131 protein-coding genes, 3 tRNA genes and 2 other annotated features (1 of these 136 running past the window's edge) are annotated in these 112,544 nt (G+C 36.5%); of the genes, 102 read left to right on the plus strand and 32 right to left on the minus strand.

Features of this window, described 5'->3' with window-relative positions; genetic code table 11:
* Window positions 1-2: 2 nt before the first annotated feature.
* Window positions 3-86: an IS3 family transposase gene (locus tag ACKTSC_RS04040; RefSeq protein WP_407855995.1), complete on the plus strand. Its 84-nt coding sequence runs from the start codon at window positions 3-5 to the stop codon at window positions 84-86.
* A gap of 80 nt (window positions 87-166) precedes the next feature.
* Here the strand turns inward: ACKTSC_RS04040 and ACKTSC_RS04045 are convergent, their stop codons facing one another.
* Complete coding sequence (locus ACKTSC_RS04045) at window positions 167-352, minus strand: hypothetical protein (protein ID WP_332581403.1); 186 nt, start codon at window positions 350-352, stop codon at window positions 167-169.
* A 308-nt stretch (window positions 353-660) separates the two neighbouring features.
* Between ACKTSC_RS04045 and ACKTSC_RS04050 the strand changes: the two genes are divergently transcribed.
* Window positions 661-1,485 (plus strand): helix-turn-helix domain-containing protein, encoded by an 825-nt coding sequence (locus ACKTSC_RS04050; RefSeq protein ID WP_332581404.1) that lies wholly within the window; start codon window positions 661-663, stop codon window positions 1,483-1,485.
* A gap of 78 nt (window positions 1,486-1,563) precedes the next feature.
* On the plus strand, window positions 1,564-2,709 hold the full coding sequence (gene nagA / locus ACKTSC_RS04055; protein ID WP_332581405.1) for an N-acetylglucosamine-6-phosphate deacetylase: 1,146 nt from the start codon (window positions 1,564-1,566) through the stop codon (window positions 2,707-2,709).
* 101 nt (window positions 2,710-2,810) lie between these two features.
* On the opposite strand, the gene ACKTSC_RS04060 is transcribed toward nagA, so the two are convergent.
* The gene (locus tag ACKTSC_RS04060) at window positions 2,811-3,404 is read right to left on the minus strand and encodes an FUSC family protein (protein WP_407856911.1); all 594 of its coding nucleotides are present in this window, start codon (window positions 3,402-3,404) and stop codon (window positions 2,811-2,813) included.
* 101 nt (window positions 3,405-3,505) lie between these two features.
* Entirely contained in the window at window positions 3,506-4,459 is a 954-nt protein-coding gene (locus ACKTSC_RS04065; protein ID WP_407856912.1) for a Gfo/Idh/MocA family protein, read from the minus strand.
* 169 nt (window positions 4,460-4,628) lie between these two features.
* Here ACKTSC_RS04065 and ACKTSC_RS04070 point away from each other — a divergent pair, with 169 nt between their 5' ends.
* The 5 genes from ACKTSC_RS04070 (at window position 4,629) to ACKTSC_RS04090 (ending at window position 8,194) form a co-directional block, all read left to right on the plus strand.
* Window positions 4,629-5,162, plus strand: coding sequence for a hypothetical protein (locus tag ACKTSC_RS04070; protein WP_407856913.1), 534 nt, complete (start codon window positions 4,629-4,631; stop codon window positions 5,160-5,162).
* A gap of 17 nt (window positions 5,163-5,179) precedes the next feature.
* Window positions 5,180-5,968: a M15 family metallopeptidase gene (locus ACKTSC_RS04075; RefSeq protein ID WP_332581409.1), complete on the plus strand. Its 789-nt coding sequence runs from the start codon at window positions 5,180-5,182 to the stop codon at window positions 5,966-5,968.
* 9 nt (window positions 5,969-5,977) lie between these two features.
* A complete protein-coding gene (locus tag ACKTSC_RS04080) occupies window positions 5,978-6,589 on the plus strand; it encodes a glycoside hydrolase family 73 protein (RefSeq protein ID WP_332581410.1) in 612 nt (203 codons plus the stop codon).
* A 42-nt stretch (window positions 6,590-6,631) separates the two neighbouring features.
* Window positions 6,632-7,321, plus strand: a complete 690-nt coding sequence (locus ACKTSC_RS04085; RefSeq protein WP_407856134.1) for a beta/alpha barrel domain-containing protein — start codon at window positions 6,632-6,634, stop codon at window positions 7,319-7,321.
* A 93-nt stretch (window positions 7,322-7,414) separates the two neighbouring features.
* The gene (locus ACKTSC_RS04090) at window positions 7,415-8,194 is read left to right on the plus strand and encodes a C39 family peptidase (protein ID WP_407856914.1); all 780 of its coding nucleotides are present in this window, start codon (window positions 7,415-7,417) and stop codon (window positions 8,192-8,194) included.
* 46 nt (window positions 8,195-8,240) lie between these two features.
* Here ACKTSC_RS04090 and ACKTSC_RS04095 read toward each other — a convergent pair whose 3' ends face one another.
* A complete protein-coding gene (locus tag ACKTSC_RS04095) occupies window positions 8,241-8,972 on the minus strand; it encodes an HAD family hydrolase (protein WP_332581413.1) in 732 nt (243 codons plus the stop codon).
* Between the two features lie 226 nt (window positions 8,973-9,198).
* Entirely contained in the window at window positions 9,199-10,053 is an 855-nt protein-coding gene (locus tag ACKTSC_RS04100) for a LysR family transcriptional regulator (protein ID WP_407856132.1), read from the minus strand.
* 118 nt (window positions 10,054-10,171) lie between these two features.
* Here ACKTSC_RS04100 and ACKTSC_RS04105 point away from each other — a divergent pair, with 118 nt between their 5' ends.
* From ACKTSC_RS04105 to ACKTSC_RS04135, 7 genes are read left to right on the plus strand one after another with little or no spacing between them, the layout of a single operon-like run.
* The gene (locus tag ACKTSC_RS04105; protein WP_407856915.1) at window positions 10,172-11,083 is read left to right on the plus strand and encodes an ACP S-malonyltransferase; all 912 of its coding nucleotides are present in this window, start codon (window positions 10,172-10,174) and stop codon (window positions 11,081-11,083) included.
* Between the two features lie 5 nt (window positions 11,084-11,088).
* A complete protein-coding gene (gene mdcA / locus ACKTSC_RS04110) occupies window positions 11,089-12,735 on the plus strand; it encodes a malonate decarboxylase subunit alpha (RefSeq protein WP_407856916.1) in 1,647 nt (548 codons plus the stop codon).
* A gap of 15 nt (window positions 12,736-12,750) precedes the next feature.
* Window positions 12,751-13,050, plus strand: a complete 300-nt coding sequence (locus ACKTSC_RS04115; RefSeq protein ID WP_332581417.1) for a malonate decarboxylase subunit delta — start codon at window positions 12,751-12,753, stop codon at window positions 13,048-13,050.
* Entirely contained in the window at window positions 13,040-14,722 is a 1,683-nt protein-coding gene (gene mdcD / locus ACKTSC_RS04120; RefSeq protein WP_407856917.1) for a biotin-independent malonate decarboxylase subunit beta, read from the plus strand. The genes ACKTSC_RS04115 and mdcD overlap by 11 nt, the downstream gene beginning before the upstream one ends.
* Before the next feature lie 3 nt (window positions 14,723-14,725).
* Complete coding sequence (locus ACKTSC_RS04125) at window positions 14,726-15,319, plus strand: malonate decarboxylase holo-ACP synthase (protein WP_407856918.1); 594 nt, start codon at window positions 14,726-14,728, stop codon at window positions 15,317-15,319.
* Between the two features lie 25 nt (window positions 15,320-15,344).
* Window positions 15,345-16,430, plus strand: a complete 1,086-nt coding sequence (locus ACKTSC_RS04130) for an acyltransferase family protein (RefSeq protein WP_332581420.1) — start codon at window positions 15,345-15,347, stop codon at window positions 16,428-16,430.
* A gap of 17 nt (window positions 16,431-16,447) precedes the next feature.
* Window positions 16,448-17,308 (plus strand): triphosphoribosyl-dephospho-CoA synthase, encoded by an 861-nt coding sequence (locus tag ACKTSC_RS04135; protein ID WP_407856919.1) that lies wholly within the window; start codon window positions 16,448-16,450, stop codon window positions 17,306-17,308.
* A gap of 24 nt (window positions 17,309-17,332) precedes the next feature.
* On the opposite strand, the gene ACKTSC_RS04140 is transcribed toward ACKTSC_RS04135, so the two are convergent.
* From ACKTSC_RS04140 to ACKTSC_RS04150, 3 genes are read right to left on the minus strand one after another with little or no spacing between them, the layout of a single operon-like run.
* The gene (locus ACKTSC_RS04140; RefSeq protein ID WP_407856920.1) at window positions 17,333-18,010 is read right to left on the minus strand and encodes a DUF2238 domain-containing protein; all 678 of its coding nucleotides are present in this window, start codon (window positions 18,008-18,010) and stop codon (window positions 17,333-17,335) included.
* On the minus strand, window positions 18,000-18,509 hold the full coding sequence (locus ACKTSC_RS04145; protein ID WP_332581423.1) for a nucleoside 2-deoxyribosyltransferase: 510 nt from the start codon (window positions 18,507-18,509) through the stop codon (window positions 18,000-18,002). The genes ACKTSC_RS04140 and ACKTSC_RS04145 overlap by 11 nt, the downstream gene beginning before the upstream one ends.
* The gene (locus tag ACKTSC_RS04150; protein WP_332581424.1) at window positions 18,496-19,716 is read right to left on the minus strand and encodes a GNAT family N-acetyltransferase; all 1,221 of its coding nucleotides are present in this window, start codon (window positions 19,714-19,716) and stop codon (window positions 18,496-18,498) included. Before ACKTSC_RS04150 ends, ACKTSC_RS04145 begins: the two co-directional genes overlap by 14 nt.
* 242 nt (window positions 19,717-19,958) lie before the next feature.
* On the opposite strand from ACKTSC_RS04150, the gene lepA reads away from it, so the two are divergent.
* Window positions 19,959-21,797 (plus strand): translation elongation factor 4, encoded by a 1,839-nt coding sequence (gene lepA / locus ACKTSC_RS04155; RefSeq protein WP_332581425.1) that lies wholly within the window; start codon window positions 19,959-19,961, stop codon window positions 21,795-21,797.
* A gap of 110 nt (window positions 21,798-21,907) precedes the next feature.
* Here the strand turns inward: lepA and ACKTSC_RS04160 are convergent, their stop codons facing one another.
* The 9 genes from ACKTSC_RS04160 to ACKTSC_RS04200 form a co-directional block, all read right to left on the minus strand.
* Complete coding sequence (locus tag ACKTSC_RS04160) at window positions 21,908-23,059, minus strand: site-specific integrase (protein ID WP_090408402.1); 1,152 nt, start codon at window positions 23,057-23,059, stop codon at window positions 21,908-21,910.
* Between the two features lie 242 nt (window positions 23,060-23,301).
* Window positions 23,302-24,861 (minus strand): SIR2 family protein, encoded by a 1,560-nt coding sequence (locus ACKTSC_RS04165; RefSeq protein WP_407856921.1) that lies wholly within the window; start codon window positions 24,859-24,861, stop codon window positions 23,302-23,304.
* Window positions 24,862-24,936: 75 nt separating this feature from the next.
* A complete protein-coding gene (locus tag ACKTSC_RS04170) occupies window positions 24,937-25,089 on the minus strand; it encodes a hypothetical protein (protein ID WP_177184091.1) in 153 nt (50 codons plus the stop codon).
* Between the two features lie 63 nt (window positions 25,090-25,152).
* A complete protein-coding gene (locus ACKTSC_RS04175; protein ID WP_407856922.1) occupies window positions 25,153-26,433 on the minus strand; it encodes a DNA/RNA non-specific endonuclease in 1,281 nt (426 codons plus the stop codon).
* A gap of 91 nt (window positions 26,434-26,524) precedes the next feature.
* Window positions 26,525-26,710, minus strand: coding sequence for a hypothetical protein (locus tag ACKTSC_RS04180; protein WP_086304072.1), 186 nt, complete (start codon window positions 26,708-26,710; stop codon window positions 26,525-26,527).
* A gap of 52 nt (window positions 26,711-26,762) precedes the next feature.
* On the minus strand, window positions 26,763-27,767 hold the full coding sequence (locus ACKTSC_RS04185; protein ID WP_407856923.1) for a DUF5067 domain-containing protein: 1,005 nt from the start codon (window positions 27,765-27,767) through the stop codon (window positions 26,763-26,765).
* Between the two features lie 2 nt (window positions 27,768-27,769).
* Window positions 27,770-28,306 carry a hypothetical protein gene (locus ACKTSC_RS04190; protein ID WP_407856924.1) on the minus strand — a complete coding sequence of 179 codons (537 nt, stop codon included), beginning with the start codon at window positions 28,304-28,306 and terminating at the stop codon, window positions 27,770-27,772.
* A gap of 14 nt (window positions 28,307-28,320) precedes the next feature.
* Window positions 28,321-28,767, minus strand: a complete 447-nt coding sequence (locus ACKTSC_RS04195; protein WP_407857027.1) for a toxin — start codon at window positions 28,765-28,767, stop codon at window positions 28,321-28,323.
* Between the two features lie 32 nt (window positions 28,768-28,799).
* Window positions 28,800-29,123, minus strand: coding sequence for a helix-turn-helix domain-containing protein (locus ACKTSC_RS04200; RefSeq protein ID WP_178982474.1), 324 nt, complete (start codon window positions 29,121-29,123; stop codon window positions 28,800-28,802).
* Between the two features lie 171 nt (window positions 29,124-29,294).
* Between ACKTSC_RS04200 and ACKTSC_RS04205 the strand changes: the two genes are divergently transcribed.
* Both ACKTSC_RS04205 and ACKTSC_RS04210 read left to right on the plus strand, forming a co-directional pair.
* The gene (locus ACKTSC_RS04205) at window positions 29,295-29,519 is read left to right on the plus strand and encodes a helix-turn-helix transcriptional regulator (protein WP_086304064.1); all 225 of its coding nucleotides are present in this window, start codon (window positions 29,295-29,297) and stop codon (window positions 29,517-29,519) included.
* Entirely contained in the window at window positions 29,519-29,692 is a 174-nt protein-coding gene (locus tag ACKTSC_RS04210; RefSeq protein WP_407856925.1) for a hypothetical protein, read from the plus strand. Before ACKTSC_RS04205 ends, ACKTSC_RS04210 begins: the two co-directional genes overlap by 1 nt.
* On the opposite strand, the gene ACKTSC_RS04215 is transcribed toward ACKTSC_RS04210, so the two are convergent.
* A complete protein-coding gene (locus ACKTSC_RS04215; protein WP_178982472.1) occupies window positions 29,667-30,077 on the minus strand; it encodes a DUF2513 domain-containing protein in 411 nt (136 codons plus the stop codon). The genes ACKTSC_RS04210 and ACKTSC_RS04215 overlap by 26 nt on opposite strands.
* Window positions 30,078-30,151: 74 nt before the next feature.
* On the opposite strand from ACKTSC_RS04215, the gene ACKTSC_RS04220 reads away from it, so the two are divergent.
* From ACKTSC_RS04220 to ACKTSC_RS04395, 36 genes are all read left to right on the plus strand, one after another.
* Complete coding sequence (locus ACKTSC_RS04220) at window positions 30,152-30,406, plus strand: hypothetical protein (RefSeq protein WP_407856926.1); 255 nt, start codon at window positions 30,152-30,154, stop codon at window positions 30,404-30,406.
* Between the two features lie 63 nt (window positions 30,407-30,469).
* The gene (locus tag ACKTSC_RS04225; protein ID WP_407856927.1) at window positions 30,470-30,997 is read left to right on the plus strand and encodes a hypothetical protein; all 528 of its coding nucleotides are present in this window, start codon (window positions 30,470-30,472) and stop codon (window positions 30,995-30,997) included.
* 257 nt (window positions 30,998-31,254) lie between these two features.
* Window positions 31,255-31,452, plus strand: a complete 198-nt coding sequence (locus ACKTSC_RS04230) for a hypothetical protein (RefSeq protein WP_311804986.1) — start codon at window positions 31,255-31,257, stop codon at window positions 31,450-31,452.
* Window positions 31,453-31,530: 78 nt separating this feature from the next.
* Window positions 31,531-31,869 carry a hypothetical protein gene (locus tag ACKTSC_RS04235; protein ID WP_407856928.1) on the plus strand — a complete coding sequence of 113 codons (339 nt, stop codon included), beginning with the start codon at window positions 31,531-31,533 and terminating at the stop codon, window positions 31,867-31,869.
* Entirely contained in the window at window positions 31,862-32,680 is an 819-nt protein-coding gene (locus ACKTSC_RS04240; protein ID WP_407856929.1) for a recombinase family protein, read from the plus strand. The genes ACKTSC_RS04235 and ACKTSC_RS04240 overlap by 8 nt, the downstream gene beginning before the upstream one ends.
* Window positions 32,652-33,458 carry a PD-(D/E)XK nuclease-like domain-containing protein gene (locus ACKTSC_RS04245; protein ID WP_407856930.1) on the plus strand — a complete coding sequence of 269 codons (807 nt, stop codon included), beginning with the start codon at window positions 32,652-32,654 and terminating at the stop codon, window positions 33,456-33,458. The genes ACKTSC_RS04240 and ACKTSC_RS04245 overlap by 29 nt, the downstream gene beginning before the upstream one ends.
* Before the next feature lie 11 nt (window positions 33,459-33,469).
* The gene (locus tag ACKTSC_RS04250; RefSeq protein ID WP_407856931.1) at window positions 33,470-34,387 is read left to right on the plus strand and encodes a DnaD domain protein; all 918 of its coding nucleotides are present in this window, start codon (window positions 33,470-33,472) and stop codon (window positions 34,385-34,387) included.
* Window positions 34,374-34,637 carry a hypothetical protein gene (locus ACKTSC_RS04255; RefSeq protein ID WP_407856932.1) on the plus strand — a complete coding sequence of 88 codons (264 nt, stop codon included), beginning with the start codon at window positions 34,374-34,376 and terminating at the stop codon, window positions 34,635-34,637. The genes ACKTSC_RS04250 and ACKTSC_RS04255 overlap by 14 nt, the downstream gene beginning before the upstream one ends.
* Window positions 34,634-35,059, plus strand: coding sequence for a DUF1064 domain-containing protein (locus tag ACKTSC_RS04260; RefSeq protein WP_407856933.1), 426 nt, complete (start codon window positions 34,634-34,636; stop codon window positions 35,057-35,059). Before ACKTSC_RS04255 ends, ACKTSC_RS04260 begins: the two co-directional genes overlap by 4 nt.
* A complete protein-coding gene (locus ACKTSC_RS04265; RefSeq protein ID WP_407856934.1) occupies window positions 35,040-35,510 on the plus strand; it encodes a hypothetical protein in 471 nt (156 codons plus the stop codon). The genes ACKTSC_RS04260 and ACKTSC_RS04265 overlap by 20 nt, the downstream gene beginning before the upstream one ends.
* Window positions 35,483-35,677 (plus strand): hypothetical protein, encoded by a 195-nt coding sequence (locus tag ACKTSC_RS04270; RefSeq protein ID WP_407856935.1) that lies wholly within the window; start codon window positions 35,483-35,485, stop codon window positions 35,675-35,677. Before ACKTSC_RS04265 ends, ACKTSC_RS04270 begins: the two co-directional genes overlap by 28 nt.
* A gap of 25 nt (window positions 35,678-35,702) precedes the next feature.
* Entirely contained in the window at window positions 35,703-36,026 is a 324-nt protein-coding gene (locus ACKTSC_RS04275) for a DUF5406 family protein (protein WP_407856936.1), read from the plus strand.
* Between the two features lie 33 nt (window positions 36,027-36,059).
* Window positions 36,060-36,284, plus strand: a complete 225-nt coding sequence (locus ACKTSC_RS04280; protein WP_407856937.1) for a hypothetical protein — start codon at window positions 36,060-36,062, stop codon at window positions 36,282-36,284.
* A 68-nt stretch (window positions 36,285-36,352) separates the two neighbouring features.
* A complete protein-coding gene (locus ACKTSC_RS04285; protein WP_407856938.1) occupies window positions 36,353-36,739 on the plus strand; it encodes a DUF1642 domain-containing protein in 387 nt (128 codons plus the stop codon).
* Between the two features lie 104 nt (window positions 36,740-36,843).
* Complete coding sequence (locus tag ACKTSC_RS04290) at window positions 36,844-37,188, plus strand: hypothetical protein (RefSeq protein ID WP_407856939.1); 345 nt, start codon at window positions 36,844-36,846, stop codon at window positions 37,186-37,188.
* Window positions 37,189-37,533: 345 nt separating this feature from the next.
* Window positions 37,534-37,950: an ArpU family phage packaging/lysis transcriptional regulator gene (locus ACKTSC_RS04295; RefSeq protein WP_177184094.1), complete on the plus strand. Its 417-nt coding sequence runs from the start codon at window positions 37,534-37,536 to the stop codon at window positions 37,948-37,950.
* A gap of 554 nt (window positions 37,951-38,504) precedes the next feature.
* Window positions 38,505-38,577: transfer RNA gene (locus ACKTSC_RS04300), tRNA-Ile, on the plus strand.
* A gap of 809 nt (window positions 38,578-39,386) precedes the next feature.
* Complete coding sequence (locus ACKTSC_RS04305; protein ID WP_407856940.1) at window positions 39,387-39,599, plus strand: hypothetical protein; 213 nt, start codon at window positions 39,387-39,389, stop codon at window positions 39,597-39,599.
* Window positions 39,583-41,043, plus strand: coding sequence for a phage terminase large subunit (gene terL, locus ACKTSC_RS04310; protein WP_178982433.1), 1,461 nt, complete (start codon window positions 39,583-39,585; stop codon window positions 41,041-41,043). The genes ACKTSC_RS04305 and terL overlap by 17 nt, the downstream gene beginning before the upstream one ends.
* Window positions 41,044-41,090: 47 nt before the next feature.
* Window positions 41,091-42,512 carry a phage portal protein family protein gene (locus tag ACKTSC_RS04315; RefSeq protein WP_407856941.1) on the plus strand — a complete coding sequence of 474 codons (1,422 nt, stop codon included), beginning with the start codon at window positions 41,091-41,093 and terminating at the stop codon, window positions 42,510-42,512.
* A complete protein-coding gene (locus ACKTSC_RS04320; RefSeq protein WP_407856942.1) occupies window positions 42,481-43,383 on the plus strand; it encodes a phage minor head protein in 903 nt (300 codons plus the stop codon). Before ACKTSC_RS04315 ends, ACKTSC_RS04320 begins: the two co-directional genes overlap by 32 nt.
* 8 nt (window positions 43,384-43,391) lie before the next feature.
* Window positions 43,392-43,604 carry a hypothetical protein gene (locus ACKTSC_RS04325; RefSeq protein WP_407856943.1) on the plus strand — a complete coding sequence of 71 codons (213 nt, stop codon included), beginning with the start codon at window positions 43,392-43,394 and terminating at the stop codon, window positions 43,602-43,604.
* Window positions 43,605-43,624: 20 nt separating this feature from the next.
* Window positions 43,625-44,800 (plus strand): hypothetical protein, encoded by a 1,176-nt coding sequence (locus tag ACKTSC_RS04330; protein WP_407856944.1) that lies wholly within the window; start codon window positions 43,625-43,627, stop codon window positions 44,798-44,800.
* Between the two features lie 14 nt (window positions 44,801-44,814).
* Window positions 44,815-45,201, plus strand: a complete 387-nt coding sequence (locus tag ACKTSC_RS04335; RefSeq protein ID WP_178982423.1) for a capsid cement protein — start codon at window positions 44,815-44,817, stop codon at window positions 45,199-45,201.
* On the plus strand, window positions 45,201-46,289 hold the full coding sequence (locus tag ACKTSC_RS04340) for a phage major capsid protein (RefSeq protein ID WP_178982421.1): 1,089 nt from the start codon (window positions 45,201-45,203) through the stop codon (window positions 46,287-46,289). Before ACKTSC_RS04335 ends, ACKTSC_RS04340 begins: the two co-directional genes overlap by 1 nt.
* 11 nt (window positions 46,290-46,300) lie before the next feature.
* Window positions 46,301-46,540, plus strand: coding sequence for a hypothetical protein (locus ACKTSC_RS04345; RefSeq protein ID WP_178982419.1), 240 nt, complete (start codon window positions 46,301-46,303; stop codon window positions 46,538-46,540).
* Complete coding sequence (locus ACKTSC_RS04350; RefSeq protein WP_178982418.1) at window positions 46,541-46,987, plus strand: head-tail connector protein; 447 nt, start codon at window positions 46,541-46,543, stop codon at window positions 46,985-46,987.
* A complete protein-coding gene (locus tag ACKTSC_RS04355; RefSeq protein ID WP_178982416.1) occupies window positions 46,977-47,336 on the plus strand; it encodes a hypothetical protein in 360 nt (119 codons plus the stop codon). Before ACKTSC_RS04350 ends, ACKTSC_RS04355 begins: the two co-directional genes overlap by 11 nt.
* A gap of 1 nt (window position 47,337) precedes the next feature.
* A complete protein-coding gene (locus tag ACKTSC_RS04360; RefSeq protein ID WP_407856945.1) occupies window positions 47,338-47,772 on the plus strand; it encodes a hypothetical protein in 435 nt (144 codons plus the stop codon).
* A gap of 9 nt (window positions 47,773-47,781) precedes the next feature.
* Window positions 47,782-48,135 carry a hypothetical protein gene (locus ACKTSC_RS04365; RefSeq protein WP_178982412.1) on the plus strand — a complete coding sequence of 118 codons (354 nt, stop codon included), beginning with the start codon at window positions 47,782-47,784 and terminating at the stop codon, window positions 48,133-48,135.
* Window positions 48,136-48,147: 12 nt separating this feature from the next.
* Complete coding sequence (locus tag ACKTSC_RS04370) at window positions 48,148-48,402, plus strand: hypothetical protein (RefSeq protein WP_010778478.1); 255 nt, start codon at window positions 48,148-48,150, stop codon at window positions 48,400-48,402.
* Window positions 48,402-49,214, plus strand: coding sequence for a hypothetical protein (locus ACKTSC_RS04375; RefSeq protein ID WP_178982410.1), 813 nt, complete (start codon window positions 48,402-48,404; stop codon window positions 49,212-49,214). Before ACKTSC_RS04370 ends, ACKTSC_RS04375 begins: the two co-directional genes overlap by 1 nt.
* 108 nt (window positions 49,215-49,322) lie before the next feature.
* Window positions 49,323-49,454, plus strand: coding sequence for a hypothetical protein (locus tag ACKTSC_RS04380; RefSeq protein ID WP_256276679.1), 132 nt, complete (start codon window positions 49,323-49,325; stop codon window positions 49,452-49,454).
* Window positions 49,455-49,511: 57 nt separating this feature from the next.
* The gene (locus ACKTSC_RS04385; protein ID WP_178982408.1) at window positions 49,512-50,093 is read left to right on the plus strand and encodes a hypothetical protein; all 582 of its coding nucleotides are present in this window, start codon (window positions 49,512-49,514) and stop codon (window positions 50,091-50,093) included.
* Window positions 50,094-50,146: 53 nt separating this feature from the next.
* Complete coding sequence (locus ACKTSC_RS04390) at window positions 50,147-50,428, plus strand: hypothetical protein (RefSeq protein ID WP_178982406.1); 282 nt, start codon at window positions 50,147-50,149, stop codon at window positions 50,426-50,428.
* A complete protein-coding gene (locus ACKTSC_RS04395) occupies window positions 50,418-50,579 on the plus strand; it encodes a hypothetical protein (protein WP_178982404.1) in 162 nt (53 codons plus the stop codon). Before ACKTSC_RS04390 ends, ACKTSC_RS04395 begins: the two co-directional genes overlap by 11 nt.
* Here the strand turns inward: ACKTSC_RS04395 and ACKTSC_RS04400 are convergent.
* Window positions 50,569-50,772: a hypothetical protein gene (locus ACKTSC_RS04400; protein ID WP_178982402.1), complete on the minus strand. Its 204-nt coding sequence runs from the start codon at window positions 50,770-50,772 to the stop codon at window positions 50,569-50,571. The two genes, ACKTSC_RS04395 and ACKTSC_RS04400, sit on opposite strands and share 11 nt — an antisense overlap.
* 87 nt (window positions 50,773-50,859) lie before the next feature.
* On the opposite strand from ACKTSC_RS04400, the gene ACKTSC_RS04405 reads away from it, so the two are divergent.
* From ACKTSC_RS04405 to ACKTSC_RS04440, 8 genes are all read left to right on the plus strand, one after another.
* Window positions 50,860-56,940, plus strand: coding sequence for a tape measure protein (locus tag ACKTSC_RS04405; protein ID WP_407856946.1), 6,081 nt, complete (start codon window positions 50,860-50,862; stop codon window positions 56,938-56,940).
* A gap of 14 nt (window positions 56,941-56,954) precedes the next feature.
* Entirely contained in the window at window positions 56,955-58,997 is a 2,043-nt protein-coding gene (locus ACKTSC_RS04410) for a distal tail protein Dit (RefSeq protein ID WP_407856947.1), read from the plus strand.
* 34 nt (window positions 58,998-59,031) lie between these two features.
* Window positions 59,032-60,828, plus strand: a complete 1,797-nt coding sequence (locus tag ACKTSC_RS04415) for a phage tail spike protein (protein WP_407856948.1) — start codon at window positions 59,032-59,034, stop codon at window positions 60,826-60,828.
* Window positions 60,829-60,841: 13 nt separating this feature from the next.
* Window positions 60,842-61,750 (plus strand): hypothetical protein, encoded by a 909-nt coding sequence (locus ACKTSC_RS04420; protein ID WP_407856949.1) that lies wholly within the window; start codon window positions 60,842-60,844, stop codon window positions 61,748-61,750.
* A 20-nt stretch (window positions 61,751-61,770) separates the two neighbouring features.
* Window positions 61,771-62,064: a hypothetical protein gene (locus ACKTSC_RS04425; protein WP_407856950.1), complete on the plus strand. Its 294-nt coding sequence runs from the start codon at window positions 61,771-61,773 to the stop codon at window positions 62,062-62,064.
* A complete protein-coding gene (locus tag ACKTSC_RS04430; protein WP_332654394.1) occupies window positions 62,064-62,201 on the plus strand; it encodes a CD1375 family protein in 138 nt (45 codons plus the stop codon). Before ACKTSC_RS04425 ends, ACKTSC_RS04430 begins: the two co-directional genes overlap by 1 nt.
* Window positions 62,202-62,272: 71 nt before the next feature.
* Window positions 62,273-62,623: a hypothetical protein gene (locus ACKTSC_RS04435; RefSeq protein ID WP_311924850.1), complete on the plus strand. Its 351-nt coding sequence runs from the start codon at window positions 62,273-62,275 to the stop codon at window positions 62,621-62,623.
* A 4-nt stretch (window positions 62,624-62,627) separates the two neighbouring features.
* Window positions 62,628-62,882 carry a phage holin gene (locus ACKTSC_RS04440; RefSeq protein WP_407856951.1) on the plus strand — a complete coding sequence of 85 codons (255 nt, stop codon included), beginning with the start codon at window positions 62,628-62,630 and terminating at the stop codon, window positions 62,880-62,882.
* A 129-nt stretch (window positions 62,883-63,011) separates the two neighbouring features.
* On the opposite strand, the gene ACKTSC_RS04445 is transcribed toward ACKTSC_RS04440, so the two are convergent.
* Window positions 63,012-64,199 carry an IS110 family RNA-guided transposase gene (locus ACKTSC_RS04445; protein WP_010748508.1) on the minus strand — a complete coding sequence of 396 codons (1,188 nt, stop codon included), beginning with the start codon at window positions 64,197-64,199 and terminating at the stop codon, window positions 63,012-63,014.
* Window positions 64,200-64,520: 321 nt separating this feature from the next.
* Between ACKTSC_RS04445 and ACKTSC_RS04450 the strand changes: the two genes are divergently transcribed.
* From ACKTSC_RS04450 to ACKTSC_RS04480, 7 genes are all read left to right on the plus strand, one after another.
* The gene (locus ACKTSC_RS04450; RefSeq protein WP_407856952.1) at window positions 64,521-65,411 is read left to right on the plus strand and encodes a GH25 family lysozyme; all 891 of its coding nucleotides are present in this window, start codon (window positions 64,521-64,523) and stop codon (window positions 65,409-65,411) included.
* A 68-nt stretch (window positions 65,412-65,479) separates the two neighbouring features.
* Window positions 65,480-66,112: a hypothetical protein gene (locus ACKTSC_RS04455; RefSeq protein ID WP_407856953.1), complete on the plus strand. Its 633-nt coding sequence runs from the start codon at window positions 65,480-65,482 to the stop codon at window positions 66,110-66,112.
* Window positions 66,113-66,472, plus strand: coding sequence for a hypothetical protein (locus ACKTSC_RS04460; protein WP_407856954.1), 360 nt, complete (start codon window positions 66,113-66,115; stop codon window positions 66,470-66,472). It abuts the gene before it with no gap.
* Window positions 66,473-66,694: 222 nt separating this feature from the next.
* A tRNA-Met gene (locus ACKTSC_RS04465) sits at window positions 66,695-66,766 on the plus strand.
* 125 nt (window positions 66,767-66,891) lie between these two features.
* Window positions 66,892-67,377, plus strand: a complete 486-nt coding sequence (locus tag ACKTSC_RS04470; RefSeq protein WP_048718013.1) for a DUF6978 family protein — start codon at window positions 66,892-66,894, stop codon at window positions 67,375-67,377.
* 29 nt (window positions 67,378-67,406) lie between these two features.
* Window positions 67,407-68,201 carry a DUF1828 domain-containing protein gene (locus tag ACKTSC_RS04475; protein WP_048718014.1) on the plus strand — a complete coding sequence of 265 codons (795 nt, stop codon included), beginning with the start codon at window positions 67,407-67,409 and terminating at the stop codon, window positions 68,199-68,201.
* Between the two features lie 237 nt (window positions 68,202-68,438).
* Entirely contained in the window at window positions 68,439-69,125 is a 687-nt protein-coding gene (locus tag ACKTSC_RS04480) for a DNA-directed RNA polymerase subunit omega (protein WP_407856955.1), read from the plus strand.
* A 353-nt stretch (window positions 69,126-69,478) separates the two neighbouring features.
* On the opposite strand, the gene ACKTSC_RS04485 is transcribed toward ACKTSC_RS04480, so the two are convergent.
* Entirely contained in the window at window positions 69,479-69,733 is a 255-nt protein-coding gene (locus ACKTSC_RS04485) for a hypothetical protein (protein ID WP_407856956.1), read from the minus strand.
* Between the two features lie 583 nt (window positions 69,734-70,316).
* Here ACKTSC_RS04485 and ACKTSC_RS04490 point away from each other — a divergent pair.
* The 3 genes from ACKTSC_RS04490 to msrA all read left to right on the plus strand — a co-directional run bounded on the left by ACKTSC_RS04490 (window position 70,317) and on the right by msrA (window position 73,301).
* Window positions 70,317-71,348: an FUSC family protein gene (locus ACKTSC_RS04490; protein WP_407856957.1), complete on the plus strand. Its 1,032-nt coding sequence runs from the start codon at window positions 70,317-70,319 to the stop codon at window positions 71,346-71,348.
* Between the two features lie 286 nt (window positions 71,349-71,634).
* Window positions 71,635-71,867, plus strand: a binding site (T-box leader).
* A gap of 72 nt (window positions 71,868-71,939) precedes the next feature.
* Window positions 71,940-72,758 carry a MetQ/NlpA family ABC transporter substrate-binding protein gene (locus ACKTSC_RS04495; RefSeq protein ID WP_407856958.1) on the plus strand — a complete coding sequence of 273 codons (819 nt, stop codon included), beginning with the start codon at window positions 71,940-71,942 and terminating at the stop codon, window positions 72,756-72,758.
* A gap of 33 nt (window positions 72,759-72,791) precedes the next feature.
* Window positions 72,792-73,301 (plus strand): peptide-methionine (S)-S-oxide reductase MsrA, encoded by a 510-nt coding sequence (gene msrA, locus ACKTSC_RS04500; protein ID WP_407856111.1) that lies wholly within the window; start codon window positions 72,792-72,794, stop codon window positions 73,299-73,301.
* Window positions 73,302-73,399: 98 nt separating this feature from the next.
* On the opposite strand, the gene ACKTSC_RS04505 is transcribed toward msrA, so the two are convergent.
* Window positions 73,400-73,660 (minus strand): hypothetical protein, encoded by a 261-nt coding sequence (locus ACKTSC_RS04505; RefSeq protein WP_332580539.1) that lies wholly within the window; start codon window positions 73,658-73,660, stop codon window positions 73,400-73,402.
* 129 nt (window positions 73,661-73,789) lie between these two features.
* Here ACKTSC_RS04505 and ACKTSC_RS04510 point away from each other — a divergent pair, with 129 nt between their 5' ends.
* The 13 genes from ACKTSC_RS04510 to ACKTSC_RS04570 all read left to right on the plus strand — a co-directional run bounded on the left by ACKTSC_RS04510 (window position 73,790) and on the right by ACKTSC_RS04570 (window position 85,102).
* Window positions 73,790-74,287, plus strand: coding sequence for a TIR domain-containing protein (locus ACKTSC_RS04510; protein ID WP_407856110.1), 498 nt, complete (start codon window positions 73,790-73,792; stop codon window positions 74,285-74,287).
* A gap of 537 nt (window positions 74,288-74,824) precedes the next feature.
* Window positions 74,825-75,856 carry a sulfurtransferase gene (locus ACKTSC_RS04515; RefSeq protein ID WP_407856959.1) on the plus strand — a complete coding sequence of 344 codons (1,032 nt, stop codon included), beginning with the start codon at window positions 74,825-74,827 and terminating at the stop codon, window positions 75,854-75,856.
* A 374-nt stretch (window positions 75,857-76,230) separates the two neighbouring features.
* On the plus strand, window positions 76,231-76,584 hold the full coding sequence (locus tag ACKTSC_RS04520; protein ID WP_407856109.1) for a 4Fe-4S dicluster domain-containing protein: 354 nt from the start codon (window positions 76,231-76,233) through the stop codon (window positions 76,582-76,584).
* A 7-nt stretch (window positions 76,585-76,591) separates the two neighbouring features.
* Window positions 76,592-77,347, plus strand: coding sequence for a (Fe-S)-binding protein (locus ACKTSC_RS04525; protein WP_332580535.1), 756 nt, complete (start codon window positions 76,592-76,594; stop codon window positions 77,345-77,347).
* Window positions 77,348-77,356: 9 nt separating this feature from the next.
* Window positions 77,357-78,604 carry an ABC transporter substrate-binding protein gene (locus ACKTSC_RS04530; protein ID WP_407856108.1) on the plus strand — a complete coding sequence of 416 codons (1,248 nt, stop codon included), beginning with the start codon at window positions 77,357-77,359 and terminating at the stop codon, window positions 78,602-78,604.
* Window positions 78,597-79,451 carry an ABC transporter permease gene (locus tag ACKTSC_RS04535; protein ID WP_407856960.1) on the plus strand — a complete coding sequence of 285 codons (855 nt, stop codon included), beginning with the start codon at window positions 78,597-78,599 and terminating at the stop codon, window positions 79,449-79,451. Before ACKTSC_RS04530 ends, ACKTSC_RS04535 begins: the two co-directional genes overlap by 8 nt.
* Window positions 79,448-80,245 carry an ABC transporter permease gene (locus ACKTSC_RS04540; protein ID WP_407856961.1) on the plus strand — a complete coding sequence of 266 codons (798 nt, stop codon included), beginning with the start codon at window positions 79,448-79,450 and terminating at the stop codon, window positions 80,243-80,245. Before ACKTSC_RS04535 ends, ACKTSC_RS04540 begins: the two co-directional genes overlap by 4 nt.
* A complete protein-coding gene (locus ACKTSC_RS04545; RefSeq protein ID WP_407856962.1) occupies window positions 80,226-81,218 on the plus strand; it encodes an ABC transporter ATP-binding protein in 993 nt (330 codons plus the stop codon). The genes ACKTSC_RS04540 and ACKTSC_RS04545 overlap by 20 nt, the downstream gene beginning before the upstream one ends.
* Window positions 81,215-81,895: a TIGR04283 family arsenosugar biosynthesis glycosyltransferase gene (locus ACKTSC_RS04550; protein ID WP_407856963.1), complete on the plus strand. Its 681-nt coding sequence runs from the start codon at window positions 81,215-81,217 to the stop codon at window positions 81,893-81,895. Before ACKTSC_RS04545 ends, ACKTSC_RS04550 begins: the two co-directional genes overlap by 4 nt.
* A gap of 12 nt (window positions 81,896-81,907) precedes the next feature.
* Window positions 81,908-82,903, plus strand: a complete 996-nt coding sequence (locus ACKTSC_RS04555) for an aminoglycoside phosphotransferase family protein (protein WP_407856964.1) — start codon at window positions 81,908-81,910, stop codon at window positions 82,901-82,903.
* Window positions 82,896-83,561: a TIGR04282 family arsenosugar biosynthesis glycosyltransferase gene (locus ACKTSC_RS04560; protein ID WP_407856965.1), complete on the plus strand. Its 666-nt coding sequence runs from the start codon at window positions 82,896-82,898 to the stop codon at window positions 83,559-83,561. Before ACKTSC_RS04555 ends, ACKTSC_RS04560 begins: the two co-directional genes overlap by 8 nt.
* Window positions 83,558-84,412 carry a nucleoside hydrolase gene (locus ACKTSC_RS04565; RefSeq protein ID WP_407856966.1) on the plus strand — a complete coding sequence of 285 codons (855 nt, stop codon included), beginning with the start codon at window positions 83,558-83,560 and terminating at the stop codon, window positions 84,410-84,412. The genes ACKTSC_RS04560 and ACKTSC_RS04565 overlap by 4 nt, the downstream gene beginning before the upstream one ends.
* Before the next feature lie 12 nt (window positions 84,413-84,424).
* Window positions 84,425-85,102, plus strand: a complete 678-nt coding sequence (locus ACKTSC_RS04570; protein ID WP_332580526.1) for a TVP38/TMEM64 family protein — start codon at window positions 84,425-84,427, stop codon at window positions 85,100-85,102.
* Window positions 85,103-85,135: 33 nt separating this feature from the next.
* Here the strand turns inward: ACKTSC_RS04570 and ACKTSC_RS04575 are convergent, their stop codons facing one another.
* Complete coding sequence (locus tag ACKTSC_RS04575; protein WP_407856967.1) at window positions 85,136-85,468, minus strand: hypothetical protein; 333 nt, start codon at window positions 85,466-85,468, stop codon at window positions 85,136-85,138.
* A gap of 625 nt (window positions 85,469-86,093) precedes the next feature.
* Between ACKTSC_RS04575 and ACKTSC_RS04580 the strand changes: the two genes are divergently transcribed.
* Entirely contained in the window at window positions 86,094-87,275 is a 1,182-nt protein-coding gene (locus ACKTSC_RS04580; protein WP_407856968.1) for a glycoside hydrolase family 73 protein, read from the plus strand.
* Window positions 87,276-87,317: 42 nt separating this feature from the next.
* On the opposite strand, the gene ACKTSC_RS04585 is transcribed toward ACKTSC_RS04580, so the two are convergent.
* The 3 genes from ACKTSC_RS04585 to ACKTSC_RS04595 form a co-directional block, all read right to left on the minus strand.
* The gene (locus tag ACKTSC_RS04585) at window positions 87,318-87,536 is read right to left on the minus strand and encodes a hypothetical protein (protein WP_332580523.1); all 219 of its coding nucleotides are present in this window, start codon (window positions 87,534-87,536) and stop codon (window positions 87,318-87,320) included.
* 88 nt (window positions 87,537-87,624) lie between these two features.
* Entirely contained in the window at window positions 87,625-87,945 is a 321-nt protein-coding gene (locus tag ACKTSC_RS04590) for an AzlD domain-containing protein (RefSeq protein WP_332580522.1), read from the minus strand.
* On the minus strand, window positions 87,938-88,648 hold the full coding sequence (locus tag ACKTSC_RS04595) for an AzlC family ABC transporter permease (protein ID WP_332580521.1): 711 nt from the start codon (window positions 88,646-88,648) through the stop codon (window positions 87,938-87,940). Before ACKTSC_RS04595 ends, ACKTSC_RS04590 begins: the two co-directional genes overlap by 8 nt.
* 219 nt (window positions 88,649-88,867) lie before the next feature.
* Between ACKTSC_RS04595 and ACKTSC_RS04600 the strand changes: the two genes are divergently transcribed.
* Window positions 88,868-89,299 (plus strand): universal stress protein, encoded by a 432-nt coding sequence (locus ACKTSC_RS04600; RefSeq protein ID WP_407856096.1) that lies wholly within the window; start codon window positions 88,868-88,870, stop codon window positions 89,297-89,299.
* 36 nt (window positions 89,300-89,335) lie between these two features.
* Here ACKTSC_RS04600 and ACKTSC_RS04605 read toward each other — a convergent pair.
* The 3 genes from ACKTSC_RS04605 to ACKTSC_RS04615 all read right to left on the minus strand — a co-directional run bounded on the left by ACKTSC_RS04605 (window position 89,336) and on the right by ACKTSC_RS04615 (window position 90,450).
* Window positions 89,336-89,408, minus strand: a tRNA-Gln gene (locus tag ACKTSC_RS04605).
* A 55-nt stretch (window positions 89,409-89,463) separates the two neighbouring features.
* Window positions 89,464-89,862, minus strand: coding sequence for a hypothetical protein (locus ACKTSC_RS04610; RefSeq protein ID WP_407856969.1), 399 nt, complete (start codon window positions 89,860-89,862; stop codon window positions 89,464-89,466).
* A gap of 60 nt (window positions 89,863-89,922) precedes the next feature.
* Window positions 89,923-90,450 carry an HdeD family acid-resistance protein gene (locus ACKTSC_RS04615; RefSeq protein WP_407856970.1) on the minus strand — a complete coding sequence of 176 codons (528 nt, stop codon included), beginning with the start codon at window positions 90,448-90,450 and terminating at the stop codon, window positions 89,923-89,925.
* Window positions 90,451-90,609: 159 nt separating this feature from the next.
* Between ACKTSC_RS04615 and ACKTSC_RS04620 the strand changes: the two genes are divergently transcribed.
* A complete protein-coding gene (locus tag ACKTSC_RS04620; RefSeq protein WP_332580517.1) occupies window positions 90,610-90,813 on the plus strand; it encodes a hypothetical protein in 204 nt (67 codons plus the stop codon).
* A 12-nt stretch (window positions 90,814-90,825) separates the two neighbouring features.
* Window positions 90,826-91,320, plus strand: a complete 495-nt coding sequence (locus tag ACKTSC_RS04625; protein ID WP_332580516.1) for a hypothetical protein — start codon at window positions 90,826-90,828, stop codon at window positions 91,318-91,320.
* 90 nt (window positions 91,321-91,410) lie between these two features.
* Here the strand turns inward: ACKTSC_RS04625 and ACKTSC_RS04630 are convergent, their stop codons facing one another.
* Complete coding sequence (locus ACKTSC_RS04630; protein ID WP_332580515.1) at window positions 91,411-92,007, minus strand: nitroreductase family protein; 597 nt, start codon at window positions 92,005-92,007, stop codon at window positions 91,411-91,413.
* Between the two features lie 177 nt (window positions 92,008-92,184).
* Between ACKTSC_RS04630 and lepB the strand changes: the two genes are divergently transcribed.
* The 6 genes from lepB to pheT all read left to right on the plus strand — a co-directional run bounded on the left by lepB (window position 92,185) and on the right by pheT (window position 104,243).
* Window positions 92,185-92,727 (plus strand): signal peptidase I, encoded by a 543-nt coding sequence (gene lepB, locus ACKTSC_RS04635; RefSeq protein WP_407856349.1) that lies wholly within the window; start codon window positions 92,185-92,187, stop codon window positions 92,725-92,727.
* A 139-nt stretch (window positions 92,728-92,866) separates the two neighbouring features.
* A complete protein-coding gene (locus tag ACKTSC_RS04640) occupies window positions 92,867-96,349 on the plus strand; it encodes a PD-(D/E)XK nuclease family protein (RefSeq protein ID WP_407856971.1) in 3,483 nt (1,160 codons plus the stop codon).
* A complete protein-coding gene (addA, locus tag ACKTSC_RS04645) occupies window positions 96,339-100,025 on the plus strand; it encodes a helicase-exonuclease AddAB subunit AddA (protein ID WP_407856972.1) in 3,687 nt (1,228 codons plus the stop codon). Before ACKTSC_RS04640 ends, addA begins: the two co-directional genes overlap by 11 nt.
* Before the next feature lie 66 nt (window positions 100,026-100,091).
* Window positions 100,092-100,436: a winged helix-turn-helix transcriptional regulator gene (locus ACKTSC_RS04650; protein WP_071856986.1), complete on the plus strand. Its 345-nt coding sequence runs from the start codon at window positions 100,092-100,094 to the stop codon at window positions 100,434-100,436.
* Between the two features lie 47 nt (window positions 100,437-100,483).
* Window positions 100,484-100,681: a binding site (T-box leader), on the plus strand.
* A 94-nt stretch (window positions 100,682-100,775) separates the two neighbouring features.
* Complete coding sequence (gene pheS, locus ACKTSC_RS04655; RefSeq protein WP_332580511.1) at window positions 100,776-101,819, plus strand: phenylalanine--tRNA ligase subunit alpha; 1,044 nt, start codon at window positions 100,776-100,778, stop codon at window positions 101,817-101,819.
* A gap of 6 nt (window positions 101,820-101,825) precedes the next feature.
* Window positions 101,826-104,243 (plus strand): phenylalanine--tRNA ligase subunit beta, encoded by a 2,418-nt coding sequence (pheT, locus tag ACKTSC_RS04660; protein ID WP_407856973.1) that lies wholly within the window; start codon window positions 101,826-101,828, stop codon window positions 104,241-104,243.
* 46 nt (window positions 104,244-104,289) lie between these two features.
* On the opposite strand, the gene ACKTSC_RS04665 is transcribed toward pheT, so the two are convergent.
* On the minus strand, window positions 104,290-105,264 hold the full coding sequence (locus ACKTSC_RS04665) for a polyprenyl synthetase family protein (protein ID WP_407856974.1): 975 nt from the start codon (window positions 105,262-105,264) through the stop codon (window positions 104,290-104,292).
* Window positions 105,265-105,446: 182 nt separating this feature from the next.
* On the opposite strand from ACKTSC_RS04665, the gene ACKTSC_RS04670 reads away from it, so the two are divergent.
* From ACKTSC_RS04670 to hemH, 3 genes are all read left to right on the plus strand, one after another.
* The gene (locus ACKTSC_RS04670; protein WP_407856975.1) at window positions 105,447-106,349 is read left to right on the plus strand and encodes a prenyltransferase; all 903 of its coding nucleotides are present in this window, start codon (window positions 105,447-105,449) and stop codon (window positions 106,347-106,349) included.
* A gap of 66 nt (window positions 106,350-106,415) precedes the next feature.
* A complete protein-coding gene (locus tag ACKTSC_RS04675; RefSeq protein WP_407856976.1) occupies window positions 106,416-107,624 on the plus strand; it encodes an NAD(P)/FAD-dependent oxidoreductase in 1,209 nt (402 codons plus the stop codon).
* An 82-nt stretch (window positions 107,625-107,706) separates the two neighbouring features.
* The gene (gene hemH / locus ACKTSC_RS04680; RefSeq protein WP_407856977.1) at window positions 107,707-108,651 is read left to right on the plus strand and encodes a ferrochelatase; all 945 of its coding nucleotides are present in this window, start codon (window positions 107,707-107,709) and stop codon (window positions 108,649-108,651) included.
* 57 nt (window positions 108,652-108,708) lie between these two features.
* On the opposite strand, the gene trpS is transcribed toward hemH, so the two are convergent.
* Window positions 108,709-109,719 carry a tryptophan--tRNA ligase gene (trpS, locus tag ACKTSC_RS04685; RefSeq protein ID WP_407856356.1) on the minus strand — a complete coding sequence of 337 codons (1,011 nt, stop codon included), beginning with the start codon at window positions 109,717-109,719 and terminating at the stop codon, window positions 108,709-108,711.
* A gap of 262 nt (window positions 109,720-109,981) precedes the next feature.
* Here trpS and ACKTSC_RS04690 point away from each other — a divergent pair, with 262 nt between their 5' ends.
* The 4 genes in view from ACKTSC_RS04690 to ACKTSC_RS04705 are tightly spaced (at most 15 nt apart) and all read left to right on the plus strand, a layout consistent with a single transcriptional unit that may run on beyond the window.
* A complete protein-coding gene (locus tag ACKTSC_RS04690; protein ID WP_332580504.1) occupies window positions 109,982-110,719 on the plus strand; it encodes an amino acid ABC transporter ATP-binding protein in 738 nt (245 codons plus the stop codon).
* A 10-nt stretch (window positions 110,720-110,729) separates the two neighbouring features.
* Window positions 110,730-111,563 carry a transporter substrate-binding domain-containing protein gene (locus ACKTSC_RS04695; RefSeq protein WP_332580503.1) on the plus strand — a complete coding sequence of 278 codons (834 nt, stop codon included), beginning with the start codon at window positions 110,730-110,732 and terminating at the stop codon, window positions 111,561-111,563.
* Entirely contained in the window at window positions 111,563-112,207 is a 645-nt protein-coding gene (locus ACKTSC_RS04700) for an amino acid ABC transporter permease (RefSeq protein ID WP_332580502.1), read from the plus strand. The genes ACKTSC_RS04695 and ACKTSC_RS04700 overlap by 1 nt, the downstream gene beginning before the upstream one ends.
* A 15-nt stretch (window positions 112,208-112,222) precedes the next feature.
* A protein-coding gene (locus ACKTSC_RS04705) for an amino acid ABC transporter permease (protein WP_407856978.1) crosses the window boundary here: on the plus strand, window positions 112,223-112,544 show its start. Its footprint extends 335 nt past the window's final position; 322 of the gene's 657 nt are visible here — the first part of the coding sequence; the start codon lies at window positions 112,223-112,225; the stop codon falls past the right edge of the window.

Genomic DNA, 112,544 nt, shown 5'->3' on the forward strand with positions numbered 1-112,544 from the left:
ACATCTATTTTTGGAATCATAATAGAATTTTATCCAAATTAGGGTATCTTTCGCCCGTCGATTACCGGTCAGCAAGATTAAATTGAGTTGCTCTTTTTATTTTGTATCAAAAAGTAGTTGCACTTCCTAAATAGGTTGTCCTTTTTATATATAATTATGCAAAAAATTAGGAAAGGACTTTTAAGGCAATGGCAATAACACCCGTAAAGAGTAAGCCTAAACCGCAAAATAATTCTAAGTAATAATTATCATGAGTCTTTTTCCATTGATAGATCGTCCAAATAATTAGCCCGATACCATATAAGATCAATAAAGAACCTAAAACTATTCTAATACTGTAATATTGATACATAGGAATCCTCCGAGGGGATGCTAATTGATTTTAAGGAATGACTGAATAGTTTATCTTTCTAAATTAATTATAAATGGAAATAAGTTTTTTTTAAAGAAATAACAAATAGAATTAAATAATTGATAATGATTGATGTTAAATAAAAAGCAATTGTTATGGAATTTCTAATTGATTTTAAGACAGTTTAAGAACACTCAAATTTATTCAATCCTTTTCGATATTTCGATTGCAAGAGTTGCTTGTCTACGGATCATCGGATAAAATTAAAGTATTGAAATGCGAATATGCATATTTTGGAGGATGTAATCATGGAAGCGATCGGTCAAGTCTTAAAAGAGTTCAGAAAAGAACACTGTATGACGCAAAAAGATCTTTCTCAAGGAATTTGCTCTCAAAGTGTATTGAGTCGAATCGAAAACAACGAAGAGATCCCTAATATTTTTGTGATTCAACAGCTTTGTCATCGTTTAGGCATTACGATCGATCAATTGATGGTGGATTTTTTACCGGAAGAAATGTTTTTACGGAAATATTTTAATAAAATGTTTATGTATTTACGAACTGCTAAATATCTTGAAATTCGCGCAACGTTAGAATATCTAGAAGAACGCCAGCTGACTCATCTAGATAAGGATCGGCAGCAAATGTATTTTTTCAAAGGTGTTTGCGCTTATTTTGTAGATGAAGATCCTGAGCAGGCTTTAGAATATATCGTTGAAGGTTTGGGCATTTGTGTGTCTAAAAAATATCATGGTTATTTTGACAGCCGGATCTTGCTGCTTAGTTTTGCTGGGAAAATGTCATTTGTTTTGGGGCGCTTTACAGATGCACAAAATTATTATAGTCAAAGTTATGAGCTTTTTCGTTCAATGATGGCAGATTATTCTGAACGCAGTGAGTTAAGCAATCTGTTTGTTAATTATGGTACTTTTTTAGTCAATCAAGAGCGCTTAGACTTGGCTGAAAAAGTAATCGATATGGGAATCAAATGGAATCGGCAACAGTGTAGCTATTACAAATTGAGAGAGCTGATTGAATTGAAAATCAGAATGTTGGAAGCACGGGAAGAATTGCATTCAGTGATTGGTTATAGAAAAATGTTAAGAGCACTAGAAAAAATTAAAGATTTGTAGAAATGGTCTACACCATTCTTGACTTATTTTTAAATCAGGAGTAACTTTAAAGCATTAAGAATAAAGGGAGAGCTCAAAATGAAAACATTTATTTATGCTGATAAGTTCTTTTTAAACTCTGGAGTTAAAGGAGCCGGCTATCTAGATGTCACTGACGGCATTTTTGGAACATACACAAAAGAAAAACCTGAAGGCGCAGAAATCATTGATCAAACTGGAAAATGGATTGCTCCTGGTTTAGTCGACACACATATTCACGGCTATAAAAATCATGATGTCATGGATAATGATGCAGAAGGTATCAAAGCAATGTCAGAAGGATTATTATCTTGTGGTGTTACTAGCTTTTTACCAACAACTTTGACTTCATCAAAGGAACGTTTGAAAGATGTAGCTGAAACAATCGGAAAAGTTTATCAAGACGTTGATGGAGCAAAAATTCAAGGAATTTATTTTGAAGGACCATTTTTCACAGAAGAACATAAAGGGGCTCAAAATCCTAGCTACTTCGGTGATCCTAATTTAGATACATTCCACGAATGGCAAGAAGCTTCAGGTGGTTTGATTAAAAAAATCGCTTTGGCGCCTGAACGCAAAGGTGTAAAAGAATTTGTTAAAACAGTGACTGATGAAGGAGTCGTTGTTTCATTGGGTCATTCCAACGCAACGTTAGAAGAAGCTCAAGACGCAGTCGAAGCTGGAGCAAGTGTTTTTGTTCATGCTTATAACGGTATGCGTGGACTAAATCATCGTGAACCAGGAATGGTCGGTGCATTATTATCCCTACAACATGTCTTTTCTGAATTGATTTGCGATGGTCATCATGTTCATCCGCAAGCGGCAGAAATTTTGATGGAAAAAGCTGGACATGATCACGTAGCGTTGATTACTGACTGTATGATGGCTGGCGGAATGCCTGACGGCAACTACAATTTAGGTGAATTTCCTGTTGTAGTAAAAGATGGAACTGCTCGTTTAGAATCTGGTAATTTAGCAGGTAGTATCTTAAAACTAAAAGAAGCAATTAAAAATGTGGTTGATTGGGGATTAGCAACTCCAGAACAAGCAATTATGATGGCTTCTTATGTTCCAGCTGTTAGTTGTAAAATCGATGATAAGTGTGGTTCAATCACAACTGGCCGCGCGGCTGATTTTATCGTTTTAGATCCTTCAATGGATTTAGTTGCAACATATCTTGACGGTGTCGAACGTTATCACGCGTAATCAACTATTTTTTGAACTCGGCCATTTTTGGTCGAGTTTTTTGTTTGAAGCATCAATCGAAAATATTGAATGATAAGTAAAATAAAATCAAGGATCAATCTTCATTTATGAGATTGATCCTTGATTTGTTTGCGCACAGTATATAAGCTTTTATTTAATTCTGCTTCTTTTTTCTTTAATTCAACCAAATCTTCTTTGATTTCTTTTTCTTTCTCATCGGTTTGAGGAGAGATGACCCCATTTAATGAGATGGCAATAATCGTTCCGATAAAAGTATCTAAAACCCGGTTTAGAGCAAATAAAGCTGATTCTCCTTGTGGAATGCTAAAAGCAATCAGCAACATGGTTGCAATTGCCGAAATGATTCCTGAATTATTATTAATCCCGTCGGAAAAAACGATTACCAAGATAACAAATAAGGGAAGAAGAAATAGTTCTACATAAAATTCATTATGGAAGAACGCTTGGATATAATAATAAATCATAGCTAACAGCCCGCCCAATGAATTACCTAATACTCTGGAACGACCAAAAGAAATACTCGTTGTTAGATCTTGTCTTAAAGAAAAAACAGCAGCTAAAGCAGCAATCAGAGGAGAGCCGCGATCAGTGATATGGAACAATAAAATACAAAGCATAACAGCAAGTGCCGTCTTGATTGTCCGCATTCCTAAACGAAATCGCCCGATTTGCATAATCCTCCTCCTTTTATCATCTTTATATTAAATAGTTTAGCTAAAAATTGACAAAAAAACAAAAGGGATCGCCTGAGCGCTCCCTTTTGTCAGCTTTTTGATTATTGTTGCCACTTCTGTTGCATTTGATCCAAGATATCGATGACATCTTTAGTAAAGAATAAGGATTGATTCGTTTTTTCACCATTGATTATAGCAACCATATTTTCAATTTCATAATTCATGGCATTGCCGGTAAAACCAGATTGGATCGTTTCTTTTGTGCCATCATTAAAAAATAATTCTGCTTGATCCGCGCGAGGGTAATCATCAATCGTCAAATAACCATTCTCAAAAGCTACGATGCCTTTTTTAGGCATTTTTGCTTGGAAACTCAAGCTGATCGTAGCTAATTCATCTTTTGAATTGCGTAAAATAGAAACTGATTGTTCATCTACACCCGTTGAAAAAGGGATCATTGTAGAAGCTGCAACTTTAGGTTGCTCTGTTAAAAACCAACGAGCAAAAGAAACAGCATAGGTACCGATATCAAGTAAAGCACCACCTGCAAGTTCGGGATTGAAAAAACGGTTGCTCGGATCTGGATCTTTATAACTACCAAAAGAAGCTTGAATCATTTTTAACTTTCCTAAACGATCAGATGCGATTAAAGAATGCAATTCATGGTATAATGGCATATTGAAGATGGTCATTGCTTCTGCCAGAATCAATTGTTTTTGTTCAGCTAAGGCCATCGCAGATTGTAATTCAGACAAATTCATCGTAATCGCTTTTTCGCAAAGGACATGCTTGCCTGCTGTTAAAGCTTGCATGATATGAGCACTATGTTGTCGATTAGGAACTGCAATATAAATAATTGAGATGGCATCGTCTGCTAGTAATTCTTCATAACTACCATAAGCTTTAGGAATGTTGTATTGTTGAGCAAATGTTTGAGCTTTTTCTAATGAGCGTGAAGCACAAGCACTTAGAATACTTGTTTCTTGCTCGAAGTTTGCTGCAAATTGATGGGCGATCTCACCTAATCCGATAATGCCCCATTGTAATTTAGACATGGTGCTCCTCCTTGTTATACGCCAAAATTTTGTTTATTTACTGATATAATTAATATAATACGAGGCGCTTTTAATAAGTATGCAGTAATTATTAAATTATTTCAATCGATTTGACATAGTACTGTATTTTTTCAGAAAATTAGATAAAATATTATAGGAGGGATTTTTCGTGAATCAAATTTATTTAGATTTAGTACTCAGTGCAATTTTTGAACAATTTCATTCAGAACAAGATTTTTATCAAGACTATTTAGGAATCAGTCAAAATCAATGGCAACAATGGAAAGATGGACAAAATAATCTGTCACCAGAAGCCAATCAAAAAGTAAAAAATTTATTTAGTGATTATGAGTGGATGTTAAGCCAAAAAGTGATTCGTCAAACATTACTTTTTCCTGAAAAGCGCCGGATTGCTGTTGCAGAATATCGTGAAATGAAAACGATCGTTGCTCAACGTTGGATTGCTAGTGGATTGGCACAAGTAGAAATGATTCCATTTAAAAATAAAAATGAAGAAGAGAATCGCGATTTTATTAATCTTAGGGTCACGATTGATTATGATTCCTGGGGATATAGCGATATTTTGACCTTTCGTTTGCCTGCGCATGTCCAAAATCAAATTGCAAGTTCACATACTCAGACCGCACTGCTCGATTGGGTCAATGAGAATTTGACAGAAACATATACGTCTTTAGACGATTGACGAGAGGATTTTTTAAATTGAAGAAAACAGTAGGGCTGATTTCAGTGATCGTTATGTTAGGATTGACGGGTTATTCGCTTTTTCATGGCTCGGAATCAAAATCTAATGTAAAGAAAACCACTGCGACAACGTACTCATTTGAAAAGAAAACAGCTGCCAGTACAAGTAAAAAAACGGCTGCGCAAAAAGCGTTGCCGGATGCTAAAACAACGGATTGGAATCTTGTTTTAGTTGGTCCTAAAAATAAAATTGAAAATGAAGTCGCAGAAAGTCAATTGGCTACTTTGTCAGATAATAGTCACCAAGTAGATAGCCGAATTGTTACTGATTACGAAGCATTGTCAGCTGCAGCGACTAAAGCGGGTTATCCATTAGTAATCATTTCAGCTTTCCGTTCAGTCGAAGCGCAAAAACAAGTATTCGATAACAATGTTAATAGCCTAGTCAGCGGTAGCGGAATGACTGAAGCGGACGCGACAACAAAAACAAAAGAAACAATGACTGAACCCGGTTATAGTGAACACCATACTGGTTTAGCTATCGATATCGTCGATCAAGATTGGTATAAATCTTATACCACACAAGTTTTAGATGCTTCCTATGGAGATCAACCCGGTGCAAAATGGATTGCAGAAAATGCTCCGAAATATGGGTTTATTATTCGCTACCCCAAAGATCGTCAAGATATCACAGGAATCACCTATGAACCGTGGCATATTCGTTACGTAGGAAAAGAAAATGCGGAATATATTACTAAAAATAATTTGACACTAGAAGAATTTTTGCAACAGCTATCAGATAAATAAGGAGTTGCTATGCCAAAAAAAATCTTTAAAAAACGAAAGGGCCAAGTTTCTTTGCCTCTGATCTTTGGAGGCCTTTTATTACTTGGGGTCGCTTTCGTTTTTTCTTTACACTTACTGTCTAATTCGATCACTGGAAGTGATGACCAAACAGAAAATCTAACGCATCAAGAATTTATTGATGAATTAGTACCACATGCAAAAGAGTTACAACAAGGTTATGGAATCTTACCAAGTATTATTTTGGGACAAGCTATCCTAGAATCAAATTGGGGCCAGTCTCAGTTAGCAAGCCAATATAATAATCTTTTTGGTATCAAAGCCTCAGAAAATCAAAATAAAATAAGCTTAGAAACTAAAGAGTATGTCAATGAACAATGGATAACGATCCAAGGCGATTTTAGAGTCTATAATTCCTGGGATGAATCCTTAGATGATCATACGATGCTTTTTGTGAATGGGACGAATTGGAATCCGCAATTATATGCCGGAGTTCTAACAGCGACGAATTATCAAGAAGCGGCACAAGCATTACAGACAGCCGGTTATGCTACCGATCCTGATTACGCGAATAAAATTATCGATGTCATCAAAACGTATAATTTGGAGCAGTACGACCATTAGTAGTAAAATTGACTTAACAAAAATTTGTTAGGGGCTGGTTGTATGACAGAGTCAAAAATACCTGAAATCATGACAGAATTAAGAAAAGATATAGTACGTGTTCCAAAACCCATCGAAAAAGCATCTGGAATCGTTATCTTTGGGAAAAAAATTCGGTCGATTATTTTCACAACGGATATTGCAATTATTCGTAATACCGATGCGGATGCAGTAATTGCAGTCTATCCATTTACACCACATCCAGCGATTACTAAGGGAATTATTGAAGCAGCAGATATTCCCGTTTTTTCTGGAGTCGCAGGTGGGTTAACTCAAGGTCCCCGCTCTGCTTATATGGGAATGTTCGCGGAAGCGCAGGGAAGTATTGGAGTCGTTGTGAACGGACCGACGCCGGTAGAAACAATTCAAGCTATTTATGATGTGGTAGACATTCCTGTAGTTGCTACAGTGACATCGAAATATTCTAAAATTGAAGAAAAATTATCGGCTGGAGTTGACATTATCAATATCAGTGCTGGAAAAGATACCGTAAAGACAGTAAAACATTTTCGTGAACTGTATCCAGAATTACCAATCATTGCCACAGGCGGACCTGATGATGAAACAATCGAAGCGACAATTGCGGCAGGGGCGAATGCCATAACGTATACGCCACCTTCTAATGGTGTTTTATTCAGTCGTAAAATGGAGAAATATCGGGAAATGGAATATAAGGAAGATCAAGAGGAATAAACGAAAGCGAGAATCGTAAAATGATTCTCGCTTTTCTTATATTTAAGTTATAGTTAAGCTTCGCTTGCGATACTTACAGTGTCGAATAGTGAGGTGAGTAAGATCAAGCACTTAATGAATTGGTGGACCTTTCTAATTGTACCAACAGGAATCTGTTTTTTACTGTTTTCATTCAATAATCGAGAATCGATTGAAGTAACAGAAGAGACAGAAGGTACAAAAGTTGAATTACTAGCTGAGAAAAGTGAAGAAAAAGAAAACGGTACGACAATTATCGATGTTCCTTTAGAAAATCAAAATGAAGGAAGCATCCCGTTAGAAAATGGTTGTGAGATTACTGCACTATCTATGTTGCTGAATTACTATGGCTATGAAACGAATAAAAATGAATTGGCCGAACAACTAAGTTATGTTCCGTTATATGAAAATGAATGGCAAGATATTCACGGGAATCCTCATGATGGATTTGTTGGAAATATTTATGGCGGTTATGATGCTATGGGTGTGGCTGTTGAACCGATTGCAGCGGTTGCTGCTGACTATGTTGAAATGACTCACTCAATCGTTGCTAGTTCATCAACTGATTTTACTGAGCTAGCAAACATTGTTCAAGCCGGTACGCCTGTTTGGGTCGTGACGACTGTGGACTTTCAAGTGCCAACAGCGGACGATTTTCTAATTTGGCAAACTACTAGTGGAGAAATTACTGTTTCCCCTTTATGCCATGCGGTAGTGGTGACTGGTGTAGATAGTCAGCATGTTTATGTCAATGACCCATATGGCTATAAAAATCGAATCGTTGATCGCTCAGAATTTGAAGAAATTTTTCAAGCAATGGGAAGTGAATCACTATATCTTGAAACAAATGAATAAAGACGTGTGACCAGATGGTCACACGTCTTTATTTTATAAAATTATTTTAGGCAAAAATATTTTGGAAGGTAGGTAATAATTGTTCAAATGATGTCAATTCAATATCATGAATTTGAGAAGTACCTTCAGGTAATTTGCGGTTACGGTGATTTAACCATAGTGCGTGCCAACCGGCGCGAGTAGAACCAAGCACATCATTTTTAAAATTATCGCCTACATACAAGGCTTTTTCAGGATTTAAAGCAAACTGTTTTTTACCTAATTCAAAAATTTCAACATCAGGTTTTTCATAACCAGTTGCTTGAGAAATAATAATGTTATCCTCATCGACCCAGTTAAGCAGACCTAATTGTAAGATTTTCTTATATTGATGATCAGTCGGACCGTTGGTGATAATACTGATCGGTACTTGTTTTTCTTTTAAAAAATCTAGCGTTTTTTCAACTTCTTGATGCATCGAAATCGAGTCTAGTTCTTCTTCATAAACATTTTGGAAACGCAATGATTGTTCATCAGTGATCGGGGGATAATTTAAATCTTGCAATGATTGATTGATGCGATGTGACCGCATGTATTCTAATGTCCATTCTTGAGTGATGACTTTGTTAAAATTATTGTCACTGTGGACGCGGAAACGAGTATACAACGGAAGCATATCAGCTTCACTTACTAGAGGGAATAATTTTTGAACCGCTTTACGAAATGGTTCTTGTTGATCGTAGATAGTATCATCGATATCAAATACGACAGTTTCAATCAAAATAGACACGCCTTTCATTTTCAGCAAATTTTCAATTAATTACAGTAAGTATTCTAGTATAAAAAAAACAACAAAAAAAGCGTAAATCGTTGATTAGAAAAGGTTTTTGCTACTGAAAAAGAAAAATCGCAAGCTAACAGTTTTCAGTTTATGTGACTGAAAAAAAGAATTCTTTTTGAATTTTAATTTAGCAATCAAAAAAGCCCTCGCTAGTCATTTTTATTAGCGAGGGCTTTTTATTTAATTAAGGCATAAAAAATTCTTTCAGTGTTTTAGCGATCATCTTTGCCATAGGATTTTCTTCAGTAAAACTAGAAGCCAAATAAATTGTACGAGAAAGTGAAAGATTTTCTATTTTTCGTAAAACAAAAGGTGCTTTTTTGTCATAGCCCCAAGTAATTTTTGGAAAAAAGGTCATTCCCAATCCTTGATTGATCATGGAACGTAAAGTTGCGGGGTCGTCGGTCGTTGCCCCAACTTTTAGTTTAGTTTTTTGTGTTTCAAAAGCGGCATCAAGAGTCCGTCTTAAGGGCGAATTCGACGTTAACATCAATAACGAAATATCTTGAATATCGGATGTTTCAATTACTTTTTTTTCGGCTAATGGCTGATTTTTAGGAATGGCCAACAAGATCTCTTCGGTAAAGATAGGTAGATTCGTTAAACCAACTTTAGGTTCAGAAGTAATATAGAAAACTTTTTCTTGAGCCTTTTCAGTAGCACCGTGTTGCTGGATAGATAATTGAATTTCAGGGTGCTTTTCACTGAATGATTTTACTAGATTAGGGATCGAGACGGAAGCAACCTCAGAATAAATAGTAATCGCTGGCAATATTTCTTCATTAAGAGCTTGAATGGCAGCAAGTCCTTGGTCAAATTGGGCGAGTGTTTGAAGTACATAAGGATAAAAACTTTCAGCATACATTGTTAACTCAATGTGACGGCCTGAGTGATAAAACAAAGGTACTCCTAATTCGTGTTCTAAATGTTTCATTGCGCGACTGAGCGCGGGCTGTGAAATGTATAATTCTTGGGCAGATTGAGTAATATTTTTAGACTCTGCTACTTTTTTAAAATAGCGTAAATGGTCAAGATTCATGAGACCCTCCTTGATCCATACCTTTTTGTTATGGATCGTTCTGAAATTGGCATTTTTTATTATATCAAATTTTGGCTAAGATAACACACGTAAGAGAAATTGCTTAAGGAGGCTTATCATGAGTACAGGTTTCTTATATCCCGGACAAGGTAGTCAAACGAGTGAGATGTTACAAGACATTCCAATGAGTTATTTTGATTCCTTAGAAAAAGTCACAGGATATCGTTTAAAAGATGCGACGGATATCGAACAAGATACTGTTTATATCCAATTGGCATTACTTCTTAAAGCTGTTTATTATACCGATCAACTGAAAGAATCAGGCATCCAACCTGATTTAGTTGCAGGTCATTCAATCGGAGCCTTTTGTGCGGCAGTAGCGAGTGGAGCTTTAAGCTTTGAAGATGCTGCAAAACTTGTTTACCACCGTGCTGACTTAATGAAAAAGGCTTATCCCAAAGATTATGCAATGGGTGTGATTGTCGGATTAACTAGAAGCGAAGCAGAAAAAGTTGTCGCTGAAAGTTTTGACGCAGCTTTTCCAGTCTATTTATCCAATGAAAATTGTCCAATGCAGCATACGATTTCTGGACATATTCATGGATTAAAACAAACACTGGCACTGGCAAAGACCTATCACGCACAAACGGCGAAATTATTAGCTGTTCCAGTTCCTTCTCATTGTACATTGATGGATGCGACAGTGGAACAATTCGCTCCGATTATGGATTCAGTCACTCTTGATGCAACGATATGTCCGTATCTAAAAAACATCGATGGCCGAATCACAACGGATCCAGCTGAAATTCGTAAAGATCTTTTGCATAATATCGCACATCCAGTGCAATGGAATAAGATGATGGATGTAGCTCAAGAAGTCGGAATGGATCTGGCTCTAGAATTCCCTCCCGGTAATACCCTCACAAAATTGATTCATGCCAAGTTCGGTGAAAATAAATCGATTCGAACGATCAACATTGACCAGCATGGCATTGATGACACTTTATTCTTATATCAAAAATGGAGATGACAAGAATGGAAAAACCAGCAAGAAATTGGGCAAGTAAACGCAAAAAAAAAGCTCAAAAAATGAAAAAAATTGAACATTTGCTTGATGGAAAATATGTTCCGACAGAAGCCATTATCGAAGTCTTGGAAAAATTGATCCAACCCGGCGATAAAGTGGTACTTGAAGGAGACAATCAAAAACAAGCTAGCTTTCTTTCTACAAGTTTAGAACAAGTGGACTCAGACAAAGTAAATCAATTGCACATGATCATGTCAAGTATTTCTCGTCCTGAACACTTAACAATTTTTGAAAAAGGAATCGCTGCAAAAATCGATTTTTCTTATGCCGGTGCTCAAAGTACTCGTGTTGCTCAAATGATCGAAGACGGCACAATGAAATTAGGCGATATCCACACATATTTAGAATTATATGGTCGTTTATTCATTGATTTAGTTCCGAACGTTGTTTTAGTTGCGGCTGACAAAGCTGACCGTCAAGGAAACCTTTATACAGGATTCAATACGGAAGAAACACCAACAATCGTTGAAGCTGCTGCTTTTAAAGATGGTATCGTAATTGTTCAAGTCAATGAAATCGTTGATGAATTACCACGTGTAGATATCCCAAGTGATTGGATCGATGTTGTTGTCTTAGCAGATCAACCATATCAATTAGAAGCATTATTCACTCGTGATCCACAAAATATCACTGAATTACAAATTTTAATGGCTATGATGGCATTAAAAGGAATTTACGCTGAACATGAAGTGCAATCATTGAATCACGGGATTGGTTTCAATACAGCAGCAATTGAATTATTATTGCCAACTTATGGTGAAACACTAGGAATCAAAGGAAAAGTTGCTAAAAACTGGGTATTAAATCCACATCCAACAATGATTCCAGCAATCGAATCTGGTTGGGTTGAAAGTATCCACAGTTTCGGTGGCGAAGTCGGTATGGAAAAATATATTTCTGCTCGTCCAGATGTTTTCTTTGTCGGCAAAGATGGATCAATGCGTAGTAACCGTACGTTATCACAAGTTGCTGGACAATATGCAGTCGATATGTTCATCGGTTCAACTTTACAATTAGACTATGAAGGAAATTCTTCAACTGTAACAAAAGGACGTTTATCTGGTTTTGGTGGTGCACCAAACATGGGACACAATCCTGGCGGACGTCGTCATTCAACTCCTGCTTGGCAATCATTGCGTGATGAAAATGATCCATTAGGAAAAGGTCAAAAATTAGTTGTTCAAATGGTTGAAACCTATGGTTCAAACAAAAAACCTGTATTCGTAGAAAATCTTGATGCATTAGATGTTCAAAAACAAGCTGGTTTAGCAAATGCACCGGTCATGATTTATAGCGAAGATACTACTCATATTGTTACTGAAGAAGGAATTGCTTATCTTTATAAAGCAACTTCAAAAGAACAAAAACAAGCAGCAATTGCTGCCATCGGTGGAGTAACACCATTAGGAATGACAAGTACAAAAGAATCTTTAGATGAATTACGTAAAGCTGGAATCGTTAAATTACCAGAAGATCTTGGAATTAAACGCAGCGATGCAAAACGTTCATTATTAGCTGCTCAAACAGTCGATGATTTGATTGAATGGTCAGATGGTTTATATGAACCCCCAATGAAATTCAGAACTTGGTCTTAAAGGAGAGAAGAACAGATGGAACAATTATCATACAGCTATAAAACAACAAAACCAATTGACAAAAAAATTCATGTTGGTGTGGTAGGTTCAGGTGATTTGGAAATTTTACTTTTCCCAACAGAAAAATCTGAAACTTCAGTCCGCGTATGTACCGGTAGTGATGGTTTTGGTGATGTTTGGAAAAATGTATTAACTAGATTCTTTGATCGTTATCCAATTACAGCCGATATCGTGATCAACGATTTCGGAGCTACTCCTGGAGTTGTCTATCTTCGATTAACACAAGCAATGGAGGAACTTTCAGATGAAAAATAGTTTTGTAGAATTAAATGCACGCGAACGTGTTCATGCATTATTAGATACTAAAACAGGTCATGAATTAATTGATCCTTTTGATCAAATGATCGCACCTAATCTAGTAGCTCAAAACATCGTTCCACAAAGTGATGACGGAATCGTTGTCAGCCGTGGAGAAATCAACGGAAAAAATGTTATCGTCATTGCAATGGAAGGTAAATTCCAAGGCGGCGGTATCGGTGAAGTCTCTGGGGCAAAAATTATTTCAGCTTTAACATTAGCGTTGAAAGAAAATGAAGCTGGCAACGAGATCTATCCAGTGATCGTATTAGATACTGGTGGTGTTCGTTTACAAGAAGCTAACTATGGTCTATTGTCAATTTCTGAAATCGGTAATTTAATCGTAGCATTGAAAAAATATGTTCCAGTGATCGGATTAGTTCCAGGACGTGTTGGCTCTTTTGGTGGTATGTCAATTACTTCAGCTCTTATGAGTTATTTAATTGCTACTAAAAAAGCACGTATTGGCTTGAATGGTCCAGAAGTAATCGAAGTTGAAGCTGGAGTTCGTGAATTTGATTCTAGCGATAAAAATTTAATCTGGAATACAATTGGTGCACGTCAACGTTTGGAAGCAAACGTCGTTGATGAATTAGTTACGGATAGTGTTGAAACGATTCGCCAAGCTGTGATTACAGCTATCGAAGAGAAAAAAGATAGCCATCGCAGTGAAAGTGCAGATTTCTATTTGTCATTATTGGCAAAACTTGATTTGTCAAAACCAATGACAATTGACGCATATAATGAAGCATTAGCTGCTCACAAAGTGGATGCAGTGAAAGCAATTGAAGTAACTGAAGGTAAAGAAGATGCTTCTACAAGTGTTGGTTACCAATGGTTTGCAGCATTAACTGGATTAGCTCATCCAACTTCTACAAGTGCGACTGTCTACTCAGCACCATCAAAATTATTTGTTGAAGATGCAGTTGTGACAGCTATCGTACCGAATGGCAACAACCCAATGTACCGAGTACGTAACGGTGAAGTAGGTTTAGTTGAAGGTTTTGAAATGGGCCATCTATTAGAATCTATTTATCAAGAAGACAAAGACAAAGCAGTGAAACGTCCAATTATTGCTGTAATTGATGTACCAAGTCAAGCTTATGGTTATAACGAAGAATTAATCGGTATCCACATTGCTTTAGCTAATAGTGCAGCTGCTTATGCAAAACTTCGCCAAGCGGGTCACCCAGTAATTGGATTTATTGCTGGAAATGCTATTTCAGGAGCTTTCTTAGCTCATGGCTTACAATCAAGTCGATTGGTTGCTTTGAATAGTAATGATATTATGATCCAAGCAATGTCTAAAGAAAGTGCTAGTCGGATTACAAAACGTTCTATCGCCGACATCGAAGCCGCAGCAGAAAAAGTTCCAAGTATTGCTTATGACGTGCAAAACTATAACAAATTAGGTGCACTATTTACTTTCTTAGAATCAATCACTGATCAAAGTACATCTGCTGAACATGTAGCTGAAGTTATTACAGCAATTAATGCAGCGATTACAGATGTTCGTAAAACTAATGACACAATGTTGACCAATCGTTATACTAATTCGATTGCTGTAAATGGCGGTCGTGTGGAAACGAATAAAGTTTTTGATCGTATGAATAAAGAATGGAATGATTAATCAATGATTCGTGCTCACGATATTGTATTGTTAGATAAAACAGCTCTTAAAAATGTTGAATTACCTGAATGGGTTGAAGAAACAGATCAATTATTTGCGACTGTACGTCGTGGGATGCCACTCGAAGCTGACTCCGTCTTAGTTGGTTTAAGAGGTCGCGAAAGACAGCAGCGTTTTGGTTTTGAAACAACGTTAAATAAAGTTGAAGAAGTTATTCATCCTTGGGAATTAGTAACTAGAAATAGCTTTCGGGAAGCTGAAGTCACGGAGTATTCTGTCTATCAACAATATCGTGAAGCACAATTATTGTTGAAAAATCATCATTGGGGAGTTGGCGGTAGTTTGGGTTTTGAATTAGCGACACAACGGGCAACGATCAAACCAAGTAGTGATCTGGATCTGTTGTTATATGCGGATTCTGCCGCTGAACTACCAATGAAACTAATCGGAGAGAATCTAGCATTTTTTGAAAAGTTAGATACTCAAATCATTAGCCAAAAGGGTGGATTTGCCTTGAAAGAATTTTTAAGTCAACCATCAAAGAAAATTTTACTTAAAACAAATGAAGGTCCAAAACTCACTACTGAGATTTGGTAAATATTAGGAAAAGTGAGCGGAAACAATGTTTGAGAATAAGGAAATCAAGATCAATATCAGCGACTTTCAAAAAGTATTCGCTGTAACAGCTGTTATGTTGCAAACGATTTTGAGCTTTGCGTTAGCAAATACTCATAATGAAACAACAGCTGCGTGTATTGGAACATTATATGTAATGGTCAAATATACCGCCCCTCTATTTATTTTTGCAATTGTTTATAACATGGTTAAGACAAGTCAACATCTATCTTACTTTGAATTTTTAAAAGAAAAGTTTTTTGAATTAGTTGTTCCTTATGTTTTATGGACATCTGCTTATTTATGGCTTTTCCCAGCTGTACAACAAGGAAATCCTTACACAAATACAGCTACATTTTTATTGAAATATATCACTGGTGATGGTGCACCGCATCTATGGTATACCGTGATGATGTTACAAATCCAATTATTGATGCCATTTTTCGTATGGTTAGGGTATAAAGTATTTACGAATAAAAAAGCTGTTTGGCCGGTATTGATTATTGCAACGGCTATCTATGTCGCTTGGTATATTTTCTATGATACTCAAGTTTTTGCTGGCGCTCATCATGATAGCTGGTACTTGTTAGACCGTTTTGTTGTCAGCTTTATGATTTACGGGGTATACGGTTGTGCGGCTTTGAATTACCATGAAGCCATTTACAATGCTTTATATAAAGTGCGTTATGCACTATTACCGATTGGTCTTGCCGTAGCACTTGTTTCTGCGAATCACTTATTAAGCTATTCGGGAGATTTAACATTTGCTCATGCACCATATTTGAATACATTACAAAGTTTGTATAGTGTGATCGTTATTTTTGGTGTATTTATGTTTGGTTCAACAATGATCAAAAATAATGCGCCACAATTACGTGCATTTAAATGGTTATCAACTTACGCATATCGTACGTATTTAGCAAATGTCTTTGTATTCCAAGTATTATTGCTTTGTTTCAAAGATTTATTATTAAAATTACCAACTGGAATCATGATCATCGTAGCATATGTAGCTACAGCAAGTTGTGCCTTTTTATTAAGCTATCTATTACATGTCATTTGGCAAGCAATTAAAGGTACGATTACTAAATAAAGAAGAAGGAATATCTGATGGAAGAACAAACAATTGCTGTTACATGTCACGAATTCGCTTTGTTAGTTGAACGAGCTTTAATAGCTGAAGTAGAATTATCGCCAAAACCAGGGTTGGTTGATGCTCTGAACACAGGTACTCACACAGATATGAATCATGAATTATTTCTGATTTCTGCTAAAACATTAACACCTTTTTTCGAAGAAATGGCGCTTGTTTCGTGGAATCATCCAATGACACAAACCATAAGAGAAAAAATCGGTGAAATTGGCCGACGTGCTGAAACAGCTATGTTTCGAGCAACTGGTGGTGTGAATACCCATAAAGGAGCGATTTGGGCAATGGGACTTTTTATTACTGCAGTCAGCAGTCAATACAGTCTTACCCAGCAATTGTTTTTACCTAAGATATTTTCTGACATTCAAATATTAGTATCTTTTCCAGATCGCTTTGTTGAAAAAAATCTTCCACTTTCTCATGGAGAGAAAGTAAAGAAAAAATATGGTAATGGGGGAGCTTTTGCGGAAGCTGCCGCAGGTTTTCCGCACGTTCAAGTAGCTCTTTCGGATTATTTCAATCGATCACAAGAAGATTCGACTGAAAAAAGATTGCATATGCTACTAGCAATTATTGCTTCATTGGATGATACCTGTATTTTGTATCGAAGCGATCAAACTGTTTTAGCTCAAGTACAATCACTAGCTCGAAAAGCGAATGAACAATCGTTACCTAATAAAAGTTTTGAGCAACTTCATACATACTGTCAAACACAGGCTGTTTCTCCAGGAGGAAGTGCGGACCTATTGGCTGCTAGTTTCTTTTTACTGTCATTAGAGCATTTAACGAATAAAACTGTTTTATTTGCAGCGGTTAAATAAAAAAGAGTCAAAACCTAATGAAAATTAGGTTTTGACTCTTTTTTTATTTAATTTTTTCAAGCGGTATTCTTCAAAATACGCAGCGTTTCCTCGGCTTTGGATACTAGCATAAATACCCATCAGCAACGCACCAATCGTATTGGTAAGCAAGTCCCCCATTGTATCCATTAAAGCAGCACGACCGATAAGTAAAGTTCCAGCAGAAGTTGCATAACGTTGCAAATTCATATCTGCGATCGTGTCGCAAAGGAATTCCCAAAATTCCCAAAAAACGCCACAGACACCAGCAAAAGCAAAACCAAATAATAAAAATAGCCAAGGAGAAGTTTTGCTGATATCGGCATTTTTCATCAAGAAACCGATTAGGCCATAGCCAAGAGCAGTCAAGACCATTGGACTAACAGAGTGTAAGATCTTATCCCAAAATGAAATGATCGAAATCATGTGCAATGAGGTACCTAAAAAGACAGAGATAACTAAAAAGAACCAATAAAAATAAATAATTTTTTCAGGTAATGAGATTTTTAGAACTTTCTCAATGATTTCTGGGAGAAAAATAAGTGCAATTCCAGCTAAGCATTCAACGACAAAAATAATTCCTTGTTTGGTTGAATATTTGGCAATGATCACTTCATAAACATTATAGAGCAGACAAATGAGACCAAAAATAATTAAAGCCATACGGTATTTTTTATAATTCATTTAATTCACCACTTTCTAAAAATGAATGAACGTGGTCTAGTAAGTCTGCTTCACTATTTACGATCAATCCGTTCAATTTAATCAGTCCAACTGTATACAAATTTAAATAATGAAATTGATTTTCCGCCGGTGTTTGTAGCGCCGCGATTTTTTGTTGATTGTCAGCACCTTGTTGACGGGAATCCGTATATAAACCGATCACTGGAATACCTTTTGCATAGGCTACACCAATTTCTGAAGCTACTCCTGCATCGATTGTCAGGCCGTCTAATAAAGCAATCATTAAATCACTTTTTAGCACTTCCTCAGTATCTGCCAAGGCAATCATCTTACTGTCGGCATAAGCACTTTTATCATTAATACCTTCATTTTCTTGTGGTACATAAATTGTTAAACCCGAGCCTAACGCTCGGATTTTTTCTGCTAAGTAGCGATTATAAAGTAAATCACTTTGTGAAAATAAGGGTGCAGCAAAATAAATATGTCTAGAAATAGTCACTAAAATACGCCTCCATATCGGGAATAATTGTTTCTAATAATTCAATCGCTTCTTTATCAGCATCTAGTCGTTCGATTCGTGCTAAGTATGCAGCACGACGATAATTCATCAGCATACACGTTAAAGTTTGGATAGTTAATGCAATCCGTTTGCCTTTTGGCTGATCAGAAACAGTCAATTTGCCAGATGAATCCCACTCTAATGCAAAAATGCCGGTGTTCCATGTTGCTACGGGATCTTCTACGACAAAATAAAACGGCTTAGCTGTTTTTTTAGCAAATGGGTATTCTAATAAGAACTCTTTTACATCCACGATGCGAGCCATAAAGAAAGGGGCGATCGTTTCGTGGATTTCACTATCTTCTAATAGAAAAGAAAGAGGCTCATTTTTGAAAATATCGCCTTTGACCCAGTAAATCATCGAAAAATGTGCGCTGATAAAATTCCACAAACCATTTCGAGCTTCTTGGTTCAAATAAAACATTTCTTTGATATGAAAAACTTCCTCAGAAATCCAATAAAATAAAACACCAGTTGGTCTCTTGTTTGCATCATAGTAGATAGCCGCAATTCGTTCTTCTTCATTTTCGAAACGCCAATATTCTTCCCAATTCAATTCTTTCCGAATCATTGCTCCATGATTTTTTAAGGCAAACTCATGATAGACCTGATAAACATCGGGATCATCGACTTCTTTTCGTTCTACGATTCCAGGCAAATCAACTTGTTTAGGTAATTGAGTGTCTTTAATCTTGAAGCTTAATTTGTCAGACATGATTTCCCAACCCTTACGGCGATAGTAGGGAATACTATATGGATACAGATAAGAGATCCATTGATGATCTGAGCGCATTTCCTGCAAAGCTTTTTCGATCAATTCTTTCATTAATCCATGATTGGCATACTCTGGGTAGGTTCCAACACCAGTGATACCACCCATTTGAAATAATTTCCCATGAATGTTCACTTCGCAAGGATAGATTGCAATTTGAGAAATTAAATTATCCTGATTGAACCAACCGAACACTTTTGATTGTTCTAATACTGGCTTTTTTGCACGAACCATTTCACGTTTATTTTCATATCCGCTATTTTCGATATCACTTTCAGTTACTTGAAAGACATAACTTAATAATTCATCGTATTGAGCTAAATGTTCTTCACCCACTGGCTTCAAGACTAATCGTTTCTTAAAGTCACTATCCATTCTGTCATCTCCCATTTTTTTGTAATCTAAAGAATCAATCAAGTAAATTGATTTCAGAAAGAGAATAATTCTTAACTTGTATCAGCTAATGAAGCAATTACTCTCTTGATTTACAATTTTAGTATAGCAAAAGGAATCATATATTTCTCTTATCAGCATTGAGAAATAAGGGAAAAGACTTTTTTTCTCCTTGAAACGTTGGTATAATTGAAAGTGCTGATTAAAAGAAATGAGGAACTTTAATGAATATAGAAGATATGAAGAAACGCCAAGAGATGATTCGTAATTTCTCGATCATCGCGCATATTGACCATGGAAAGTCGACGTTGGCTGACCGAATTTTAGAACAAACAAATACTGTAAGTTCCCGCGAAATGCAAGCACAACTTTTAGACTCAATGGATTTAGAACGCGAACGTGGAATCACGATCAAGTTAAATGCTGTTGAATTAAATTACACTGCCAAAAATGGCAAAACTTATATTTTTCATTTAATTGACACTCCAGGACACGTCGATTTTACGTATGAAGTTTCAAGAAGTTTAGCGGCCTGTGAAGGAGCTGTGTTAGTTGTTGACGCGGCACAAGGAATCGAAGCTCAGACATTAGCGAATGTTTATTTAGCATTAGATAATGATTTAGAAATTCTACCAGTCATTAATAAAATTGATTTACCAGCTGCAGACCCAGAACGGGTTCGTAAAGAAATCGAGGATGTTATCGGTATCGATGCAGAAGAGGCGGTTTTAGCCAGTGCTAAAGCAGGAATCGGAATTGAAGATATCTTAGAACAAATCGTAACCAATGTGCCTGCACCTAGTGGTGATTTAAATGCGCCATTGAAAGCATTGGTTTTCGATTCAATCTATGATAGTTATCGTGGTGTTGTTTTAAACGTCCGTATTACGGATGGTGTTGTTCGTCCAGGAGACAAAATCCAAATGATGAGCAATGGTAAAACTTTCGATGTAACAGAAGTCGGTGTATTCTCACCAAAAACAGTTCAAAGAGATTATTTGATGGTGGGAGATGTTGGCTATATCACTGCCAGCATAAAATCTGTTCAAGATACACGTGTGGGGGATACAGTAACACTAGCAGACAATCCTGCACAAGAAGCGTTGGCTGGTTATCGTAAAATGAATCCAATGGTTTTTTGTGGACTTTATCCAATCGATACTTCTCGTTATAATGATTTGCGTGAAGCATTAGAAAAATTACAATTGAACGATGCGGCGTTGCAATTTGAACCAGAAACTTCTCAAGCATTAGGCTTTGGTTTCCGCTGTGGATTTTTAGGGTTGCTGCATATGGATGTCGTGCAAGAACGTTTAGAACGTGAATTTAATCTTGAATTGATTACAACAGCACCATCGGTTATTTATCATGTGAACTTAACAGATGGCACTCAATTAGTCGTAGATAATCCTTCAGATTTCCCAGACCCATCAAAAATTCAAAACGTAGAAGAACCTTTTGTAAAAGCGAATATCATGGTACCAAATGAATACGTTGGGGCAGTAATGGAGTTATCACAACGCAAACGTGGCGAGTTTATTACCATGGATTATTTGGATGATTATCGAGTAAATGTCGTTTACAATATTCCGTTATCGGAAATTGTTTTCGATTTCTTTGATAAATTAAAATCAAGTACGAAGGGTTACGCTTCTCTAGATTATGAAATGGCAGATTACCGTGAAAGTCGTTTAGTGAAAATGGATATTCTATTGAATGCTGAGAAAGTCGATGCTTTGAGTTTTATCGTCCACCGCGAATTCGCCCAAGAACGTGGTCGTGCGATTGTAGATAAATTAAAAACATTGATTCCACGCCAACAATTTGAAGTACCGATCCAAGCAACAATTGGAACAAAAATCGTTGCTCGAACAGACATCAAGGCCTTGCGCAAAAATGTATTGGCAAAATGTTATGGTGGCGATATTTCACGTAAACGTAAACTGTTGGAGAAACAAAAAGAAGGTAAGAAACGAATGAAACAAATCGGTTCAGTTGAAGTTCCTCAAGAAGCCTTCATGGCTGTTCTGAAAATGGACGAGGATGAACCCAAGAAGAAATAAGGGTTTGTTTGAAAATATCCGCTATGAATGATTGTGATTTTCATAAAAATTCGCCCAATGTTCGCCCGATGTTTTATTTGGGCGAACATTTTTAATGAAAAAGAGCGAATTTAGTCCATTGAACGGCGAAGACGTTCGGCGAAAATATCAACGGCTTCAGTTCTCATTTTCTTAGTAACATGTACATATTTATCCATAGTAGTAGAAATCCTCGAATGGCCGAGTCTTTCTTGAACAATTTTCGGTTTTACTCCATCCTCTAAGAGCATTGTTGCATGCGTGTGTCTCAAAGAATGGAAGTTAAAGTTAATACCTAAATTCTTCTTGATTTTACTTGCTGACCATTTTATTGAATTTGGTGTGACAGGCTGTCCGTTTTCTTTAGTACATACAAATGAACTTTCATAATAAAACTTTCCATATCTCATTCTGTTTTCTAATTGTCTTTTTTTATGGCTTTTTAACTCTTCAAGCAGCATGTCATCAATACTGATGGTTCGATAACTAGCCTGCGTTTTGGGTGTTCCTATTTGTATCCCATTCTTGTCTTGTAACATAATTTTAGTGATAGTTAAAGTCTGATCTTCAAATGACACATTGTCCCAGGTCATCCCACAAACTTCGCCGCGACGCAACCCTGTGTGGAAAGCAATGACAAGAGGAATGTGAAAAGAATCCGAAATAGGGGTGTTATCTAAAATTTTAAGGTACTGATCCATTGTTATAATTTTCATATCATCTCTTGACTGTTTTGGTTTAGAAGGGAATGCCGGCATTTCGACATAGTCCATTGGATTGCTATTAATTAGTTGATAAGGGAAGACTGCTCTTCGAAATGCACCTTTTAGGACAGTGAAGATAATCTCTACAGAATGTTTTGAGAGCTGTTTATTAAATCCTTCAGGTAGTTTATTTACAAGCTCCTGCAATTTCGCAGGACCTATTGATTGAAGTAGGTATTTCCCAATTTCTGGCTTCACGTATTTATCAATTACATTTTTATAGTTTTTTTGCGTATTATACTTAAGTTTCTTCTCAACATAATTTTCAAACCAGTAATCAAAATAATCAGAAACACTAATATCTGTTAAATCCACTTTACCGCCACGTTTATATTCGTTCAGCGCTTCTCTTAGATGTTCTTGTGCCTCAGTTTTTGTATTCCATCCACCTTTTTGTATACGCTGACGTTTACCGCCAACTTTTGCCATTTCAATTGTATAGTGCCATTTGTTGCCGATTTTTCTTACATGTCCATTCATAACAAACGCTCCTTTTGTATTCAGATTGGTATTGATGTAAACAAACGTATGTTCTTTTTGATGTTAAAAGAAAAGCCCGAAGGCTAATTCTTAAGATTAAAATATTCGAATAAAAGTACTACGCAAATTTGCGTATTTTAGGTATAATAGTAATGAAATAAGTAGTTTCATTTTCCTGTCTAGCTGACCCCCTGGAGGTAGTGTACTTTTTAACACATTACTGAATCCATGGTTGGCTTTTTTTATTTGTATTTGACAAAATCATAGATTCTAATTAATCGTCTAGTATCATTGGTAGTAATAAAATTATTTTGATCATGTATTTCTCTTAAATAATCCCCTAATTCTTCGATATTTTGATTGTTGTAATTAACTAAGGACAAATTATTATGACGAACTTTTGAAGAGCTCTTCATGGCGCGTTCGAAGGTCATTTCACGTATTAAAGATCTTTTTTCTTTGACTAGACTCTGAGATAATAGTTTATCAATTTTATTGAATCTTTTTAAATTATTCTTGACTTGCTTAGGTAGCTTACTTGAATCTACTTGAGAAGTATATTTCCTAGTTGGGAGAAATCCAGAACTTTTTTGAAGAGCATATGGTAGTGTTTCAGTTACAAATAACTCAGCATTCAAGTTACCATCATCAAACAATACATCACGAAAAATTTCTGCTGAAGAAAGAATTTTGTATCCGTTCCGCGCTCTTTCCATGATCCCAAATCCATAGACAAATTCAATTTTTTCCATTTCTTCTGGAGTGAGTTCCTTATCAGGAAGAGAGAGCATCATTCTTCCTTTTGGATCATTTGTTAATACCAAATTATACATGTCTTCTTTGACATGCCTCAAAAGTTTAATCGGATATTTTGCTTTATTCTCACTTAAACATTTGTACAATAAAGAATAATCATTAAGCGATATTTGTTTTATTGTAATAGATCTACCATTCTGGAACGATATGGTGTATGTAGATGCTGAATAGTATTTTTCAGTTTCATCCCAAACTACATAAAATAGTCGATCTTCAATTTCTTTTAATTGGTCAATAGTGAGTGACAATTGTATGTCATTCAGAATACTGCGGATGTCTTCATCTCCAATGGAGTATCCAATAAAAAATATTGGATGTTCGACGAAAATCGTCAATAACTTAGCTGCAATATACTTGTGTTTCTGCTCGATAGTTTCATAGTCTTGTGTAGTAATTAAAATAGATTCTGGCTTATTTACACTGCCATGAATTTTGTATATTTCACCTAGATCATATTTGGTATGAAAAAGTAGTTCCTCTTGAGATGAGTAAACCTCGTAATCAAATATATCCTCTTGCAAAGTATCGTAATTTGTCGTTATAATACCAGCGATCGAGTTGGGGGAAATGCTTTTAAGTTCGTCAATTTCTGGCTTCATTTCAGGGATGACAGTTCCAAAATTTTTTAAATGATTGGCAATCTCAATTTTTATCGGTGGAACCCCTTGATTAACTAGATCCCAATTTGCTTCTCTGCTTTCAGCGAAACGCTCATCATCATACCAAATTTCGTCTAAAGCGTCTGATATTTGATCACATAAAAAAGTCATATACTTATTGTATTCTGTTTCAATATTGTGTTCTTTATCTGCTTTACGCTTAACTTTCTGAAATCCAGTTTTATTATTAAACGTAAGGTTAGCAACGTACTCAAGTAAATCAATCCAGTTCGGAGTATTGAGATATCTCCTTGAAAAGCCAGAACCTAAAAAAAGAAATGGCATTGAATCTGCCTTAGACAATAAGGGTTTCAAAAAATCATTCATCTATACTCCTCCAATATTAATTATTTATTCCCCGAACCGGAATCGAACCGGCGTCGCCAGGCGGGGAGGATGGAGCTAATCTTTTTCTCGTAAGACTTTTTCAATGTCTTTTTTTGCTTGCACATAGTAGTTAGCCACTTGCTTGGCAGATTTGTGATCCAAGTCCACTTTTTCCATATAAATGATTGCTACATCGTGAGCCGCTTTTCTAATTTCTTCATCTGACATTTCGATTCACCTTCTTTCTTTTTGGATCTAATCGAACTTGCAGAGTTAGGTGGGAAGGCAGTACTAATTTCTAGGAGCGCGATATCCGGCTCTTTCAGCTTCATCAACTGTTTTAAACCAAGCTGCTGGATTAGTTGTTTTATCATAATATCTGCTCCCTGGAACGTGATATATTCCGTTGTTAGAACCTTTGATTAATCCGTTCCCGTTGGCATCAACGTATTCTGGACCATTTGTTTGAGCAGGAGTAGGAGCAGCTTGTTGAGCACTGGCTTCGCTCTGAGCGGCTTCTGCTTGCTTCTGCGCTTCAATTCGTTGTTGTTCTTCTGCTTGTTTTTGCGCTTCAACTCGCTGCTGCTCTTCTGCGGCTTGTTGTGCTTTTATTTCTGCATTTTTTCGTTCTTCTTCTTTTCGTTGTGCTGCTTCAATTTCGTTTTTAGTTTTACTTGTTCCATCTGAATAATTCAAAGTAACATCATCTTGTACATTGAAAATATAAACATTAAATTTGATATCGTCAGATTTAATTGATTGAGCCATCAAGTGAACTCCACGTGCTAGAAGCTCATCACCACGGAAGACAGGTGTTACGGAGTACCTTACATAGTTATCTTTACTTTTTTCAAGATAGTACTTGATATCCATTTCAAAACGAAGCATCTCAGGATTGTTTAATTGAGCTGTTCCAGTTATAAGGTTTTTCCAATTATCGTTTTCACCAGAAAGGGCATACCCAATCAAATGAGATCGATTGTAAAGATATCCTTTGTTGACTTTCTTATTATGCCACCCTGTAGGTTTAACATTAGAAATATCTCCACGTTTAGCTGTAGGCATTAACGATTGATTTAACATAGCTTCTGCAGTTGTCGCACGGTTGAGTTGATCAAGATCGCCATATTTTTCCCATGCTTTGTTTGCTAACGATAGATCATCCCCAGAAAAAGTAGGTTTGTTGTCGTTTACTTCAATTGTTTGGGTATTACTATAATCTAAATTTGCAAGAGTAGTGTTATCCTGTTTCATTCGATTATCAAAAGAAATTAGTGCCTGTTTTTGCTTGTTTTTTTCATCTGTTGATTTTTTCTTATCTTCCTTTTCTTTGGACGAGCTTGAAGCAGATTTACTTTTTATCTTATTTGGCTGAGTGCTGCTAATAGTTGTTTCTGCAGTCTTATGTACAGATGGTTCTGTTAACATGCCACCTGCGATAAAAACTATAAAAGTCCCAAGAATTATGAAAAGCTCAGGTTTCTTTGGGGACTTTTTGAAAAAAGCTCTAATTAATCTTAAAACACCAAAAATAAATCCAAAAAAACCTACAAGTAATAGTAAATTGCCCATTTATATCCTCCATTTAATTCATTTCAACTATCTATCCATACCTCCGTGAGATAGTTTCTGGTTAATCATCTAACTAGGACTAGGTTATGAACTAAGGTAAAAGCTTTAAAAAAGCAGTTATAATACTAATAACTATCAACCCTAATCCACAAAAAAATATCAATAGTTCTTTTTTGTTCTTCTTTTTCCATACCCAGAATGTCCAAACGATGAGTCCTAAACCGTATAGAATAAGAAGTAAGCTAAGTGTTATTCTCAGGCTATAATCTTCAAACATTTGAATTCTCCTTTGAAAAACGACAAATAATCAAGCGGGTTAATGAGGTTTTTTAGTTTTCTGTAACCGAACCATCATAATGTACGAAAACACTTTTTACAGTATGCGTCATGGTTCCATCATTCGGATCGGTTGCTTTTACAAAATAGCCTCTTTCATCTTCATAAAGACAGCCCCATGTCCAGGCACCACCGTTGTCTCCAAACTGACTCTGAGCGATTTGAACAGCTTGTGCTTGGGATGTGACAACTTTCGGCGCACCGTGACCACCCTGAAATTCAGTTTGTTGCTTGGATTTTTGTCTCTCCGCTTCTAGTTGGTCTTTCTGATCTTGAGTGATGATATAGCCATTATCATCCATAGCTAACTCGTTTTCGCTTAAAGCCATGCCAAAAGCTTCCCATTCCTTATTTGTCCAGTTAACACGATCGGTTGGTGTTGATTTAAGAGTCCGTTGCTTCATTTCTTCATAGCTTTCTTCGTTTACTGTATTTGAAGAGGAGGTTGAGGAACCCGTAGAATTTTGAGTATTTGAATCAGCTGATGATGCAAAATTTGAAGGAGCAAGCTTCAATCCAGCAGAATCAGCATACTTTTGAACAAGGTCCTGTGACAAATCTCCATTGAATTGCATAAGGATCAATTTCTTTTCATTTGCTGCAGTATATGAGAAAGCCATAGCCGACGCTTTGCCAAGTTCTTCATAGTAATCCTTTGTTTTAGTCAGATCTTTCTCTTTTTCAAATAAGAAAATTCGCGCATTCATAAATTCGCCTGAATCGTCTTTTTGAATGCCGAATATCTTAGCTTCTTTAGCATACATAGGAGCCATACCAAAATCTTCTTTAGTCATGGATCTAGCTCCATCAACTGCTAAACTATCTTTTTTGAACTTATTTAAAATGGACTCTAAATTTATTGTCTCTTTTTTTTGACTCGAACTACTTGATGTAAGATTGGTTCTTGTCGAGTCTGTCGACTCAGCCTTCTTACCACTAGAGCAAGCTGACAGCAGAAGGGCAGAGAATACCAACAATGCAACACTAAATTTTTTCATGATTAATCCTCCACAACTTGAAGTCGAAGAAGCTGCGCTGCTTCCTTTTGATCTGCAGTAAATCTTATGACATGAAGAACGCCTTTTTTATCTAGTGTACGAACGTACAAGTTGGCGTATACTCGACTCGATTTCATTGATCCGCCAATCAAAGCTCCAGCAGTTCCGGCTATTGCAGCACCTATTAGTGCTCCACCTACAGAGTTAGTTTTATCTGAAAAAACAACTTTTTCAAGTAATAATTCCTCTTTTTTTCGACCTTGTTTTATGATAATTTTATTTGGTTGTTCTTGTATTATTTTTGTAATTTTGTTGCGTTTAAAAGTTTTATAAGTTGATTCTTCAATTACTCCAGTTGCAGAGAATGATTCAAAGTTCTTTTTCAAAGCATTGCTGTTCATTTTTTTAGCTTTTTTTTCTTCGACTTTTGCTATACGTTTTGGATCATCTTTCCACTCCTGAAAAGAGCCAACACTTTTTTCGGTCACGTTCTTAGTGACATCGAAAGTTTTTTTTCCTAAACCCTTCCAATCAACCAATCAAATACCTCCTTTTAATCAAACCATTCGCAAACCCCTACAGTTCCATTTTCTCTGAAACGAATTGAATAATTTTTATATCTAAGACCTTGGCTATACTTTTTTGCGTAAGTTTGAATAGCCTTTGTAAAGGTATCCTCTGTAACAGCTAGAAATTCAGCACACTCCCAAACTTTCTCTAAGCGTTCATGATAGCAGTTAATTATATCTTTAGGGGACACTGCAAGCATGTATCCTGCATCTCTAGCTTTTTGTTCCTGCTGACATTTCTCAATAGAATCCTGTTCAATAATATTTCCATATGTGGTTAAATGGTGACCAATTTCCTCTGCTACTGTCCCGACTAATTCTTTCCTTGACTGAAAAGGGCTAAGATAAATCACGTTGTCAATATACAATCCTTTTTGTTTATCGGGCATCTTGGGTTCGAATTTATATTCGACATCGGGATACATTGCCATGAGTTCTTCTACATTATCCAAATAAGCACCTACTAACTGTGATCTCTTTGCTTTATATAGTCTATGAAGTTAAGGATCTCTTTCATTTCGTCATCTGTAACATCTTCATCTAAGTGAGCAGCAACCGTTTCGGCTTTAGTTTTTTTTCTAATATCAGAAGAATCTATCCGTCCATGAAGAAAATCAAGAGACACTCCGAAGTAATCAGCTATCTTTTTCTGTATTTCGTCATCAGGTTTGCGTCTGCCTTGTTCGTAAGAAGAGTATGTTGTTCGAGCTACGCCTAATATTTTTGACATTTCTGCCTGAGTTAGTTTTTGCCGCTTTCTTAGTTCGGTAAGAGTTTGACTAAACATCTGCAACCTCCTTTTTCTATGCTTCGTTATGTACCAATATTACTACGCAATATGCGTCAAAAAAAGTATTATAAACAAATGTGTCAAAAAGAGTATTTATTTGTTGACGCGTGTCAAAAAGCGTAGTAATATAAAAGTACGCAATATGACACATAAAGAGGGGGGAGAAATATGGATAACTGGTTAATCAATTTGCGAAATAAAAAAGAATTAACACAAGATGAAGTTGCTAAATTAGCTGAAATGCCAAGAACAACGTATTCTTCAATTGAACAAGGTAGACGTAGACCATCAGTTGAAAATGCTATGCGTATCGCGTCAGTATTAGGATTTGATTGGACGTATTTTTTTGAAAAGAAAGTACGCGAAACGACGCGTGATAAGGAGGTGGTCTGATGGATCAGGAAACCTTAAAACTAATTCTAAAAGAACAAAAGAAAACCAATGAACTGCTCCAAGTTATCGCAAGTAACTCAGAGCAGATGATTCCTGCAGAAGTGAAAATTGCAAGTTATATTGCGGAGAAAATTATGGACGAAGCTTCTAATCAAGATGAAGATATTTACTAATAATTTGAGAGATAACGGTTGAAGCAACATTTTCAACAAGAGATAGAGAGACGCTTGAAAACTTAGAAGTGATTTTCTTGGTATCTGACCATACCTTGTTATCTCTAACTGTATCTAAAAATTTGTGACCATTCCAAGTAATGGATTCAACAGTAAAATCAGTAAATTGATCATAACCAATTGAACTATCTCCGTTGATAAACCCGGCTTCGTTTAACTTTTGAGCTGTGTAAATTAACTCTTCTAATTCATATTTGTATTGATCATCTACTCGCAAATATAGATCAGATTGGTCAATCAATTGATCGATACCAACAGGTTCGAGACGAAGTTGTTCTTCTACTGCTAAAAGTAGATCTCGTACACATTCTTGATTTAGTTTCATAATTTCACCACCTTTCATTAAGTAGCTTATCAAAGGTGATGACGAACAGAAAGAGAACGAGGAGGTGAAAAAATATGAAAGACAAACCACAAATGATTCGAGCATCAATCGATACACGTTTCTTGAATCAATACATCAAAATGCTGATACCAGCTATTCAAAGAAAATTTGGTGTTGAACCAGGAATCGAGAGTTCATTATTTTCGGACAAGAATAGCATCGATGAAATGTACATCTTGTTTTTATCAACGGATGAGCAAGCACAAGACATTTTCGACTTTATCAATTCAAAATGGCAATTCGAGAGTGAGCCTCAACTTGTTTCATAACTACATTTTATGGTAGTTAAACTGCTATGAAAATTGACAACTGAATACAAAGGAGTGATGAAAATGGTCGTTTCAATGAATGAAAAACGAATAGCGACAATTTTTAGAAACGAGGTAGACCGTCAATCAATTAACCAAAGAGCCATGGCAATAGACATGAATGACTCTCCTCAAAATATAAGCCACAAATTGAATGGGCGACGTCGAATGGGGCTAGATGGAGTAATCGACATGGCTGAGTATCTTCAATCGCCTAACTTAGACTTTGAAGCAGCAGCTGAAATGTTCTATACACCGAGACCACTTAACAGAAAGCGCCGAGATGATCACCCACTCTCAAAAATGGTCGGACAAGACAAAGAAGAAATGGAACGCATAGAAATCGAAAAGAAATTTGAGATATGGGATTTACTGTCAATACCAAATGCTGATTTAACATCAATTGAACGAAACAAAATTAAAGATTGGCTACTCGAGTTAGTCGATGAGATTTCTTCTGAAATAGCAATTTTCACTTCTTCATGTGATCGATACGGTTTTAATTCCAGAGAGGTCGTCAAGATGGGGGAGTCAAGAGAAAGGAATGATTAGATGCTTGCGTACACATTACCGGAATTAGCTAGCGAGTACAGAACGTCAAAAGATAACATTTACATTTTGGTCGACTTAGGTTTGATAAAGACAGTTCAATTTAGTTCTCAAAAACTGGTTAGTATACGTGAAGCCGAAAGGTTTTTATTCGAAAATGCAGGAAAAAGTTTTAGAAATGTGATTTCAGAAGAAAAACAGCGCAAAGAGTTATCAAAACTAAACAAAAATATTTTGGAAATGAAAAAGGAGGCTCAACAATGAGAAAAGATTTTGAATATGTGCCGACTGTTCCAGTTGAATTAGCACAAAAATTAGCGACTTACAAAGCTACTAAGGTGATATTCACTGGCGCGATGATTGGAATCGCTACTATCGGATACTGGCCAATCGCATTAACATTAATACCAGTTTCATTTTTCGCGAACAAGATTGTCAAAAAGGTGCTGGGACTATGAGGATACAAAAAAAGAGACTTACTAGCCGGCAAGCAAAAGTAAGTCATCAAACATTTATTTATCTAGGAGGATTATAACATGTTTAATTACGATTCTGCAATGTCAGATACAGAGAGCTATGTTTTTACGAATGTTAGCCAACCTGAAAATGAATCTGAGGATATACCTCACAATATTGATGATTTTGATAATACTGTTTATCCAGATGATTTAGTAATGAAGATTGTTTTTGTAAAAGGCACAATAATTGAAGATAAATATTACGTTAAAGGGAAGCCATACGCTAAATATGTTGTTTTAGACAGTTTTCAAGAAGTATTGGATGACGAAGGCATTGAGTATCAAGACTATTGTCAAGCGTTAGAAGGCAGAGCGTATTTACAAATGAAACAAGAGGGGGCGTTAGATCGTGAGTAATGAATTAAAGACGAATCAAACAAATAATAGTTTAGGTGAAATTTGGACCAATCCAGATGCGTTTAGCACTGCTGCAAGAATGGCTAATGCATTATCAAAATCAACGATTGTACCAAAGGAATACCAACGCAACGAAGGAAATTGCATTATCGCTATTGAGATGGCAAATCGCTTAAACGTTAGTCCGATGATGGTTATGCAGAACCTTTACATCGTGAACGGCAAGCCAGCTTGGTCCAGTCAGTACATTATCGCGATGATTAATAATTCTAAAAAATACAAAACAGAAATCTTGTACAAGCTATCAGGCGAAGGAGAAAACAGAAGCTGTATGGCTTATGTAGAAGATTATGACGGACATATTGTTGAAGGACCAACGATCACTATGAAAATGGCGAAAGAAGAAGGATGGTCTACTAAAAATGGGTCTAAGTGGAAAACAATGCCTGACGTAATGCTTCGATATCGAGCAGCTTCATTCTTCGGGCGTATTAATTGCCCAGACATGATTATGGGTATGTATTCAGTAGAAGAAGTTCAAGAAGGCAACTTTGATGGCGTAAAGCAAGCAGAACCCGTTCAAGAAGAAAAAGTAAAATCGCTTGAAGAAAAACTATTTAAAAATGAGATTCCTTCTGATGATTCAGATGAAGAAAATGTTTCAGAAGAAATAACAGATAAAGAATCAACGCTAGTTAAAGAAGTATCTCAAGAGTCGCTCGATTTAGCCTATCCTGATCCAAACGCTCCAAATTTCGATAGAGAGGAAGTGGCTCCAATTGATGAAGATGGAGAAAAATATCCTTTCTGATGAAAATTACTATTCAAATGAGGCTGATTGGCATTATATGTCAGTCAGCCAATATAAATCGTTTTTAGAATGTGAAGCTGCAACCTTAGCCAAGCTAAAAAATGAATGGGAACCAGATAGCGACAAAAAGCCACTATTAGTTGGCAACTATGTTCATTCTTATTTTGAATCATCAGCAGCACACGAAGCATTTAAAGAAGAAAACAAAGTAAAAATGTTCTCCAGTCGCAAACCATTCGGACTTTTAAAAGACTTTCAAATCGCAGAACAAATGATTGATCGGTTAGAACAGGAACCCGCATTCAATCAGATTTATCAAGGTGATAAAGAAGTCATTGTGACTGGTGAATTATTTGGAATCGAATGGAAAGGCAAGATTGATTGTTTAAATCTAAATGATGGTTACTTTGTTGATATCAAGACAACAAAAGATATACATGAAAAGAAGTATGACCTTTATTGGGGCCCTAGAGCTAACTTCATTGAACGTTACGGATATGCGCTTCAAATGGCTGTCTATCGAGAGTTGTTAGAGCAACAGTACAATAAACAATTCGTTCCATTCATTGCAGCAGTCAGCAAGCAGACACCTAGTGATGTTGGTCTAATTACTTTAGATGAATCAAAAATGCAATCAGAACTATCGAGATTAGAAGAAAACATTGATCATATCCATCGAGTGAAGATGGGGCAAGCAGAACCAACTCAATGTGGTCAATGCGATTACTGCAGAGGTCATAAACGAATCACTGGTTTCATCAATATGAATGATTTGTAGGAGGGAATTATATGAATAATTACTTTCCTCACGATAGCAACTCAAGGAACTCAGATAAATTACTACCAGTCAGAATGAAATACGGCGCTGAAGGTTATGGAATCTATTTCATGATTTTAGAACGTCTCCGTGATGAAAAAAACTACATGAGTATCAAAGATTACAATATGTTAGCCTTTGACCTTCGTGTAGATGCAGGGAAAGTAAAAAGCATAGTTGAAGACTTTGGGTTATTTGCCTTCACCGATAATGGTGAGTGTTTCTACTCCGAAGGGTTCAATAAGCGCATGGAGATAAAAGATGAAAAATCAAAGAAAAGATCCGAAGCTGGGAAAAAAGGTGCTGAGAAAAGATGGCAAAAAGATAGCAAAGCTAATGACAAAGTAATGGCAATGCCATCTAATTCTGATAGCAAGGAAAGTAAAGTAAAGGAAAGTAAACTAAAGAAAACTAAAGAGTCTTCTGTATCTAGTATTACTAAAAATTCAGAAGAGAGCGCTGTGCGTTATTGGCTCAATCAAGTGAACCCAGCAGAAGCACCATTCATCGTTCAGTCTCTAGGTCATTGGGTCAATGACTTTGGAGGGCAAGACGAGATTGTGATTGCTGCTATTGACGAGATGCTAAAGAACAATGCTCGTAGCTATAAATACCTTGATAAAATTCTTAAATCATGGGAGTCACAAGGTCTAGATTCGTTAGAAAAGGTCCAACACTTTTTGGATGGACACTATAACAAAAATAATTCAGCTCGTAATTCTAAAAGCAAATGGACGCCTAAAAAACTATTTGACTATTGGTGGGCTGAAAAGATGGGTGGACACGCTTCGCTAGATTATTTTGCAGAAAAGTATAGTGTCACAGAGCAAGAATTGGGAATACTGACCGAAGAAATTAAGAAGCGGGGGATGGAACATGCGATTTCTTGAGATCATCACTAAGCTTGGCGGATCAGTAAAAGACGAAATTGAAAAAGAGTTATTGCGCTCTTATTATGAGCGTCTGCGGGATATGGTTCGTAACGAGTGTACTAATGACGAACTTGAGCATCGTTTTTGTCTGATGATGTGTGGTTATATCATGTGGTACATTGATAATTCTGTGGATTATAAGCAGACTTCATCAGATTACTATCTCCAATTTTTAAGTACACGAATAGGGGTTGAGACAACTACATGACTATTCGTAAACGAACAAAATATGGCAATAAAAAAGTATATCGCTATAATCGTTGGTTCGATTCTATTGCTGAGGCTGATTACTATCCAATCGCTGTCGCTTATGCCAAGGAGCATGGATACATACTCAAGCTTCAAGATCGACTAGATATTCTGCCAACTCTAAAACTAAATCAATGGGCCATTAGAAAGACCCAATACGTTGCTGACTATGCTTTTTATAATCAGGGCGAACTTATACGACTGGTTGACGTTAAAGGCATGGAAACGAAGGATTTTAAGCTTAAAGCTAAGATGATAGCTAAAGAGTTAGGCATAGTAATTGAACTGGCTAAGAAGACACGAGGTGGCTTTATCCACTATCCGTTTAACATGCCGGCAAATAAGAGAAAAGAGGTTGCTTATGGAAGCCGCAAAAAATAAGAAGCGTGATCGAACCGGCGAAATATACGGGGATTACACGATCGTCAGACCTGCAGAAAACGACAGGGAATGGATTGCTAGATGTTCCTGTGGCAGAGAACGCATAGTCAAAAATGATAACATCTGGAAACTAAAGCGCTGCAAGAGTTGCGTAGCGAAGTTGCGAACGAAAAATAAAAAACCAAAAAAGGACAAGTTTACAGAAATGCAAAATTGGATGCGACCTAAACGTCCAAAATTTAAGTATGACGTGTTATACGAGCTAGATTGTCCACAATGTGTCTATTCGTGTGAGGGGAAGTTGGTCAATGAATATAGTAACACCGCTAGTTTTGAAATCGTTAAATGCAACTCAATCGATGAAAAAGTGGTAGCAAAACTGAATCGGCGTGTAAATCTGAAAAAGAAAGATGTGTATGATTTATGCCAAAGAAAAAAATTAGAGAAATAGCGTCAAAATACGGCTATCAGCGGCTTAGAAATTATCGTCAGTGGGATGATGTTCATTTCTCAGCAGAAGTGAGCGGCATTGTGATTGTGGTGAATATTGAGTCAGGCGAGCTGTACGAAAGAAATCCGTTTACTAAACGGCTAGTGAAGAAGCAGGAGGTACGCTAACTGGGGCTATCACGGAGGATAAAATATGGAAAATTATGATTTAAACATTCACTGGGGAATTAAAACTATTAAAGTCACTTTTCAAATAGGGAAATACAAAGGATATGTAACTTATCGTGTCAAGGGTAATACTAAGGGCGCAAGTCTATTGAGAGTTGATGCTGACGATTTGTATGAAATGTCATTTGAAGACAATAATGCACAACTCAAAGACCTTGGTGATGAGTGGTACAGTATGGTATTAAAAGGTGAACATGGCGAGGAACTAATAGATGAAGGTGAATGGGACGACTTATCAGATTACATTGTTGCCGTAGAAATCATTGACATGGTTTCAGAAGAAGATTAGTCAACTAACGACAGAAATAAAGGAGTGTTGAAGATGGAACAGTCTATTCATATTAACTATACAACGAGAAAATTTTTGTGTTTAGAATCTTTTTCCTCAGAAGGAAGGCATTGTTTAAAAGGTGAAAATTATACAGCATATCCTATTGGTAGAGGGTATAAGTTAGTTTTTGAGAACGGTGATATGAACTTTACAAATGAACTCTTTGAGCGTGTTGTTGAAGCGTGGTCAGATGTATTAGTTGAAATTACTGGATAGTCAGCTAACCACCAAAATAGCAGAAGTGGTTATTTCCAAAATAGAAAATACCACGAGGAGGAAAACTCATGAATAAAAAAGAATTTATTGAAAAGCTCAAGGGACATGGAGCATGGTGTACAGAATGCCATGATATCAATGGAGAAAAAGATAGATACGTGAAAGTCGCAAAAGTTAGAGAATTGCTTGAGCAGCTAGACGAACCGCAGAAAGTCAAAGTGCCTGCAGCTATCGACCAATATATTAGAAAAAGAAAATCTGATGGTGACAATTTCCATGAATCTATTCTTGCTACTAGTTCGCTAATTTATGAATGGTACATGGAGAACGCTGAACTTTATGAACAAGCGTGGGTTAACGGATACGAGGTTGAGGAAGAGTCGAAGTGGATAGTTTGCTACAGCACTATGTATCTAAAGAGTCCAATTGAAACAGGACAAATTGAGTCAGTATAAATTACGCCCAAAAAAGAACTAGCATATCATTTTAAAAGCTATAAAGAAGCAAAACAACAGACGTCATTAATAGGTGGCACAGTCGAGAAAGTGTAAGTGTGAGAATGGAATTACTTGAATATTTGGAATCAGAAGCAGATAAACTGCATGAAGAGAATTTTTCCAGTAGTGATGAATTTAGAACGGTGAACCACAGTTTTGTTGAGGGTTTTAATTATGCACTGGCGATTGTTCAAGGCTTTGAGGTGAAACTCAACCCAAACCAGCAGGTCGTGTTGGAATTATTGCAAAAAGCTTATGCAAAGAACAAGTGGATGACTCCTTTTGGAGCGGTGTTTTCAGTTGCTAATGAAAATGATTTTGCTATTAGAGCTTGGTTAACCAAAGAAGAACAATTTAAAGTCCTAGCGGGTTTCATGGAATGGGGAATGAAAGAGGTAGCGGAATGAACTGGAAAAATATTCTGGGATATAGTCTCATAAGCATTTGGCTACTGGGATTCTATATATGGACCTGTAAGGAGATAGGTACCAAGGAAGCTACTAAAACATGGTTTTTAGCCATTTGCGCAGCTTTTATACTTGTTTTTGGGGCTTACCTTATTGGTATTTAGTTCAGCTAACCGACCCAATTGCATAGAAAAAGGTAGCCGACCACCGGCTACCCAACATTGACCAATATCTAGTTTCCGCTAGATTACTTAGAATTTAACATATTCATAAAAAAGCACCAAGCTTTCGCTCAGCGCTATAGGTTATCTAGACAATAACATTATAGCACAAGGAGCGGATGGCATGATAGCGCTATTGAGAGAAGTCGATTTTTATCAAACTAAATGTAATGCAAGAAAAATATTGAAAAATTATCGTAAGTGGGTACGTATAGCGGGAAAGTCAATGATAGATATTAAATCACCAGTCATGTCAGACATGCCAAAAGGTGATAGATGGGGGAACAAGGCGGAAGACGGAATGATCCAATTTATGGAAGCTGAAGCTGAAAGAGATGCTATTTTAGCAGCTTTGATGTCTTTGGGAATAACAAGTCGTCAAGTTCTCTATTACCGCTACTGTGCACCTGATAGTTATTCTAATTATAAAATCGGCCGTGAAATTGGCTACTCTGAGCGCAGCGTTGAAAGACTAATGTCAGAAGCTCTAATTGAATTTGCTGAAGCTTATAAAAAAGGCAGATTGATCGCATATCGTTGAACAATTATTTTGGCGGTTTTTTGCGGGATATTTGGCGGTTTTGCAACGTTTTTCTGCTATATACTATTATTATCAAATTAGTATATTTACAGCTAGTCAGACGAACATCATAAACAGGACAACTGCTAAAAAGTGGAGTAAATGAACAACCATCTGAACTAGCTGTTTTTATTAGAGAGTTATCAAAAATCATAGACTACTCACAATATTCTATGGAAAAAGGAGGTGAACAGCTTCCTCTCTCGGTTTCTACAATCTTAGGCGGCACAATTAAAAAAATAAATAAGGAAGTGAATAGCTCCTCTTCCTTTAAAGTTCACGTGCCGTCTTATTATTATGTCACTGTGGCGGAAGTAGAAGACGCAACAGATAAGCAGAAACTTTCACAGGCGCTATGCGATTTGATCTATTTTAGATAGATATGGGTGGGGCAGTGCCACTCCAGTGACGTAACGCATTAGAAACGTTAGGTTGATTCCGCATACTAGTTAAGTCGGGCGTAATATGATCGGACTGATAATCCGTACCATCCTAATTGTATTCTTTATAAGTCGTGGCGTGTAGCTCAGCGGCTAGAGCGTTTGGTGAATAGCCAAGAGGTCGTCGGTTCGAGTCCGGCCACGTTAATAGGAATTGAATGATGGTCATAATTGACTAAACACTGCAACGACAGCAGACGTGTAATTGTGGATTCCTTCTTTACACATTCGGAAACAACGTGTTGGAACGTTGGGCGTTGATGGATTAATTCAGAGACGTTTAAACATTGGCTATCTTGTCATAGCCTTAATGGAGCAACCGAGCATTCCCATCTGCCAGGCATGGAGTAACAGTGGGTTCCATAATGGAGTAGGTTGCTTAATACATAATCAAGATCGCTTAGGCGTTTTTTTATTTTGAGGAGGAATGAAATGTTTAAACTATCAGAAATCATTAAGAAGTCCGACGCTGAGAAATTAGAACAATTGAAAAAGAAGTTGAAGAAGTAGCAGTCTCCTCGTGAGACTGTTTTTATTTTGCACAAAAAAAGAGGGCTACTGTTTCCGCAATAGTCCTCAATGTAACAAGTATAAAAATATTATCATTACAGAAATGATATTTCAATACAAAAAATAGGCCATCGTTTACACGATGACCAAGTGAAAAACAAACTTTTAAAGGATTCACCCTGAAAGGATTATATCATTTTAACGCTTACAGGACAATACAGAGATGGAGTTGAAATCATGCCAGTGTTGGAAAATGCTAGACACGAAAAATTTGTGCAGTGCCTTATTACAGGCATGACACAACGAAAAGCATATAGAGAATCATTCGCATCATCTAATAGGTGGAAAGACAATACAGTAGATAGTCGAGCTAGCGAGTTGTTGAAGGTTAGTGAGGTTTTGGGTAGGTATAGGGAGTTACAAGAAGAGGCTCAGGACGAGGCAATTTTGACTAGAAAAGAGCGGATGGTGAAGCTTTCAGAGATTGCCCAAGACGATGAGTATCCAGGGGATCAGATCCGAGCAATTGATACATTAAACAAGATGGACGGTATTTATACAAATAAAGTTGAATTATCTGGTGAAGTAAAAGCGAAGAATCCTTACGCTGGTTTAACCACCGATGAATTGAGGCGATTAGCCTATGGCGATGATGGTTGATCTTCAAAAAGTTAAAAAAGATGCTCTGATGGAGTTGGCGAGAAGAAATTACGCGGACTTCTTTTTTTATACTCACAATGGGATGAAGCCTTTGAAACATCAGCTATATATTTCTCCTTACCTGGATCGCATTTCGGATGGTGAGCAATTGTTCATTATAGTAGAATTACCGCCACAACATGGAAAGTCAACATATATAACAGAGACATTTCCAACCTATTTTTTGTGTAAGAATCCTGATAAGCTTGCGATGGTAGTGTCTTATTCGGAAGAGCTTTACAAGAAGTTTGGACGAAAAAACAGAGAACTTTTCAGACTGAATAGTGATATTTTGTTTGAATTGAAATTAAGTTCTGAAACAGCAAGCGTCTCAGAGTGGGGGATTGAAGGTCATCAAGGACAATTGTATTGTACATCTATTTTAGGTGGCGCAACAGGTCGCGGAACAGATCTTTTGATTGTAGACGATCCTGTAAAAAACCGTGCTGAAGCAGAAAGTAAAACGATTCGAGACAAGATATATGCTGAATGGCAAGATACATTTTATTCTCGTTTATCTGCAAATGGGTCAGTGATCATTATTATGACTCGTTGGCATGAAGATGATTTAGCAGGTCGATTACTTAGAGAAGCCCGATTACCTTGGGTCGAGATTAAGATACCAGCGATTGCGGAAGAAAACGATTTGTTAGGTCGTAAAGTTGGTGAAGCGCTAGCTCCTGAAATAGGTAAGGATGAAGAATGGGCAGAGCAAACCAAGGCTGTTACCGGCTCTCGTGGATGGGCATCATTGTATCAACAAAGGCCTACACCAGCTGGTGGTGATATCTTCAAACGATCCTGGGCGAAGTATTACGTTCCATCAATTGAAATGAAGGTAAAACTAGGACTAGGCGATGATGTAAAAGTTATGCCTAGTTCTTTTAGTCAGCAGATACAGTCTTGGGATTGCACTTTTAAGGATAAAAGTACTTCTGACTATGTGGCGGGTCAAGTATGGGCAAGAGATAATGCTGATTTTTATTTACTAGATCGGCATCACGAACGAATGGGCATCGTAGAAACTATGCGAGCTATCCAATCAATGACTACTCGTTGGCCTGAAGCAACGGCAAAACTAGTCGAAGATAAGGCAAATGGTACTGCCGTTATTGAAATGCTACAGAAAAAAATTCCTGGCATGGTTGCGGTGAACCCTCAAGGAGGTAAAGAAGTGCGCGCACAAGCGGTAGCCCCTTTTTGGGAGTCCGGTAATGTCTACGTTCCTCATCCGTTATGGAAAGCATGGACTGATGAAGTATTAGACGAGTTAGAAGCATTCCCTAATGGAGCCCATGATGACGATGTGGATTCGATGTCCCAGGCGCTGGTTAAAATGGATAAACCATTTGATCCAGAAGACGTTAAACCAAATCTGCCCAAGATAAGAGGAAGGAGGAAATAACAATAGGACCGATTGAACGATTAAGACGTAGCAGAAAACAAAAACGTATGCGAAAAGTAATAGGAAATATTCGCAAAGATACTTTGAAAAAAGTAGTTGCTGGCAAGTTTGAAAGTGGGAGGCAAACGAAAGCAAAATGGGATTACGGATTTCTCAAACAATTGGATCAACCAATTAAACGTGAATTACATCGAGAAAAGAAAATCCTTGACTCACTAAAATTACTAAGAGATATCAATCCAGATGCATCAATGGCAGTTTGGAACTTTTTACGTTTGGGGAACCAAGGTCATGAGGTGCAAGTATTTAGTATTGATGGTGAAAATGATGAAGAAATGCAAAGATACATCAATGAAGAATTAGCACCTCGATTAGGGAAAATATACGGTGGAGGCACGGACCAATTAGTAAACGTTCTTAATCTAGCTGGTTTCACGTACGGTGCAGTAGCATTGGAAGTAGAACTCGATAAAACGCTGACTGAGATTGTGGATTTCCATCCGATTCAGCCTTCGAAAGTTGATTTTATTCCCAAAGAAGACACAGGTGAGCTTGAATTGTGCCAACGTAAACCCGATGGAACGTGGTTAAGATTGAATCCTGAACAAGTGTTTTATGTACCTCTAGATCCAGATATAGATGACCCTTATGGAAGAAGCCCTATGTTACCAGCACTCGAAGCAGTCATTTTCCAAGCAGAAGTTCTAAATGACCTTAGAACCATCACTCATAAAATGGGCTATCCGCGTTTCGATGTTTCTGTTTCTACTGAGGCAATTGTTAATAATATTCCTGAACGTCTTCAATATGATAAGGATGGCACAGAAAAGTTTATCAATGAATACATGGACACTATAGAGTCTGCTTTTGCTGAAATTGATATAGACGATGATTTTTATCATGATGACACTATTAAAGTGGAACAAGTATCGGGCATGGGCGGTAAAAGTATTGATTTCAAATCTTTATTAGACATACTAGATAGACAAGTGACAGTTGCACTGAAGCAGCTGCCGATTATGTTAGGACAGAACCAAAGCACAACTGAAACCCATGGGTCCATTCAATGGGAAATCCAAGTGGCTGGTATTCGAAGCATTCAGAATATGACAAAACGTCTGCTTGAAAAAGCCTATACAGTTGCCTTGAGAGTGAAAGGAAGCCAGTCTAGTGTTTCAATTACATTCAATGAAGTTCGTTCGAAAGATCGTCAAGCTGAAGCAACTGCGGAAGCGACAGAGATTAACAACTGGATTTCTAAGGTTAATCAAGGCTGGATCGATAATGATGAAGCCGCCAATGAGATGGTTGGCCATGATGCGGTAGCGGAACCTAAACAGCGACAAGCGGGCTATTCTGATTTATTCGGCAATACTCAGAAATCAAAAGTAGGTGAGGAGGAGGACGATGAAGGACGACAAATCCGGCGTTTCCCAAGTGAGATCTTCCTCAAAGAAAAAGCTAAGTAGCGATCCATTCGTTTACGAGATGAATGAGCCGTGGTCAGCAAATGTTGCCATTGTTGCTGAACAGGCTTATTTGGCATTTACAGACGTTTTATCCAATCAACAACAAATAATCCATAATAAGTTAAACAATGCGCCAGCCCTATCAAATATTGGAAATAATCGTGTCGATTTATCAGATTATCCTAAAGAGTTTCAGGATTGGGTGGAAGAATATGTTTTGAACAACCGAACGTTAAACAAAATGATTGAGGACTGGGAGATGCTGTTCAATGAGTGGTTACTTGGAACGATCATGTTGGTCGGAGAGATTAACTATTTGAACATACCCGTGGAGATACCATTCAGTCCTGAGGGAGTATTTGGTAAGTATGACTTCATAGATAACAAATTAATGGATTGGATCGAATGGAGGGCGAGATTTAGTGCAACAGAAATAGTTGGAACTTCGGCTGATCGTGTTCGTAAATTAATATATGACACGATTTCGGACGGCCCGTATTCAATCGATAAAGTTCAATCTGTCTTACAGCGTGATTATGCGTTCAGCGACGACCGTGCTCGATCAATTGCTAGAACGGAGATACTAACGGCTCAAACAACCGGCCAGTTTAGCTCTGACATGAAGTTTGCTGATGAAGGATTACTACTTGGAAAGGTTTGGCAAGCATCGAATGATGAACGTGTCAGACACTCACATCAAGAAGCGCATAATCAATTTAAGGAGTTCTATGAACCCTTTATTGTTAACGGCGAACTACTGATGTATCCCAGGGACTCAGAGATGGGCGCTGGTGCCAATAATGTCATTCAGTGTCGCTGCACTTATCAGTTACTTTGGAAAGACCTAGATGAAGATAAAATGAAACAATAGGAGTATCTATGAATAATTTGTATATGCTGAAATATTGGTCAGGCAATAAAAATGATACAGAGGGGAAGTTTATGGAAATCAAGTGTACTATTCCAGACGAAGTGGTCGACAACATTTTATCCAAGAAGCCAACTCCATTTATTCGAGGTTTCGTAAATGATGGAGAAGCATTTATTTTACCAACAAGCAATATATACGATATAACGCAAGTTTATAATTAGCACTGAGAGGGGGTGAAAGGATGGGAGAAAATAATTTTGCTATGTCAGTTCATGCGACGGACATTGATGATGAGATACTATCCAAAATCAATAGGCACACGCGACGGAGTTTTGGCGTTGATGAATTGTTTGTTTTTGAGGGTGTGATCAGCGACGACTCGCTCGACAGTTTTAAAACTAGAATGGACCCAGTAACAACTTTAAAGAACTATGCTGCTGATTTGACAAAAGGCGTTTCGCTTTTAGACGGTCATAACACCGAAAAAGAGCCCTTTGGACGTTCATTTGACTCACAGATCAGAAACAAGGATGATCTGACTCAAGTTGTTGCTCAATTTTACATACTGAGAGATAGCAACTCAAATGGACGATCAACAAATGACATTATCAAAAATATCGAGGGTGGTATTATCAGAGATATGTCGGTCGGTTTTATGGCAGGTATAGATGATTATATTTGTTCGATTGATGGTAAACCCATGACAATGTCACCATATTTCCCAGGTGATCGGACAGAAGACGGTCAAGAAGCATTTTACTGGGTCAAGAATGGTCATCTAAGAGAGGTGTCTACGGTTTACAAAGGTTCTAATTCAAATGCCTATATAGAGAAAGCTAGACAGATGATAGATGAAGGCAAGATGGATGAGAACAGAATAGCGGTATTGCAAGAAGGTTTAGGGACTCGTTTCGATGAGTTGGACAAGCCTTTTTTTAATGCATTAAAAAATAATAAAAGAGGAGTTGAAAATTTTAAAATGAAAATTTCAGATGTAAAAAAAGCAATTGAAGATGGTGAAATAACATTGGCAGCACTTAAAAATCTAGTTAACCAGCTTGACAAAGAAAACGGTGGCGATGATGAAGAAAAACAAAAACAAGGTCGTATGGTTCGGTCGGTATTTGGCGATAATGTCACTGAAGACAAGCTTAAGGCTTTAAAAAATGAAGCTAAAAATGGGCGCAAGTACAAAGAAGATCTAGTTGAAAACGTAGTAAATGCTCGTGTAGCTGTTCAAGGCGATGATTTTAATGCCGAGAATTATAAAAAAATGTTAGAACGTGCAGATATTGAATTCATCAAAGAAGAACTCACTAGCTATGAAAGAATGAAAGCTGGAAAATACACTGGCGGTCGTCAAATTGATAATAGCCAAGACGGAAACGACACTGTTGATGTCGTAACAATTAGATAGGAGGAATAAACATAATGGGAGCAATTTTTAATCGCGGGGGAATTATCCCCGAAAGTTATGGACTAAGTTTAACGGTTTATCCTAAAACAGATGTCAAAGCTGGACAACCAGTTGTTTTTGATGCTACGCAAGGAAATTACGGTGTTTCTTTGGCTACAGGCGCTAAAATCGACGGTATTGTTAAAGTCGGAGGGAAAGCGGGTGACCCTGTTTCAATTTATGTAATTGGAAAATCACGTAACGTCAAAGTTGAAACATCAGTAATCGTTGTTGCTGGAGACACAGTCATCTCAAATGCAAACGGAGTTTTTGAAAAAGAGACTGTGGTCGAAGGAAGTAAAGCAAATGGATTGCTAGTTTTGAAAGGAAATTCAGATAAAACAGCGGAGGTGCTAATTTAATGGCAGAATTAAAACTATTTAAATCAGATAAGTTTGCGGTGGGCAATCGAACAATCGAAATGCCACAGCAACATGAATTTTGGGAGGAAGCACGTAAAGCAGCTAGAGAAGAAGGCGTTAGCCAAGATTTGATCAATAAAAATACATCGTTATTAGTGCGTTCATACATTAATCAGAACGATTTAACAATGGAAGATTTCAGAAAGATGCTAAATCCGGCTTTGATTCGGGCTAATGTGGGTTCATTACTCTCCAATGACAATACAAAACCATTGTTTGAAACATTAGTAGAATCTTATGTTCGCGGAGTATTTGAAAAAACTGGACGGGCAGCAGAATTATTGATGGGAACTGTTAATATCGATCAGCAAACTACTTCTTGGTACTATGCTGATGATTACTCTGATGAAGATTTTGACTTCAAAACAATTGCGCAAGGCGGTCCCATCCCAGTAATGACAATCAAGCTAGCTGAAAAGAAAATGATTCAAGTATACAAACGTGGTGGCGGAATTGAACTAACAGATGAAGCCAAAGCAATGAATTTTGATATGCTAGCTGCATTCTTTAATCGACAAGGGTTAGTGCTAGGGCGCACTGACGAACGTATGGTTGTTGACCGTTTATTAAATGGTTATTTTGACGATGGTTCTGATGCACCCGAAGTGCGTGGTGTGGAAACAACAGGGAAATTGACCGTATTAGATGCTTGGGATGCTCAAACATATATGGAAGATGAAACTGGATTCGCTCCAAACCGAGTTGTTATGAATCGTAAGACTGCAAAACAATGGACTTCAATTGAAACCACACAAGGAATGCCTATATTCCTGCAAAATCAATTAGATGGGACTGTTCCTGATGTTTTAGCGTCTAAACCTTTTATTTCTAAACAAATGCCAGACGGTCAAATCATGTTTGTCGATACTAAATTTGCAATCAATGAGTACGTATTTAAGGCGCTTTCTACTGAAAATGAACGGAACATTAAGACCCAAGTAGAGGGATCTTACACAACCAAAACCTCTGATTATGTGCCATTTGAAACTAAGGCTCGTATGATTATGGATTTGAGTAAATCTTTATAGGAGGAAGTCAAATGGCCAGAAAGAAAAAATCTGAAGAAGTTTCTGAAGTGGAAACAGAGAACGTAACCATTGATGCAGAAGTGGAAGAAGAGAAATCGGACCAAACATATTTGACCTGTACTGTAAAAAATCGGCAATTTGTTTCAAAAGGCGTAGTAATTCGACATGGGGAAAGAGCACTGATAGATAAACCATTTTCCCCTGAGTTAAAATTACGAATCAAGGAAGGCTTTATTAAGGAAGTGAGCTAAATGTTCATTGAAAAGGCAGAGATAATTCTTCATTCTCATTTCAAAAAAGAGTTAGAAAAAATCGCTGATGAAGCATTCGAATCACTTATAAATCGGGCGAACAATTACATCACTCAAAAGACTAGATTTGATTATTCGAAGACTGAAAATCCTATTACGATACAGTCTCTAAAAACAATCACTTGGCGTTTGGTTGATTACATTTATTACTGTGATAATGAAATGGATATGGAGAATCGGTTCGAGGGTATCAAATCTGAAAACATCGGAGATTATTCATATACGGTAAAATCAATTGGTGATGATGTTGGGATTGGTATTACCGGAGACTATGAGTTAGATATGTTGCTAGATGCCTTAACAATAGGCAAGCAGAATCCAACTTACTTCAGCGTCAGTGGACCGACTAGAAGAAACCCGGAAAGAGGTGGTAGACGTGTCTTTTGATCGCTTGCTGCCTCATTTTTGTACCATCCAACTTCCTGGTGAAGAAAAAGTGGGAGAAGATGGCTGGGGACGACCGATATACAAACCGAAAGAACCTTTTCAGTCTCATTGTCGCTTTGTTGAAGAAACAATATCTAATAGAGACAATACGGGTTCCGATGTGGTGAAGTCTATCTACATTTTGGTACCGAAAACAACGGAAGTTGATCCAGAAATGGTTATTTCAGACATAGTTGATGTTGAAGGAAATTCCATCACCACAGCCAAACTTGAAGTTGATCGAATCGTTAGACAAACAGGAAGAAAAAGGCTGCACCATAACAAGATTTATCTAAAAGGAGCTGAATGACATGGTTGAAGGGAAAGCCAAGTATGCTTCGGTAACGTTCGAATTAGACGATGGAATGGCTAATTTTGCCAAACAGTTCCCGAGGGTACTTGATGAGGCTAGAGAGCTTGCTGTTGAGTCTATGGGGCGTGTGTGGGCTGATGGAGCTAAAAATATCACGAGAACGGATCATCACATCGATACTGCCGCTTACATCAATTCTATTGGATATGTGGGAAATGAAACTGGACCGAACGGGTCTGATGTAGGACCAATAATACATGATCTAAAAAATGAAGGAAAGACAACCGTTTTAGAAATTGGATCAGGAGTAATTTACGCAAAACCGCTTGAAAAACGATTTAATATATTCGGACGAGCGTTGGATGCAGAAATCGACCGAATGAAAGCACAGAGCCAAACAACAATTAAGAAGTACATTAAAAACAGAATGTGAGGTAGCTAAATGGACTATGTAGATGCTTCAATTAGCATACGCAAATTTATAAAAGCTGCCTTTGAAGATGATTTCAAATCATTCAGGGTGTGGAAAATTGAAGCAGGAGCAGAACTACCATGTCTGCTTGTCAAAACTATTGGCAAGGGTAGCTTGCAGCTTCTTGTGCGTTCTGAGAATGACATTGAAGCTCTCACGAAATGTACAGAGGTCGGTAATTATCTAAAACGGAACTTTGCTGACATTGCTGGCGTTAATGTTTTTGATATCGATTTTCAAATGCCACCGATTCCTGATATAGATGATCAGTCAAAGAAAAACGAGGCGTGGTGTTACATGAGAATTAGCTATTTTGAAAATTAAGGAGGAATCATTTTGGCAGGAAAAGAACAAGAAAAAAAATCAGAATCAAAACAAGTAAACTCAACTACCAAGGAATCAAAAGTTAAAGTAATAGCTAAATCGAATTCTGGAGATGGCACAACATTAAAAGTAAAAATCCAAGGAATTCCAAACGAGATTATTCATGGAGAAATTCTTGAATTGACCAAAACGAAATTACAAAAACTGAAACTTTCTAGCTCGTCATGGAGTTATGAAGAAGTTGAAAAGAAGGAGGAAGATAAATAATGGCTAAAGATCAATTTTATCGTTTTAATAAAAAAGATATTCAAGGTGGCGCTGGACGATTAATCATTGGAGAAGACACTGAGGTTCGTCCAACTAAAATTTCAGATATTATGGATATGGACACATATGAGTTGAAACCTGGATTTCGTGATTTAGGTGGTACAAACGAAGGAATCAATCGTTCTCGCGGGAATGAAACCGAAGAAGTTACAATCGATCAATCAGTTACGCCGATTGATACTACAATTTCAGGCTGGTCTAATACTATTGGTACTACATTGATGGAAACTTCAATCGATAACCGTGCTTTGGCTTGGGCAGGTGGTAATATTACTGAAACGGCAGCAGTTTTGGGAACACCAGCGACGCTTGCAGCTGCAGTGAATAAAGGAACTAGAAAAATTAAAGTTGCAGCTGATAAGGGTGTTGATTTTGAAACAGTTAAATTTGCTAAAATCGGTGATGAAACCATTGCGATTGCGCAAGTTTCTGGAGATATTATAACTTTGAAGAAAGGTGTAACAGCTTCGTATACGGTGACTGATACACTTACCCCTGTCGAAGAGCTAGGGACCAAAACAATCTCATACGGTGCACCAACTTCTGTAGATTCGTACAGCCTGACCTTAATTGTTAAGCGTGAGGATGAATCTTTCTTGATGGTTCATTATTATGAAGTTAAAATCAGTGATAATGTTGAAACGAATCACGGGAAAGAGAAAGCAACACTCCCTGTTTCGTTTACATCATTCGCTCAGGATGACCTACCCGAAGATGAAAATGTCTTCATCGAAATCGAACAAGTATTGTAATTAATGGGCAGAGGTCTATAGTGGATTTCTGTTATAATGTAATTAGGGGTTAGAAGGCTCAAACAGAACTTCTAATTTGGAGGACCCAAACCGAAAGTAGGTGGTTTTATGACCGAAAAAGGTACGGTCAAGCCGAAGGTATACGTGAACGATAAAGGTGAGACTATTTTAACGTTACAACCAAAGTTTACTGAACCGACGACTAAATTTATCGGAGATTATGTTACAAAAATCCGATAAGAATAAAGCGGACTATTTTAGTTCGCTTTTTTATTTTGTCTAAAAAAGGAGAAGAACATGACTGAAAATACAACAGTAGAACAAATCAATAGCGTAGTAACTGAAATGAAAATGGTGGTTTTAGGTGATGGAAGTACAATTCCTGTTCCACGTTTAACAAACAAGAAGGTATTGCAACTTGTGAAGTTTGTTGCAGGAGATGGAATGATTATCTACAGCAAATTTACGGATTGGCGAAAAGATCATACAGAAGTAAATCCAATTTTGGATGATGATGGAACGCAGAAAAAAGATGATAAAGGGAATCCATTATTTGATACTAAATTTCCAACAGTTGAAGAAGGGGTCGAGTTTTTCCTTTCTGAAGTACCTGATGAGAAAATTGCTAAAATTTTGGCCATTCTTTTGGATAAAACCGCTGAAGAAACAGAAGAAATGGATTTCTTTGACACTTCATTGATTGTTGCTGAATTTATTGCAAATACACCTATCGAAAAACTTACGGCACTAGTAAAAAAGATTCGGCCGAAATTTCGAACGATGAGCAAAGAGGAAGTGAAAGAAGCCACTCAGAAGGAACAGACGGAAGAATATCAAAAAGCATCAGTGGTGCAATTGAATCCTTCACCTCAAGCATAATCGAACAGATTCAGTTTGTTTCTTATTTCTATTCAATACCAGAAGAGCGTGTATTGGAGCAGTCGTTTAGTTGGCTTAAAAGAAAATATGAATGGGGAAATAAACAGGAGTATAACGCGCGTCGTTCAAGACAGTATGAGATTCAAATGGCGATAGTGGATTCAGTGAGTATGTTCTTGAGTAATCTGACTGGCGGAGATGGCTATGAGTCAATCTTGATGAAACCGTATGAAGAAGCGATTGAAAAGGCGAAAGGTCAGTTAACTGAGTCTGCTAACAACGATGGCGTTGATACAACTCAGTGGTGGAAAGGAAGTAGAGAAAGTGAAAGCTAATGAAAAAGCAAAATTCAAAGTTTGTGTTGAAATAGAAAACTTAGACGAAATTGAAGAAAAGTTAGCCAAGTTCAATAAGCTAGTAAAAGAAGCCAATTCCCTGGCGAAGGAAATGGCTTCTACTGAACTTGAAATTAAACTTAAAACTTAATTTCAACTGTTTCCTTACAAGATGGACACTTGTTTGCTTTACCAATAACGGCTGTAAATTTCTTTTTGCAGTTAGGGCATTCGATTTCAGTTTTTTTACCCTTCATAGCTTTTTCCATTTGTTTTTTCGGGTCTTTAAAAAACTTTTGTAAATCCTTGTCCATGGAAACCTTAACAGATGCGCGTTTGGCCATAAACCATCCTCCTTATCAAATTTCAGCAAAATACACTGATAAGGAAATTATACCAATAAAAAATACATATAGAAGGGAGTTGAGCAATTGGCAGATGATGTAAATATAGGTGGAGCTAAGCTGACGATAACCGCAGACAGTGGTCCAGCAGAGAAAGCTGTGGCCTCTTTTTTCGGTTGGTTTGAACGTACTGGGGAAAAAGCTACTGAGTTAGCCAATAAAATTAGTAGTGTTGCTGAGCGTGCGGAAGATTTGGGAAAAAAAGGAACAGCGTCAACAAAATCCATGGTCACTAGTTATACAGATTTAAAAGATCGAGTGAGTAAAACGACGGAATCGTTCAATAGTTCGAAAAAAGCTATCACGGATATGACTAGCTCTGGTACTAAGGGTTATCAGTCAATGACGGCTAAGATTACTGATTCAAATAGTGTCTTATCAACAAATAGTAAACAAACTTTCAGTCAGATAAAGAGTGATGCAAAAGTATCCTATTCTGAAATGACTAAAGACAGTAAAACGATGAATCAAGCTCTAGTTATTTCTATGAAAAGCAGCTTATCAAATCTGAAATCTAGCTTTTCTGATTTGAAAAATGGCTTTAAGACCATTGGTAGTGCGATGATTGATCTTATTAAGTCACCTATTGAAAGAGTTAAATCAATCCCAAGCACGGTACAAAGTGCAATGAAATCTGTATCAAGCTTTATAAGCTCGGGATTCGCCCAAGCAAAAAATCAAGCAATATCACAGATACAGTCTATCCCTACAAAAGCAGCTCAAGTCTTAAATAGGACAAAGGATGTTTTTGTAACTGGATTTAATTCTGTTGTTAATTCAACAGCCGGTGCAGTATCAAAAATCGGGAATGGACTATCTCAACTTCCTTCAAAAGCGTCACAAGTTGCGTCAAACATAAAAACGGGATTTATCAACGGAATTAAGGATATACCAAATCGGTCATCGAGTATTTGGGAGTCAGTAAAAAGCGGGGTTAAAAGTTTACCTCAAGCTGCGATGACTGCTGGAGCCTCATTAAAGAACCATTTATCCAACGGATTTCAGACTGTCTTATCAAAAGCAAAATCCGTATTTCCAAGCGTGAAACATGAAGTTAAAACTGGAGTTGAAGATTCCTCTAGAAACGCCAAATCAGCTGTTACTGATCTTGCCAGTGCCTTTGGCTTAGTTGCATTGGCTTCTAAAGCATTTAGCTTAGTTAAAGATTCTGTTGGTGGAGCTATTAAGCGCATTGACACTCTTAACAACTCAACGCGTGCTTTTGAAAACATGGGTTTTACGGCCAAAGAAACTAAGTCCGCTATGAAGGGGCTTGAAAAAGGAATCCAAGGGTTACCGACAGCACTAGATGAAGCAGTATCTGGTCTACAATTAATGACCGCATCAACGCAAGATATAGGAAAGTCACAAAAAATATTTAACGCAGTCAACGATTCCATTTTAGGTTTCGGCGGAAATACCGAAATGGTTAACAACGCAGTGCTGCAGATGTCTCAAGCGTTCGCCAATGGGAAGATGGATGCTGAAACATGGAATTCAATGATGAATAGCCAAATGGGTCCGACTCTGAATGCAATGGCTAAAGAGATGGGTATTACTACGGGTGAACTAAAATCCGGTTTATCAGAAGGGTCTATTTCAGTTGATCAATTCCAAGAAGCTCTTATTAAATTAGATAAAGAAGGTGGAGGGGGGCTTAAGTCCCTTCAAAAAATTGCAAAAGACTCTACTTCTGGTATCGGTACATCGTTTCAAAATATGAAAACAGCAATTGTACGCGGTACGGCAAATGTCATTAAAGCCTTTGACGCATTTTTGAAAGAAGTAACTGGGTCAAATATTGCAGAAGTACTAAATACAGTGGGAACGAAAGCAGAGAATGGGTTTAAAAAATTAGAAGGAGTTTTTAAAACAATTACTCCTTATGCTAAAGTGTTGTTTACTGTTTTGAAACCTTTACTGCCAATCATTAAAGGAGTTTTAGCAGGTTTTTTAGCGTATGGATCACTTGTTACAGTAATAAGTGTTATTTCTAAGCTACAATCAGTTTTAGCTGTCTTCTTTGCTACGGCTGCGGCTAATCCTTTTGTTTTGATAACAGCTGCTATTGTAGGATTGATTGTCGTCTTTAAAGAAGCGTATAAACGATCCGAAACATTTAGAAAAATTATAGACACTCTAGCAGAACCGTTCAAACGTCTGGCTAAGGCAATCGGTATTGTTGCAAATGCTTTTAATACAATATTTACTAAAGGGCCAGGCGAAAAAATGGCTAATTTACATAAACAATTAGCAGAAATTTTGCCGATAGAATTAGTAAATAGTATATGGAAAAAGATTGCATCTCTAAAAGCAGCATTCGACCAACTAAAGATTATTTTCAGCTTAGTTGGAAAGGTTCTTGGCGGAGAAGTGATAAGCTTCAAAGATGTTTTTGATAAGTTTGGGGAGTATTTTAGTTTAGAGCAAATCAATATTATAATGCGGTTTGTTACTGCCCTTCAAAAAGTTATTAATCCAATCAAGCAAACGATAAAAGATTTTAGAGCAGCTTTTGACTTGAAGTTAGAAAAGAAAGATTACGCTGGAGCAATCGAAGAAGTTACAAACGTAATTTCAGAAATTGCAGGCAAAGTATTAGAAGGTATTCCATCTTTATTGGCAACAGGTGGGCGTTTAATGATGTCTATTGTAGAAGGTATGGGAATCAATGTACCCGAATTAATCACAAAACTAACTACCGAAATATTACCGAATATTTTAACTTCTTTATTAAACGCAGCTTCTTCTTTTGTGAACATAGGTATCCAATGGATAAACAACATTATTTTAGGAATTAATAGTTGGCTGCCTCAGTTATTACCAATTGCCTCACAAATAGTTTCAAATTTAGTGACGTTTCTAACTACAGCATTGCCACTTATCTTTCAAGTTGGAAGTAAAATACTATTCAATATCATTGATGGCATTTTCCAAGCGTTGCCTAATTTAATTAATATAGCAATTCAAATAATAAGTTGGATTGCATCAACTATCGCTCAAAATTTGCCAATCATTTTTAATAAAGGATTAGATATTGTTCTTAATTTAATCCAAGGTATTTTGACTAAGTTTCCTGAATGGTTTGGAATGGCTATTAAATTAATTGTCCAGTTTGGAACAAAGTTGGCAGAAAATTTCCCAACTATTGTACAAAAAGGATGGGAATTGATGACAAAACTAATTCAAGGAATCGGAGAACGAATCCCAGCATTACTTGCCATGGTTGTCAAATTTATGGGACAAATGATTGGTAAGATTTTTGAATACTTACCCGACTTGATTATCTTAGGTGCAAAGCTAATTATTGGATTGATTAAAGGACTTTGGGAGTTTGGTGAGGGATTAGGTAGATTCGTTATCGGCTTTTGGGATTCATTAAAAAAAGGGTTCTCAAAAATTGATTGGGCTGAAATCGGTCGAAATGTAATCGATGGAATCATAAAAGGATTTACAAAAGGATTTGACAAAGCCAAAAAGACAGTGACCGATCTAGCAGGTAATGTGGGCAAGTGGTTTTCTGGTAAATTAGATATTCATTCTCCATCCAGAGTAATGATTGGGATCGCTAAATGGGTTCCTGAAGGCGTAGCAGTTGGAATTGAAAAAGGACTTCCGGTAATTGAAAATGCTGTTTCTACAATGACCGACATGATGACTAAGGCAGTTAAAGATTCTGAACCTATTGGTTTATCGAATGATGTTATTGCGACTGAAAGCTACGGAATGCCTGATGCTACTCAAATGCAGGCGTCAGCTCAACAAGCTTCAAAGGCTGGTAATCAAGGCATGACGGATTCAACGCCACAGTTGCTCCAAACAGCTTTAAATGCGGCTAATGGTATTCTGGGACAGTTTAGTTCAATTAGCCCTTCTATGGTTACTCAGGGCGCCGATTGGCTAACTAACTTCATGAATGGATGGAACTCAGTTTTGCCAGCAATGATTACCAGTGTTCAGACTTTCATTGCCCAATACACAACGTTAATTACTAATCAGAATAATCCGAATTATCAAATGGGAAGAACCTGGATGCAGAACAAGTTGAATGGATGGAATAGTCTCGTTTCAACATTCATTACGATTGTGAGAAATTTCTGCAATCAAGTATTGAATCTATTGCGAAGCTTTTATAATGCGATGTTCCAGACTGGTAGAACATGGCTTCAAAATCTACTAAATGGTTGGAACTCACTTTATCAAACATTCATAAATCGTGTGAATCAACTTGGAAATGACGCTATCAATAATTTACGATCGAAGTCGGGCGGCTTTAATAGCGCTGGACGTTTTTTGATGCAATCGTTGATAGACGGCATCAATGCGATGGGCGGATCACTTGCTAATACGATGAATAGTGTGGCTAACAAAATGATTGGTGGCATCGGAAAAGGTGTCAACGGAGTAATCGCCGGTGTGAACCATGTAATGAAAGAAGTGGAATCTGACAAGAGATTAGGAGATTGGTCACCGCCAAAATACGCTAAAGGAACGGATGACCATCCGGCTGACGGTCCTGCGATTGTAAATGACCAAAAAGGTTCTAAATATCAGGAAATCATCCAAGAACCAGACGGCTCTACTTTCATGGCTAAGGGTAGAAATGCTTTAGTTTGGCTTAAAAAGGGTGCGAAGGTACTCAATGCAACAATGTCCGAGCGAGTATTAAAAGCACAAAATAATTTTGGAAGTATGATTCCGAAATATGAAGACGGCATTGGAGAGTTCGATATTTTCGACCTCATTGATGATGAAAGAGCCTTCAAAAAACTTATTGATCAGCGTGTAGATTATAACAGTATCGTCGAACCTTGGAGAAACATGACAAAAGCGGGCGTCAAATTGATGACTAACGCTGCCTATCCATTTGCACAAAAGCATGTCGAAGACGCATTTGGGGGCGGAAGTTTTGACGGTGCAATGAATGCGAATAATGTTTATCAATACTTAGTAGATATCGCTCAAAAAGTCATGTCTAAATTCGGAGGATTAACAATAACTTCTGGATATCGTCCTGGTGATCCTTATTGGCACGGAAAACATCAAGCTCTGGATATTTCTGGTTACCCTTACGGTAGTCCAAGATATACGGAAGCGGCCAATTGGGCGTTTGAGAAATTCCCTAAACAGATTGCATACGTAATAACTAACGGTAGAGTTCGTGACCGGATGGGAATTTCAGGACAAGCAGCAACAAGTCAATGGGTACCATGGCCAGATAATGACCATTACGATCATATCCATTTAAATGGTGCGTTGGGTTCGGGAGATATTTTTAAAGCCGGAACTGATGTTGCTGGAGGCCTTCCTACTTTGGGTGGTTCAGGCGTTGAGCGTTGGCGTTCATATCTAAAGAAAGCACTGAAGATGAATAAATTACCAACATCTCAAGCATATGTCAATGCGTGGTTGTCTCAAATTCAGAGCGAATCAGGCGGAAATGAAAAAGCTATTCAACCAGGAGCAGACCCAGACGGAGACGGGTCAGGGCCGGCAATTGGATTACTGCAAACCAAGAGAGGAACGTTTTTAGCAAATGCCTTTCCTGGCTACGGCAATATCATGAAAGGCTTTGACAATATGTTGGCTGCTATTAGATATGCCAAAGGCCGCTATGGTTCAAATATGCTTGGTGTTATCGGTCATGGCCACGGATACGAGAATGGTGGTTGGATTACTCAAGATGGCCTTTATCGCGCTGGAGAGAAGGGAAATCCCGAAGTGGTTCTTCCTGTCACTAAACCAGCTAGAGCGATGGAGTTAATCGGTCAAGCGTTGAACTATATGGCTCAAAATGGTTCTGGAATCATCCAATCAGCAACAACAAGTCTCAGTAACATGGCTTCGAACATGACATTAAATCTAGCTGATTTAATTGGAGTTGATACTCAGGCAATTCGGACCAACTTTGAAGGTTCGACAAGTCTGGACTTTAAGGAAGTTATCCGTTTGCTTAATGTTAGCAATCAATTACTAACTGAAATTCGTGATCAAGATTCTGATATCTATATTGACAAAGAAAAAGTTGGTAAGAAAGTGGCACCAACAGTCGCAAAAGAAAATGCTCGAAATGAAAGGTTAGCTGAAAGAAGAAAGGGGCGAGTATAATCGCAGAAACGAAAATGAGTTTCAGAGGGATTGATTTTTCTCGGTGGTTGATCATCAGTGAGATTACTCGTCCTACAAAGAAACGTGAATACGAAAAAGCCGATTTAGTAATGGGCGAAAAGCTGCTCTATGCAAAAGATAGTGCAACGATGATTACAGTCAAAGGCTGGATCATGCGTCACAAAAGAAATGATTTTACTGATGTAAATACACTCAAAGATGAAATGTATCGTGTGCTCTATCAAGAAGATGGTACTGATGGAAAACTCATATTCACAGATCAAGCGGATCGTTATTGGTCCGCTCGATTTGAGGGTGAAATCGTTCCCCAATATGTAAATCGTGATGCAGCAAAAGTTGAACTGACTTTTAAGGTGCCGGAAGGTGTGGCGTATGCGATCGAAACAGACTACTTCACGAATGCTGATCCAGCTAAAGAAAATCTGTGTCTTGATAGTGAGTTTCAAAATATTCCTCATTACTGGAAGGATTACTGTCATCTAGGCGCGAAATACAACGGATCGAATACTCTATACGTTGATTTTACTGATTTAGTTACCATTTATGGTAAAGAGAATCATTTACCAAAATCAGCTGAATCCACAAGACCTTTTAATGGAAAAGTTGGGGACTATGTGAGTTTTGGGGCATTGGTAAATTTTGAAGTATTGCCAAATGACGGCACAGCGAACCCTGGAGTAGTAATACTTGAGGAACGCTCGAAAATCGGTGGAGAAGTATTAAAACATCATTATGTTGAAGTGTCCGCAAAGGAAAATGAATGGCAGACAATCAAACAGACAATCCAAATTACGAATGAGAATACAAGGGCTCTGCTTTTGACTTTTGGTGTTCGTGGAAATACTCGTATCAGAATCGGTCAACCGCATTTTAATTTAGGCTCAACGCTGAATCCTTACGTAGCTAGTAAACTTACTGTGTCAGATAAGGTTGAAGTCACTCACTACGGTACTTGGAAAGCAACGCCTCAAATCGAGGTGACGATGCAAGGTGAGAACGGCTTAGTTGGACTCGTTAATTCAAACGGCGGAGCGCTCCAATATGGCGACTCTGGAGACGTGGATACACAACGATCGAAAGGAAAACACAAAGTCGTCGATCAGCGCTTTAATACAGCAATCGGTTCTGGAATGCTGCCAAATGACACGACAATGCCGTCCACGTATCCGAATTTTATGAGTAATCCAAAAACGCCTAATCTGGTTCAAGGCACAATGACTTGGGATAGAGGAGATTCCGTTTATCCTGTTTTTCAAAGCGTAGCGGACATTGGCGTTTGGCACGGGCCTAGCCTGGGTTTTCAGATTCCAAAAAGTTCAAACAATACGAGCGACGGCGACTTTTTAAGTGCGCAACGTGTTACTTTTGACAATGGTTCAACCGTTAAAGCAGCACGAGGACGCATGGAATTCGTAATTGCTGATGAGAATAAGAAACTTTTCATGGCAGTTGTGATTCGAGACAGCGATCAATTTAACAGCGAGTTAACGGTGGAATTTTGGTACAAAGACAAGCAAGTTAAAACTGCTAGTCTGCCAAGGAAAACTTGGAACGGAAACTTTTTCGAGATCCACATGGATCGTATGGAAAGCAATACAAAATTGAGATGGCGGTTTAGCCAGATCAAGTCACTAAATCCTGCAAACGATGGGGCGTTTACCACTCATGACCACGAGTTCTTTATGAATTTCCCAGAACGCGAATTGACGAATGCGGTCTATGAGAATGCTTGGTTTTTACGTTATTCGGATAAACAGCATAATTTGATGAATTGGTGGGACTCAAAGCTTTACTGGACGAACGAAAACGTTTTTACAAATAAAAACAATCTATTTGATGATCGTGATTTCGTTGAGATCGACACGAAAACTCGGAAAATATTAGTTAACGGTGTAGAGGATCGCACATTGCACAAATTAGGTAATGAGTATGAAAAATTCCAATTAGATTACGGCAAGCACACGATTCAAGTGGTGCCGAGTGATTGGGCACTAACGCCGATCGTGGGAATTACTTTAAGGAGAGTCTTTTTATAAGTCTCTCTTTTTATTTTGGAAGGAGGGCGGTCAATTGGATTTTTATTTCACGGATCGTCAATTTGAATTGCAAGAAATCGTGTCCACCAACACTTCTACAGCGATCGTCATGGCTGGCGAAGAAGATAAACTAAGCATCGAAAATGGCAGTCGTACGCTTACAGGTACGCTTTACTTTACGAATAAGCAATCTGCACAAGTGAAAGTAGCAGCTGCAATTGGAAATTACATTCTTTATCACGATAAAAATGAAAAAGACGTATGGATGACGATCGTAGAAATCGAACACAATCCGCTGAACGGCACGCATACATTTGTTGCAGAAGATGCCGGACTTGATTTGTTGAATGAGTTAGTTGGTCCATACAAGGCTGATAAAGCTTACAATATCGCCTATTACATTAATAAATTTACGTTTGATTCAGGATTTGAAATTGGCTTTAACGAGATCCCTTCACTCACTAGAAAACTTGAGTGGGACAGTGAAGATTCAACCGCTTTGGCTCGTGTACTGTCAGTAGCAACACAATTTGACAACACAGAAGTGGAGTTTAGTTTTTCCGTTGAAAATACAACTGTATTAAAAAAATATATCAATATCTACAAGAAGCGTGGCAAAGACAATCGTCAAACGCTCTATGTCAATGTTGATGTAAATAATATCGTTGTTAAATCAGATATCTATGAGTTAGCGACTGCAATTTATGCGCAAGGCGGAACGCCTGACGGGAAAAATAGCCCAATTAATTTAAAAGGCTACAAATGGACAGACCCTAATGGACGATACGAATTGACTGCAAGTTCAGGGATTTTAAAGGATAAAGAAAACGGAGCGAAATGGTCCAGATTATTACCGGGCCAAGCGAATCCTAACGGTGCGTATATTTTACGACGTAAATCTTATGAGACGACTAATCAAAAAACACTGTTAGATAATACACTACGAGAATTAAAGAAGATTTCTGATCCAGCTATCAACTATGAAGTGGATATAGCTGATTTACCAGAAGGCATAAATATCGGTGATACGATTTATTTAGTCGATGAAAACGAGGAAGTTTATCTAAGCGCACGTGTACTGGAATTGAGTTTCATGTATTCAACAAATTCATATACCGCAGTTTTAGGAGATTATCTAATCAAACAAAGCGGAGTCTCACAAAGTTTAAACGAGCTTGCTAATGATTTAAAAGATCAAGCAAATCGAAAAAAATACGATGTGAAGTTAGAAGCGACTGCGCAAGCGTTTGTTGATAAAAAAGGCACGATTACAATTGTTGCAAAAGTTTTTGATGGAACACTTGATGTATCAACAAATTTCAGTGAATACAAATGGTCACGTATTGACTCTGAAGGTATCGCTGATCCTGATTGGACAAATATCACTAATACAGTGACGATATCGGCTGACGATCAACCGCTTTGGACGTATAGCTGTGAGGTCAGCAATCAGCTTGAAGACGGCATTCTATATGCAATAGGTTCTGACCGATTAACGATCACCAACTTATCTAACGGAGTTGACGGTAATGACGCAATTTTACTAAACATAACTAGTGTTAACGGCAATATTTTTAAAAATACTGGTGTCTCAACTGTTTTGACCGTTGCAATTATTGTTGGAGAAACACGTATTGAAACATCTGAACAATTATTAAAATTTTTTGGCTCAACTGCTTATTTACAATGGCAGATAAAAAGAGTAGGAGAATTAGAATTTACAAATATCTCGCGCAGTGATCCTCATTTATCTGATGAGGGTTTTTTATTTACTATCGGAGTTAAAGATATCGAAGAAAAAGCAACATTTAACTGTATTTTGGACTATTAAAGGAGATGAAAGAATGGCAATCAAAGCAAGTAATACAATTACACTAATACGTGTCGATGATGGTCAAGATGGTGATCCAACTGGTGTCACTGAATCAGCAACGGTTCCAGCCAATCCATATTCTGGGATGCTTTGGAAGTGTACTGGTACACTAGCTGGCTATCAACAGAATGCAATTTATCGATGGAACGGTTCTGAATGGGAGTTGTTCTTTTTTAGTGCAGCAAATATTCAAGCAGAAACGTTGTCGGCAATTACAGCGGATTTAGGAGAGGTAACTGCCGGAACCATCGATGGGGTAGATATTAATGGGTCTAAGTTTAAAAACGATTATCAATACACAGAAACTGGCGGAACTACGAGAACAGGAAAATTAGATATTAGTTTAGGGTCAATGCGTAATGAGTATAGTTCTACAAGTGGTCTCGAAGGCTTTTTCTACATTGATCGAGATGGAAATATAATTAGTGCTAAAAACAATAATGGTCAGCAAAGTCAGTATCAGCTTACTCCAGATACTCTAACGATGACTGGTTTAGGCTATCTGGGCTCAATTACCTCAAAATATGCTTCTCAGATCAACTCCGTTGGTAATAAGCTGTGGTCTGGTGAGTGGTTCGTATCAGCTTCTCAAACGATAACGCCAAGTATTAAAATGAGCGATTGTTTAAACGGGTGGGTGCTTGAGTGGCGAGGTTACACTAACGGAGCTTCAATAGATGGAGATTATAATTACACCTACATTCCTAAAATTCACGGAGCTGCACATAGCGGTGCGGTAATGTCTGTTTGGGTCGTCGGATATAATGGTGCTTCTTTTAGAAAAATTATCTATGTGACGGATTCGAATCTTAAAGGCCACTCAAATAACGCATCATCTCCAGCAAATACTTCTGTACTTACAGCGGTTTATGCATTTTAGGTTTAGAAAGAATGATTTTATTGAAAAACATTTACCAAATATTTGATGCAAAACAGCCTGACGGGACGTGGTTCAAAAAATATGAAGTGCCTGACTCGCTAGACCTGCCGCATAATTATATTGACATTGATCCACCCGAAAACTTAATTAACCCACGCTTTATTTTTGGAACAGGGTGGGTCGAAGACGATGACGCTGTTGTAGATAGTTTAAAACAAGAAAATAAAGAACTGAAAGATCGGCTGAATATGACCGAGGGCGCATTATTAGATTTAGCTGATCAAATTTTAGCCGTGAAAGGAGGTGTAGCATAATGTATTCAAATTTAGAGATGTTATACGCTATCCACGTAATTGAAGGAAAACGTACGATAGAATCTGTACCAGCTTCTATCCGCGAAAATGTGAAAGAAATCGTAGAGAATTCAAAAAAGCAAGAAGAAAAAAATTAATCGTTGCAGGAGCAATCGGCTTTTTAGCTGGTTGCTTTTTATTTCTAGTAGGAAGGTGGTAATCATTTGGGATGGAGTTAGAAGCGCAGGTTCAACAGCACGAAGACAGGCTAAAACAACATGACAAAGAACTGAGCAGATTAAATGATGTGACTATAGAAATGCAAAAATCGATGAACGAAGGGCTTGCTCGTGTTGATGAATCAAACCGGTTTTTAAGAGAGCAAAATACTCGTCAATCGGAACAAAACGCTGAAATTTTGAGAGAGGTCCTAAATCGTAACAAAGAAGAAGAGAAGCATAAGTACGAACTACGTATGATTGATAAGACGAACATATGGAAACTAATCTTGGGAATTGGTGGTGGTGCTGGCGTTGCATTTGCATTCGTGCTGGAATTGCTTAAATTTTTTAGGGGGTAATTAAATGAACATTAATTGGAAAGTTAGAATGAAAAAGAAAACATTTTGGTTGGCGCTATTGCCGGCCATTTTTTTATTGATTCAAACAATCGCTGACCCGTTCGGTTACAAATGGGATTTCGTAGTGTTGAATCAACAAGCTGCAGCAATCATCAATGCAGCGTTTGGTGTGTTAGCAATTTTGGGAATAGTGTCTGATCCAACAACAAGTGGGCTATCAGATAGCGATCAAGCGTTGACATATAAAGAGCCTAAATAATGAAAGACTAACTATATAGAGTCAAGTGAAAATTAGCTAAATCAAAAAAATATTTTATAACAGTTAATTCCAAAAAATGAGTACAACAAATAGACCTTTCACTATTAGATTTTTTTGATTGTTCAATAGCTAATCGGAAACAATCTTATAAGGTTCATTTTTAGTTAAAATAGCATGAATCACATAACAAAGCTTACGAGAAACAGCACCTAAGGCCGTCAGATGATGCTTTCCCTCAGAAATTTTTTTCTGATAAAACGCGCGAAAAACAGGATCACATTGAGAAGCAACTAGAGCAGCTGAAAACAAGGCTTTTCGTAAGTATGGAGATCCACGCTTGCTCATAACATTATGTGTTGCTTCGTATTGCCCAGATTGGGACACAGACGCGTCTATGCCAGCATAAGCAACCAGTTTTTTCGGATTAGAAAATTTGCGAATGTCTCCAATTTCACCAAGAATTGTCGCGCCATTTATAGGGCCGATTCCAGGGATTGTGAGAATAACAGAGTCTAAATTACTCATTATGCGCTTAATTTCTTTTTCAGTTTCTTTTACTTGGCTTTCGATGAATTTCAATTGTTCAATCATGGAGCGTAATTGAAATGTAAAAGCTTCTTGAGCAAATTTCACTCCAAAGGAGTTAGAAGCTGCTTGCTTCAATTGATCTGCTTTCTCTGGCTTTATTCGGTTCCTGCTTAACTCAGCTAAGTATTGAGCCAACGTTTCTGCCGAAATTTCTTCTAGCTCTATAGGAGAACTAAACTCAAGCAATAACTCTTTAGACGCTTTTCCGAAAATACCTTGTTTAGAAAAAATTGATGCATATTCAGGAAACACTTGATCTAGTACAGCTATGATTTTTCGTTTGAAGTCGCTTGCGGTACCTACTAAATAGGTTCGGTAACGTGAAAGTTGTTTTAACGAAAAAACATTTTCATCAGACAATACTGTTTCTACAAAGGAACCGTAACGCATCAAGTCAGCAATCAAAACAGAATCAATAATATCATTTTTTCGTTTTCTGATTTCTGTTCCTTTGCGCCAGCCATCGGTTTGAAGAGGATTCACAACGTGAATCAAAAAGTCTGATTCGTGGAGGTATGAAAAGATGGAGAGCCAATAATGACCCGTAGCTTCCATTCCGACAATAAAGTCAGCGGGAGTCTCTGAATATTTTGAAAGCCGCTCAATCAGGGAATCAGCTCCTTCAGTAGTGTTAGGGAAAGAAAAACCTTTTAGGATCACTTTACCTTCTTCACTCATTAAAGAAGCCACGTGAGTTCGCTTGCCGATATCAATTCCTAAGAAGTACATACATTTGACCTTTCTAAAAAAATATTTTGGATTGAAACCCGCTCAACTGAAAAGCGTCACTACCTTGTACGAGATACGGAGTAAAGCAAAAACTTTCAACATCTAACTCATACGTAATCCACTTATCAGAGAGAGGTGCCAGTCTTTCGATTACGAGCTTCAAAACTCAAGGAGGCAACGGCATAGCCTCTCAATCCAATAAATATATTATCTCAAAATGAATGAGTTAATACCAAATTAAAATAACGATGGTTCATAGGGTTATCCAATTAAAACCGGAAGGTTAAAACCCTAACTCTAATATACAAGGAGGGGAAGCAAATGGTTCTAAACGGAGTAGACGTTGCAAGTTGGCAAGCAGGCATTGATTTTTCTAAAATTGCCTGTGATTTTGCGATTATCAAAGCAACGGGTGGCAAAAGCTATGTAAATCCACATTGCGATACACAATACCAAAGTGCTAAAAAGTCTGGAAAATTATTAGGTGTTTATCACTACGCTCATGAGTCTGGAATGGAAGGTACAGCAGCGCAAGAAGCACAGTTTTTCTTGGATAATGTGAAAGGTTACATTGGCGAAGCTATCTTGATTTTGGATTGGGAATCGTCAAATAAAGGAGACGTGGCTTGGGCAAAAGCGTGGTTAGATTATGTTTATGCTAAAACTGGTATTAGACCTTTGTTTTACACTTACACCGGCGTTCTGAATAGCTACAATTTTAGCTCAATTGCAAACGCTAATTATGGTTTGTGGATTGCGAATTATGGTACAGATGCTGCAATCAATGGATTCAAACAACCTAGCGGACCTGTCAGTCCTTATTGGACATCAACAGCAATGTATCAGTATTCTTCAAATACATTCTTGAGCGGTTGGAGCGGAAGACTAGACGCTAATGTTTTTTACGGAGATAAGAACACATGGAAAGCATATGCTTCAAAAGAAGGCACAATAACTGGCTCTTCGACTACGAACAGTAGTACGCAAAAACCAGAACAACCTAAAAAAACGAAAGAGGGTAATGTAATGTTATTGTTTAAAGATAAGAAAAATGTTTACTGGTTAGTAGGAAATCAATATACGTATGTAAAAAACCCAGCCGATTTATATCAAATCAAGATCATGATGCAAAAAGCTGGATATGATACACATGAACACACGAACAGCAGTCAAATTGCATATATCAAAAAGATCGCAAAAGAATCGAAGTAAACAAACAGCCCTCTACATTATCGTAGGGGGCTTATTTTTTTAAATGATACTAAGGGGGGTGTGGTACAATGAAAAGAAAAAGCAAAGGTGTGTCGAATTTGCCAATTTACAAAATTATATATAAAGATGGTAACGAAAAAATTTGGGGGCTGTTTGGAAATAGGCGCACGATTATCCCACCAGAAAGCCTAGATAGCATTAAAGCCCTTTTTAAACAAGACAACATAGAAACTTACAATTATAATGATCCTATTATTGATACTCTCGAAAGAGTGTCTGATTTATCCAGTGAGAGATACATCCAATCTATTGCGCTTTATAAAGACAAAGCAGTTTCAGAGATTTCAGGAGAAACAATTTTAATTGGCCCCTCTATTGAACTAATTGCAAAGAATGAGCATGACGAAGTATCATTTATAGCTGCAATCAATTTAGTGAATATTACTGAAACAGTTACGGTATCATCCGCTTTTTCAAAATTAAATAATACTTTAGACTACCTTGATGATATAGAAGTTAATCGAATGGAACAGCCTAATAGAGATTATCAAAATGCTAAAAATATGCAAGTAACCTTTGATGTTAATGCAAAACTAGAAGGATTTGGAACATACGTATTTAAAACAACTATTACCTTTGAAAACGGGTACTCAGAAATGCACGAAATTCTTGTTCCCGTAGTCAGAGAAGAGGTGGATTAGTTGTCTAGTAATAATTGGTCGGGTGAAAAAGTTATACCTATATCAAATAATAAGCGTAGTAGTGGGAGCAACTCTGGAGGTGGAGGCGAGATGTCGAACTATGTGACTAAAGAAGAATTTAATAAAGCAATTGTAGATTTAACTCACCAAATAGAATTAAATCAAGTAACACTTTTATCTAAGTTCGAATCTGTTCAGAACAAAATGGACTCCATATCAGAAACTATTCCTGATAAATTGCAAATTGCATTAAATGAACAAAGTAAAGAAGATAGAAGGGATGTTATCGAAACACGTCGATATATTATAGGTACAATAATTATCGGTCTGTTAAGTGTAGCGATATCTTTATTTACGTGAAACGAAACCTCTCAGACTTAATTAGTTGGGAGTTTTTTTTATAAGTATATAATGCTTGCAAAGAAATCGGTTTCTAGGTAACATCTACTCTATTGGGAAGTCACTCGCCCATAAAAAAAGGGAACGTCAGATACAGTTACTTGGGGAAGTGGACTGTGGGGAAGATCTGACGTTCTATTTCTTTATTGTAACACGTTTAAAAAATAATAATACTCATTTAAAGTACCCTTAGTTCAATTGGTAGAATACTCCGGTTCATATCGGAAGATGTAGGTTCGAATCCTACGGGGTACATATAAAATTATAAGTTAATCAGTTTGATAATTTCGGATAAAAAGAGCGAATCGATTTTTATGATTTGCTCTTTCTCTGTTGATGATAGAGTGGTATTATTGCTCTATAATATTCGGAGGTTTCGTATGGAATTACTTTTAACAGACCAACAAGCTCAATATCTTATAAAATTATTTAAAACTACTTTAGAGAGACATGATATCTACCTATCAGAGAAATCTCAAGGTAGTATTCAATTAAAGTCATTTGAAAATCAATATGAATTTACATTAAGATATCATTTTTCAATAGGTAAGAAAACGATCCATTTCATGGATGATGAAACAAAACACACATTATTCAGAGTTCACTTAAGTGATGGATTTCATAAAAATGCTAATGGTGAAAGAGTCTACGGGAATAGAATTAATGTTTTTTCCGAAAGCGAATATTATGCAAAACAAGCTTTGGGAGATACGTCTACTCACTACAAGTGCTATTCACTACCATATGATGTTATTAATGACACTGACGATTTTTTTAAATTATTCGATAACATTTGCGAGTATGCAAATATTGAAAAACAAGGTAAAATAAATATAGAATTATCCAACCAAGAAATTTTATTCTAACTATACTAATCTAAGAAGGTGAATATCTGATGCAAGCCAAAAAAATCGCAAATAATTATATTGAATGGGTGAAAACTAATTATAATTTTAGAGATTTGAATGAAAATGGAACTATCGATATTCAAACTCCGTATTTAGATAATTTTGGTGACAACATTTCGTTTGTTATTCAGAAAAAAAATGGTAATTTCGTGGTTACCGATAATGGTTACACTGCTTGGAATTTAGAGAGTCATGGTATCTACGTATCTAAAAATAAAACATATAGAAATAACATGCTAAAGACCATTGTGAATTTAGAAGATGGAACCTTAGATGAAAATAATGAAATATTAAAGAGGTTGGATACAAAAAATCCAGGGCAGACAATACATGACTTAACTCAAATTTTAATTAAAGTCAACGATCTAACATACGTAAAAAGTTCAGTCGTTAATAATCTGTTTTTGGAAGAAGTAACACGTTACTTTAATAGCAATCAAGAGGACTATAAGAAAATACCAAGTTTTTCAATAACTGGAAAGTCTCAGTTGAATCATAGGATTGACTTTGGTTTTATCACATCAACAGGGACTAAATTGGTAAAAGTTCACAATTCGTTAAAAAGAAATACAATAGAAAGTGCTATTGCTACATTGGTGGACACGGCTGATTATAGAAAGAAATATTATAGCGAATCAGAGAGTCTAAATCTTCTTGTAAATGATTTAGATACAACCAAAGCATCAACTAATAACAATATCGAGTCTTTGAAAGAATATAATATTGACGTGATTGATTTTTCTAACAAAAAACAAGTCAAAGAAAAATTAGCTTTTGGATGAATTAGTAGCATTAAGACCCTAGCAATCGCTAAGGTCTTTTTTGGTCACGTGCTCACACTTGCATAGTATTTTTTATGGTATCGGTTACTGATTTTTTAAACACAACTTTTTTATAATATGTAAGTATACATTAAAATTTAATTATAAATAAACAACGATATTGAAAAATAATAGATAAAACTCTATTATATAAGAGTTGCTATGTCGCTTTTATATATGTAAGGAGAAAATTGAATAATGAAAAAGAAAAAATATGTAATCGGAACACTCATCGTTGTACTAACATTTATTGGTTTAGCTGGTAAAAATTATGCAGATAGCATTTTAAAATGGGGTGGGGAAGATAATATTTCTACCATCAATAGTAACTTAGACAAGTTGAGTAACTCACTATCAGTCAAGGAACAGAAAATCGCACAATTATCCAATGAATCAACTAGTACACAGAACCAATTAAATCAGTTTCAAAAAGATATTGACGGTTATCGGCAACAGTTAGAGAATTTAAAAAATGAAAATAATCAACTAGCTGGAGAAAAAACTAGTTTAGAATCTCAATTAAATAGTAAAAATGGAGAGTTACAATCTAAACAGCAAGAAATTGCGGACAAATTGAAAGAAATTGATCAAAAAAATCAAGAGATCAATCAGAAAAATCAAGAATGGAATACTAAACTGCAAGAAGCATTAAATCAAGCGAATGATCTGCGAAATACCATTAATTCACTAAATAACCAAATCAACACATTAAACAGTGAAAAGAATTCTTTACAAGCAGAGCTCGATTCTACTAAACAGCAGTTAGCAAATGCAACTAAAGAAAATTCTGATTTAAAAGCGTATATTGATAAATTAAACAAAGCTAACCAAGATGTAAAAGACGCAGCGAACAAGTCCCAACAATTAGTCGACCAACATAAATAAATTAAAAAAGATCTTAGCCTACCTACGCTAAGATCTTTTCTATTGCACATGTAAGCGTTACATTGTATAATAAAACCAATCCAAGAAAATCTTTATTTTCTGCAAGGAGCATTCGAGTAATCGGGAGCTCTTTTTGTGTTAAAATAGTATAATTCTTATTGCTGAAACCGTTTTATGCTAAACTGACATTCAGAAACTATCCATTTCTACTCCCTTTAGGGAGGGCAGGCACCCTGGCGAAAGGTGCCTGTTTTTTATTGCACTGAAACCTAAAAGTGATAAACTATTAAGTAGAGAGTAGTCCACTCTCACTTTCTTTTGCCCACTCTTTACCCTTACTAGAGAGTGGGTTTTTATATTCTCATCATTTCAAACTCCATCATAATTTTTGTTTTCCCAATAACAGCATATTTTGAAACGACAAACTGCTTTTTATCATTATAATGACCGCCAACAGCAATCTTCATTCCATCTTCCACATCAGCTAAAAAATTTAAAGAGTGACTAGCAATCAAGCAGCTAACATCATCAAGTTTAAAAAATAGTAAGGGACGCTCTGACATTTTTAAAATTTTAACGCTGCTGACAATTCCGTTTAATGATTCCATACGATCACTCCTAGAATAAGATATTTATATCATACAAACATATGTTCTGGTTGTGAAGGGGAACAATTTATTAAATTTGATTGTTCGTCATATCGCCGCCCAAAGCTAAAAACTGCATGAGTAATCACCAATATCGTTAGAGCTTGAATTTGATATTTGTTACCTGATGAAGTATATTTGTCTAGGTATTATTAAACCTCTTGAGGAACTCTTAAACCTTTGTGAATCAGGAAATAAGATAAGAAGCCTTCATGGCTGTCTTGAAAATGGACGAAGATGAACCTAAGAAGAAATAAGGGTTTCTTTGAAAATATCAATTTATAATGATTTCTATAAAAATGCCTACTAGTTACATTGATTGTAACTAATAGGCATTTTTTTATGTATTGAATTTTTAGCCCCTCCTATAGTGTATTCCTTGATTAAATTAAATTGAAATAAAATAATTTTTAATCAGTATTTACTGAAATAAATTTGATAATTCCTTAAGTGATGCGTATACTAAATAAGGATCTAGCGAGGGCATCTTTTGCTAAGCAAGTATTTTTATTATTAATTTTTAATTTTTGAGAGAAGGTAATACATGAAAGATATACGAAAATTTTTGCGTCCTTTAGGTTCTGGATTGGCAATAGGCGTTCCGTTAGTTTTAGGAATAGTACTGAAAGATCCACGGATAAGTTCTGTAGGAGCGATGGGGGCCTTTTCTTATTTGGCTTTCCAACGTATATCGATAGTTTATAATTTAAAGGCGATTTTGATCCATGGAGTGACCTTGCTGCTAGCATTTATTTTAGGGGCATTGACCGCTCTAGTTCCATGGAGTGCGCCTTTTATCATCGGTTGTTTATCTTATTCAGCTTTTCTATTTTCTAAAATCTATCGTCTTCCTAAACCAGATTATTTTTTTGTTTTAATGTTATATGCTACAGGTTTTAATTTTCATGCTAATACGGTAGGAATTATTCTGCATCAAAGTTCCTATTTGCTTTATGGTTTAGCGGGCTCAATTTTTTCTGGGCTACTAGTGTCATTGGTAGAACGATTACCACTACATACTGAAACAACTAGATTTCAAAAATTATCATTCCAGGATAAATATTATTTGGCTCTGTACCAACAACCAGAAATGGTATTGAAGGCCCTCCATTTTTCAATTATTTTATTTATCGCAACGTATATTGCTTATTTATTAAGGGATAGTAACGGGTACTGGATCTTGATTTCAGCAGCAGCTGTTTTAGCCGGTGAACATATGGAAAAAATAAAAAATCGAACGATTGGACGCGTGGTTGGCGGGATCGTCGGATTACTTTTGGGTTTTTTATTGATGTCGCTACATTTACCATTACCCATTTTAGCGGTCGTTTTGATTGTACTTAATTTTCTGACGGAGTTATTTATGCCAATCAATTACACGATTGCGAACTTTTTTACTAATCCACAAGTTTTACTTTTAATGACGATTGGCAGTAGTTTTACGCCCTTACAATTGATACCATTACGCTTTTCTGGAGCATTGATTGGTAGTTTGTTAGCAATGCTATTGATTTTTGTAATGGACTGGTCCCTTAAACAAATGGAGCAAACGATGATCCATTTTAAAGAAGAATAAAACAAGCTGTCAATTTTGATTGACAGCTTGTTTTTTATCTAGTGGTGAATTCTAATAACTGAACGCCATTTGTATCGATCGTTGAAAATCATCAATGATTTTATTCCATTTTTGAATTAAAACAATTAAAAAATGGGAGGTGTTTTGAAATTTTTAGATAGTTGATTCATTGTACGGTATCAGTTAACATATAGGTCTCTTATTTTAGAAGTAAAATAATTGAATGATTTAATAAATTTTTATATTGCAATTAAAAAAGATTTGTATTATGATTACCTAAATTAATAATGAAACATTGAAGAGAAGAGTAATTGATTATGAGACGATTAAAGAGACCCTTGGTAGGTGAAAAGAGGGATCGAGGAAGATCAATGAAGATGAGCTCTGAGTATTTGGTTTTGTTCACGCAGGCCAAACGGGATGCGACCGTTATATCGCCGGGTATATTTGTACCGGTGAGGTATTGTTTGTAAGAGCAATACGAATAAGGGTGGTAACGCGAAAATATTCGTCCCTTTATTTATCAGATATCTGATAAATAAAGGGATGGATATTTTTTTTATTTATCAAACTAATCGAGGAGTGTTAAGGATGAAAAAAATTGGTTTTTTATTGGTATTAATAAGTTGTTTGACATTATTTGCAGCTTGCGGAACGAATTCGGCAGCAACAAAAAATGATAAGATAAAAATTGGTGCTTCACCGACACCGCACGCAGAAATTTTAGAACATATCAAACCGGAATTGAAAAAGAAAGGTATTGATCTTGAAATCGTCAAATTCGATGATTACGTATTGCCAAATAAAGCATTGGAAAACGGCGATATCGATGCAAATTATTTTTCTACTGTTCCGTACTTTAACTTACAGAAAAAAGAGAATAATTATGATTTCGCAAATGTTGGAGCAATTCATTTAGAACCTATGGGGATCTATTCACACAAAATAAAAAAAGTCAGTGATATACCTGATGGAGCGAAAGTTATTGTTTCAAATGTTCCTTCGGAGTGGGGACGGATTTTGAATATTTTTGAAAAAAATAAACTAATAAAAATTAAAGATGGTGTTCAAATCGATAAAGCGACATTTGATGATGTTACTGAAAATCCTAAAAATCTGGTGTTTGACCACAGTGTTGATCCGACATTATTAACATCAGCTTACGAAAATAATGAAGGTGATTTGGTAGCAATCAATTCTAATTTTGCTTATGAAAAAGGTCTAAATCCAGTCAAAGACTCATTGATGATCGAGTCGAACGATTCTCCATATGTTAATATCGTGGCAACAAAAACAAGCGATAAAAATAATAAAGATATCAAAAAAATTGTCGAAGTGTTGCATGAACCAGCTGTACAAAAGTGGATTGAGAAAAAATGGGGCGGCTCAGTCGTACCAGTAGAGGAATAAAAAAAGAATTCATGTAAGAAAGAGTGATTGTTAATGGAAAGAGCAATATTTGCAGGCGGATGTTTTTGGTGTATGGTCAAACCCTTTGATAGTTTACCGGGAATTGAATCAGTTATCTCAGGCTATACAGGAGGAACCAGTGAAAATCCAACTTATTTAGAAGTGAAAAGTGGTCAAACCGGGCATACAGAAGCAGTTGAAATCATTTATGATCCATCAGTGATTTCGTATAATGAATTAGTAGAGATTTATTGGCAGCAAACAGATCCGACAGATGCATTTGGTCAGTTCGAAGATCGTGGCAGCAGTTATCGACCAGTAATCTATTTCTTTGATGAAAACCAAAAAGAAATTGCCAATGTGAGCCGAGATAAATTGCAAAATAGCGGACGTTTTACGGAAAAGATTGTTACTCAGATTGAACCAGCGACGACTTTTTATCCTGCGGAAGAAGAGCATCAAGAATATTATCAAAGAAATCCTGAAAATTATACAATAAATGCTGAACGTAGAAAGAAATTTATCAAAGAGTTTTGGGAATAGAAGGAAGAATAACAAAGAGAAGAAATTTTGTGCTATGCAATTGAGAAAAAAACATTAGTACTAAACAAAGCGCTGGTCCATTACTGGACTAGCGTTTTTTATTTTTCTGCAGCTGAAGAGCGTTGCATAAACTGAACACTACTAATCAAGTTTTCTAATAAATCTTTTCCATTTTGAGAATATGTACAGAATTTTTCCTTACCTAAGACAACAATCAAATAAATTATTTCTTCTATTATATATAGTTTACTTCGATTTAAAAGTGCGGTCATTGAGCTAAATCTTTTATCGAATTTATTTTCTGTTTTATGAAATTGGATAAGTCGAGAAGTTTCATATTTTGTGATTTTAACTGTCATAAGATATTAGTTTACTCAGTAGAAAAATCTGGGACTTTAAAGATTTTGAAGCCATTCACTAAATGGAATCTCATATAATAAGAGAAGAATCAGACGGATATATCATAATGATTTATAGGAGGAAAAAGCATGGTTAGAAGAGTTTTCTTCAGTTTTGATTACGAAACAGACTTAGCACGGGCTTTAGTAGTTAAAAATAATTGGACACTAAAAGAAAACGAAGAAGCTGGATTTATTAATAATGCAGAGTTTGAACGAATAAAACGAGATGGAAGAGAAAATGTAAAAAGTTGGATCGATAAACAATTAGTTGATACACGTGTGACAGTTGTTTTGATTGGCAGTGAAACTTTAGATTCAGAGTTTGTCCAATATGGTATCCAGCAGAGTTATGCAAGAGGGAATGCTCTTATCGCAATTAAAATAGGTCAAATTAAAAACTTGAATAAGCGAACATCTTTTAGTCAATCAACCGTTAAAATCATTGGAAGAAATAAATCAGGTGAACTTCTGTGGTTTGACGAAATCATCGATGCAGAATACGACTATAGCAAACATAATGGTTTTGAAAAGCTTGAACAATGGGTCGAACAAGTAGAACAAACACGTATTAAAAAATATGCTTGATTACAATCTATAGTAAAGCAACAAACTAGACAGGAATATTTTTTTAAGAACAGATGCTTAGTGGATAAATAAGCACCTGCTCTTTTTGAATAAATTTGATTAAATTTTTAGTTTCTTTATAGTTGCTAGATTGCTTTAAATTCTATAAAAATCATCATGATTGAATTTTATTCACAAATAAATAATTTGTTTTTTTAAACTCAAAATAGGCTTGATAATCTAAATAGGTTTCGTTATACTCGTAAAGAAAAGAACTCGGTTTAAAATAAGGTTATGGAGGTGCTCACGTGTATAAGAATGATAGAAAATGACTATGAAACCCATTTTTACTTAGAGTTTCTAAGCAAGTGAGACAAGTCAATATTCCTCCGAGTCTTTTATTTGAAGCGTAAAAATATACGTTTTTCCAATAAATCGACTGCTCTTTGAGGAACGTACTATTTAAATAGGTATGTTTTTTTGACGTATCCAAAAGTCAGTTCTGTCATTTTAGAAACCGTTTCAAGTGAAATTATAAACTTAAATAGGAGTGAAAAAATGAAGAAAATTGTAGCGGTAGTAAGTTGTTTATTATTGACCATTTTAATTGTGGGGACAAAAACAAATGAGGTCAAAGCAGCAAAAAAAACTAGTAAAGTTCAACGACTGGTCGACAGCAAAGATATTAAATCAGATGATTTCTTTGTTGATGCAAAATGGTTGAAGAAACAAATGAAAGATGATGATAAAACTGTTGTGATCGAAGCTTCTTATGGTGAAGGGAAAGACTATAAGAAAGCGCATATTCCAGGAGCTTTGCATATCGACACGATGGAAATCGAAACGGAAGAAAATAACTGGAATATTCTAGATGCAGAAACATGTAAAGAAGTTTTCTTAAAACGTGGGGTTACCAAAACAACACCAGTAGTCATCTATTCAAGCGATATCAATGCGGCTTCAAGGGTGGCTTTCGTAGCTTATTGGTTAGGTGTTGATCAAGTAAAAATTTTAGATGGCGGATTTGATGCTTGGGAAAAAGCAGACTATAAAGTTGAAAAAGGCGCTGAAAAGGGAACCGCAGCCAAAGATTTTGGAGCAACTGTACCAGGAAGACCAGAAAGTTTGATTTCAACTTCAGCTGATTTATTAGCAGCAAAAGAAAAAAATCCTGACTTAGTACTTGCAAGTATTCGTTCGTGGAAAGAATTTACAGGCAAAACTAGTGGTTATGACTATATTGAAAATGCAGGTGAACCTGAAGGGGCTGTCTATGCTAAATCCAGTAAAACAAGTGCTGATGTAGCTCAATTGATGAATACTGATGGTACAGTCAAAGATCCAACTAAGATTTTTGCAGCTTGGGAAAAATGGGGTATCACACCAGATAAAGAAGTTGCTTTTTATTGTGGAACTGGCTGGAGAGCAGCAACGGCCTTTTTCATTACTAAACAAGAAGGTTGGAAAGATATTCGCTTGTTTGATGGTGGCTGGTACGATTGGGATAAAGCACATCAAAAAGATCCAGCTAAATATCCTGTTCAAATCGGTGATCCTAGAGATAAAGACAAAGTAGAAATTTTAAACTAATGAAATTGTTGCGTATTATTCTTCATTTATTGCAAATTGGGTTGCTTTACGGCATGTATCTAGTTAGTGATCTCTATGCGAATCATTTAGGCTTTATGCGAAATGTTTCTTATTACTCACAAAAATTTGACAATAGCATGATCGGTAGCAAAGTTTATTTGCTACCGCTTGTGTTTCTTGTGCCAGCACTTTTACTAATAATAAAAAAAATAGACTTAGAAAAAATTCTGCTATTATTTTTTAGCATCGTTTTTCTAGGATGGATATTCTTATTTGAATTACAAACAATGCCTATTTATTATTTAGTTTGTGGTTTGCTTTGCCTAATTATTCTGATACAAGGAATCATAGTAGTAACAAAAAGGAGTTAAAAAATGGATTATTCACATGAGACACTTGAATTGGCTGAAATGATTGCTGAAACGTGTACAGGCTGTAAACGTTGTATGAAGGATTGTCTTTTTTTACAACGTTATTGTGAGGATCCTCAAGAATTGTTTCAACGTTTTTTAACAGAAGGATTAGAACCGATTATTCCTTATTCATGCATGTTATGTGGCCGTTGTGCTGTAGTATGTCCATTGCAATTGAAATTAGATGATGCATTTCTTTCGATTCGACGGGATATGATAAAAGAAGGTCTTCCATTGAAGCAATTAAAAAGCGTGGAATTGCATCAAAAACTTTCAACTAGTAAATTATTTACTGCAGTGAATGAGAGGAAGTGAAGCTGAGATGAAATACGGATTCATGGCTGGTTGTGCGCTTAGCTCAAGCAGTCCAGAACAAGTCAAAAATAGTATTGAGTATCTAAAGAAATTCTACCCAAACTTGGCAGTTATCCAAGGATGCTGTGGGAAGCCAACTAGGATGATCGGCCAAGAAATATTATTTCAAGAACGCTTTAGCCAATTGACTGGACAAATTCGACAAGCTGACATTGACGAATTGATTGTGGCTTGCCAGGGTTGTATCAAAACAATGACGATTCAAAATCAATTTCCGACGGTTTCTTTATGGGTAAAAATGGTCGAATGCGGCTTACCTAAAGAAGTAATAGGTAAGGCGGCAGAGAGCGATGTCGTATTTTCTGTTCAGGATTCTTGTCCGACAAAAGAAGTGACCGAAATCCATCAAGCTGTTCGGTCCATTTTAGAACAATTGGGGTATCAAGTCGCTAAGAGTCGCTTAAGTGGTAAAAATACTTTGTGTTGCGGAATGGGTGGGATGTGTGGCGTAACGAATCCATCTTTAGCCAAAGAATTTGCAGAAAAACGGGTAGAAGATTTTGGTACCAAGCATATCGTAACTTACTGTGCGAGCTGTACTTCAGCAATGGTTCTTGGAGGAGGCCAAGCATGGCATTTATTAGATTTGATTTTTGGTCCGGTCATTTATGAGCAGGATAAAAGTGAAGCACATCCACTAGCAAATCCTCTTAAAGCATGGAAGAATCGTTATCAATCAAAAAAAATTGTAACTAGGAGTTAGGTGTAAAAATTGAAAAAGGTAAAAAAGGCAATAGTTAGTATTTTAGCAGTTGGGTTATTATTTTCGTTAGCAGCATGCAAAACCACAAAATCAAAAGAAGCAAAAACAGAAGCTTCGATTAGTACATTTTCTCAAGCCGAACAAGAAGGCAAAGGGCAAACGGTCACTTTTTATGGTTACGGCGGAGATGAAAAAGCTAATTCGTGGGTAGATGAAGTAGTCGCTCCTGCAATGAAAGAAAAATATGATATCAAAGTCAAACGTGTTCCAATGGATATTGATCAAATATTAAATAAATTAATGACTGAAAAAGAAGCGGGTTCTAAAACTGGAGACATTGATGTGATCTGGATCAATGGAGAAAATTTTTATACTGCTAAACAAGCCGATTTATTGTATGGACCAATTACAGATAAGGTAGAAAGCTTCGAAAAATTAATGGATGTGAATGGGCATAATTCTAACTATGATTTTGGAGTGAAAATCGATGGCTATGAGGTGCCTTATGGAAGTGCTCAACTGGTTTTTGCTGGGGATAAAGAACGATTCAAAGATGGATTTCCAACCGATAGCCAGGCTTTATTAACTTATGCCAAAGCGAATCCAGGTAAGATTACTTATACAGCACCGCCAGAATTTACGGGAAGTGCATTTGTTCGTAATATTATTTGTGATATTGTTGGATATGATAAGGTAGAAAATGCTTCAGCAGACAAGGAAGAACTATACAAAGTAATCAAACCAGGATTGGATTATTTAAATGAGATCAAACCTTATTTATGGCAAGCTGGAAAAACCTACCCAACGACAACTGCAGAATTAGATCAAATGTTTGCCGCAGGCCAAATCGATATGAGTTACAGCTACGCTCAAATGCATGTAGCCGAAAAACGTAGTGATAATGAATTCAAAGACACAACAGAATCATTTTTATTTGATAAAGGAACGATCGCTAATCAAAGTTACTTAGCAATTGCTAATACGTCTAAAGTAAAAGCAGGAGCATTGTTATTAGTAAATGAGATGACTAGTGAATCGGCTCAACTAAAAAAAGCTGAAGCTAAATATGGATACAGTATTCCACCGTTCGATTCTGAAAAACTTTCTGAGACGACCAATCAAAAATTGACTGATTTGTACAAAAATCAAGGAGTACTTTCATTAGAAGAAATGCAAGAAAAACAAATTCCTGAAGTGCAAGCAGAAAAGATCCCAATCATTGAAGCGCTATGGAAAGAACATGTATTAAATGAATAGAAAGCTATTGTTAGCAGCTCCTTATTTGTTATTGAACGGCGTTATTATTTTTGTTGCGCTGTTCAAAGGACTGCAAGTAAGTCTCGGTTACTATCCGTTGATAGGGCTGCGTGATATAACAGTTAATTATTTTAAACAGGTCTTAACGACCGCCTACTTTCAAAAGTCGTTAGGTTATAGTTGCTATATAGCACTAACCGCGACTTTTTTGGCGTTGGTCTGCGGAATTTGGATGGCTTTTTTATTGCTGAAAACCAATTCTAACCTTTTGCAAAAAGTAATCAGTCTGCCAATCTCATTGCCTCATATCATTGTAGCTTTATTAGCAGTACAATTATTCAGTCAAACAGGTATTATTTCTCGCTTTTTTTATCAAATAGGTTGGATAAATGATATTGGACAATTCCCATTACTGATTCATGATGTAAAGGGTTATGGAATCATTTTTGTCTTTTTATATAAAGAAATTCCTTATGTAGCAATTACGATTTTAGCTATTTTAAAACAGCTCCAATTTGGATATATCGATGTAGCTAAAAATTTAGGTGCATCACAGGTTAGAATTTTAACGACGATTATCTTACCAATGATCCAAAAAACGATTTGCTCGATGTTTGTTATTCTGTTTTGTTTTACTTTTGCTTCATTCGAAGTACCGTTTTTATTGGGAAATCCCAGCTACGAAACTGTTTCGATGGCAGCATATGATTTATTTACGCAAGCAGATCTAGCGTCAAGACCTCAAGCATTTGCTTTAAACCTTGTGATGTCAGGTATTTGCCTTTTTGTCAGTGTTTTATTATTTGTTATTAGTAGTCTATTACCAGGAGGGAGAAGTACTAAGTGAAAATAAAAAAAAGAATTTCCTTTATTTTCTTAGGTGTCATAGCATTGCTGATTACTCTCCCATTAAGTTTATTGTTTTTTTGGTCCTTTAATGGTAAATGGATGTATCCTGCTGTGTTTCCAGAACAATATACGTTGAAAATATTTCGTCAAATGCTGCAAGAACCTAACTTTTTATCAGCTATTTTAAATACCGTTTTGATTGGAATGGGGGCAACTATAGGTAGTTTACTGATTGCATTACCAGCTGCCCGGTACTTTGCTTTCCAAAAAAAGTGGTCGCAACGTTTTGTGGAGATTCTGATTTATTTACCATTGATTTTACCTGTGATCGCCATTACAACTGCAAGTCAAATTTTATTCTTGAAATTTCATTTAACTGGTAGTTTTAGTGGTGTTGTATTAATCCATATTTATTTTTGCTTGCCTTATGCAATGCAAATTCTGTTAGAGAGTTATCGGAAAATGGGGGAGGAATACAGTGCAACGGCGTGCACTTTAGGGGCGGGAAGTCTACGTACTTTTTATTTAGTGACCTTACCGCTATTACGGCCGGGAATTATTACTTCGGCTTCATTAGTATTCATTGTGTCGTGCAGTCAATATTTGCCGACTTTCTTTATCGGAGGCGGTCGCATTATTACTTTATCATTATTACTTTTACCTTACGCCAATAATGGCCGTTTAGGAATTGCTTCGGCATATAGCTTGATTTTTTTAGGATGTACACTAATCGGTGTCTTTATGCTAAAAATGATGATTGGAGGAATCAGTCATGGGAGTAAGTGTTCGTAATTTAGCACTTCATTATGGAAAAAAAGCAATTCTAGAAAATATATCTTTTGATCTCTTTGATGAAGAAGTAATCGCTTTGTTTGGTCCTTCAGGAGTAGGGAAGACCAGTTTACTAAAAATGATTGCTGGAATCCAACCTGTAAAAAAAGGATCAATCCAATTTAATGGTAACGACAGTCAGGCAGATACAGTTTTAGTTTTTCAAGATTTCTGGCTGTTCCCACATATGACGGTTAGCGAAAATATTGCTTTCGGATTGAAAGCACGAAAATTTACAAAATCAGTGATTAACCAAAAAATTGCTCAAATGATAACTGTCTTTGATCTAATTGGGTTAGAAAATCAATATCCAGATCAATTATCGGGTGGCCAAAAACAACGAGTAGCCCTTGCGCGAGCAATTGTTTTAGAACCTAAATTACTTCTGTTAGATGAACCATTTGCTAATTTGGATAGTCATTTAAAAGATTCAATGCGCCAATATTTGATTGCATTAAAGAAGAAGTACCATTTTGGAATTATTATGGTGACGCATGATCTTGAAGAAGCATTCCAACTAGCTGATCGAATGATCATGCTTTTAGATGGGCAGCTCAAACAGGATGCATCCCCTGAAGAAATTTATCGTTCTCCTAAAAATCAAAAAATAGCAAAAGCAATCGGAGAATATAATTTTGTCAAAGGGACGATTAGAAATAATTCCTTCTATTTAAATGGCGAAGAAATTCAAATTTCAAATCCAGAAGCAATCAATAATCAATCGATGTTATATATTCCTTCAAATACAAAAATAAAATGTGTTGAATCAGGGATTCCATGCAAAATAAAATCAGTCGATTGGACACCGAATGGTCAACGAGTCCAAGCTGAAATTGCGGGGACAAGATGTCTACTAACAAATCTTTCTTTGAAACCAAATATGGAGGAAGTTTTGCTTCGATTTGAAGAACCGCTTTTAGTGGTAAATCCATGATCTCAATTATTATCCCCACACTAAATGAAGAAAAAACAATTGAAAAATTACTAGATCAATTTGAAAATATGACCACTTCCGTTCCGTTTGAATTGATTATTGTTGATGGCGGCAGTAATGATCAGACCGTATCGCTAGCAAAAAACTACGGCCAAGTCTATCAATTGTTGGATGCCAATCGAGGTGCCCAGCTTGCTTACGGAGCAATGAAAAGTTCTGGTGACATCTTATGGTTTTTACATAGCGATACTGTGCTTGAAACAACGAACGACATATTAACGACCATTGAAAAAAACGTTCTCGATCCAGATTATAGTGCAGCTTTTTTTAGAATAAAATTTGATTCAACTGAATTTTTTTATCGCTATTTAGCAGTGACCTCGACTTTACGAGCACGCTTTTTAGGATTAATCTTTGGCGATCAAGGATTAGTAACGACTCGTGAAAATTATGAGGAAGCAGGTGGTTTTGAGTCGCTTCCTTTAATGGAAGATTGGTGTTTAAGCCGTCGTTTAAGAAAAATTGGGAAATTCCAGCTGCTTCCATATACTATTCAAACATCCAGTCGTCGCTTTCAAAAAGGGAAATTGCGTACGCATTTAAGAATGCATCAAATAAAATTGTTGTATTTATTTGGAGTATCGCCTAAAAAATTAGTTGAGCGTTATTACAAATAGAAGGAGATCACAATGTTAATCAAAATCCATACGTATTTAAAAGAATATCATTTGATTGAGAAACTCCAACTTTCTGATCCAGTTACAATCGAGTTTTTAGCTCAGGGTGAATACAACCAAAATTTCTTGATTTCAGATCGAACAAAGAAATTTGTTTTCCGCTTGAATTATGGTAGTCAACTTCATTTGAAGAACCAAATCCAGTATGAATATCAAGCATTGAAATGGCTAGAACGGACAAAACGTACACCTCGAGTTTATCACGTGGACGATCAAAAAAAATTTTTTGATCAAGGCATATTGATTATGGAATATCTAGCGGGTGAGCCTTTAGATTATCGCAAGGACTTATCAAAAGCGGCAAAAATATTTGGTGAGATTCATCAACAACCACTAGATGAGGCTGCAGATCGTTTATTTGTTAAAGAAAAGCAATCAATCCTTGCTGCTCGGGTGGCTGAATGCGAACAGTTACTTGAGCCAGTTTTCAAGAGCAACTATGTTTCTAAATCGGCCAAGAATCAATTAGCTGATGGCTTGGATTGGTGCAAAAAAAATGTAAACCAGCAACAATTCTTCATCGATTTGGATCATTGGTGTGTAGTGAATACGGAAGTAAACTCACATAATTTTATTATCGGTCAACAAGGTTTTTTGATTGACTGGGAAAAACCGGTCATCAGTCATGCAGTCCAAGACATTTCACAATTTTTAGCGTCGACAACTACTTTATGGCGCAGCAATCTTGTTTTGAAACAAATGGAAAAAGAACAGTTTATTCAAGAGTATTTGAAAGTAACCAATTTTGACGGTGAAATATTTAAAGAGGCACTCCATATTTATCATCCATATTTGATGTTACGCGCCTTATCTTGGTCAGCAATGGCTTATGATAGCTATCAAAGAAATACGAAGAAATTACAAAATCAAGAAATTTTCGAGAAAGTAAAAAAATATTTGCAAGAGGATTTTTTGCGCGAAGCCTTAAAGGAGCAGATCATTGAATAAAAAAGCGTATATACTGTTCACACGTATTCCAACTCCAAATAAAGTAAAAACGCGGTTGCAGCCAAAACTTACTGGAGAAGAAGCCGCTCAAGTACAACTAGAACTTTTAAAAGATAGTTTCATTAAATTTGAAACATTAAAAAACAATGGGATTGATCTTTTTTTAGCGTACTCAGATGAAGCTGATCTGACTATATTTTTAAAAAGCCTGCCTGAAAACTTTGAGTCATTCCCGCAGATTGGAGAAACAATTGGCGACCGAATGGATAATGCAATCAAAACAATTTTTGCTAAAGGCTATGAACAAGTCATTTTGACTGGAAGTGATATCCCAAATCTAAATCAAAAAATACTCCAGCAGGCGTTCGCCAATCTGGAAGAAGTCGTGATCGGTCCTTCAGCTGATGGTGGGTATTATTTGATCGGTTCGACCTCTTTGATCGATTTATCACCAATTTTTCAATCGAAAATTGACTGGGGAAAGCAAGCTGTTTTGCAGACAACGATAGCGATCTTATCTAAAAGTAAGATTTATTTACTACCAACATTAAAAGACATCGACTATCCTGAAGATTTATTAGAAGTGACAGAACACAGCGGAAAAGACAATCATTTTTTTAATCGATGGTTGGAAGAAAATCGAGGACGAATCCTATGAAGAAAGTTATTTTTGATTGTGATAATACTTTTGGGCTACTAAACCATGATATCGATGATGGTTTAACATTACTTTATTTACTAGGTGCTCCGACGATTGAAATATTAGGCGTTACGCTAACTTTTGGCAATAGTGACTTAACTGATGTTGAAAAAATAACGCAAGACTTCCGTCAAAAGCTTAATCTTACATTTGATTATTACGCTAGAAATCAAGCACAATTTTTAGTCGATCAAGTGAACCAATATCCTGGTGAAATCACTCTTTTAGCGACAGGCGCACTGACAAATTTGGCGCAAGCGCAAACGATAGATCCTGCTTTTTTTAGTAAAGTAAAAGAAATCGTTTTGATGGGTGGGGTGGTGAAACCACTAGTAGTCAATCAAACACTTGTTGAAGAGTTGAATTTTTCAAGCGATGCTCTCGCTACAGAAAAAGTGCTTTTAAGCCAAGCTAAGCTCACGATTATGAATGGCCATATGACCGCCCAAGCATTTTTTTCAAAGAATGATTTAGAAATTTTTCTTACTAAGATAAGTGGATACCTTTCAGTACAAAGTTTTAACTGGTTCAAGGCGACCTTGGAAAGTTGGATACAGTGGAATGAAAAACAGTTTAATTTTAAAGGATTTTGCAATTGGGATATGACGACGGCAGTGTACTTAGAACAGCCTGAATTATTTAGTGCTGAAAATTATTATCTAGCAGCTAAACAACCCGAACTAATGGTTGGGAAAATGAGAATTGTAGACACTTCAGCTTATTTAATTAAAATGCCGGATCAGTTAACAAATATCATTGAATTCAATCAGTTAGTGATTGATCGTATGACTAAAGGATTGAGTAGATAGGAGAGAAGATCAATGAAAAAAATTCTCGGTTTTATCTTATTTATACTGGGTATTTTCATTTTGGCTAATCATTTTGGATTTATTGAATTATTGACGAACATTGACAATTTGCGCAATATTTTAGAAAGACTAGGATGGATTGGTTATCTCTTTTTCATCTTATTATCGATTGTTGTAGCGGTCTTCCTATTACCTGGACAATTCTTAGCTATTGTTGGAGGTTTGGTTTATGGTGGTTTTGTCGGGGGATGTCTGACGATCGTAGGTGCTTCACTAGGCTGTACGATTTCATTTATTATTGGAAAATATCTTGCGCGAGATTACATTGTTCAACGGTTCAAAAATGATGCAACATTTCAAAAAATAGAACAGGGTGTGCGAGAAAATGGTATTTCTTTTTTGATTTTTACACGCTTAGTTCCGATATTTCCATTTGCAATTCAAAGTTACGCATATGCTTTAACTCCGATGAGCCTCAAAAAATTTAGTCTGATTTCTTTTCTGACGATGATGCCTGCTAGTTTTATATATACGTTTATGGCATCAGAAATCGCAAGTAAAGGGATTTCTTTTTCCGTATTCATTGAGTTAGCAATCGCAGGGATTTTGCTATCATTATTAGCTTATTTGCCCCGAAAAATTAGTCGAAAGATCCATCGTCTAGATACTGAGTATAATAAAACGAAATAGCCAACCTAGACTTTTATATAGGTTGGCTATTTATTATTTAATAAAAAGATAAATGACGGAGTAAACATAATAAGCTAAAATCAGTAGGGAAATAATACAAGATGCTTGAATGAAAAAACCACCACGAACTGGTTTAGTTACTTTGACTTTACGTGATTTTCTACGAGTCATTTCAACAGGAACTGTATCGATTTCGGTTACTTTCCATTTTGGATTTCTAAGAAAAACAATGGCTAGTAAATCGATAAACAACGTAGCTTGTAAAATGACACTAATAATTGAAACGACTTGATCATTTTTTATAATACGAAATGCTAATAATATCGCCATCAATAAATCGATTAGTATAGTTAATACTATGGGCATAGGAACGCTCCTTCAAACTAGGTTTAGTTAACACAAAATATTATAGCATAGAAATTCTCAGATATTTTCGAAATATTTGTGAAAGTAACAAGGTAAAACTTATTTATTTTTTTTCAAAGAGTACATAGTCCAATATAGTAAGCATGCCAAAAGAGAGAATAAGAGTAAAAAACCTAACCCCAGTGCGCCTGCAACAGATTGCGTATGGGAATGATTGATTAATAAATAAATGCAAATAAAGGTTGGTATCAAAGAAAGGTATAGACGAAGTAATCCACGATCATTTCTGAATAACCAAAAGTAAATGATTGTCATGAATATAAAAATAGTATAAATAACAAATGATACTAGAAATCCGACATCCATAAAAAACCCTCCTTTGTTGATAGTATAGCAAATTTTATAGGAGTAATAAATAACGTTTAAAAATGATTTGATTATTAAGATAATTTGAACTAGAAATTTGACGATTTTTTTAGGGATAAACAAAGTATAGTTGATGTTAACGGTTTATTTTAGGCAATAATTAAGATAAAAATATTTACTTTAAGTTAAAAATTTGTTAATTTAAACAAATGAACTAATTAAATATTTTATAGACTAATAATCTTAAGAGGGAGACAACATGAAATATAAAAATTTATTTTATGGGATGATAATTTTGAGTAGTTTTAGTACGTTCACAATTATTGCTCATGGGGAGTCAGAAGATACTTCTAATCCAACTTCTTCAGTTACTACTCAGCAAGTAATAGTAGATGATAATGAAGAAGAAACAGCTACTGAGGCAAATAGCGATGTAGATAAAATAGAGTATGATGAATGCGGTAATTTACAATTTTACCATCCTATTAGATTTGAAGAATTCAGTATTGAATTACCCATGTTAAGATCGGCTCGCGCTGCCGTTACGACACAACAAGCATTTATTAACCAAGTAGCACCATCAGCTAAAACATTAGCTAGTGCTAATGATTTGTATGCCTCAGTAATGATCGCTCAAGCTATTGTTGAAAGTGGTTGGGGAAGTAGCTCATTATCACAGGCACCGAATTATAACTTATTTGGAATAAAAGGTACTTACAATGGACAATCGGTAACATTACAAACACAAGAATGGAGTTCTGAAAAAGGATGGTATTATATCAACGCTCAATTCAGAAAATATCCTTCTTATAAGGAATCCTTAGCTGATAATGTGACTGTTTTAAAAAACACTTCTTTTCAATCGGGTGTTTATTATTATGCAGGTGCTTGGAAAAGTAATACTAATTCTTATAAAGATGCTACAGCTTATCTAACTGGAAAATATGCTACAGCGCCAACATATGCCACTACCTTAAATAGTATTATTGAGACGTATAATTTAACTCAATATGATGCAGCTTCAAACAATTCTACGACAGTCAAAAAGAACGCTATGTATCGCTTGTATAATCCAAATAGCGGAGAACATTTTTATACAGCAAGCACCACAGAACGAGATTCAGTAAAAAAAGCAGGTTGGAAATATGAAGGAATTGGCTGGCAAGCACCATCTAGTGGAACACCAGTCTATCGATTATATAATCCAAACGCTGGAGATCACCATTACACACCTTACACATATGAAAAAGAAAGCTTAGTAAAAGCAGGTTGGAAATATGAGGGTGTGAGTTGGTATTCTGGGGGGAATCAACCTTTGTATCGCTTGTATAATCCTAATGCTAAGGCTGGTGCACATCATTACACATTATTACAGTCAGAACGCAACAACTTAATAAAAGCAGGTTGGAAAAATGAAGGTATCGGATGGTACGGTCAATAAAAAAACCTTCCTCAATGATTTTTCATTGAGGAAGGTTTTTTTTTATTCTGCATCCGTGATTTCTGAAATGACAAAAAAATTATGCAACGTTTCTAATGGATGTTCATATTTTTTGCCGATAGCAGTCAAAATAGTATGATCTGATTTTAGAACATTTTTTGTTTCGCTATACAAAGTATCGGAAGGTAGATGAACCTCAAAGGCTTTTTTATCTGCCAAATTCAACGGTTTTTGAAAGAAATAACCAACAATCTTTTTCATTAAAGCAACTCCTTATAGGATTATTTTGTTATATATTACATCAATGGTATAGGTATAACCAGAAATATGCTCTATAACACTTGTAATTTTAAAAGAGTCGCAATAATGCTATGCAGAGTACACCAGTGACTACAATTTTCATAAGATCATTGGTTCTGATGCCAACAATTAGCGCTGGGATACAGGCGATCATTTCAGGGATTTTTAAAGTTGGAAATTGGCCAGTATGAAATTCCAATAAACTTTGCAATAAAAGTGCTGTTAAAATCGTCATAGGTAAATAACTCAAAAATTCTTCTACCATTGTTGGCAAGGTAAAAGCTTTCGTTAAAATAAATGGAGCGATACGTGGAATCCAAGTAACTACAGCACACCCTAAAATAGTAGCTAAGTAGTAAGAATTACTCATTTTTTATTAGCACCCCCGTTAAACAGCCCAATAAAGTTGCCACAATAACTGACATTTCTGCTGATAAAAAGCGCATAGCTACATAGAGACTAATAATCGTCACTAATAGAATGTTAATTGTTTTTGTTTTTTGTCTAATCAGCGGTAATTTTACTTGAAAGAGAAACAATCCTAAAAACATGGCAGTTAAGGCGAAGTCAAAACCAAACATCGTTGGGTCAGGAATAAAATTTCCTAGCAAGGCTCCGATGACGGTTGATAAAACCCAAACTAAATAAGCAGTTAAATTTAATCCATGTAACCATCGACTAGTGACATTTTTTTCTTGAGCCAAGGTAGACATCAACACACCATAAGATTCATCTGTCAATAATGTTCCGATGCCGATACCATTTAATAAAGAATCTTTTTTAAAATAGCTGGCAACAGAGAGACTCATCAGTAAGTGACGTAAATTAATAAGAAAAACAGTAAAAATGATTGATAAAATTGGTGCATTTAAAAGAAGCAAGCCGCATAAAATGAACTGAGCACTTCCGGCATACACCAAAGTAGACATTAAAAAAATCTGGAAAATAGTTAGATTTGCTGATTTTCCAACGATCCCAAGAGCAATCCCAATTCCTAAGTAACCCATGATCGTAGGAAGGCAAGCCTTCACGCCATCAATAAATGAAGCAGTTTTAATTAGTCGTGTATCCATAATAACTCCTCTCATCTTTTTTTAATCATATTAGACCATAAAGAATAAAATGACAATAGAAGATTAAGTGATTACGTCATCATAAATTGTTTCTTTTGGTAAATATGTTTTCTGAATATAAATAAAATAATCAGTAAAAATTAATTATTAGAAAATATACCTTAGATTTTATTTATCAAAGTTGGATGAGGTATAATGGATAAAAGGGAGGCGTTTTCAGTGAAAGAAAAATATAAAAAAATCTTGATTGCTGTAGATGGTTCACCATCTTCGACAGATGCATTTCATGAAGCGTTGGATATTGCCGAAAGAAATGAGTCAAAGTTGTTTTTATTAACAGTCGTAGATTATAAGTTTTCAATTGGTGATCCAGCATTTATCAATGAGGCACTAAAATTTCATTTAAATAATGCTGAAATTGAACTAGAAAAATTGGTATCTGAATCCAATATCAGTGATTTTGATTATGAGACAAAAATCGATTCTGGTAATCCTAAACACAAAATTATTGAGTATGCGGCTGAAAATCAAGTAGACTTGATCGTAGTAGGTGCAACAGGTCAAGGTGCAGTTGAACGAGCCATCGTAGGATCAACCACTGCTCATGTAGTAAACAATGCAAAATGCAATGTAATGGTAGTAAGAGCATAAAAAAAAGAACTTGCTTCTATCAAGTTCTTTTTTTTATTGGGATAGTAGGGCTCGAACCTACACTTACCTGATTCAGAGTCAGGCGCCTTACCAATTTGGCCATATCCCACTAAGAACAGAAAAATTATAACGCTAGTTTTCCTATTCTTCAACTGTTAAGGTCTCTAACTTTTTTTACCAGCTTGTTTTAAGGCGGCTAATACGATATTTCCATCAGCAAAACCGAGGTTGATTTTGATTGTTTCTTTTTCAAAGACTAAGCTTAAACGGATACCGTTCAGTTTCTTTTTGCCACTGATTTCTTTGCATTGGTATAAGTTATATTTATAAGCTTTTTGTTTACTCAACGCGTAGAGCATCGTGCCTGAAATACCATAAGCAGTCAAACCTTCTTGTTTTTTTAAACTCTCATATTTGTGAAATCCGATAAAAGAGAAAGAAAAATTTATTTTAGGAAAGGTTTGTAGAAATTTTTCATACAATTCTATGCCTTTTGTTTCTCCCGTGTTGTAATTGATCCCATAATGTTTTGTGAATCGATAAAGTTCTTTTGCTGTGTTCATAATATCCTCGCTTAATTTAGTAATATTAGTATAAAACTTTTGTATAGTAGAAACAATTCTTTATTTAGATAAGCGACGAGTATTGATGAATTCTGAAATAGCCATAGTAATCAAAAGAAATCCGAAAAGTTGGAAAAGAACCATCAAGCTGCTGAATGGATTGAATAAAAGTAAGATCCCTGCCAGCGCCATCACGCCAGTATAAATTAATTGTCCCGTTACTGGGAAACCATTTCTTCTAGCAGTCCAATTTTGCCAAAAGCGACTAATCGCAAAAATGAAGATAATGAAACCTAAAAACATTGGTAAAATACTGATAATCATTTTGGAGAAAATCAGTACTACGAAAGCCAGTACGATTCGAACGGCTCCGCCTGTTGTTTCGACACCGACATTTCCAGTATATTTTTTTACTTTTAAACCACGAACTAACTGTGTAACGCCAAAAATCAATAAATATAAAAAGATGATGTACACGACGGCTTTAAAAATACTTCGAGGCTGAAGTAAGATTGCAAAGCCGAAAATTAAGTAACAGATACTTCTTAGGTAGCCATACTTTTTGATAGATTCAAAAAAATTAGACATAAATATCACTCCTTATAATTGATTTTAACTGATTCCAGACATTTTTGCGAATATAGAATGGTTTTCGATTGTAAACCGTTCCATACTTATGTATAATGCGAGTAACATTGATCCAAAAGTTAAACAAACAAATGAATGTTGGTACTGGAGGGCTTATTTATGAATGAAGAAGAAATTGAATTAGGAAGAAATTATCGGTGTCATCCAATCGGTTTTGAAGAATGCGTCGAAGGCGAAGTCGTTTCTAAAATGACAAATTGCGCGGTCGTTCGTATCAATCAATGTGAATCAATCGATCAAGAACAAAGAGATGACAAATCTAACATGGTTGTGGTAAAATATTCTAGTTTCGTTCCAAGTTAGAAGGGGATTCTTTTGAATATATTCACCTATTTGTTAGGGATTTTTACAATTGTTTTGTATGTCTTTTTATTATTAGCACGCAGAGATATTGTAGTTCCAATCTTCAAACGACGTAAATTTTCGCCATTTTATCTTTTTTTAGCCGGCTTGATTCTTTTTGTAGGCTTTAGCGGTGAAACCGACTTAAATAGTCGTGTTCAATCGATTTTAGCTGCGTTAGTCATGCTGAGCTTTTTATTGGATAAAAGAGGATTTACCGAGAATAGTTTAGTTTTATTTAGTTTAGATAATCGTGGAGTTCCATTAAGTGAAATCGAACGTGTTGTTTTGTTTCAAGAGGAGAGCGGTTTGATCAAATTAAATTATTTTCGCAAAAATCGTCGGGGGCCCATTTTGACCTTTGATTATTCATTTACTGAATTTGTTGTTTTTCTTTCGACACACCTCAATGAGGGCAGTACGTTAGAAATTTTAACTAAAGACGATCAAGACAAAAATGGTCAGTGAAGTAAGATGGCAGAGATGCCATCTTTTTTTGTGGAAAATAAAAAATGTTGGAACAAAAGTAAAGTCACTTTTGTTCCAACATTTTAATGATTAATGGAATACACGGAAGCGTTCGTCATCAGCTAAGAATTCTTTTTCGTTCGCTGCGCCTTCTTTAGAACCGAAGACCAATTGTGAACGTAATTGCCAGTTAGCTGGAATATCCCATTCTTTAGCTACTGCATCATCAATAACGGGATTGTAATGTTGTAAGTTCGCGCCAAGACCAGCTTCGTTAAGAGCAGTCCAAGTGTTTGCTGTCGCAATTCCGTTTGATTGTTCTGCCCAATCTGGGAAATTATCAGCATATAAAGCGAATTGTTCTTGCAGATTTTTCACTGTATCTGTTTCTTTAAAGAATAAAACAGTTCCATAAGCACCTCTAAAACCAGCAATTTTAGCTTGAGTATTAGGGAAAGCTTCTGCTGGAGTCAAAGGTTTTAATGCTTCTTCAACAATATTCCATAATTTTTCATGTGCAGCACCGAAAAGAATAACTGCACGTGGAGATTGTGCGTTGAAAGCTGTAGGACTATGTTTAACAGCGTCTTTAACTAACGTTGTGATTTCTTCTTCAGATAAGTTGATGTCGCGTCCTAAAGCATAAAATGAGCGACGTTCTTTTAATGATCCTAAAAATTGAGACATAATAAGTTCCACCTTTTCTTGTTTTCTTCTTGTTTACAAAACTACTTTAACATCTTACTAAAAGTAAGGAAAGTAATATGCTCAAAAAAATAGATTTTTTTCAAAAGATATTGAATAACTTTCATGGAAACGCTGATATTATGCTAAACTAGCAGTAGAAAATATGGAGGGCTATCAGTGAACATGAAAGAAATAGGAAAAACGTTCCTTTATTTAGTAGTATTAGCAGCAATTTTAGTTGGCTTGCGCCAATTTGTTTTTACTCCAGTAGTAGTAAAAGGTGATTCGATGGATCCCACATTGATTGACGGTGAGCGCGTAATTGCGTTAAAAAATACTGAAATCCAGCGCTTTGATATCGTGACTTTTCCAGCACCAGATGATGTAGGAAAAAATTATATCAAACGAGTCGTCGGTCTTCCGGGTGATACGGTTGAATACAAAAAGGATGTCTTATACATTAATGGAAAAAAATATGCCGAACCTTATTTAGATGAATATAAAAGTAAGTTGACTGATGGTCAGCCTTTAACGGATGATTTTGATTTAAACAAATTATACGGTTCTGAAAAAGTTCCTGCGGGTGAATTGTTCGTTATGGGAGACAATCGTAGAATTTCAAAAGATAGTCGTATCATTGGTACGATCAAAGAAAAGGATATTATGGCTGATGTAAAATTTGTTTTTTGGCCGATAAAACGATTCGGAACGATAGACTAGCATGTTGCTCGTCTATTTTTATTTTGTACCAATCAGCGATATTGAATTTAGCTTAAATTGAACATCGCCTATCGTGCTTCCTGTCGGACAGACTGTTATAATAAATAAGTAACACAATTCAAAGAAATGAGGGGAAACGATGCCGTTACAATTTCTGTTAGGTGCTGGACAAAACGATGCGACAGAACGGATGGTCCAAACTGCGCAAGCTTGGTTGGCGAAGAATTCAGTGAATCGCGTGTTTTTCTTAGTCCCCAATTACAATAAATTCGAACAGGAAATCAGTCTTCTATCAGCAATGAAAAAAAGTTGTGGTTTTGAAGAATTCAGTACGATTCAAACGCAAGTTTTCAGTTTTCAGCGTTTAGCCTGGTATTTTTTGCAAAGAGATGGTCACGTACCTGGAAATATTTTATCTGAAGCTGGAAATGCCATGATTTTGCGAAAAATTTTGCATGAACAACGAGAAGAGCTGACGATTTTCCGCGGTGAAGTCAATAAAACAGGGTTTATCCAACAATTGGTTGGCTTTTATCAAGAAATGCAAATCGGTAATGTGTCTGTTTCAGATTTGGTTGAAAATGGAACAGAACAGGATCAAGTCTTAAAGTTAAAAGATCTGCAAAAAGTTTTTGCGGCTTATGAAGAAGCTTTGATTGCCTATCAAGTCGCAAATGAAGATCCGTTATTATTGCTCCAAAATTATTTGGTGACACAAGATCTTTCTAATTGTTTATTTATCGTAAGCGGGTTTACACGTTTTAATGCCCGTGAACTTAGTGTCTTAAATGCTTTGATGACTTGCGGAGAGCTGTATGTTTCCCTAGAGCTAGATCGGCCGTATCCAAATGAAGAACCCAATCCATTGAATTTATTTGCTGATCCTGGAAAAACATACTATCAGTTAAAACGGAGTGCGGATGTACAGCAGATTCCTGTGAGAACGGATCAATATTCACATGAACGAAAAACAGTCTTTAATCAAATCGGAGATTTTTGGGCAAACCAAAAGCGGTTGAATATGGCCGGCAACACTCAGATCCAGATGACAAAATATGCCACTCTTGCTGAAGAGATTCGTAAGACAGGCGATGAGATTCGACGACTTGTCAGTGTTGAAGGATATCGTTATAAAGATATTCAAATTTTGATGCGCAATCCTCAAATCTACAACAGTATTTTGCCAGACTTATTTCAAAAATTAGACATTCCATTTTATCTTGATGAGACCCAAGAGATGGCGGCTCATCCGCTGATTGAGTTTTTACAAGCCTTATTTTTAGTTGATACGTATAACTATCGGATTAACGATTTATTTCGGATGCTGCGGACAGAGTTGTTTGCGCCTTTCGATTGGAATTCAACTACCTGGTTTATGGAACAACAAGCCTATCGCGAAAAAATCGATCAAACAGAAAATGTTTGTTTAGCCTATAATTTCCGAGGCAATGCTTGGACTAAAAAGGCTGATTGGGAATTTGTTGATTACGATTTTGAGGCCGATGTATTCAACGATGCCAAACAATTAGAAACAATAACCAACGAAGTGCGTCGCTCAGTACAACAAATCGTTCCAGTCTTTTTTAAACACATCAAACAGGCTGAGACAGGCTTAGAAGCAGCCACGATCTTTTATCGCTTTTTAGAACAAAGCGGTGTCAAACGCCAATTACTTTTTTGGCGTGATCAAGAAGTTGCACGAGGCTCACTGGACAAAGCTCGTAATCATGAGCAAACGTGGCAGGCTTTATTAGATTTATTAGATGAATACGTCTTAATCTATGGTGAAGATTCTTTCGATTGGTCAGCTTTTCAAGAAATCTTTTTAGCAGGTTTAATGAATCTGACTTACGGGAAAATCCCAACAGCGATCGACCAAGTCCGAGTGAATGATTTGGAGCTAGCACGGGTAGATCAAATGAAAATAACTTTTGCTGTTGGATTGAATAATAATGATTTCCCTGCGCGTTTTGATGACAAAGGATTATTATCAGCAGAAGAGCGTTCGTCCTTCAATCAACAATTACCAGAAGGAAAGTTCCTGCCTGAAAGTAATAGTTCCAAGGTCAATCGAGAACCGTTTTTAGCCTATTCTGTTTTTCTATCAGCAACCGAAAAACTGTATTTAAGCTTGGCTACAAATGTTGATGGTGAAAAAAAATTAGAAGTCTCAACTTTTTTACGTCAATTAAGTAATGGATTGAATCTTCCAATCAATGAAAGTCCTGCGCTTAAATTAGACAGTGATCCGAATGAACACTTAGGAACGATGCGCACATTATTATCTGATTTGATCACGCTAAATCGTATAGCACAAGATGAAAACCGGGCCTTTTTACCAGTCTGGCGCGAGCTACAGAAATTTATCCAGAACAGTTCATGGGCTCCGATGGCACAGCGTGTATTCAAAAGTTTACAAGATCTCAATGTACCAAGAGAATTATTGCCTGAAACAGCGGAGCGATTATACGGTAAAAATCTCTATGTCTCTGTTTCACGTATCGAAAATTTTTATAATTGCCAATATAAATATTTTGCTAACTTTGGTTTAGGATTAAAAGAACGGACGGTTTATGGATTGACTCCGGCGGCTGCGGGCGATTTTTATCATGAGGCATTGGATCACTTCTTTCGCATGTTGAACGAACAAGGGTTACGTTTGGCAGAATTAAATGAAGCCCAACGCAACGAACTAGCTGACCAAGTATTAAAAGCTATTTTTGGTGAATTGAAATTTGCAATTCTTTCTAGTTCTGCTCGGATGAATTATATTCGTTATCAATTGTCGCAAACAATTCAAAAGGTGAGTTGGGGGCTGGTTCAGCAAGGTATGCGAACCAAACTTGAACCGCAACAAACCGAAATCATTTTTGGTTCGATCGGTGGACAAAAGGGAATCCCAGGAATTAATTTGCCATTGCGTAACGGCGGTGAAGTAGCAATCCGCGGGAAAATCGATCGTTTGGATCAGTTACAAGGAAATGAAAATGATTGGTTGAGTGTGATCGATTATAAGTCAAGTCCCCACAGTTTCAACGTTGCAGACGCGTACTATGGAATTGCTTTGCAGTTGATCACATATTTAGATGTAGCAGTGACAGATTTTAGTCAAGCAAGTGGAAAAGAAATCAAACCGGCCGGTGCGTATTATCTCCACGTCCATAACCCAGTATTGAAAGAACCTAAAAATATTGAAAAAGAAATGTTGAAAGCTTATCAATACGATGGATTGTTTGCCAAAGAACCTGAACTTTACGATCAGCTAGATCAAAGTCTACAAGAAAAAGAAAGTTCATTACTATTCCCAATCAAAAAGGATAGCAAAGGACAAACAGTTATGGTGCCGCAGTCGAAAGATAAATTCTATGATTTATCAGAAATCGATTTATTGCGCAAATACAATCGGGAAAAAATCCAGCAAGCAGGCGATCAAATCGTTTCTGGTGAAATCAAGTTAAATCCCACGTATAAAGACAATCAGCGCATCGCTTGTCAGCAATGTCCATTTCGCAGTGTCTGCAAATTTGATGCGATGTTGAAAGAGAATAATTACCATCGCCTAGAAAAATTATCAAAAGAAGAAGTTTTAAAAAGAATGGAGGACGAACTACATGACAACTAACTATCCAATTCCTCCTAAAGCACCCAACGAAATGTATACAGATTCTCAATGGCAAGCGATTTATGATCAAGGAACTAATTTGTTAGTTTCTGCTTCGGCAGGATCAGGTAAAACAGCGGTCTTAGTCAGACGGGTGATTGAAAAAATCAAACGGCAACAATTATCGGTGGATCAATTATTAGTTGTTACTTTTACGGAAGCTGCCGCAAGTGAGATGAAAGAACGAATCCAGTCAGCGTTACAAGAAGCGATCAACTTAGAAACAGATCAAGAATTGAAAAATCATTTTACTCACCAATTAACGTTGTTGCCGACAGCGACTATCTCGACGTTACATTCATTTTGTTCAAAAGTTATCCAACGTTTTTTCTATTTGATCGATTTGGATCCGAGTTATCGGATGTTGACAGACGATACAGAGACGATTTTATTAAAAGAAGATGTTTGGGATGAATTACGAGAAACTTTCTACGAAGAAAATCAGGAAATTTTTTATCGTTTGACTGAAAATTTCTCAAATGACCGCAGTGATAGTGGACTAGAGGATCTAGTTTTAGCAATGTACGATTTTGCACGGGCAAATCCACAGCCGTTTACTTGGTTAGATAGTTTAGTTGATAATTATCGGATTGAAGAGCTAGTAGATTCAACTTTGTATAAAGATTTGATCCGGCCACAAGTATTGACCGCATTAGGCGAGATCCATCAAACGTATCAATGGATGGAGTCGGCCAGTCAAGGAAGTGATGAGCTACAAAAAATTATCGATTTAGCTAAAAATGAAGCAGCAATTACTTTACAAATTCAACAAGCGATGACAGAAGATCGTTTAGACGACGCCTTCAAAATTTTTGAACAGTTGAAATTCTCAACGTATCCATCACCACGAAAAAAAGAGGTGAAGGAACTTTACGGAGACGTGATCGCAGAATGTAAAATTTATCGAGATCAAGCGAAAAAAAATTTACAAGAAATCCAAGCAATGTATTTTTCAGTTTCGCCTAATGAACAAGTAGAACGGCTGCAAGAAGCGCTGCCGATCGTGGAAGAATTAGTCCGAGTTGAAAAAAGTTTTATCGCTTCTTATTCTGACAAAAAAAGAGAAAAAGGGATGCTGGATTTCAATGATTTGGAACATTTCACGTTGCAAATCTTACAGACGCAAATCGAAGGCGATCGTCCAGCAGAAACTTATTATCGTCAACGTTTTACAGAGGTCTTAGTAGATGAGTATCAAGATATCAATCAGCTGCAAGAAACGATTTTACAAGAACTAAGCTCAGAAAAACCGGGAAACCTCTTTATGGTAGGGGATGTGAAACAGTCGATTTATGGCTTTCGTTTAGCAGATCCAACGTTATTCATCCAAAAATACCACGATTTTGCAGAGGAAGAGGGTGGCCGAAGAATTATTTTGGCCGAAAATTTCCGCTCGCGTAAAGAAGTATTGGATTTTACTAATTTAATTTTTACACAATTAATGGATCAAGCAGTAGGGCAAATAGAATACGACCAACAAGCGGAACTAATCAATGGATTTACTGCTTTTCCACCAAAAGAAACGTTTGAACCGGAATTATTGGTTTATCAGAAAAAAGGTGAAGTCCCAGAATGGATCGAAGACAAGGCGATGGGGGAGGTCTTTATGACTGCCACTAAGATTCGTCAGCTGATCGATCAAGGTTTTGAGATTTATGATAAAAAAATAAAAGCTATGCGTCCGGTTCGATATGAAGATATCGTATTGTTAACACCGACTAGAAGTAATAATTTAACCATTTTAGAAGTATTCAAACAGTTAGGGATTCCGTTAGCTATCAGCGATACGCAAAATTATTTTCAGTCGACAGAACTGCGGATCATGATTTCATTATTACAAATCATTGATAATCCGTACCAAGATATTCCATTAGCTGCAGTCTTACGTTCACCGATCGTTGGATTACAAGAAGAAGCGCTGGCTCAGATTCGTTTAGCTTTGCCGCAAAAAGAGTATTATCAAGCAGTCCAACTTTATAGTGAAGTCAATACAGATGAGATCGCTAAAAAATTGACTCAGTTTTTAGAACAATTGAACCAATGGCGCGAGTATGCGCGTCGTGAATCTTTATCTGATTTATTAGTTAAAATTTATAACGAGACAGCCTATTTAGATTATGTGTTAGGGATGCCGGCAGGGCAGCAACGACATGCCAATCTTTTGGCTTTGATCGAACGAGCGAAAGATTATGAACGCAGCAGTTTCCGAGGACTATATCAATTCATTCGATTTATTGAAAAGATGCAGGAAAAAGAAAAAGACTTGGGTGAGCCGCCGACAGAAGAGTTAGTCGATGCTGTTCGGGTGATGACGATCCACGGCAGTAAAGGTTTAGAATTTCCGATTGTCTTTTTGATGGATATGAGTAAAAGTTTTAATCTGCAAGACACACGAAAAAATTATGTGTTCGACGAACGCTTAGGGCTGGGAGTGAAATTGCTCACACCGGATGATCGAATCAGAAAAGAGACCTTGCTCTTCCAAACGGTCAAGCAAAAAAACTTGAATAAATTATTATCTGAAGAAATGCGCAAGCTGTATGTTGCTCTAACTCGAGCAGAACAAAAAATTTATTTAGTTGGCTCTTATGACGATCAGGAAGCAGCTTTGAAAACTTGGAGCAAAGGTGCTCTCAATGAACAAACCGTTTTAGATGCTGGGTTACGGAGCGGACAAAAAGATAGTTATTTTGATTGGGTAGGGATGACGCTCTTCAGACATCCTAAAATGGAACAATATCAAACAGAATATTCGATCAATCAGCCAGCTCGAATAAAAAATCATCCGGCTACATTTTCAATCGATTTTGTTGAGCCGCAAAAAATTGCTGAAGCAGTCCAAAGTTATCTGCCAGAAATAAAGACATTGGAAATACCACAAGGTGTAATCGATATCCAACCGTTAAAAAAACGGCTGCTATTCAATTATCCTTATCCAGAAGCGACCAAGACGACCAGTTATCAATCAGTTTCAGAGTTGAAACGTCTTTATGATGATCCAGATAATCGCGAAACGTTAGAATTAAATGAATCCACTCAAAGGCAAAATCACTATCGTTTTACGGAAACAGAATTGAGTGAGCCGAGATTTTTGCGTACTAAAAAGGAACTTTCACCGGCGGAAATCGGAACGGCAACGCATTTAGTCATGCAGTTACTTTCGCTAAAAGTAAGGCCGCAGAAAAAAATGATTGAAGAGCTGATTGCTGACTTAGTTGAACGAAAGGCATTAACGTTAGAGATAGCTGAAAAAATATCCATTGATAGTATTCTCGCTTTTTTTGATTCAGAAATCGGGAATTACGTTATTAAAAATGCAGATTTTTTATATCGAGAAGAACCATTTGCGATGTTGATGCCAGCCAATCAGCTGTTTAAAGATTATCAAAATCAAGATGAAATCTTGATACATGGGATCATTGACGGTTATCTAGAGTTTGAAGACCATATTGTATTATATGATTTAAAAACAGATTATTATACTGAAAAACGTGAACCGCAATTGCTTGCACGTTATCGTGGACAGTTGCATCTCTATAAGGATGCATTAGAAAAAGCCAAAAACAAACCGGTTACAAATGCATATTTAATATTTTTACAAGGGAATAAAGCGATAGATTTATTAAAATCTCTTTAGTGATAGGCAGTTTATACTTATAAAAGGTAAGTGCTGTGCTATACTCTCTCTATCGAGGTGAGAATGATGGAACAAATAGAGACAATTAACTTTTCACTCTGTCCAAAATTTGAAAAAGGCTTCCAAATTTTAGGCAAAAAATGGAACGGTTTGATCATTGATGTATTATTAGAAGATGGACCAAAACGATTTGTCGATATTGCTGCAATGATTCCAGAAGTAAGTGATCGTGTGTTGACCGAACGGCTAAAAGAATTAGAAGCTGAAGGAATCGTTACTCGTGTAGTTGCTTGCGGAAGTCAAAAACGGATGGATTATTGCTTGACAAGTAAAGGTGAGGCACTGGAAAATGTGATGAAGGAAATTCATCAATGGGGCGACACTTGGATTACTGCTGAAGAATGTAGTTGATAATTTTATTGATTTCTTGTAGTATTGGGATAGTCAATTAAATAGTTTAAAAAGCGTTGATAGAAAAGAGTAATCTTTTTTGATCTTAAAGGGAATGTCTGTCATTGACTGGAAGCAGACTGAGAAAGAAAAAGATGAAGTTCACTTCTGGAGCTTGTCGCAAGACCGGTAAAGCCGTTAAATCATAAGTAAGAGCGCCAAGTAATTGGCGAATTAGGATGGTATCGCGAGACCTCGTTCCTTTATGGGACGAGGTCTTTTTGTGATTTATAATTGATGAATCAATCAGAGAAATAAGTGGAGAATTATCACTTTAGCATTAAAGAAAGGAAGAAAATAATGAGTTTACAAGAACAATTAGAAGAACTTAAAAGTCAGACGTTAGCAAAAATCGAAGCAGCGGATGTTCTTTCTGCAATTGAATCGATTCGTGTAGAAACACTAGGAAAAAAAGGCCCCATCACTGAAGTATTGCGAGGCATGCGAGATCTTTCTGCAGAAGAACGACCTAAAGTAGGTGCCTTTGCTAACGAAATCCGTGATTTATTAGCTCAAGCTGTTGAAGAACGGAAAGCAGAATTAACCGAATTAGCATTAGAAAAACAATTAGCATCAGAATCTTTAGATGTTACGCTACCAGGTAAAAAAGTTGCTCATGGTACGCGTCATGTCTTGACTCAAATCATGGAAGAAATCGAAGATACTTTTGTAGGGATGGGTTATCAAGTCATTGAAGGAACTGAAATTGAATCCGATCATTACAATTTCGAACGAATGAACTTACCTAAAGATCATCCAGCTCGGGATATGCAAGATACATTTTATATTTCGGATGAAGTATTATTACGTACCCATACATCACCAGTTCAAGCACGGACAATGGAAAAACATGATTTTTCAAAAGGTGCATTACGCATGATTTCACCCGGAAAAGTTTTCCGTCGCGATACAGATGATGCAACACATAGCCATCAATTCCATCAAATCGAAGGTTTAGTGGTCGATAAAGGGATCACGATGGGCGATTTAAAAGGAACGCTAGAAGTTTTATTGAAAGAATTGTTTGGTGCTGACCGCAGCATCCGTTTACGCCCAAGTTACTTCCCATTTACTGAACCATCAGTGGAAGTGGATGTCAGCTGCTTTAAATGTGGTGGTAAAGGATGTAACGTCTGCAAACATACTGGCTGGATCGAAATTCTTGGCGCTGGTATGGTTCACCCAGATGTTTTAGAAATGTCAGGCATCGATTCAAAAGAATATTCAGGTTTTGCTTTTGGATTAGGACCAGATCGAATCGCGATGTTGCGATATGGCGTTAATGATATTCGAAATTTCTATTTAAACGATGTTCGTTTCTTGGAACAATTCAAGGGGGAGTAAAAAGCAATGTTAGTTTCATATAAATGGTTAAATGAATATGTCGATTTGAAAGACATTACACCAACAGAATTAGCCGATCGTCTTTCGCTTACAGGGATCGAAGTCGAAGGTTTAGAATCACCAGAAGAAGGATTGAAAAAAATCGTTGTTGGCGATGTAAAGGAATGTGTTCCTCATCCTGATTCTGATCATCTATCTATCTGCCAAATCGATATTGGCGAAGAGGAATTATCACAAATCGTTTGTGGTGCACCTAATATCAAAGCCGGTGTAAAAGTAATCGTTGCTTTGCCTGGGTCACGTATTGGCGGAAATGTGAAAATCAAAAAAGGAAAAATGCGCGGTCAAGTTTCAAACGGAATGGTTTGTTCATTGCAAGAACTTGGATACGGTGAATCAGTGATTCCAAAAGAATACGCTGAAGGTATTTATTATATGCCCGAAAATGCTGTAGCAGGTGAACCAGTCTTTTCATATCTTGAAATGGATGATACGATCATTGATCTGTCGATCACACCGAACCGAGCAGATGCTTTGAGCATTCGTGGCGTGGCTCATGAAGTAGCTGCAATTTATAATAAAGAAGTGAACTTTCCTTCAGTGAAATTAGCTGAAGCAGCTGAAAAAGCTAGCGATAAAATCAACGTATCAGTCGAAGATAAAAATGATGCACCGCATTATGAAATCCGAATCATTGAAAATGTAAAAATTGGACCAAGTCCGCAATGGTTGCAAAATCGTTTAATGAACGAGGGAATCCGTCCAATCAGTAACGTAGTCGATATTACAAATTATATCTTGTTATTGTTCGGACAACCGTTACATGCATTTGACTATGATAAATTAGGTAGTAAAGAAATCCATGTTCGTCGTGCGAAACAAGATGAACCATTTACAACTTTGGATAGTGTAGAACGTACATTGAATCCAGAAAATATTGTTATCACGAATGGCGATGTACCAGTCGCATTAGCTGGTGTCATGGGTGGATTGGATTCAGAAATTTCAGCTGAAACAACTACTGTAGCATTGGAAATGGCGATGTTTGATCATACATCTGTTCGACGGACATCTCAAAGCTATAATCTACGCAGTGAAGCATCTATGCGTTTTGAAAAAGGTATCAACCAAGGTGAGATTAGTTTAGCGGGTGAAGTAGCTGCTGCAATGATCGCGGAATTAGCACAGGGGACGGTTTTAAACGGTTCAGTTAAAGGCAGTGAAGTGGAAGCCAAAAATATCGAAGTCAGCACAAAACTAGAAAACGTTAATCGTTTCCTAGGAACAGATCTGACTCAAGAACAAGTCAATGAAATTTTTGCAGCACTTGGATTTGAAACAACTGTCGAAGCTGGTGTAACGACTGTTAGCGTACCGCCACGTCGTTGGGATATTACGATTGAAGCCGATTTGATGGAAGAAATCGCTCGTATCTATGGTTATAATAATTTGCCTTCAACTTTACCTGAAGGTCAAACTGTTGCCGGATTTTTAACAGAATCTCAAAAATCAACACGTAAAGTCCGTAATTTATTGGAAGGCAGTGGTCTTTCAGAAGCAATTAGTTACGCGTTGACAACAGAAACAAAAGCACAACAATTTTTAATTGGCGAAAGTCGTGTTACTCGTGTAGCTTGGCCGATGAGTGAAGATCGCTCAACAATGCGTTTGAATTTGATCAGCGGTTTATTAGAAGATTTAGCTTATAATGTTGCACGTAAAAATAATGATGTCGCATTCTATGAAATTGGCCATGTATTCTATCAAAATAATGATCCGCAAAAAGATCTGCCAATTGAACAAAATCATGTTGCAATCGCAGTAACTGGAAATATTGCAGATAAATCATGGGCAGCTAAAGCTGAACCATGTGATTATTACACGATCAAAGGAATGGTCGAAGAGTTGGTTGAGGGATTGGGCTTAACAGAAGAAATTTCTTATCGTTCAATCAAAATGCCTGAAATGCATCCAGGCCAAACAGCAGGAATCTATTTAGCAGAAGAATTAATCGGCTTTGTAGGTCAAGTTCATCCTAAAACGGCTTCAAGTTATGAATTAAAAGCGACGTATGTAGCCGAAATAAATCTAGAAGCTTTAATTGGATATGAACAAGCACCGCTAGTGTTTGAAGCTGTTTCTAAATACCCAGCTGTCAGTCGTGATATTGCTATGTTAGTTGATGAAACAAGTGCCAATGCTGAAATTTCATCAGTGATTCGCGAAGCAGCCGGTAAATTCTTAACAAATGTTCAAGTATTTGATGTTTATCAAGGAAAAAACATCGAATCAGGTAAGAAATCAATGGCTTATAGCTTAACATTTGTAAATCCAGAAGCAACATTGACTGATGAAGAGATCAATCGTGCGATGGAAAAAGTAGTTAAAAACTTAACAGAAAAATTAGGTGCGGTCATTCGTTAATTTGATTAAACCAAAAGACTCCGGGAATTAATTTCCGGAGTCTTTTTTAGTAGCTGCGTGTCAATAATTGAGTCGCAACATTTGTTAAAATCATTTTACTATCGCAATCAGGAAGTTGCTGTATTTCTTTAATTGCTTTGTGGGTCAATTTTTCTGCAAAGGCGAGTGCGCCAGAGATACCATCAAACTCTGCAACATAAGCAGCCAATTGCATGAGTTCTTTTTTCGATAACTGTTCAGGTGTCTCTAGATAAGGACGAATAATATCTGGTCGATTATCACGTGCAATTAATAATGGTAGGGTAAATATGCCCTGCTGTACATCTGTTAGAATCGGTTTTTGTTCATCACCTAATTCAATCGAAAAGTTTAAGATATCATCATAGATCTGAAAGGCAAGACCAATAGAAGATCCGATCCGTTTTGCCCGCGCTTGGATTTTTTTATCACTTCCACCAAAATAAGCACCTTCATGACAACTTAAACGAATCAATTCAGCTGTTTTACCATTAATATTTCGGAGATATTCACAAAGCGTTTGGTCAGGATGGAAGGCACATGACATTTGTGTCAATTCACCTTGTAATATTTTTTTCATTGCCCGAGCATTTTTTAATAAAAAGGGTGTATTACTCATTGACTCAGCTAACAATTCAAAATAACTAGTATACATAAAATCGCCAGTGTAAACTGCGACATCTTTACCAAAACGAGATTGAATAGATGGCATCCCACGACGTGTGTCAGCATCGTCAATAATATCATCATGAACTAAGGTTGCAGAATGCAGTAATTCCAATGAAGCGGCAATTTTTATTAATTGATCCGGCTCTTTTTTATTGCCAAAATCAGCGAAAAGAAAGAAGAGAGCCGGACGAATCATCTTTCCTCCTGTAGAAGAAAATTTTGTGATGGCCTCTTCGATCGATTGATTATTAATAACAAGTCTTTGTGAAATTAATTCTTTTACTTTGATTAAATTTTTCTGTAATTCGGGGTAGTCATTCCAGTAGTCTAACATAGGTGCTCCTTTTAACAACGTTTTCAATACTATTTTATCGTATGCTCCACAGAATGACTACTAGAATGCTTCATTAATATTTAGTGAGAGAAAACACATGGCTAATAAGCAAATCTTTTGAACTAAACCTATAAAAATAGCATAATGGATATTGAAAAGAAAATATGAGAAAGTTGGGTGAAATGAGTTTAACCGTTTTCTTGGAACTTGTGGAGTTTAAAGCGAAAACCGCAAGCGTCCTGCCTTTTTTTATTGGGATTTGTTTTAGCCTCTATAACTTTCACAAACTTCATTTAGGATTAGTTTTGTTGTTTTTCGTGGCTATGTTTATTTTTAATATGGCAGTAGACATTCTAGATAATTATAATGACTATCATCATGCGACAGAGATTCATGATTACCGAGAGAAAACCAATATCATTGGACGTGAAAAGATCGATTTAAAATTAGTCTTTAACTTAATGGTAGGAATGATCGTTGTTTCCGCTTTGATTGGAATTGGTCTGACATTTGTTGTTGGCTGGCCATTTTTATTGATGGGGTTATTTTGTTATGGTGTGGGTATTTTTTATTCATCAGGTCCCAAACCATTATCTAGCTTGCCGCTTGGCGAAATTTTTTCAGGATTGACTATGGGGGTTATGATTACTTGTTTGTGTGTTTACCTGAATGCATTTGAGGTGTTTCAATGGAATTTTAGAACGTTGAGTGAAATATTCCTGATTTCTTTACCGAATACATTGTGGATCGCAAACTTGATGTTGGCGAACAATATCTGTGATTTAGAAGAAGACGAAAAAAATGAACGCTTTACATTGGTCCATTATTTGGGGAAACAAGCTGCGATTGATCTATTTATTGGTCTGAATGTAGCTGCTTTTATGGCTGTGATTTTAGCAGTATTGATTGGGATCGCCCCCTGGACGATGTTAGGGACTTTTTTTGTGGCGCCATTTATTTTCAAACAAGTCCTTTTGTTTTTAGAGAAACAAATCAAACGAGAAACATTTATTTGCGCCGTACGAATATTGGCGGTCGGTGCGGTTGCTCAAGTGATTAGTTTTGCTATTATCTTTTTATTTTAAAAATTTATTCATTATTAATATTAGTAGGCTTACAAAAAGCCATGGATGTATTAGGAGGAGAAAGAAATGAAAGAAATCGTTATTCTAGGTGCAGGATACGCAGGCTTACGCGCGTTGCACGTATTACAAAAATCAGCAGCAGATATCCATATTACTTTAGTAGATCGAAATGATTATCACTATGAAGCAACTAGTCTGCATGAAGTAGCAGCAGGTACGCAACCTGATGAAAAAATTTGTTATAAAATCAAAGATGTCATCAATCCAAATAAAACCGTTTTTGTTCAAGATACGGTTGAAAAAATTGATGCAGATAAAAAAGAAGTATATTTAGAAAATCAAAAATTGTCTTACGATTATTTAATCGTTGGTTTGGGCTTCCAATCAGAATCATTTGGGATTCCAGGAGTAAAAGAAAATGCCTTAGAAATGGTTGATGTCAAAACAGCGGATCAAGTCCATAAACATATCATCGAACAAATGAAGAAATATAAAGAAACCAAAGACGAAGAATATCTTCGAATCGTTGTGTGTGGTGCTGGCTTTACTGGAATTGAGTTAGTGGGAGCATTTGTCGAAGGAAGCAAAAAATTTGCGGATCTTGCAGGCGTGAAACCCGAAGATATCCAAATCTATTGTGTTGAAGCAGTCGATAAAATTTTGCCAATGTTTAGCGATAAGCTAGGACAATATTGCTTGAAATATCTTAAAAAATGGGATGTTAAATTATTAACTGGTAAACCAATCAAAAAAGTTGAACCAGGTGCTGTCATTTATCAAAATTCAAAAGACAATGAAAATGACTTAGTTGCTCTTAAAGCGAAAACGATCGTTTGGACAACTGGTGTCAGCGGCAGTAAAGTTATTGGAGATTCAGGTTTTGAGGAACGTCGTGGTCGTGTAATGGTAAAACCAAACTTGACAGATCCAAATCACGATGATGTGTATCTTTTAGGTGATGTGTCAGCAGTAATGGATCCTTCAAGCAACCGTCCTTATCCAACAACTGCCCAAATCGCTTTAACGATGGGTTCATATGCTGCGAAAGATATTCTGAATCAGCTTAAAGGCCAACCATCTGATCCATTCTCATTTAAATCTTTAGGGTCAGTTGCTTCTATTGGAAATACACATGCCTTTGGTGTCGTAGGAAAAACTGAAGTGACCGCTTATCCAGCTTCATTTATAAAAAAAGCGATCATGGATCGTTCATTGTTTGAAACAGGCGGTATCAAAGAAGTTTTAGCGAAAGGCCGTTTTGATTTCTATCATTAAGCCGAATGAAAACACTCGCAAGTAGTTGCGAGTGTTTTTTACTGAGTGTTTTTGAAAGAAAAGAAGACGAAGGTATCGATAAGTGAAACGCGGTATTTTATTAGTGAACTTAGGAACTCCAGAGAGCCCAACACCTGCAGCGGTAAAAAGTTATTTAGCTGAATTTTTATCTGATCGTCGGGTGATCACTTGGCCAAGGCTGATCTGGCTGCCGATTTTACATGGGATCGTTTTGAATGTCCGCCCCAAAAAGTCAGCAATACTGTATTCAAAAATTTGGCAAACAGAAGGCTCGCCACTATGGATATATACAAAAAAACAAGCGGAATTGTTGCAAGAAAGAATGCCTGATACACTCGTGCGTTTTGCTATGACCTACGGAAAGCAAAAAATTGATGAAACAATTTTAGAGATGAAAACAGCAGGGATGACTGAACTGTTTGTTCTTCCAATGTATCCACAATATTCAGAGACGACCGTCGCACCGATTTGCGATCAAATCGCTCAAGTATATAGACACTCAGCAGATATTCCGCATCTAAAGATATCTAGTTCGTTCTATGAACGTGCTGAATATATATTATTGCTTTCTACCTATATTAAGAAAAAACTGGCTCAACAAAAATATGATATGATTCTTTTTTCTTATCATGGTGTCCCAGCCTCTACAATTGAACGCGGTGATCCATATGAAGAGCAATGTCAGATCACTACGAAGAAAGTGATGGGGAAAGTCGGAGATTTTCCTTATACTCATACTTACCAATCTAAGTTCGGTCCAAGCCAATGGTTAACACCGATGACTTGTGAAACACTGAAAGCTTTTCCGAGCCAAGATATAAAAAGTGTTTTAGTTATTACGCCGGTTTTTGTAGCAGACTGTCTAGAAACGATTGAAGAAATCGACGAAGAAAATCGAAACTATTTTATTGAAAATGGGGGAGAGTGCTTCGACTATATCCGACCCTTTAATGAAGATACAGCTTTTACTGATGTTCTACATTCAATTGTAAATGCAAACAAATAAATTTATTTATTTTGTATAATGAAAAACGTGCACCTCAGCAGATACACGTTTTTTTTATTATGCGAAATAATTGATTCCCATAGCTTGTTTAACTTCTTTTAAGGTCTCAGCAGCGACGACTTGCGCCTTTTCACTGCCTTCTTTTAACATTTTCATGATAGCTTCTGGATTCTTGGCTAATTCTTCTCTACGAGCACGAATCGGGCCAAATTCAGCTTCCAAAACTTCAATCAAGTAACGTTTAATTTTTACATCACCAAGTCCGCCGCGGCGATAGTGTTCTTTCAGTTCTGCAATTTTTTCTTTGTCCGTTCCGAATACATCGAGATAAGTGAAGACCATGTTGCCTTCCACTTGGCCAGGATCTTCGACATGAATATGGTTCGGATCGGTATACATACTCATGACTTTTTTAGCCAAGACATCGGCAGGATCAGCAATGTAAATTCCGTTGCCTAAAGATTTACTCATTTTTCCGTTGCCGTCGATACCAGGTAAACGGCCCATTCCTTTTTCAGGGAAAACGCCTTTTGGTTCGACTAATACGTCTCCATAAGTGTGATTGAAACTTTGAACGATTTCCTGTGTTTGTTCTAACATTGGTTTTTGATCTTCGCCCACTGGAACAAGGTTAGCCTTAAAAGCCGTGATGTCTGATGCTTGTGAGACTGGATAAATGAAGAAGCCTGTCGGTACACTTTCACCAAATTTCTTTTGTTCGATTTCCGATTTAACAGTCGGGTTACGACGTACACGCCCAACGCTAACTAAGTTTAAATAATACATTGTTAGTTCAGCTAGTTCGGGAATTTGTGATTGGATGAAAAGTGTGGAACGTTTTGGATCTAATCCAACCGCTAAATAATCTAACGCTACTTGTAAAACGTTCGAAGAAACTTTCTCAGGATTTTTAGCGTTGTCTGTTAAAGCTTGCATATCTGCAATCATAATAAATAATTTATTGTCCGGATCTTCTTGCATCCGCACACGATTTTTTAGGGAGCCTACATAATGTCCTAAATGTAGTTGTCCAGTTGGACGATCTCCGGTCAAAATAATATTTTCCATTAACTCACCTTTTCATTAAAATTTCTTTCAATAGTCTCTTCAAATACTACCTTTTTTTTACAAAACTGACAACTCTTATCGTGATCTTTTCCGTTTGCTAATTTAAAGCAAATGTTAAAAAAACTCACATCAAAATGAAAGAAATTTAGAATTTTTTTGATGACATAAGTTTTTTTTCTTTACAACCTAGAAAATCATCGCTTATAATTAAACTCTGATTGGAAAAATTAGAAAATGATAAGGATAAAAGGGGTGGTAAGACATGCCAATGGTTGAATTTAAGCATGTAGAAAAATACTATGGGAAGTTTCATGCCTTAAAAAACATAGACTTAACTTTCGAAAAAGGGGAAGTTGTTGTAGTGATTGGGCCTTCTGGTTCTGGAAAGAGCACCATGTTACGCTGTATCAATGGTTTGGAAGATATCACTTCAGGTCAGTTATTAGTCAATGATAAAGACCTACATAGTAAAGAGGTTAAATTAAAAGATATTAGAAAAAATATTGGAATGGTTTTCCAGCATTTTAATCTTTACCCAAACAAGACAGCGTTAGAAAATATCACGTTAGCACCGATCAAAGTTTTAAAACAATCATCAGAAGATGCGGTAAAAACAGCGGAGAAATTGCTTAATCGAGTAGATATGCTGGATAAAAAAGATTCTTATCCTTCTATGCTATCAGGAGGACAACAACAACGGATCGCCATCGCTCGAGGATTAGCTATGAATCCTGATTTACTGCTATTTGATGAGCCGACATCTGCGTTAGACCCAGAAATGATCGGTGATGTTTTGAACGTAATGAAAAAAATTGCACGTGATGGCATGTCGATGATCGTCGTGACACACGAAATGGGCTTTGCTAAAGAAGTAGCAGATCGAATTATTTTTATGGCTGACGGACAAGTATTAGAGGATACTAGAGATGTGAAAGGTTTCTTTGAAAAACCACAAGAAGAGCGAGCACAACAATTCGTCAGCAAAGTAATCAATCATTAGGAGGCGTCATATGGCTAAACTAAAAAAAATCGTCTCCTTTTTAACCCTCGCACTACTTGTGGGAATTGTTTTATCAGGCTGTAAAGGAGAAAGTGTGGCGGATAAAAATATTGCTACGCGGATAAAAAACGATCCCGTTATTACATGGGGAGTAAAATATGATACACGTTTATTTGGAATGATGAATGTCAAAACACGTGAAGTGGAAGGTTTTGATATCGATATTGCAAAAGCGATCACTAAAGAAATTTTAGGGAAAGATGGCAAAGCCGAGTTTGTTGAAGTGACTTCCAAAACACGGATTCCGTTACTGAAAAATGGAAATATCGATGCCATCATTGCAACGATGACGATCACAGAAGAACGTAAAGAACAAGTTGATTTTTCAGATATCTATTTTGATGCCGGACAATCATTGCTAGTCAAAAAAGGTAGTCCAATCAAAAGCGTCAAAGATTTGACGAGTAAAGATACTGTGCTTGCAGTTAAAGGTTCAACATCAACGATCAATATTCGTAAGTATGCTCCTGAAGCAAAAATTCTTGAGTTAGAGAACTATGCAGAAGCTTTTACAGCATTACAGTCAGGCCAAGGACAAGCAATGACGACTGATAATGCCATCTTATTAGGGATGGCTGCTGAAAATAAAAATTACGAATTGACTGCTGGTACATTTACTAATGAGCCTTATGGGATTGCGATCAACAAAGGGCAAACAGATTTTACAGACGAAGTGAATAATGCCTTACGTAAAATGCATGACAACGGTACGTATGATAAAATTTTCGAAAAATGGTTCCCTAAAGATGCAGCAGGTAAAGCAGAGAAGGGGGCGCAGTTTTAATGGCACAATTATTTCAAACCTATTCAGCAGATTTCGCTAGTGGCTTTAAATATACTATTTATGCTAGTTTGCTAGCCTTGGTTTTTAGTTTATTGATTGGGACATTGATGGCAATTCTTCAATTGTCACATAACCGTATTATCAGAAATCTGGCTAAAGCGTATGTAGCCTTTTTCCGTAATATTCCATTACTGATCATTGTAATGTTCTTTTACGTGATTGCACCGATGTATTTTTATAGTTTTGATGGGTTTCAATCTGGAACAATCGGTTTAACAATCTATACGTCTGCATTTATTGCCGAAACAGTTCGTTCTGGAATCCAAACAGTCCCTAAAGGTCAATTAGAGGCTGGGATGTCTTCCGGCTTCTCTTATGCTGAAACAATGCGTTATATCGTATTGCCTCAGGCATTTAAAATCGTCGTTCCACCTTTAGGAAATCAATTTATCAATTTGATCAAAAATTCTTCGATCCTAGCGATGGTCGCGGGACTAGATTTGATGTATCAAGGAGATTTGATTGCTAGCAATACGTTTAATACCTTTGGTACGTATATCATCGTGGGCTGTTTCTATTTAATTTTAACGTTGCCGTTGTCTTATCTAATGAATTATCTAGATAAACATTGGTCGAAGGCGTAGAAAGGGAGGAATAAAATGGATATGAGTGGTGCTTTTTCATGGGTCAATATACGATTCCTTCTAGACGGTCTTTGGGTAACGGTCCAGGTCTCAGTTGTTTCGATTATCTTCAGTATGATTATTGGCGGTATGGCCGGAACGATTCGTTATAGCGGGATTCCGGTAGTTTCTAAAATCGTTGGGCTGATTGTTGATATCATCCGTAATTTGCCGTTACTTTTGATTATTTTTTTCACGTATTTTGCTTTACCGCAAATCGGGATCAAGTTAAATATTTTTTGGGCAGCAGTTGCGGCGTTAACGATTTTTGAATCAGCGATGCTTTCGGAGATTTTCC

This window comes from Enterococcus hailinensis (assembly GCF_045862035.1).
In the GTDB taxonomy this organism is placed as follows: domain Bacteria; phylum Bacillota; class Bacilli; order Lactobacillales; family Enterococcaceae; genus Enterococcus_A; species Enterococcus_A hailinensis.

What these genes read in the sequence shown, in the direction of transcription:
- ACKTSC_RS04515 (WP_407856959.1), top strand. Translation starts at nt 74,825, where the DNA reads ATGAAGAAAATTGTAGCGGTAGTAAGTTGTTTATTATTGACCATTTTA.
- ACKTSC_RS04615 (WP_407856970.1), bottom strand. Translation starts at nt 90,450, where the DNA reads ATGTCTAATTTTTTTGAATCTATCAAAAAGTATGGCTACCTAAGAAGT.
- ACKTSC_RS04440 (WP_407856951.1), top strand. Translation starts at nt 62,628, where the DNA reads ATGAACATTAATTGGAAAGTTAGAATGAAAAAGAAAACATTTTGGTTG.
- ACKTSC_RS04480 (WP_407856955.1), top strand. Translation starts at nt 68,439, where the DNA reads ATGAAAAAGAAAAAATATGTAATCGGAACACTCATCGTTGTACTAACA.
- ACKTSC_RS04490 (WP_407856957.1), top strand. Translation starts at nt 70,317, where the DNA reads ATGAAAGATATACGAAAATTTTTGCGTCCTTTAGGTTCTGGATTGGCA.
- ACKTSC_RS04185 (WP_407856923.1), bottom strand. Translation starts at nt 27,767, where the DNA reads ATGAAAAAATTTAGTGTTGCATTGTTGGTATTCTCTGCCCTTCTGCTG.
- ACKTSC_RS04230 (WP_311804986.1), top strand. Translation starts at nt 31,255, where the DNA reads ATGAGAAAAGATTTTGAATATGTGCCGACTGTTCCAGTTGAATTAGCA.
- ACKTSC_RS04175 (WP_407856922.1), bottom strand. Translation starts at nt 26,433, where the DNA reads ATGGGCAATTTACTATTACTTGTAGGTTTTTTTGGATTTATTTTTGGT.
- trpS (WP_407856356.1), bottom strand. Translation starts at nt 109,719, where the DNA reads ATGGAAAATATTATTTTGACCGGAGATCGTCCAACTGGACAACTACAT.
- ACKTSC_RS04160 (WP_090408402.1), bottom strand. Translation starts at nt 23,059, where the DNA reads ATGAATGGACATGTAAGAAAAATCGGCAACAAATGGCACTATACAATT.
- ACKTSC_RS04225 (WP_407856927.1), top strand. Translation starts at nt 30,470, where the DNA reads ATGGTCGTTTCAATGAATGAAAAACGAATAGCGACAATTTTTAGAAAC.
- ACKTSC_RS04675 (WP_407856976.1), top strand. Translation starts at nt 106,416, where the DNA reads ATGAAAGAAATCGTTATTCTAGGTGCAGGATACGCAGGCTTACGCGCG.
- ACKTSC_RS04245 (WP_407856930.1), top strand. Translation starts at nt 32,652, where the DNA reads ATGAAGATGGAGAAAAATATCCTTTCTGATGAAAATTACTATTCAAAT.
- mdcD (WP_407856917.1), top strand. Translation starts at nt 13,040, where the DNA reads ATGAAAAATAGTTTTGTAGAATTAAATGCACGCGAACGTGTTCATGCA.
- ACKTSC_RS04485 (WP_407856956.1), bottom strand. Translation starts at nt 69,733, where the DNA reads ATGGAATCATTAAACGGAATTGTCAGCAGCGTTAAAATTTTAAAAATG.
- ACKTSC_RS04260 (WP_407856933.1), top strand. Translation starts at nt 34,634, where the DNA reads ATGACTATTCGTAAACGAACAAAATATGGCAATAAAAAAGTATATCGC.
- ACKTSC_RS04445 (WP_010748508.1), bottom strand. Translation starts at nt 64,199, where the DNA reads ATGTACTTCTTAGGAATTGATATCGGCAAGCGAACTCACGTGGCTTCT.
- ACKTSC_RS04065 (WP_407856912.1), bottom strand. Translation starts at nt 4,459, where the DNA reads ATGTCTAAATTACAATGGGGCATTATCGGATTAGGTGAGATCGCCCAT.
- ACKTSC_RS04255 (WP_407856932.1), top strand. Translation starts at nt 34,374, where the DNA reads ATGCGATTTCTTGAGATCATCACTAAGCTTGGCGGATCAGTAAAAGAC.
- ACKTSC_RS04095 (WP_332581413.1), bottom strand. Translation starts at nt 8,972, where the DNA reads ATGAAAGGCGTGTCTATTTTGATTGAAACTGTCGTATTTGATATCGAT.
- ACKTSC_RS04050 (WP_332581404.1), top strand. Translation starts at nt 661, where the DNA reads ATGGAAGCGATCGGTCAAGTCTTAAAAGAGTTCAGAAAAGAACACTGT.
- ACKTSC_RS04195 (WP_407857027.1), bottom strand. Translation starts at nt 28,767, where the DNA reads ATGGCAATGTATCCCGATGTCGAATATAAATTCGAACCCAAGATGCCC.
- ACKTSC_RS04575 (WP_407856967.1), bottom strand. Translation starts at nt 85,468, where the DNA reads ATGCCCATAGTATTAACTATACTAATCGATTTATTGATGGCGATATTA.
- ACKTSC_RS04165 (WP_407856921.1), bottom strand. Translation starts at nt 24,861, where the DNA reads ATGAATGATTTTTTGAAACCCTTATTGTCTAAGGCAGATTCAATGCCA.
- ACKTSC_RS04285 (WP_407856938.1), top strand. Translation starts at nt 36,353, where the DNA reads ATGAATAAAAAAGAATTTATTGAAAAGCTCAAGGGACATGGAGCATGG.
- ACKTSC_RS04475 (WP_048718014.1), top strand. Translation starts at nt 67,407, where the DNA reads ATGCAAGCCAAAAAAATCGCAAATAATTATATTGAATGGGTGAAAACT.
- ACKTSC_RS04340 (WP_178982421.1), top strand. Translation starts at nt 45,201, where the DNA reads ATGGCAGAATTAAAACTATTTAAATCAGATAAGTTTGCGGTGGGCAAT.
- ACKTSC_RS04435 (WP_311924850.1), top strand. Translation starts at nt 62,273, where the DNA reads ATGGAGTTAGAAGCGCAGGTTCAACAGCACGAAGACAGGCTAAAACAA.
- ACKTSC_RS04630 (WP_332580515.1), bottom strand. Translation starts at nt 92,007, where the DNA reads ATGTCTCAATTTTTAGGATCATTAAAAGAACGTCGCTCATTTTATGCT.
- ACKTSC_RS04570 (WP_332580526.1), top strand. Translation starts at nt 84,425, where the DNA reads ATGAAAAAAATTCTCGGTTTTATCTTATTTATACTGGGTATTTTCATT.
- ACKTSC_RS04275 (WP_407856936.1), top strand. Translation starts at nt 35,703, where the DNA reads ATGGAAAATTATGATTTAAACATTCACTGGGGAATTAAAACTATTAAA.
- ACKTSC_RS04045 (WP_332581403.1), bottom strand. Translation starts at nt 352, where the DNA reads ATGTATCAATATTACAGTATTAGAATAGTTTTAGGTTCTTTATTGATC.
- ACKTSC_RS04505 (WP_332580539.1), bottom strand. Translation starts at nt 73,660, where the DNA reads ATGACAGTTAAAATCACAAAATATGAAACTTCTCGACTTATCCAATTT.
- ACKTSC_RS04365 (WP_178982412.1), top strand. Translation starts at nt 47,782, where the DNA reads ATGGACTATGTAGATGCTTCAATTAGCATACGCAAATTTATAAAAGCT.
- ACKTSC_RS04270 (WP_407856935.1), top strand. Translation starts at nt 35,483, where the DNA reads ATGCCAAAGAAAAAAATTAGAGAAATAGCGTCAAAATACGGCTATCAG.
- ACKTSC_RS04510 (WP_407856110.1), top strand. Translation starts at nt 73,790, where the DNA reads ATGGTTAGAAGAGTTTTCTTCAGTTTTGATTACGAAACAGACTTAGCA.
- ACKTSC_RS04060 (WP_407856911.1), bottom strand. Translation starts at nt 3,404, where the DNA reads ATGCAAATCGGGCGATTTCGTTTAGGAATGCGGACAATCAAGACGGCA.
- ACKTSC_RS04325 (WP_407856943.1), top strand. Translation starts at nt 43,392, where the DNA reads ATGAATAATTTGTATATGCTGAAATATTGGTCAGGCAATAAAAATGAT.
- ACKTSC_RS04430 (WP_332654394.1), top strand. Translation starts at nt 62,064, where the DNA reads ATGTATTCAAATTTAGAGATGTTATACGCTATCCACGTAATTGAAGGA.
- ACKTSC_RS04150 (WP_332581424.1), bottom strand. Translation starts at nt 19,716, where the DNA reads ATGGATAGTGACTTTAAGAAACGATTAGTCTTGAAGCCAGTGGGTGAA.
- ACKTSC_RS04580 (WP_407856968.1), top strand. Translation starts at nt 86,094, where the DNA reads ATGAAATATAAAAATTTATTTTATGGGATGATAATTTTGAGTAGTTTT.
- lepA (WP_332581425.1), top strand. Translation starts at nt 19,959, where the DNA reads ATGAATATAGAAGATATGAAGAAACGCCAAGAGATGATTCGTAATTTC.
- ACKTSC_RS04550 (WP_407856963.1), top strand. Translation starts at nt 81,215, where the DNA reads ATGATCTCAATTATTATCCCCACACTAAATGAAGAAAAAACAATTGAA.
- ACKTSC_RS04115 (WP_332581417.1), top strand. Translation starts at nt 12,751, where the DNA reads ATGGAACAATTATCATACAGCTATAAAACAACAAAACCAATTGACAAA.
- ACKTSC_RS04455 (WP_407856953.1), top strand. Translation starts at nt 65,480, where the DNA reads ATGAAAAGAAAAAGCAAAGGTGTGTCGAATTTGCCAATTTACAAAATT.
- ACKTSC_RS04385 (WP_178982408.1), top strand. Translation starts at nt 49,512, where the DNA reads ATGACTGAAAATACAACAGTAGAACAAATCAATAGCGTAGTAACTGAA.
- ACKTSC_RS04200 (WP_178982474.1), bottom strand. Translation starts at nt 29,123, where the DNA reads ATGTTTAGTCAAACTCTTACCGAACTAAGAAAGCGGCAAAAACTAACT.
- ACKTSC_RS04590 (WP_332580522.1), bottom strand. Translation starts at nt 87,945, where the DNA reads ATGAGTAATTCTTACTACTTAGCTACTATTTTAGGGTGTGCTGTAGTT.
- ACKTSC_RS04335 (WP_178982423.1), top strand. Translation starts at nt 44,815, where the DNA reads ATGGGAGCAATTTTTAATCGCGGGGGAATTATCCCCGAAAGTTATGGA.
- ACKTSC_RS04220 (WP_407856926.1), top strand. Translation starts at nt 30,152, where the DNA reads ATGAAAGACAAACCACAAATGATTCGAGCATCAATCGATACACGTTTC.
- ACKTSC_RS04280 (WP_407856937.1), top strand. Translation starts at nt 36,060, where the DNA reads ATGGAACAGTCTATTCATATTAACTATACAACGAGAAAATTTTTGTGT.
- ACKTSC_RS04125 (WP_407856918.1), top strand. Translation starts at nt 14,726, where the DNA reads ATGATTCGTGCTCACGATATTGTATTGTTAGATAAAACAGCTCTTAAA.
- ACKTSC_RS04695 (WP_332580503.1), top strand. Translation starts at nt 110,730, where the DNA reads ATGGCTAAACTAAAAAAAATCGTCTCCTTTTTAACCCTCGCACTACTT.
- ACKTSC_RS04265 (WP_407856934.1), top strand. Translation starts at nt 35,040, where the DNA reads ATGGAAGCCGCAAAAAATAAGAAGCGTGATCGAACCGGCGAAATATAC.
- ACKTSC_RS04525 (WP_332580535.1), top strand. Translation starts at nt 76,592, where the DNA reads ATGAAATACGGATTCATGGCTGGTTGTGCGCTTAGCTCAAGCAGTCCA.
- ACKTSC_RS04700 (WP_332580502.1), top strand. Translation starts at nt 111,563, where the DNA reads ATGGCACAATTATTTCAAACCTATTCAGCAGATTTCGCTAGTGGCTTT.
- ACKTSC_RS04215 (WP_178982472.1), bottom strand. Translation starts at nt 30,077, where the DNA reads ATGAAACTAAATCAAGAATGTGTACGAGATCTACTTTTAGCAGTAGAA.
- ACKTSC_RS04545 (WP_407856962.1), top strand. Translation starts at nt 80,226, where the DNA reads ATGGGAGTAAGTGTTCGTAATTTAGCACTTCATTATGGAAAAAAAGCA.
- ACKTSC_RS04140 (WP_407856920.1), bottom strand. Translation starts at nt 18,010, where the DNA reads ATGAATTATAAAAAATACCGTATGGCTTTAATTATTTTTGGTCTCATT.
- ACKTSC_RS04250 (WP_407856931.1), top strand. Translation starts at nt 33,470, where the DNA reads ATGAATAATTACTTTCCTCACGATAGCAACTCAAGGAACTCAGATAAA.
- ACKTSC_RS04345 (WP_178982419.1), top strand. Translation starts at nt 46,301, where the DNA reads ATGGCCAGAAAGAAAAAATCTGAAGAAGTTTCTGAAGTGGAAACAGAG.
- msrA (WP_407856111.1), top strand. Translation starts at nt 72,792, where the DNA reads ATGGAAAGAGCAATATTTGCAGGCGGATGTTTTTGGTGTATGGTCAAA.
- ACKTSC_RS04290 (WP_407856939.1), top strand. Translation starts at nt 36,844, where the DNA reads ATGGAATTACTTGAATATTTGGAATCAGAAGCAGATAAACTGCATGAA.
- ACKTSC_RS04350 (WP_178982418.1), top strand. Translation starts at nt 46,541, where the DNA reads ATGTTCATTGAAAAGGCAGAGATAATTCTTCATTCTCATTTCAAAAAA.
- ACKTSC_RS04360 (WP_407856945.1), top strand. Translation starts at nt 47,338, where the DNA reads ATGGTTGAAGGGAAAGCCAAGTATGCTTCGGTAACGTTCGAATTAGAC.
- ACKTSC_RS04130 (WP_332581420.1), top strand. Translation starts at nt 15,345, where the DNA reads ATGTTTGAGAATAAGGAAATCAAGATCAATATCAGCGACTTTCAAAAA.
- ACKTSC_RS04330 (WP_407856944.1), top strand. Translation starts at nt 43,625, where the DNA reads ATGGGAGAAAATAATTTTGCTATGTCAGTTCATGCGACGGACATTGAT.
- ACKTSC_RS04555 (WP_407856964.1), top strand. Translation starts at nt 81,908, where the DNA reads ATGTTAATCAAAATCCATACGTATTTAAAAGAATATCATTTGATTGAG.
- ACKTSC_RS04610 (WP_407856969.1), bottom strand. Translation starts at nt 89,862, where the DNA reads ATGAACACAGCAAAAGAACTTTATCGATTCACAAAACATTATGGGATC.
- ACKTSC_RS04690 (WP_332580504.1), top strand. Translation starts at nt 109,982, where the DNA reads ATGCCAATGGTTGAATTTAAGCATGTAGAAAAATACTATGGGAAGTTT.
- pheS (WP_332580511.1), top strand. Translation starts at nt 100,776, where the DNA reads ATGAGTTTACAAGAACAATTAGAAGAACTTAAAAGTCAGACGTTAGCA.
- ACKTSC_RS04080 (WP_332581410.1), top strand. Translation starts at nt 5,978, where the DNA reads ATGCCAAAAAAAATCTTTAAAAAACGAAAGGGCCAAGTTTCTTTGCCT.
- ACKTSC_RS04205 (WP_086304064.1), top strand. Translation starts at nt 29,295, where the DNA reads ATGGATAACTGGTTAATCAATTTGCGAAATAAAAAAGAATTAACACAA.
- ACKTSC_RS04135 (WP_407856919.1), top strand. Translation starts at nt 16,448, where the DNA reads ATGGAAGAACAAACAATTGCTGTTACATGTCACGAATTCGCTTTGTTA.
- ACKTSC_RS04235 (WP_407856928.1), top strand. Translation starts at nt 31,531, where the DNA reads ATGTTTAATTACGATTCTGCAATGTCAGATACAGAGAGCTATGTTTTT.
- ACKTSC_RS04380 (WP_256276679.1), top strand. Translation starts at nt 49,323, where the DNA reads ATGACCGAAAAAGGTACGGTCAAGCCGAAGGTATACGTGAACGATAAA.
- ACKTSC_RS04665 (WP_407856974.1), bottom strand. Translation starts at nt 105,264, where the DNA reads ATGTTAGACTACTGGAATGACTACCCCGAATTACAGAAAAATTTAATC.
- ACKTSC_RS04210 (WP_407856925.1), top strand. Translation starts at nt 29,519, where the DNA reads ATGGATCAGGAAACCTTAAAACTAATTCTAAAAGAACAAAAGAAAACC.
- pheT (WP_407856973.1), top strand. Translation starts at nt 101,826, where the DNA reads ATGTTAGTTTCATATAAATGGTTAAATGAATATGTCGATTTGAAAGAC.
- ACKTSC_RS04470 (WP_048718013.1), top strand. Translation starts at nt 66,892, where the DNA reads ATGGAATTACTTTTAACAGACCAACAAGCTCAATATCTTATAAAATTA.
- ACKTSC_RS04410 (WP_407856947.1), top strand. Translation starts at nt 56,955, where the DNA reads ATGAGTTTCAGAGGGATTGATTTTTCTCGGTGGTTGATCATCAGTGAG.
- ACKTSC_RS04535 (WP_407856960.1), top strand. Translation starts at nt 78,597, where the DNA reads ATGAATAGAAAGCTATTGTTAGCAGCTCCTTATTTGTTATTGAACGGC.
- ACKTSC_RS04315 (WP_407856941.1), top strand. Translation starts at nt 41,091, where the DNA reads ATGCGAAAAGTAATAGGAAATATTCGCAAAGATACTTTGAAAAAAGTA.
- ACKTSC_RS04620 (WP_332580517.1), top strand. Translation starts at nt 90,610, where the DNA reads ATGAATGAAGAAGAAATTGAATTAGGAAGAAATTATCGGTGTCATCCA.
- ACKTSC_RS04085 (WP_407856134.1), top strand. Translation starts at nt 6,632, where the DNA reads ATGACAGAGTCAAAAATACCTGAAATCATGACAGAATTAAGAAAAGAT.
- ACKTSC_RS04400 (WP_178982402.1), bottom strand. Translation starts at nt 50,772, where the DNA reads ATGGCCAAACGCGCATCTGTTAAGGTTTCCATGGACAAGGATTTACAA.
- addA (WP_407856972.1), top strand. Translation starts at nt 96,339, where the DNA reads ATGACAACTAACTATCCAATTCCTCCTAAAGCACCCAACGAAATGTAT.
- ACKTSC_RS04495 (WP_407856958.1), top strand. Translation starts at nt 71,940, where the DNA reads ATGAAAAAAATTGGTTTTTTATTGGTATTAATAAGTTGTTTGACATTA.
- ACKTSC_RS04585 (WP_332580523.1), bottom strand. Translation starts at nt 87,536, where the DNA reads ATGAAAAAGATTGTTGGTTATTTCTTTCAAAAACCGTTGAATTTGGCA.
- mdcA (WP_407856916.1), top strand. Translation starts at nt 11,089, where the DNA reads ATGGAAAAACCAGCAAGAAATTGGGCAAGTAAACGCAAAAAAAAAGCT.
- ACKTSC_RS04105 (WP_407856915.1), top strand. Translation starts at nt 10,172, where the DNA reads ATGAGTACAGGTTTCTTATATCCCGGACAAGGTAGTCAAACGAGTGAG.
- terL (WP_178982433.1), top strand. Translation starts at nt 39,583, where the DNA reads ATGGCGATGATGGTTGATCTTCAAAAAGTTAAAAAAGATGCTCTGATG.
- ACKTSC_RS04640 (WP_407856971.1), top strand. Translation starts at nt 92,867, where the DNA reads ATGCCGTTACAATTTCTGTTAGGTGCTGGACAAAACGATGCGACAGAA.
- ACKTSC_RS04650 (WP_071856986.1), top strand. Translation starts at nt 100,092, where the DNA reads ATGGAACAAATAGAGACAATTAACTTTTCACTCTGTCCAAAATTTGAA.
- ACKTSC_RS04670 (WP_407856975.1), top strand. Translation starts at nt 105,447, where the DNA reads ATGAGTTTAACCGTTTTCTTGGAACTTGTGGAGTTTAAAGCGAAAACC.
- ACKTSC_RS04420 (WP_407856949.1), top strand. Translation starts at nt 60,842, where the DNA reads ATGGCAATCAAAGCAAGTAATACAATTACACTAATACGTGTCGATGAT.
- ACKTSC_RS04565 (WP_407856966.1), top strand. Translation starts at nt 83,558, where the DNA reads ATGAAGAAAGTTATTTTTGATTGTGATAATACTTTTGGGCTACTAAAC.
- ACKTSC_RS04170 (WP_177184091.1), bottom strand. Translation starts at nt 25,089, where the DNA reads ATGTCAGATGAAGAAATTAGAAAAGCGGCTCACGATGTAGCAATCATT.
- ACKTSC_RS04450 (WP_407856952.1), top strand. Translation starts at nt 64,521, where the DNA reads ATGGTTCTAAACGGAGTAGACGTTGCAAGTTGGCAAGCAGGCATTGAT.
- ACKTSC_RS04375 (WP_178982410.1), top strand. Translation starts at nt 48,402, where the DNA reads ATGGCTAAAGATCAATTTTATCGTTTTAATAAAAAAGATATTCAAGGT.
- ACKTSC_RS04180 (WP_086304072.1), bottom strand. Translation starts at nt 26,710, where the DNA reads ATGTTTGAAGATTATAGCCTGAGAATAACACTTAGCTTACTTCTTATT.
- ACKTSC_RS04100 (WP_407856132.1), bottom strand. Translation starts at nt 10,053, where the DNA reads ATGAATCTTGACCATTTACGCTATTTTAAAAAAGTAGCAGAGTCTAAA.
- ACKTSC_RS04295 (WP_177184094.1), top strand. Translation starts at nt 37,534, where the DNA reads ATGATAGCGCTATTGAGAGAAGTCGATTTTTATCAAACTAAATGTAAT.
- nagA (WP_332581405.1), top strand. Translation starts at nt 1,564, where the DNA reads ATGAAAACATTTATTTATGCTGATAAGTTCTTTTTAAACTCTGGAGTT.
- ACKTSC_RS04595 (WP_332580521.1), bottom strand. Translation starts at nt 88,648, where the DNA reads ATGGATACACGACTAATTAAAACTGCTTCATTTATTGATGGCGTGAAG.
- ACKTSC_RS04520 (WP_407856109.1), top strand. Translation starts at nt 76,231, where the DNA reads ATGGATTATTCACATGAGACACTTGAATTGGCTGAAATGATTGCTGAA.